Below are 111,706 nucleotides of genomic sequence, written 5' to 3' on the forward strand. Positions count from 1 at the left end.
AATAAAAAATACCCATAGGATTCAATCCCAGGATATGATTTACCGCATTTGTCACCATATTCTCTTCCTGCACTCTTTCCACCACTTCCCCGGTGGAATCATCGATCATCTCGATGACCACGTTTCCTTTCAGCTTCATCCTTACCTACCTTTCCACCGGCATTGCAAATGCACCGATTCCAAATCTTCCAGGAACCACATCCCTGTAGGTTCTCTTCACAAGCTCATCAATCTTCCAGGTGATATTCTCATCGACAGCCGCCATCTGAAGCACACCGCCGAGTTTCACCTTCTTAATGGTCTCCTCAATCTTAATCTCACCATCCCAGGCTTCCCGGCACCCATTGACTGACCCATAATCGCAGCAAGACAATCTCCGGTATCCACCGTAACCGTACCACCTGTTGCCCTTGCATACACATTGAAAATGTTTCTATAGTTCGCCACCAGATTCTCAATCGGGTAATACAGCATGATGGAATGCTTCCCGGAATGCCAGGTCTCCTCCGGCTGATGAATCTCGATGATGTTATCATTAAACTCAAAGGTAAAATGAACCACCACCTGACCGTCTTCCTTCCAGACCACAGGAAGTTCCACAGTTAATGTCTGTTCTTTTGTCTTGCCAATCACAACAAGCTCCTCTGCTGCAACAGCACTATCCGAACTTCCGCCGGTCTCATCCACAACATCAGTCCCCGCAGCACCGCTATCAGTTGTTCCGCTATCCGTAGTTTCCTCATTACCTGCAGTACCCTCTGCCAAAACTTCTTCCACTTCCACCGAAGGAATCACCACATCCCCTCTTGCAACCACAGACCTTTCCACCTGGTCAGCACTCACTCCCACAATCACAGATCCAAAGAACTGCGCCATAACCGCTTCATTCTGTGCAAATTCAATGGAAATAATCTTCACATCACTCTCGCCAACCGTAAAAGAGCTGGCATTGGTAAAGGTATGAATACCAATCTTGCTAGCTTCCTTGTTATCGATGATCTGATTTAAGAGTCCTGAAATATTCTTGTCATTCTTTGACTTGGCATGTGCCAGTCTCGGATTCTTGCCAACACCCTTCAGCGTATGCTTCCCGCCAATCTTACACTGCATGGAAGTAATGGCAGATATCCTGTTTTCGTCTGCCTGTCCTCCCTTGAACCGGATCACATCTCCTAAATCCAGAGCAGGATTTCCTGTTGTTTCCGAATCAAAAGGCACATAATCCACAACCGCCAGGTCATTCAGGATATTCATACACAGCTGCTCTCTGGTTTCCTTCAGACCAAACTGCAACAGCGGATTCACACCCAGATTCATTGTCAACCCATCATCCGGATCCAGATGATAATACTCTGCCGTTTCCGTTTTCATGTTGGTAGAAGAAACCGCCGTGTATCTTGTGATGAAATCAGAAAAGCTGCTAGTAAAACGATGCTTTGTCTCCATCTCCATCACAGGCACATTACTGTACTTTCTCAGTTCCAGCTTACCCTCTCGGTTAATACAGAAAAACCCACCAAGAACCTGCCCCACATAGTAGAGCACATCCCGGTAGGTCTCAATATCATTCTCTGTATAAATGGAAAGCAGCTCCGTTCCATTGGGCATCGCCTCATAATCCGCCTGCCTCTGTGCCATCTCCACCTTACAGGCCTTGCAGCACAGGCTCACAAAATCATACACCGTGCCGATGGTTTCAAAGCCATTGAAGCTTTTATCAAACCGGAGCATGAAATCATAGGCTTTCAGCTCCAAAGTCTTAATATTACGATTAGCCTCCGACACCTCAAAGATTCCCATCGGCACCTCTTCAAAGCTGCCATCCGGCAGTCTCAGATGATAGAACAATTCCACCAGGGCATCTTCCAAAATATATCTGTCAATATCAGATAAAAGTGTAATGCCCATCTCCGCTGCATACACCGTACCAAGCTCAATCTCAGTAGAGCCGCAGCACTGACTGGAAATATAGCCACTCCCCTTTACGATATCATCAGCACCAAACTCATACGTGGCACCTTTCGTTGTCGTAATCCTTCCTGACCAAAAATACCTTCTTGTGTTCTCCTGCACCGCCTGCAGGAATGCCGCATTCACTGGATACACGAAAACGCCTCCTCCCTGAAATAAAAAGAGAGCCAGTTTCCCGACTCTCTGAATGAACAAATCTATTTCAATTATTGTTCATTATCACAGTAGATCTGAATCGCATTGTCAATAAATATAGCAGTTCCTTCCCCACCATATTCATCGATATTCTTTGTAAAATCACCACCTCCAGAATACATCTTACCTAATCCCCGCAGTATTTTATTGGAACAGGTATACATATTTTCTGTAATATAATCCTGTATTCTTTTCACAAGATTTTGCGCTTCAGGAGAAGCAGGGTTCATATCTTTCATTTCGCCAGCTTCCTTAAAGAGAAGCATAAATCTGTCAGCCAAAATTTTCTCATCTTCCTCTGTACGATTCTTCTGCTTCTCTTCCATTTCTTTATACTCTGGCATATTCCCATACAATTCCTTTGCCTGTTTAGCATATTCATCTAGTTTACTTCTATCAAATGCTTTGAAATCCATATGTTTCACTCCTAACATTTTTATTCCAAGTGCAAAATTTATCAAGTTCTCAATATGTTCCTTTTTCAATCTAAGCAATTCTATCTGCTGTTCTAGCGCCTTGCTTCTATCAAAATCCGGACTATTTAAAATTGCCTTGATGTCTTTCAGTGGAAACTCCAATTCGCGAAACAGCAAGATGTGTTGAAGGCGCTCCAAATCTGTATCGTCATACAGTCTGTAGCCAGCATCGGTATATCCCGTCGGATGTAAAAGACCGATCTTGTCATAATATTGCAGAGTGCGTATACTCACTCCGGCAAGCTTACTTACCTCATGTACTGTCATCATTGTTGTATCCTCCATTCACTTGATAATGTTAATATAAACTATTACGTAACGTAGGAGTCAACATCTATTTTCAAATATTTTTATAATTCTTTTAATATAAAACTCACAATCCACAACCCCTTATAACTTGTATCCTTCTTAAGCTTTGCCTTGAACCCTTCCACATACATTTCCGTCTGTCTCACGCTTGCAGTCTCCGGATCAAAGAACCCAACCCTTATCTTCTCCTGCTGTTTATACCCGGTCAGTAACCTCAACCACTTCTGGGTAACAGAAAAGGAAACAGATATTGTCACAACGCCAGTTCTCACCACATCCCTCTGCACGGTTCCTGCCTCTGTTTCTCCGCCACTGTCCGCTTCCTTATCCGCCATATCCACTTCATAACTATCCGGCAGAGGAAGATCCACGCCGTCAAAGTTCAAATACTGAAAAAATGCCACCCTTTATCTTCCTCCACTTCTTAGATTTGCCCTCTGCTGGGCATTTACAATCACTTCATCCAACATCGTACCGCCAAGGTACACAGGAATTACGATGTCACCATTGCCACCACCTACTGAAGAAACCGCATCCTTAATCGCCGACACAAAACTACTCATATCTGCACTTGCCACAGTTCCACCGCCTGCCATAGCCATCTGACCTGCATTCACCTGAGGATTGACCACCATATCTGCAGCAAGTCCACTGACCGCATCCATCCCTCATGGAACCGTCTGCATTGGTGGTGGCAACTGTCACCTCACCAATGTTTTCCCCACAAATCTTAACCTCTCCAGAAAGATTTGTCATAATGGTTCGAAGGGAAGTACCTACCTGAGTAGACTTGATTCCGGCATTCGCCATAAGACCAATCGCTTCAGTAGTATCTTCCACCGAGAACCCCAAGGCACCGGCAATCGGTGCACAGTACTTAAAGGTCTCTCCCATCATAAATACATTTGTATTCGCATTAGAACTAGCCGCTGCCAACACATCTGCAAAGTGCCCCGAATCCTGAGCCGACAATCCAAAGGCAGTAAGTGCATCCGTTACGATATCAGATGTGGTAGCCAAATCTTCTCCCGAAGAAGCGGCCAGATTCATAACACCTTCAATACCGGAAAGCATATCCTCTGTCTTCCAGTCTCTTTAGCTCATTCTCAGTTTCAATAATCTCTCTTTGCAGAGCATCATACTGATCCTTGGAAATCGTTCCATCATTTAATGCTTTCTCTGCCTGCTCTGCGGCAGTCTTTAAGGTTTCCAGCTTTTCCTTAGTTTCCTTAACCGCATCCCCAAGCAGCTTATGCTTCTGAGCCAAAAGCTCCGTATTACCAGGATCCAGCTTAAGAAGCTTCTCCACATCCTTAAGCTGTGCCTGGGTATTTCGAATCTCGGTATTTACACCCTTTAATGCTGTTTGAAGTTTCGTGGTATCGCCGCCGATTTCAATGGTGATACCTTTAATTCTCGATGCAGCCATACCGAACCTCCCTTCATTTTATGGCAAGAAAAGGAGCCGATTTCTCGACTCTTTACACAACAAAGGCACCGGATATTTCACCGATGCCATTCTTAAGCTATATTCATTTAGCCCTACAACCTGAAATTTTCGAGTGAAATCAGTTCACTCTTCTTTCATTTTTTTCCACTCTTCACGCGTGATAGCATAGGCATAAGAAATAATATTTTTAGGGTCAGGATATTCCTTTACCTTTTGCATTCCATTCGCTATAGCAGTAGAATAAGAGCCTATATTTGTATATTTCATGTAAGAATAAATTGTGTCGTATTGCGTATTAAGAAATACCCAATCTCGTACTGCTCCGGCAGCTTCTTTAGCAAATCCTTTTCTCCAATATTTTTTATGAATATGGTAGCCTATTTCCGGAAGCATTTCTCCATCAATATCCTGTATAGTAATTCCACAATCTCCGATAAACTCACCCGTTTCCTTCAATACAACTGCCCAAAGTCCAAAACCATACTTTTTATAATTATCCAAATTCCAAATAATCCAATTCCTTGTTTTATCTTCATCGAATGGTGCTGGATAATGTTGCATAGTTTCTATATCAGATACTATCTCAAAAAGTGCATCAAAATCATCCTCAACATATTTTCTTAAAATGAGTCTATCTGTCTCAAGTATCATTTTTATTCCTCCGTAAAATTCAAAGTTTCTGTTCCTTATAAAATAAATATATCGGTGTTAACCAAATCACCCAACAACGCTTTACAACATAGACACAATCTCATACGCTATTATATCAACACTATATCCGTCTGTCATCCAAAATGTATTGAACGAAGAGTAAAATCCTCCCTTACATTTCTGCAAGTGCCCTCTTCAATAAAACTTTATTTAAAAACTTCTTATTTCTTTTGCCAAGCTAAAAGGAATAATCTCTCCCGCATTCGTCTCCTTATATGCCTTTTCTTCATGCATATAATCTACAATATCCTTCGCCTTATAATTTTTGAATTTCTCAATCACCTTATCCAGAATAGCCTTTTCTCTATCACTTAATATAGAATAATCCATTCCAACAGTGGGATAAACATGAAGCATCGTATCATAGTTATAACTCATCTCTTCTTTAATGTTGAGATTTTCAAGATTCATCAAACTATAATGTCCTATAGGAAAGGCTCCCATTGGTTCATGTCTATATACCATACCAGTCATAGCAAAGCCATTCTCAATGAATGACAGAACATCCGAATACCACAACATTTTCATCAGTTTTACCTTAAATAAGTTTGATACTTTCTCCGCAATGTAGGAAATCATTGCCTCTATCTTATCAATATTCAAAACCGTAAAACCATTTGAATCAGACGGTTCTTCAAAATTAGCATACTCACCTTCAAAAGTTTGGCGTGTCAGATATTCCTTTCCATATGAATCAAGCTTTTCAACGATTTTTGACTTTATTTCCATTCTCTTCAGTGGAGTAAATTTATCCGCATTCTTTTTTAAGAATTCTAATGCTTGAAGTGGATTATCCTTAATTAGACGAAGCATGGTATCATAAGCCTCATCTTGAATCGCTTTACTCTCGTAACGAGAAATAGTAGCCTCTCCCCATCCCAGAAGTTTTGCCAAATCAACCTGGGATAGCCCATAGCTTTCTCTTATCTCTACTATCTCATAAGATGTAAGCAAGCCTTTCTTAATACGGTATGCGTTTCTAGCATTTAAGAGATTCTCATTGGTCATAGTTCCCGTTTCAAATTCATTCTCGTCTTCGTCCGCATTGGCACAAAAATAAAACCTCTCCTCGTAGGTTACTTCTTCTCCCTTTAATACAATTGATGTAACACGTTTTCTTTCTTCAACTTCATGTGTCTTGTCGCATAAAGGACAATTCATATGAACCTTTCTTAATAATGTGTTGGCCTCCATTTTTCTTACCTCCTTTGCAATTCCATTATGCGTAAGGAAATGTCATTTTCTCCTTCGCGTAGTGGAACGACACGCATAATACATGTCTCTGCTGATCTCCTTTAATCTTTAACTTCACATATACAAGCTTACTATTTATATCCTTCCCAAAAACAAATAATAATGGCGGATTCAAATCGTCTTTATCTATTTTGGTCTCAGAATATTCTGCTACGGTAAGTTCTTTCAGCCGCTCTACTACATCTTCCGTATCGTAATCAAGATCCAATAAAGTATATGGTGTTGAATATTTTTGATCTTGACCCTGTTTCTTTTTGCTAATCAAAGTAAGATCTGTATCTATATCAAAATCTGTATTCTCCAGTATCGACTTTAATTCATCCAGAAATGCAATGACTTCTCTCTTTTTCGATTGTGTACTAAGGAAAATTATAACCACCTCCGAACATTTCTACTATCAATTGATAGTATACTAGTCAATTGATAGTTTGTCAAGTAGATTACAAGATTAACAATCCTCTCTCATCATAAACGCTTCCCTATGACTCCCCCTCATTTCTTAGGCATCTATCCAGAGCCATAATGGAAGCAACAATTCCATCAATCTTTTCCTTTGACTTAGCTTTGGTAACCTTAATGTTCTCTGCAGCATCAGTCTCAATCACAACATTTCCAGCCATCCATCGAAGCACCGGATAGGGTGTTGCTTGCTTATTTTTCAGTTGCCTTGTAGTTATATCCGCTCTGTGCATGTACCTTCATGCTCCTGTTTTTCTGATTTTTCATAGATTGTCATCCTTTCAAAAATATTATTTTTACATAGTCTTATGTACCAACCTGTGCTATACTTTTTACAGGCATGTCTATGTCAATACACTTCCGGAGGACTGCTATGAGTGAAGAAAAAGCTGGTTCCTATAAAGGCCTTACCGAGGCTCGTAAAAGAGCTAATAAGAAATACAATGATAGATTCGTTGAAATAAAAGTTCGTGTTACCCCAGAGAAGCGTTCCATCATTAAGGATCACGCTGATGCAATGGGTGAAAGTGCAACTGCCTTTATCAATCGAGCCATCGATGAAGCCATGGAGCGGGATTTAAAAAAATGAGCGATGTAATTCGCATTCCGCTCGTAGAAACGCGAAAAATCCGGTGACGTATGGATACATTTCCACACATCACCGGATGATTATTTTCTTCATAAACAATCTCCAATTGTGTAATTTTCTACGTTAAATAAATATCTGCAAGGCTCCCATTTGATTATTTTTTGTCTTATTTCTTACACATTTCAAATGGTCTAAACTTGGTCTAAATCTGACCCTTCACTTCCCTCGAACCCTTGAAAATCCTAGTAAAATCAAGCACTCTACGCATATTGGCACAGCTACGTAAGTATATTGCCGTGGCAGACAAATAACACTCTTATCATTGCTTAAAACTCCTTGAAATGCTGTATTTACGCTGTTTACAGGCATTTTCCGATAATCTTCAATCCTGTCATTTTCCTGTATATCACAGCATAAATTCGTATATTTTCTTATCCAAATTTAGTAACTTCTTAGTAATAACCAGCCTGGAAAACAGGCTCTCTAAGAACCTTATAATCAGATTATTTTTAATTCTTTTTTCTATTATTTTATCATACTATGCCAGTTTTGCAATCCTATTCATCTCTTCTTTTGCATCAATTAATCCCAGATGCGTATATACATTTAACGTAACCCCTATATCAGAATGTCCCATTAAATATTGGAGTGCTTTCGGATTCATTCCAGCTTTCGCCATATTGGAACAATATGTATGCCTACATACATGAGGCGTGATCTTTGGCATTTGTTCCTCATGAGTACGATTATACTTTCCTAACGCCCACTGAAAATGTTTTTCCCAATGGAGTGCTACCTCAGGCATATCTTTTTTATCCAGGAATAAAAATCGACTATATCCATCTATAATCGGCTCAACCCTTACTTTTTTACGGTTTTTCACAATCTGTTCAAAACATTCATAAACTTCATCTGTCATCGGCAACATTCGTGTTCCACTTGAAGTTTTGGTATCTTCAATGACGTACTGCATTCCTCTGGTTCTCTGAAGCTGATGATTCACATTGATTTTTCTCTCCTGAAGATCAATATCTTTCACTGTCAATCCACAAAACTCAGAAATACGAAGTCCAGTCTTAAACAAAATAAACATTCCATTATAGTATTTTGAGTAATGGTCATCATTTCGGATAAACTCCAGAAATAACTCTTCCTGTTCTTTTGTAATTGCCTGTCTTGTAACACTGTCATTTACGACAACTGTACATAATTGAAATTCAAAAGGATTCTTGCGCAGTAAATCATCTTCAACTGCCATCTGAAATGCAGGTCTTACAATTCCACGCACACTGTGAATGGAACTGTATCCTCTTCCATCTGCTTGCAGCTTAATAAACCATGCTTTTGCATCCGACAATTTTATTTTATCTATTCTTCTGGTTCCGAATTCTTCTTTTTTTATTATATTGATCACAAAATCATAGTTCGCCTGAGTATTATGACGAACCCCCTTTTTTTGTCCAATATATTTTTGAACCAAATCCAAAACTGTTAAATTTCCTCCGTAAGGTACTATACCATCATGTAAATCTCTTTGGATATTTTTTTCTTTTTCCCTTAGAGCTAAGCATGGTCTGCATCCAGTTGGCAGAGAATCTGTTGGCTCTAATTTCCAACTATACAAAAACTTCTGCTTTCCATAACAATCTGTATATACAAACGCATATCTTCCATCTTTTCTCTGACTTTCTCCGTTTCGTAAAATTCGACCTTTTTTATCTCGTCGTTTTTGGTCACGTTTTGTTTTACCCAAACGTCTTCGCCCCTTTCTACGAAGAAGCCCTAGCACGATATAGGTATTATATCATACCAGGGCTAACATTTCCACTTTAAAGTGCTAAATTGTTCGTATATTTTTTACAAAGACGTAGTCTGATCCAGAAAGGCCTCAAATTTCTTACGGTTAATCAATGACTTACACCCCACCTGGACTGTAAAGCAACATTCTGAATTTAGATGTTCCGAAATAAGCATCCTTATTTTCTTTTCACCTATTCCGAAATATTGCACTGCTTCATCCACCGTAAGCATATATTTTTCCCAAATTGGAATCTTACCTTTTTCAATTTTAATCGCCACTCTTCTCTCCTCCTTTTCTCTTTGGACAAAACATTTTTATCTGCCCATGACAATTTACAATTTTATACACTGTCATCGGCAGATAAAATTACAATACAGGTGGCAGTTCAGTACTCTGCCCACATCGGTTTTGCACCGTCATTAAATATGACCAGCTTTTTTCTGGAAGTATCATTATCACAGATATGCTTCGTCGCCCTGTGCAGCTGCTACACATTTTGTCAAATTCTTCTCGCTCCATACCTTTACTTCAATGTTATATTTCAGCATTTCCTCGTATTTACTCCATTAACAGAGCAGATATATCATGGCGGATTTACCTAGTGGCTCTACATATCTTCACGTCCTGTATGTAAAACAATATACAATTTTCAAGGTACAAAAATTCCTGAAGGGGAAAAGGAATCTATATTAAATACTCCCTTTACTGATTACTTTTCCTTACATATGATTTCGTATCAAATCCCAAGGTCTTAGTAATCAGTTTTGCTTCCAGGCGTTGACGCAGAGTTTCATCTACACAGTAATGTACCTGTCCAAATTCGTCAAACATTTTTCTGGTAGCCAAAACTGTTATGTACCCTTCATAATGCTTCAACACTGCCTGGATTGCCTCAGTATCACCAGTTGATGCTGCCTCAATAACATGGAATGGCAGCAAATCAAATGCGCATTTCTGTTTTTTACTTTTTTTCATTTGCAGATTCCTCCATATTTTTTCTCATCAGTTCCAGTGATCGTCTACGATGCTCATTAATTGTGCTGCGTACAAGATTCATTTCTCTGGCAATGTCTGCATCACTCATATCCATAAAATATGATAATAACACAACATTCCTTTTCTTTTCAGTAAGTGTCTGCAGTGCTTCAGCAATCAATGCATCTTTGACTTCTATGTCGTAACCCAGGACCTGAAAACGATGTGTTTCCATTTCATGCTCATCCATTATAAAAAGTCTGCTCAACTCCTTTTCTGATAATTCTGACAACATCACTTCATACTTCTGGCGATATGCCATATGCTTTTCATAATTAATAACTTCACTTTTCAATGCCAGCTTGCACAGAGAATCAAACTGATGTCTGACTGTCTGCTCATCTTGAAAAGAGGATTGCTTCATAAGAGTTCACCTCCTTCCCCGCCGGTAGGCAATAAGCAAAGTTCTTGCTTCCCCTTCACACATATCCCAAACGGATGAGTGCATTTGTCGGGGTGTGGGAAGAAATTTTTAAAAAATTTCTTAATAAATACGAGAAAATTGTTTTTCCTGTATTTTGAGGTATATAAAAAACGTCCTAATGGGTAGTTTTTAGCCCATCGGACGCTATTTATATCAAAAGATAATATTTTGCCATCATTTTTTGTGGCATATAATTCACTTTTTGAGGTAAAGAAATTTATTTGCTTTTTTGAACTATTTATCTATTTCATCCGTCACGTAATGACGGATATGATACCAGACAATAAAATTCTTAATCTTTCCTATACCTCCGGATCTGTTTTACGGAAATTCAGAATTTTATATGTCTTTTAAAAAGTGAAATATCACCCTCTTTTTTAGTGAAATATTAGTTCATTTTCTTTCAAGAAAGGGAACTATACACTAAACATGGAGGTGTATCATATGCCAAAACAAACAGATAAAGAACTGGGATTGTTTTTTAAGAACGCCCGACACGAGCAAAAATTGACTTATGAAGAATTAGCTGAAAAAGCAGAAATGTCCAGCCGATATTTAAAGGAAATTGAAAATGGGGGCCGAGTTCCGAGTTTTCATAAAATCAGAAAACTGGTACGCGCTTTAAATGTTCCTCCTGAACCATTGTTTTATCCAAACAATCATACAGATAATCTTGATTATCAACGCCTGCTCATGTACCTGTCAAAATGCAACGATGAGCAAATTACCGCTATCCTTGCCATCGTAGAAGCATACCTGCGCACATACAAAATTCCTACAGACCACGATAAACAAGATCCCTGAAATTCATTTGAATTCTATCTGAATTATTCTGAAGAAGCGGTATGGTTTCCCATACCGCCACTCTTAACGTGCATATTTTTCTATCATTCTCTTAACATTCGTGGATTTCTTTATTGCCCCTATATTAATAAGAAACTCAACTACATCCATCATTCCCTGGTAATAAGCCCGCTGCTCCTCTTCATAATGGAAATGTTCTAACTGATCCAGATATTTATTCCAGAAATTCTGCTCACGCTCTGGGATTTTTTCCAGATATAGTGGCAGCTTCTTTTGTATTTGTTTCAAATTCTTCTCTGCTTCTTTCCATTCTTCCGGCTGTACTGTATATTCTCTTTCTCCGGAGTCACAGCGCAATTCCTCAAATAAATTCGATACTGCTTCATAAAATTCATTCATCTTCTTTCCACCTCTCATTAGAATTATTTCTCATTACAGGCAGCATTATCATTTTCTTATTTCAAAAATCAAATAAACTTTCCAAAAACTTCATCTTTAGAAGTATAGTAACAATATTTTTCCTTAAAATCAATAATAATACTTCATCTTTAGAAACTTTTGAGGATCAGAATGATTATTTATTGGGATAAAAAAACGAACAGTAAAAACAGAATAGGACAACGGGTAAAAGAATTACGAAAGGCTCATAATCTTACTCAGAAAACACTCGCTGCCAAATTACAACTTGCAGGATATGATTTTAATGATCTGGCAATCCTACGAATTGAACAAGGCACACGTTTCGTACCCGACTACGAAGTTGTCGCACTGGCCGAAGTATTTAATGTTTCCTGCGAATATCTTCTTGGTCTGACGGACGCTCCTGCAAAATAATTCAATTGTATTGCTGCCCATTCTATGCTAAACTATGGATAGATACTTCTGAACAACATACACTATTTATAAACCGTATGATTGGAGTGATTTCATGGAATTAACAAAAAAAGTCCCTACAACCGATAAAAACCAGGAAAACAATCATCTTCTCCGCATGTTAGACCGGGGAATTGATGATATGGAAGCTGGTCGTGAATTGCCACTGGAAGATGCTTTTCGCAAAATCACAGAATTAAGGGATGCACGAAGAAATGCAAGAATATAAAATTATTTTAACCTGGGAAGCAATTTACGATGTCACAGACATTGCAGATTATATTGAAGAAGAATTCGGCCAGCAACGTGCTGACCGTTTTCAATCTGATCTGAAAGAACAAATGCAGAATTTAGGCCAGTTCAGTACTGCCTTTCCCCGAACTCAAATTCTGTACAGAGGATATTCCATACATAAAAGATCTTTTCCGCCATCTATTATTTTTTATATTATAATGGAAGAAACAAAAGAGATTCATATTCTCCGAGTGTTGCGCCATGAACGAGATTGGGAAAATATCCTGTTGCAAAGATCAACTTATACATATCCAGAATGAATACCTGGGAGCCAATCAGAGATTTTTCTGAAAGGCTTCCTTTTTTATTACTTCCCACTGTCAATTAAATCATAACTCATATCCAGAAAATCCAGCGTCTTAGCTTCACTGACAGAATCATCCAAAAGAATCGTAATCCAGTGTTGCTTATTCATATGATACCCCGGTAAAAATCCATACGTTTGAATAATCATCCCAACCAGATCAGGATCACATTTTACATCCAGGATGTCAATGTTTCCATCTTCTTCTAATCCCAGTATTTTCTTTTCCACTACCATAATTATAGCATACCATTTTCCATTTTTATGTCGAAGCACCGCAGAATCAGGATCTTTTTTCCATAAATATTCCGGTTCAGTTCCATATTGCTCTTTCACATATTGAAAAATTTCCTCACGTTTCAAATTTATCCCTCACTTACGATTTCTTGCTCTGATTATACGCTATCAGGATTATATTCTCAACCACTTCTCACAGTTCCATTTATGTTTTATAGCTTTTGCATAGCCTGCTTTGCAGGCTACACCCCAAAAGAAGCAAGCACTGCCAGTGTCATGACACCTGGCTCATTTTGTCAAATTCCCTTTCCGGTTCATTCTACCAAAATGTATCAGGGAGTATCCCTGGCCCTCTCATATTTTATAATTTCTTAATTTGACGCTTTCACCCAGTCCTGTTAAAATAACTTACAGATACATCTGTCCAAACCAACAAAAAACCAAGTACCATAACTGTCATAGCCGAACTGGTTAGACAGTTTTTTTGTACTCTTTTTTATAGAAGAAAACGAATTGGAGGATTTCAATGAGCAAACGTACCAGAATTCATCCCGTACAATTTTATTTGAATGATGACGAACAATACATTTTAGAAGAAAAATATCGTCTTTCCAGGATGAAAAGCAAATCTGCCTTTCTACGGAAAATGATCTTATATGGATTTGTATATGAAGTAGACTACTCTCATATCCGAAAAATGAATACCCTGCTGGGCAATATCAGCAGCAATTTGAATCAGATCACCCATCGTATAAACAGTACCAATACAGTTTACCCAAAGGACCTGGACGATATAAAGGAGTTAATGGAAAAAATATGGCAGTTACAAAAATCCATGGTATCAAAACAACCGTTGATAAAGCAATAGAATACATCTGCAATCCAGATAAAACTGACCAGAATCTATATATTTCTTCCTTTGCCTGCTCTCCCGAAACAGCCGTTCTTGACTTTAAATACACTTTGGATCATACACATGACTGCAGAGATCCGCACAATACAAATAAGGCATTTCATCTGATTCAGGCATTTTCCCCTGGTGAAGTTTCCTATGAAGAAGCCCATCAGATTGGCAAAGAACTTGCGGATCGCTTACTGGAGGGAAAATACTCCTATGTTCTGACAACACACACTGATAAAGGTCATGTACATAACCATTTAATTTTCTGTTCTGCAGATAACATCACTTTTTCTCATTACCATGACTGTAAAAAGAATTACTGGAAAATACGAAATCTCAGCGACACTTTATGCCAGGAACATAACCTGTCCACAATTATGCCAGATGGTAAAAAAGGAATGAAATACAATGAATGGGCTGCAAATAAATCTGAATCCAGTAAAAAAGCGCAGCTGCGAAAAAATATCAACCAGACAATCCGAATCGTTTCCACTTATTCAGAATTTCTTGCATTTATGGAAGCTAAAGGATATGAAATAAAAAACGCAGAATTTGGCGAAAACAGCAGAAAATACATTACCTTTCGTTCTCCCGATATGTCCCATCCAGTGCGTGGAAGTGCTAAATCTTTAGGAAAAAATTTTACTAAGGAACGTATCAAAGAACGCATTAATAATAAGCTCCACAGAACTACTGTTCCTTCTGTTCGTAATAAGTTAATAGACACCAACACTCCCAATATAGCAGGAAACATTGGACTTCAGAAATGGGCAAATAAGGAAAATTTAAAAATTGTCTCTGCTGAATATAACAAGATGTTCACACATAATCTACATAATTTTTCAGAACTTGAAGACCGCATAGCCTTGTTACATATGCAGCAAAAAGAGGTAAATACCTCTGTTGTTTCTCTCGAGTCTCAGATACGCCATCTTCGAGAAATGCTAAAATATGCCGAACAATATCAGAAAAATAAAATTTACGACGACCATTATAAAAGCTCCAAAGATCCAGATCGTTATTTCCGTAAATATGAATCTCAAATTATTCTTTTCGCGGGTGCTGAACATATTTTACAGGAAAATGGTATAAACCTGAAACATCTTAATTCCAATAAGTTGCAGGAGCAAATTGCAGATCTTATTTCCAGAAAGGAATCACTAAATACTCAATACGTTTCCTTTAAGCAAGAAATAAAAGAGTTGGAATTGATACATCAAAACCTGTCCAAATATCTCAAACAGGATGCTCCTGAAATACAAAGATCTTCTCATAACCAACTCCCTTCTTTGTAAAACCATAATAATAGGCAGCGATTTCACTCGCTGCCTAAATTCCCATTAAACCGATATCCTACACCTCGTACTGTTTGTATATATAATGGTTGTCCAGGATCATCTTCTATTTTTTCTCTGATATTGCAGATATGTCGCATAACCACATTATAATCACCGGAATAAGGTTCATTCCATACCAGATCATAAACCATTTCTTTTCCAAATATTCTACCTGGACTTTTCGCTAAAAGAAGTAAAATATCATATTCATATTTTGAAAGATGAACATCACTATCATTCTTTTTAACAATTCGTTCCTGTAGATATATTTTTAATTCTCCAAACCTTATAATTTCCGGTATGAATTGGTTTTTATGTTCCCAGCTAGTCAATATGTTTTCACTTATGCTTCCATTAGCATCTGTGATTCTCTCAATAATTTCTATCTTTTTCACCTTTATTGCCTCTACATTATTAATTTTATATTCTATATATCATCTGCCATTTGACTTTTTTCTTCTACAAGTAATATAATATATTTATTACATATGTAGGATTTAGCAGGAGAATTTTATTATGTCACTACCCCAGATTTCAGAAGCCGAATTTGAAGTTATGAAAATTGTATGGAAATATGCTCCCATCAATACAAATGAAATTACAGAAAAACTTACTCTAACTACCAGCTGGAGTCCAAAAACAATTCAAACTCTTATCAAGAGACTTGTTTCCAAAAAAGCTCTTTCCTACGAAAAACAAAGCCGGGTATTTGTCTATACTCCATTAGTCCAAGAAGATGAATATATACGCCAGGAAAGCAATTCTTTTTTAAAGCGATATTATAATGGAAATCTTTCTTCTATGCTGGCTTCTTACCTTGAAGACGATAAGCTCTCTTCAACAGAAATTGATAACTTACGCCATTTATTATCAAAACATCAGAAATAGGAGGTTTTGAATGAGCAACTGGATCATCCACTTTTTAATCAGTAATATCTTCATATGTATTTTTACACTTGTAATAATCGGAACAAAAAAACTTCTGAAAAAATATTTATCTGCGACTACACAGTACCATCTCTGTTTTCTTTTATTTTTATTACTTGCCGTGCCATTTTTTCCTGTACAGATTCATGGCTCACAACTTTTTTCATGGTTACATTTTTTTCAAACTGACTCAGGACTTAACTCTGGTACCGACACGCTATCCGAACTTACCAGTAATACACAAAATATTTTGTTAAACCAGGTGAATGATTTTTCAGTTTCCATCAGTAGTCAATTTTCTGGAGGCTTGAATACCATACTCTTTCTAATATGGATAACGGGTGTTATGATTATGTCAGTCCTCACCCTTCATTCATTAAACTATGTACATTCCATAAAAAGATCTGCTCTCCCGCTTCAAAATCAGCAGGTAAAAACTATTTATTACAATTGTTTAAAGGAACTTAAAATCTCTCACCCAGTATCAGTCTACAGTACTGCATTTTTAAAATCACCAGTTTTAATCGGAATAATACATCCCAGAATTTACATTCCCATCCATTTAATTTCCGAACTGAATCCTGATGATATGCGTTTTATGCTGCTACACGAATTACAGCATTACCGTCACAAAGATACATTTATTGGCTTCCTCATGGTCATAAGTAATATACTCTACTGGTTTAACCCTTTTGTTTGGTACACTTTAAAAGAAATTCTCTGTGACCGTGAAATAGCCTGTGATTCTGCTGTATTGCAGATGATTTCTGCTGATGAATACCAAGCTTATGGAACTACACTGATTAATTTTGCAGAAAAAATATCCTCTTTTTCCTCTCCACTGGCAGTTGGAATGTCCGGAAATTTCAGGCAGATGAAACGACGTATTCTCAACATCGCCGTTTTTAGGAAAGAAACTCTTTATCAAAAAATGAGAGCATTGATAATTTATCTGGTCATTAGTGCTGTTTTTATTGGATGTACACCCATTTTATCCATTGATGCCTCTACTCAAAGCGTATATCATTTTAGTGATACAGACAAAAATATCTCCCTGTTAGATATATCCGAAACATTTGGAACATATGATGGATCATTTGTTTTGTATGACAATAATTTGGATTCCTGGAAAATATACGATCTTGAAGAAGCCACCAAACGTATTCCGCCAGAGTCTACCTACAAAATATACGATGCATTATTAGGGTTGGAATCCGGAATCATCACACCAGAACACTCTTCCATGACATGGAATGGTGATGCCTTTCCTTTTCCATCCTGGGAAGCTGATCAGGATTTAAACTCTGCTATGCAAAATTCCGTTAACTGGTATTTCCAGGCAATTGATTCGCAGCTCGGAATTAACAGAGTCCAGGAATTTTTGAATAAAATAGAATATGGAAACCAAACAACCAGTTCAAATCTGGATTTATACTGGTCCGATTTTTCATTAAAAATCTCGCCTTTAGAGCAAGTAACATTATTAAAAAAATTTAACACAAATGAATTCCATCTAAATTTCCAAAATGTATTTTCTGTTAAAAATGCTATAAAAATTGCCAGTACACCTAATGGTAATTTCTACGGAAAAACTGGAACCGGTCGTGTCAACGGACAGGATATCAACGGCTGGTTTATCGGATATGTAGAAACTTCCGATAACAGCTATTATTTTGCAACCAATATCCAAAGTGATTCTAATGCAACTGGCAAAAAAGCATTTGAAATCACTTCTGATATCTTAAAAAAATTACATATATGGAATTAACAAATATGAAAGGGCTGATAGTTGTTATCAGTTCTTTCTTTTTATTCTATATTGATATTTGGGAACTTCTTTCGTACCATTATTCAGAATTTTATTCCCCATATATTTAAAACTCTTATCATCGTTGAACTTAACAGTCAGCTCACTTGTAATAACGGCATCATTACATATAAATGTATCACATACAGCATCAACAACCAACACACTGTTTCCCTCTCCGCTATCTCTTATTTCAACGACCTCCGGTAAAGATGTTCCAAAATAAGTAGGGCTATAATTTAAACAGCCTAATCGTTCCCAGTCATAAGTTTGATGTTCCGAATCAAATACTGCCCATTTTTTAATTTGATCTGCTGTTATCGGCAAAAACTCCATTATCAGATTTTCAAACTCTTCTGCCGGAATTCCACTTGAGTTACCTGAAAACTCATATCTCTCCCCGTATTTCATTCGATATAAATATTCATATAAACCATTATAATCTAACCCTTCCATATCAGATCTATCCCAATCAGAACATAAAAGATTATTCCCCTGATATCCAAGCAAATACACACACCTCTTTGAAACTTCCCTGCATTCATCACTTAAAGGTTTAATTCTTATCATAGAACTGCCATCAACCGCTTCTGATACTTCCGGATACTTTGGAACGCATAGCGTATAACCAAACCAGCCTTTTTCTGTATATTTCCATTCTTCTATCCTTGTATACGAAACATATACAATAGATGGATTGTCGTTCATACCCCAAACAGCTTTCACAGCCAGCAAATACATATCTGTCCCATCATAATTGAATTTGAGTCTTTCTATCCCACCATCCCTGTTAATCCTATATAAGACGATATCTCCTGTCAGATCCTGTTCTGCCCTGAAAAGAAATTCTTCCATTTTAGAATAATTAGCCATATTTGAATACGGTGCTGATGTAATAACGGGGACATTTTTTTCCTTTAATACTTCCTGCATTTCTTCCATTACTGTCTCAGAAACTACTATATTCGATGAAGTCCCTTTATCCGCCTTTTGATAAATGACTTTCATCTGATTCATAACATTCTTACAATCTTCAATAGCTTCTTCTTTCACGACTTCATCTACTGGCAAATCATATCCTCTTTCTTGTACAGCATAATTCGCAGTTTCCTGTGAAATATATTCTAAATCAGCCCCTTTACATTTTGTATTTCCTATGAAAAAGCATCCCGAAATAAATAAAACGCTCATCATCTTTTTCAGTTTTCTTTTTGTAATCATATCAATTATCTCCATAACATTCCTCCCACTTTTCGTCTGATAATCTTTCCGTATACCAGGTAACCTCTATTTCTGACCTTGATACATAATTGGATACATATTGAAATCTATCTTTATCTAACAGCCGAATGGTTACGCTATGACAAAACGCCTGATCTAATTCTTTTTGTGGCCATACCGCATTTACTTCCAGTGTTATTGTTCCATCTTGATTTTCTATGTAGGAAACAACTTCCGGATATGGAATATATGGTGTGGGAGCAAAATCATATACGATTCCTCTGGTTCGATACCGATATGTCTGTATTTCTGTGTGAAATACCGTTCCTGTCTGCAGTATCTCTGCGCTTATATTAAAATATTTTTGAAATATCGTTTCAAATGATTCTTTTGGGATTTCATAAGTCTTTCCTTCCTTAAATTCATCAGTTTTTTCTTCCATTGAAAGTAAACGATCAAAAACATCATAAAAATTTATTCCATCATAATTTTTTTCACTCCAATTAGAAGTAAACAATTTATTAAGTGTATATCCAAAAGGAAGTATATATTTTCGATTCAACTCCCGACATTTTTTATTTAACGGTGCTACCCGAAAGTCCCGATATCCAGACGGTCCATCATATCCTGCCGGATGATATTCTTCTATAAAGAAATGCCCGTTTTCTGTATATTTCCATGAATTAGCTCTAAACTCATGATAATATGTTTCCTGCCAAGTGTCCTCTTTCCATTTAAAAGAGCTTACTTCAACGTCTATTTTCCCCTGTTTGGTTTTCAGATCATACCGGATAAAATAATCCCCTGCTATAACTTGAAATATAGTAGTTTTTCCATTCTTCTCTTTTTCTGCTTTTTTCAAAAAATCATCTACTTTAATACTTTGAACCATATCCAGCTGATTGTAGGAATCAATTACTGCATATCCATATTTTCCAAAATAATCCATACTTTTTTGTATTGTACTCAGCTCATATAGTGCATTTTCTTTCACAGCATTCTCATATATGTTCCGATAGCCTTCTGCTAGCATTTCACACTCTCTGTAAATTTTTTCTTTCGTATCTTCAATTGTCTTTTTCTGCTCTTTCTTTATGCCACATCCACTACAGACAGCAAGAAAAATAACTCCCACAAATATTTTCCAAATTTTTTTCATATCATTTTCCTCTTACATTTGTAATATTTAAAGGTAAAAATTATTCATTACCAAGATATTCATCCAGTATCGCCTTATCCTTTTCCACCACATAACCGCTTCCTCCAATATCTTTCACATTCTCTACCATACTGATGAGCAAAATAGGATTCTTTGTATCTCTATCTGTAGTAAAAACTGTAAACCAGCCAATTTCTGTTCCAGATGTATCTTCTTTTGTAGCTTTCAGTTCCGCTGTTCCGGTTTTTCCTGCTAATCTAATGTCTTCCCGGCATGCTCCATAACCAGTTCCTTCCGGGTTATTCACTACACCCTCTAACCCCTCCATAACCTCCGAAACAATTTGTGGTGAAAAAGCATCTTTTATCCAGATTTCACTGGAAGTGCTTCCACCATCCGCGTGAAGATATGGCTTTATCATATTTCCATCATTTAGAAAAGCCGTATAAATGCTTGCAAGATGCAAAGGATTTACCAGAATCTGTCCCTGTCCATACCCACTGTCAGCAAGCTGGATTTCTGTTTCTATCTTGTCCATATTAGAATATTGGGACTCTGACATTTTAATATCAAATGGAAGTTCCTGATTAAATCCTATTTGATTTAGAGACTGCATCAGTTGATCCGCACCAATTTTTAATGCTGCTTTTGCAAAATAAATATTATCTGAATAAATAAGCGCATTTTTCAAGATCACAGGTTCATAATCATGAAGTGTAGTCACTGTATAATCTCCCCACGAGGAATCTTTCTGCCACGCCAGACCCTCATTTCCAAAATCGTCATTTGCAGTAAATGCCCCCACTTTTAATCCAATTGCAGCAATTACAGGTTTAAAAGTTGAGCCAGGACACCATGTCTGGCGAAAGCGGTTGTATAAAGGCCTGTCTTCATTTTCATTTAATGCACTCCACTGGCTGTTGTCCATTCCACGTACAAAATCATTATTATCATAAGATGGCGTACTTACCAACGCCAATACTTCCCCTGTATAAGGATTCAAAGCTACAGAACATCCTCTGTCTTCTTTAAATTGTTCATAAAGAGTACTTTGAAGATCACCATCAATCGTAATATGGATATCTTCTCCATCTTTTCTAGGCTCATATGCAATAACACTTTTTTTATTTCCATTTGCATCTACAATACAGATTTCACACCCATCTGTTCCTTTTAGTTCTTTTTCATAAAGCGTTTCCAGTCCAGTCTTTCCAATCACACTGTTTGTACGATACCCTTCCCCTTTATGTTCCTGCAAATCTTCGGCTGTAACCGCCTGTACATACCCTACCAGATGAGAGGCAGCTTCTTTTAGATAATAAGTTCGTACTTTTACATCAGATAACATAATACCTGGAATCTTCAATAATGTGTCCTGCTTTTCTTTTTCTTCCAGAACAGTTTTATCCGGATTCACTGTCAAAAGATCGACCTCTTGTATTTTAGGAATTGTTGCTACTGGTACAAAAGAATCTGCTTTTACCCAACCGGCTTTTAACTTATCCTCAATTTCGTCTGCTCCAATTCCAAGATACTCTGCCAGTTTTTTTATTGTATCTTCTCTGTTCTCCATCCTGCCCGGAACAATTCCTACCGAAGATGCAGTTCCCTCTCCAGCCAACTGACGACCATTTCTGTCTAAAATATCTCCTCTCTTTGCCTCTTCTGACGTTACCTGAACTTTATCCGTTGCAGATAACTCTGGAAAAATCAACTGATCCTGCCAGATTAAATGATATCCTGTCCAATCATGTGAAAATACCGCATCGTTGGTAAATTCTACATTTCCTGCAGCAGTCTGCATATTTGTTGTATAGGAAACTGCCGCATTTCCGTTTTCTTGTCTTTTTACTGTAATATCGGTTATGGACAGATCAGACATCTCAATGCCTTCATATATTTTAGAATTTCGTTCTATAAATTCTTCCTTACTGTTCATGCTGCTTTTTTTCTGATCCAGCATGGCATACATTTGCTCATATTCCCCTTTTTCAATATATTTCATATATTCCATTAGTCTTTTTTCAGGAACATTACAATTCATTATTGTTACAATACCGATTCCACCACCAATCAATATACCGCTAAATAAAACTATTTTTGTAATAATCTTCGTGTGTTTTTTTCTTTTCTTTTTTCTCATATAGTTTTATTTCTCCTTTTTTCATATTTTCTTAAATATTACACTTGTAATATTTAAACGTCAAGCTTTTTCTTAGGTTTATATATGTAGACAAGAGAAAAGATTTGCATAAAAAAGAAAGGGCATCTCAAAGCCTTCTTTGATAAAGAACTTTACGACACTCTGAGGTAATGGTTTCTCCGGATGTTTCCCAAACGCTATAATCACTCTCCAGAAGAACCAAAAACGATTTTTAATTTTCTCTCAGAAAAAAAAGAACTACTCTAAATCTGCTGATCTTTGAAATAACCCTGCTCGTTTCTTATAATCACAAACATATTCAGACAACACATTCTTTGCTGGCAGATTATTATAGCAGAAAACGCAACAAATCCCTTTATTAACTTTTGTTCCATATATTTCCTGTACCAATCCTATTGTTTCATCATCTGAACAAAAGCTCTTCGGAATCTCCCTACAATCCCTGATAATAACGCAAATCTGTTTACTATGTCCTCTCTGTCAGTATACAAGCCAGCTAATCTCTTTATTATAGTATCTAAATACTTCTTCCCAATTCCACTACTCAAAATTTCTTCAGTCACTGTTTCTGCAGATGTGTTTTTATATCAGCCAGAGTTCCCCTGGCTGAATTCTTCCAATATATACCTGTTAACACTTCTCAATGCTGACACTTTTTCCTTCGCTTCTCATCTTTCACCTGCTATACTGCACTCTGGCTTGAATTCATTCCCTCTCTTCCAGTTCCGATTTATAATCTTCCAAGTCCATAAGAAAAGTCTCATAGCCTTCATCACTCATGCAGAACAGCTTTCTTAGGGTATTGCAGACAAGCCCGATCATATCCGCATCCCCTTTTAGAAATGGAATGATATGGTCGATTGCTTCCATTGTGTCATTTCTGTTTCCTTTATCAAACATTGCCGTTACTAAACATTCGTCTGTATCAAAGTTCATTGCCAGATCGATCACAATTCTACATCCCCCTTCTTATGTGCTTTGGATTTTTCTACTTCTTTATTTTCCTGCTCCTGTGCTTTTGCCCTTGCCTGAAACTCTTTCAACGACTGCAGTACAGATTTTTTCAGTTCTCCTTTTTCACCCTTTGCAGGCTCTTTGTTTTGTTCCCGGTTCGGTTCTACTGATACGGATTCTTTCTTGACTGGTGCTTCTGGAACTTCCTGTTTCACTTCCACAGTCTGTTCTGCTTCCTGCACTTTTCCATGCTCTGCTTCTGTATAAGAGCCGTGATACTTCTGAAAAACTGTTCTGCAGCGATAAATCTTTCCTGGGTAACCGTACACTCAGAGTATCAGGCAGCAATACATTTGAGGGAAAAGTATTTGTAGCTTTCATTGCCTTGATCATACGCTGCAACCTTGGAATTCTCCATACTGCCATAAGCTACCACACCGCCCTGCTTGGAAGTCAGTGCCACCGCCGCAATGGTTCCATTTCCCTGACTTGGTGTAAACTCCCACACAAACCGGTAACCATTATCAAGCGGCTTACTCTCTGTCAGATTCATGCTTCCCCTTGCCACATCCGCAGTGGCATTGACATCATTGGATGCATAAGCCACAGGGAGTTTATTTGTGGACGGATAAATATTGTCCGCATCTTCTGTCAAAGCCTCCGAATAAAGCAGTATGCCCCCAATCATGTTAGGACAGATAGGAAGCAGGTTATTGTTCCAAAGCAGGTGGGTATCATACTCCCCTGCCACAGAATAAAAAATACCCATAGGATTCAATCCCAGGATATGATTTACCGCATTTGTCACCATATTCTCTTCCTGCACTCTTTCCACCACTTCCCCAGTGGAATCATCGATCATCTCGATGACCACGTTTCCTTTCAGCTTCATCCTTACCTACCTTTCCACCGGCATTGCAAATGCACCGATTCCAAACCTTCCAGGAACCACATCCCTGTAGGTTCTCTTTACAAGCTCATCAATCTTCCAGGTGATATTCTCATCGACAGCCGCCATCTGAAGCACACCGCCGAGTTTCACCTTCTTAATGGTCTCCTCAATCTTAATCTCACCATCCCAGGCTTCCCCGGCACCCATTGACTGACCCATAATCGCAGCAAGACAATCTCCGGTATCCACCGTAACCGTACCACCTGTTGCCCTTGCATACACATTGAAAATGTTTCTATAGTTCGCCACCATATTCTCAATCGGGTAATACAGCATGATGGAATGCTTCCCGGAATGCCAGGTCTCCTCCGGCTGATGAATCTCGATGATGTTATCATTAAACTCAAAGGTAAAATGAACCACCACCTGACCGTCTTCCTTCCAGACCACAGGAAGTTCCACAGTTAATGTCTGTTCTTTTGTCTTGCCAATCACAACAGGCTCCTCTGCTGCAACAGCACTATCCGAACTTCCGCCGGTCTCATCCACAACATCAGTCCCCGCAGCACCGCTATCAGTTGTTCCGCTATCCGTAGTTTCCTCATTACCTGCAGTACCCTCTGCCAAAACTTCTTCCACTTCCACCGAAGGAATCACCACATCCCCTCTTGCAACCACAGACCTTTCCACCTGGTCAGCACTCACTCCCACAATCACAGATCCAAAGAACTGCGCCATAACCGCTTCATTCTGTGCAAACTCAATGGAAATAATCTTCACATCACTCTCGCCAACCGTAAAAGAGCTGGCATTGGTAAAGGTATGAATACCTATCTTGCCAGCCTCTTTATTATCTATAATCTGATTCAGCAGACCGCTGATGTTCTTATCATTTTTTGATTTAACATGTGCCAGTCTCGGATTCTTACCAACACCCTTCAGCGTGTGCTTCCCACCAATCTTACACTGCATGGAAGTGATAGCAGATATCCTGTTTTTGTCTGCCTGTCCTCCCTTAAACCGGATCACATCTCCCAAGTCCAAAGCAGGATTTCCTATTGTTTCCGAATCAAATGGCACATAATCCACAACAGCCAGGTCATTCAGGATATTCATGCACAGCTGCTCTCTGGTTTCCTTAAGACCAAACTGTAACAGTGGATTTACCCCAAGATTCAGCGTCAGTCCATCGTCCGGATCCAGATGATAATACTCTGCCGTTTCCGTTTTCATGTTGGTAGAAGAAACCGCTGTGTATCTTGTGATAAAATCGGAAAAACTACTGGTAAACCGGTGCTTTGTCTCCAGCTCCATCACGGGCTCATTGCCATACTTCCTCAGCTCCAACTTGCCCTCTCTGTTGATACAGAAAAACCCACCAAGAACCTGCCCCACATAGTAGAGCACATCCCGGTAGGTCTCAATATCATTTTCTGTATAAATGGAAAGCAGCTCTGTTCCATTGGGCATCGCTTCATAGTCTGTTTGGCTCTGCGCCATCTCCACCTTACAGGCCTTGCAACACAGGCTCACAAAATCATACACCGTACCAATGGTTTCAAAGCCATTGAAGCTCTTATCAAACCGAAGCATGAAATCATAGGCTTTCAGCTCCAAAGTCTTGATATTACGGTTAGCCTCCGACACCTCAAAGATTCCCATCGGTACCTCTTCATAAGAGCCATCCGACAGTCTTAAATGATAGAACAATTCCACCAGAGCATCTTCCAAAGTATATCTGTCAATATCAGATAAAAGAGTGATTCCCATTTCTGCTGCATACACCGTACCAAGCTCAATCTCAGTAGAACCGCAGCACTGACTGGAAATATAACCACTTCCCTTTACGATATCATCAGCTCCGAACTCATACGAGGCACCTTTCGTTGTCGTAATTCTTCCCGTCCAATAATATCTTCTTGTGTTCTCCTGCACCGCCTGCAGGAATGCTTTGCTCACCGGATACAAAAGACCACCTTCCCTTCAAAGAAAAAGCACCAGCCAACTTAATGACTGATGCCTTAATAACGACTTTATTTAAAACTTGCCCAAAAACGTTTTACATCTCTGTCTGTTATATGTCGTTCGAGCATTCCTTTAATATGTTTTCTTATTTCAACTGCATCTTTTCTTTCATAATAAAAATAATTACAAGCTCTCAATTTCGTATTTTGCCATAATCGTATGTACAATTGCTCATCATTACATGGAGATATTCCTAAAATATCAATATGCCCATCAATATCATTAAACTCAGTTATTCCATATCTGTCATCTTTTTCCTCTTCACCATACTTTTCTAACCAGTACCATGTCATTATTCCATTACAAAACATATGCTTGAATCCATCTGGAACCCCATTAGCCCTATCCGTTATATCATTAAAGCACCCATGTAAATGATAAACAGGGACTTCTTTTCCTACAGCACTATCAAGATTTGTATCATAATTCAATGTAAAGATAGCATCGTACCGCTTCAAATAGTTAATAAACGAGTCAGGAAACATTTTATATATATCATTCACCGTATCATTATCGTAAATTGCATCTAATAAAAGCGGCTGAAGATAATCATTTATGGCTGTGTTCACCATATTTCTCTCATCATCATTAATAGCGTTTACATATAATAATTCAGCACCCAAAAAGATATCTTCCAAACCAATTTCATTCACCGATATTTTTTTTTGATATGATCGCCTAATTCTTTCAATTTCCATCTGCAAAAAAAGATAATCCTGATCTTTTGGAACACTAATTCTCTTTTGTATCGCCATATTAATTGTAGAAACACATGTTTCAAGAATATCCTTAACAGAACTCTTGTCCCACCCCAACTGCAAATATTTGTCGCTTTCAATATTTGCAATTGCTCGGTCGATAATTGCTTTGTTTCCTCGTCTGTCAATACCGCCAAATTGAATATCAATTCCGTTCCCGACAACTAGTACTTTCATACCTTCAACCACCCTGTTCTATAATATACATTCATTATAATGTCATGGATTATCTATGTCATCATAAACTTACAATTCCTTCAAAGAAAAACTCACAATCCAAAGCCCCTTATAACTCGTATCCTTCTTAAGCTTTGCCTTGAACCCTTCCACATACATTTCCGTCTGTCTCACACTTGCAGTCTCCGGGTCAAAGAATCCAACTCTTATCTTCTCCTGCTGTTTATACCCGGTAAGTAACCTTAGCCACTTCTGGGTAACAGAAAAGGAAACAGAAATAGTCACAACACCAGTTCTCACCAAATCCCTCTGCGTGGTTCCTGCCTCTGTTTCTCCACCGCTGTCTGCTTCCTTATCCGTCATATCCACTTCATAACTATCCGGCAGAGGAAGATCCACGCCGTCAAAGTTCAGATACTGAAAAAATGCCATCGCTTATCTCCCTCCACTTCTTAGATTTGCCCTCTGCTGGGCATTTACAATCACTTCATCCAACATCGTACCGCCAAGGTACACAGGAATCACAATATCCCCGCTTCCACCATTGACAGAAGAAACCGCATCCTTAATCGCCAACACAAAACTACTCATATCTGCACTTGTCACAGTTCCACCACAGGCCATAGCCATCTGACCTGCATTCACCTGAGGATTTACCACCATATCTGCAGCAAGGCCACTCACTGCATCCTTTACCATGCCCTTGCTATTCTCAATTCCCTTAGCCAGTCCGGACATAAAGTCAGGCATCCAGCTCTCATACTCGGTAAGAGGTCCTTCATCCGGTACAGAGAAATGCAGGAAGGACTTAATCGTGTCAGCAACACTGCATACCGCATCCTTCACCTTGCCGATGCAGGACTTGATACCATTCACGATACCATTGATGATATCTGCTCCCCAGCTGAACGCCGAAGAAGCCAGATTCTTAATGAAATTCACTGCATTAGTAAAACCATTCTTGATGGTGTTATAGATACCCGAAATGGTATTCTTAATCCCATTCCACATCGCACTGAAAGCAGTGGACACCGCCGTCTTAATGGCATTCACAACGGTAGTCACCGTGTTCTTAATGCCGTTCCAAACTGTCGTGATGGTATTCTTGATGCCATTAACCACTGTGGTAACCACATTTTTAATGGCATTCCACACTGTAGAAAATACTGTCTTGATAGCATTCAGCACAGTCGTAATTACTGTCTTAATAGTATTCCATGCAGTAGTAAGGAAGGTACTGATCGCCGTAACCACCGTGGTCACCACGGTCTTTATGCCATTCCATATCGTACTGAAAAATGTAGAAATAGCCGTCCAAACCGTAGTCGCAACCGTCTGGATCGTATTCCATGCAGTGCTCAAGAATGAGGAAATCGCATTCACAACAGTAGTAAAGGTATTCTTGATTCCTTCCCAAAGCCCGGTAAAGAAAGAAGCCAAGCCATTCCAAACCGTTTCCGCTGTAGTCTTAATAAACTCCCAGACAGCCCCAAAGAATTCCTTCAAGGCTTCCCAGACTGCAACCGCAATCTCCTTTATGCTGTCCCACAAATCAATCCAGAACTGCCGGAACTCATCACAATTATTCCAAAGATAGATAAACGCCGCCACCAAGGCCGCAATGGCTGCAATAATCAGCACAATCGGATTGGCAAGCATAGTCGCATTCAGTGCCAGAAATGCAGTCTTCACTGCCTTAATCACACCCACAACCTTTGGCACAATGGTCATAATCGTACCCACTGCCGTAATGATTTTTCCAATGATAATCAGTACCGGCCCAAGTGCCGCAGCAATCAGTGCAACCGTCACAATGGTTTCTTTCACACCGTCCGGCATACTGTTTAGTACATCAATAAAACCCTGCACCCATCCAACAATCTTTTTCACCGCCGGTAACAGAATTTCCCCAAATGAAATGGCCAGCTCCTGCAACTGAGATTTCAGTATAGTGAGCTGACCTTCCAGGTTATTATTCATGGTGTCTGCCATACTCTGTGCAGCACCGTTACAGTTATCTATCGCTCCTGAGAGCTTCGCAATGTCCCCTTCTCCTGCATTCATAAGTGCAAGGAAACCTGACATGGCATTCTTTCCAACCAGACTTTCTGAAGCCGCAGCCTTCTCCGATTCTGACAAACCACTAAATGCTGTTCTACAGTCAGCCAGAATATCCGACAAATCCCTCATGGAACCATCTGCATTGGTGGTGGCAACTGTTACCTCACCAATATTTTCCCCACAAATCTTAACCTCTCCGGAAAGATTTGTCATAATAGTTCGAAGGGAAGTACCTGCCTGAGTGGACTTGATTCCCGCATTTGCCATCAGACCAATCGCTTCAGCAGTATCTTCAACTGAAAACCCCAAAGCACCCGCAATCGGCGCACAGTACTTAAAGGTCTCACCCATCATAGATACATTTGTGTTAGCATTGGAACTTGCCGCCGCCAATACATCTGCAAAGTGCCCCGAATCCTGAGCCGACAATCCAAAGGCGGTAAGTGCATCTGTCACGATATCAGAAGTTGTCGCCAAATCTTCCCCGGAAACAGCCGCCAGATTCATAACGCCTTCAATACCGGAAAGCATATCCTCTGTCTTCCAACCGGCCATTGCCATGTAATTCATAGCCTCAGCCGCTTCCGATGCAGAGAACTTCGTCTTGCTTCCCATCTCCCTGGCTTTCTTCGAAAGAGCCTCAAGATCACTTCCGGTTGCTCCCGATACCGCCGCCACCTTACTCATGGCAGCTTCAAAATCTGCCGCAGTCTTAACCGAAGCCGTACCAAGAGCAGTCACGGTAGCCGTAACCGGAAGCAACTTCTTTCCTGCTCCCTCGATATTGCTTCCTACATCCTTTAACTTCTCACCAGTCGCAGAGATTTTCTGCAACGCCGTAGCTGACTGGTTCGCCTGCTCTTCCAGTCTCTTTAGCTCATTCTCAGTTTCAATAATCTCTCTTTGCAGAGCATCATACTGATCCTTGGAAATCGTTCCATCATTTAATGCCTTTTCTGCCTGCTCCGCAGCAGTCTTTAAGGTTTCCAGCTTTTCCTTCGTTTCCTTAACCACATCCCCAAGTAGCTTATGCTTCTGAGCCAAAAGTTCCGTATTACCAGGATCCAGCTTAAGAAGCTTTTCCACATCCTTAAGCTGTGCCTGCGTATTCCTGATTTCGGTATTAACGCCCTTCAATGCTGTTTGAAGTTTTGTGGTATCGCCGCCGATTTCAATGGTGATACCTTTAATTCTCGATGCAGCCATACCGAACCTCCCTTCATTTTATGGCAAGAAAAAGGAGCCGATTTCTCGACTCTTTACACAACAAAGGCACCGGATATTTCACCGATGCCATTCTTAAGCTATATTCATTTAGCCCTACAACCTGGAATTTGTACCTCTTTCAGACTATACATTCTTTCCCATCATATACGCTTCTTGCATACACTTTGTATCTTTGATTTCTCCTGCATGATATACTCCGGTTCCGTAGATGATGCCTTTTTCTACTGCTCCCTCCACACAGTCAGCATATCCTCTAAAGCATGCCAGTGTGGTGTCCATAGATTCCTTTTCTCCATCAGCCGCAGTCATTATATAATACATTTCTTTGTTCTTCACTTCTGTCCAACGGCACACGCTTCTATCAATCACAGCCTTTAACTGTGCATCAATAGAATAGAAATAAACAGGACTTGCCAGAACCATAACATCACATGCAATCATTTTCTCCATAATTTCTGCCATGTCATCCTTGATTGCGCAGTTTCCTGTATCACGGCAAGCATAACACGCCGTACAATATGCCACTTTTTTCTCTTGCACACGGATTTTTTCTACTGTGTGCCCTGCTTCTAATGCACCACGCATAAATTCATCACATAATAAATCCGAATTACCTTGCTTTCTTGGACTACCTGACAATATCAAAATTTTCTTAGTCATATCACTTGCTCCATTACCAATTTTTCTCTTCCTTAGTACAGTCATGCTGTTTCTTTCGTTCTTCCACCATCTTGCCAAACCACTCTACCATGTTTGGGTCGTAGTGGGAGAAGAATGCACTCTGTTCTTTATCCAAAGTTGCTATCTTTTCCATATCATCAGCTGATAACTCAAAATCAAATACATTAAAATTCTCTACCATTCTTTCATAATGTACTGACTTTGGAATAATTACAATACCTCTCTGCAAATGCCATCTTAAAATTACCTGCGCAACCGTTTTTCCATACTTTGCACCAATTTCTGATAACATAGGGTCTGTGAACATATCGCCTCTACCTTCACCAAACGGTGCCCATGCTTCCAGCTGAATTCCATATTTATCATGCCATTTCTTTGACTCTTCCTGCTGGTGATATGGATGTATCTCTACCTGATTTATCATAGGCTTTATACGAGCGAAAGTCGCAATATCAATCATTCTGTCCGGATAGAAATTAGAGATACCGATTGCTCTGATTTTACCAGCTTCATAGTATTCTTCCAATGCTCTCCATGCTCCATAGTAATCTGCAAAAGGCTGATGCAGTAATAACAAGTCCAAGTAATCTGTCTGCAGCTTTCTCATAGATTCCTCTATGGATGCCTTACATTCATCATATCCATAATTCTCAATCCATACCTTTGTAGTAAGGAATATTTCTTCACGAGGAACCCCACTTTTCTTAATTGCAGAACCTACTTCCTCTTCATTGAAATAAGACTGTGCTGTATCAATCGAACGATATCCTGCTTTCAGTGCATCCAACACACAACGTTCACATTCTTCCTTTGTTACCTGATATACTCCATAACCCAACTGTGGCATTTTTACACCATTGCTCAATACCTTATATTCCATCTGAAAACCTCCTTGAAAATAATCTGTATCCATGATACACTCCCATTGTATCAATCGGTAGTTACTACCGGTCAAGCACTATTTTCATTTTCTTGGAGGTCTTTATGTTTACAATGAAAGAAGCCTGCAACCAAACGCACTTACCATACGAAACACTAAAATTCTATTGCAATCAGGGACTTGTTCCCAATGTAAAACGTGACAAAAACAATCGTCGCATTTTTGATGAACGGGACATTGCTTGGATTAACAGTTTAAATTGTCTTAAAAACTGCGGAATGGGCATTGCTGAAATGAAAGAATACATCGAACTCTGCCTTATCGGAGAATCCACCATACCGGAACGAAAAGTTATACTGGATATCAAACGAAAATCCCTTGTAGAACAGCTTAAACAAGTGCAAGATTGCATTGATTATATTGACTGGAAACAAGGCTTTTATGATGATGTCCTATCAGGTAAAACCAAATATTACAGTAACCTCATAAATACCGAAGAATAGTATGATAGCCAATGCAAAACTACCTGCATTGGCTATTATTTTCTCTGCGTAAAATTTAAATCTTCTGTTCCTTATAAAATAAATATATCGGTGTTAACCAAATCACCAAACAACGCTTTACAACATAGACACAATCTCATACGCTATTATATCAGCACTATATCCGTCTGTCATCCAAAATGTATTGAACGAAGAGTAAAATCCTCCCTTCTAAAACCGGTCAAAATCAGCCTGCGTAGCAATCACACTGTACTTCTTGCCAGCATCTTGATCATTTCCACTTTCCACATACATGTCATTCACCATTCCTATCGTGAGTAAGTCCAAATCCCTGATGCTAATCCCCAACTGGACACACCTTAAAAGGAACAACGGTGTTGTCATCGGACGGTCTGTTGCACGAAGTTTTTTTTAGCCTCTGCATCCGTTCTCACATTGAGTCCCCAAAGCTCGATAATCTTTGGAAGCACCTGATAGATGCTGAATGTATTGAAATCATCCAGCCACTCTTCCGGTGTATCAGGAATACTCGGATCCGCATGCTTCGCCATAACATATGCAATGTTTTCAAACATTTCCAAAGAGAACAAATCCAGGTTGCTCACCTCTTCGCTGTTGCTGTCAATCGCTTTCTCCAAAGAAGCCAAATCCTTATAGATATCTCTCTGAAACTTCATTCTGTATATTCTCGGAATCGCAGCACTTGCTCTAAAAGGCACCTGCTTTCCGTCAATTTCGATATTCTTAATCATGCTCATAAAATAAGCCCTCTCTTTCCACATTAAGCAAAAGAGCCAGGACATTTCTGCCCCAGCTCACCACTTCTTATTCTGCATCTGTATTCACACCGGTAATGGTAGGCATATACACTGCCTTGTACCAATCGGCATAAACGGTACTGTCTGTCTCATTACCAGTCTTGGCTTTAACCACACCACTTGCAAGCGGTGTCGCCTTGATGGTAAGAGTTTCTGTCTGTACCTCTCTGCTCTCTTCATTTGTCTTGCCTTCAATACCGGGCCTACTTGCAGAGCAGTTATAAAGGACATGACGGATGTGCTTCACATCTCCATCAAACTCAAACAACAGAGCAAATCTGTTCAACTCCGAGTTCGCATCCTCAATCAGAACCTTGTTATCATCCAGAGTCTCATTCAAAGCAGATACCCTGAAATCCTCCGGAATCATCGCAAGCTCCAGATCACCGTCATAACCCATGTTGTTATTGATGACATAGTACGCAGTACCATCTGCATAGAAATTCTCCGGCTCACCATTGGCATCCAGAGAAATCGAAACCGCACCAGGTAATGCAACAGGAGTGCCGAAGGAAACTACACCTTCCTCACTTGTTTGAAGCATCGCATAATGCGCATTCTTAAGATTGCATTTGACCTTATTATTAGCCATTATTCAAACCCTCCATTTCAAAACTGTACATGACCTCATAAAGCTTCTCGCTCTGGATCCATGTTTCCGACTTGTTATAAAAAATCTCATGTCCATCCAGGACATCCTCTACTCTCGACTCCAAGGCAATATCCTTGAAATCGGTGTACATCTCAATCCTGACCTCATTCAATTTGAAATACACCCTGCCGTCAGCAGCAAAGTTATTACTGCCCGGAATCAGATAACAAATGAATGGCGGATCAGGACTTTCTCCCTCTGCAAAGTGATCATAGGCAAAGGGAATCTGCATTTCCTGAATAATCTGAACCAGTTCTTCCATTAACATCACCTCTGCGAATCACTTCAAAGCTTTCTCTACTTCCTTTTCCAATAGTTCAGCTGCAGCCTCTTCTGCGGTCGCGATATGCGGAAAGGCTCTCGTTCTGCCACCACCACGCTTGGCATGTCCAAATTCAAGCAGATGTGCCAGCTGATAACGATTCCTGGAATGCACAGTGACTTCCATCGCATATGCATTTTCCTTGGTCGTTTTTACAGCCCAACTCTTTTTATATTTCCCAGTCTTAACCGGAGCTCCTGCCTGTACATCACTTTTGGCTTTATTACCTGCTTTCTTCACAGCGGCCTTCATATCCTCTGTCGCAAGGTCAGCGTATTCCTGCAAACCTTCCATAATGACATGAGCCATTTGGTCAATCCTGCATCTGTCCGTTGCCATGCTTACCGCCTCACTTTCCTGCAGCTGAATTTCAGACACTTTTTCCTGAAATTCATATGATCCACATTCGTGATATCATAGATTTCACCCTTAAAAATAATCCTATGAGTAGTAGAACCAATCTCCGATGCTTTTTTACAGTAACGAATCGTTACCGTCATCCCCACATCTTCCACAATGGTTCTGGCCTCTTCCTTTTCCTTGGAGCTTGCCATACCCTCACCACCGAACGTTGCATGACAGGTATAGAAATCTTCCCAGCCATTCTTATGATTTCCGATAGAATCGGTAATCACAGTATTCTTCTGGAAGGTTACTTTTTCATTCATCAAAGACACATTCAAAGCAATCCCTCCCATCAAAATTCCGGTGTCCGGATTCCAAACATCAATGCTCTAAGTCCAACAGTAAGTGCTCTGTGATCTGCATCTTCACGGTGCTCATAAAGATAAGCCACCGCATACATCACAGCAATCTTACTCACAGACTGCTTTTCAAACTCTTCAAGGTCTGTAAACCTTGCCACATCCATACATATCTGCTGGCTCTGAATAATGATGCCTTCAAGCAGTGCATCATCGTCATCGAAATCCACCCGCAGATAATTCTTCATTTCTTCCAACGAAACTACTGCCATTAAGCATCACCTCACACAAAAGGGAGCCGCATTTCACGACTCCCCACAATCACCAGTTACTTAGGATGAAGAACCACTCTTCTGCTGAAGAACCTTGATAGCCTCAGGAAGGATAAGCTTACCATCGACTCTCTGGGTTCCCATGAATCCGACCTGACCATTCGCAGCATAAAGCTCGGACAGCTTCTTGAAGGTTCTGCCCTGACGGTCTGCAATCCAGTAATACTTGAAATCACCGAAGGCGATAGTCTTTGCACCGGCTGCCGCAGTAGGCATGAATGCAGAAGTCTTCACAGGTCTGCCAAGGATCGTGTCCGGAGTACCTGCAACCAGAGAAGGCTGCCATAAATACTGACCGGTAGAATCCTTAAGCTTACGGATCTGCTTCACAGTCGCATCATTCAGTAACCAGACCGCATTCTTACGGTAAGGCGCCTTAAGGCTGTAGAAGAGGTCAATCATCTCATCTGCAGTAATAGCAGTTGCAGAAGCGGCAGTCACACCAACCTCAGCACCACCGGTTGCTGCAAGAATACCAAGCGGCTTGCCCTTGCCATCGCCATTGAAAAAGGACTCTTCCTCTCTTGCACCGATACGTCTTGCAAACTCCTTAGAGATATATGCCTCAAGGTCAAAGACACTGTCAGCAAGAAGCTCCTCGGAAACCTTAATCATGGTACCAAGCTTGTAGGCACCGATAGATACCTGGCTGAATGCATCATCAGATTCCTGATAAGCACCCTCCTCATCTACCCAGCTTGCAGAACCCTTGGATGCCACAACGGGAATCTTACGGTCACCGCTGGAAGTCTTGATCACATGTGCAAGAGTACGGAATACGTTCTCTTCCTCAAGTGCTTCCACAAGTGTTCTCTCGAATTCATCAGGCACTAAGTAGCCACCCTCTGAATCGGTACCTTCCTGAAGTGCATTAAGCACAGAAGGCATAGGAGCCTTAACTCTCATCGCATTCCAGAACGAACCCTTATACTCATCAGAAGCACGTCCTTTCTTTTCAGTTTCATCTTTACCCATCTTTGCACCCGGCTTTCCGGTAAGTGGAGTACTTGTAGCCCTAGAAAGCTCCGCATCAATCGCAGCCTGTCTCTCAAGTCTCTCGATTTCCTTACCTAAATTCATAACATCCTGTTCCATCTTGTCGTAGGTTGCAGTGTCTTCCTCGGAGAGCATACCGTCTGCACCTCTCTTGGCATCAAGAAACTGCTTTGCAGCATCCCATGCCTTTGCTCTTTTTTCTCTAAGTTCTAAAATCTTGCTCATCTTGAAAATCCTCCATTTTCTGTACTAAAAAAGCCTGCTATCAATGCGATAACAAGCTAAGTCTCTTCTCCAGCTGATCTACCGGAGTACGCTTCTCTACTGGTTTCTTAGGTGGAATCAGTTTGGAAAGCATGGAATTCATAACCGCCTGTCTTGAAAACATCACAGGAGCACTCATCTCATCGCTGAGCGCAATTCCCTCACCAGCATCATTAGTTACATCACCCTGTCCATCGCTGAACAGGATCTTATCTGCAAAGCCAAGCTCAACCGCCTTTTTCGCATTGAACCAGCTCTCAGCATCCATCAGCTTTGAAATCTTGTCTCTTGCAAGACCTGTCTTGATCTCATAAGCATTCATAATGGATTCCTTCACTTCATCCAGCATCTTCACCGCCTTCTTCATTTCCTCAGAATCTCCGATTGCGATCGTCGCAGGATTGTGAATCATCATCATTGCGACAGGACTCATTTCCACCGTAGTTCCGGCCATTGCAATCACAGATGCCGCGGAAGCAGCAAGCCCGTCAATCTTAACTGTCACATCGTATGGATAATCCATCAGCATGTTGTAAATCTGAGCCGCAGCAAATACATCACCGCCGGGCGAATTGATCCAGACTGAAATCGGACCTTTACCCATGTTCAGCTCATCCTTGAAAAGCTTTGGAGTAACCTCATCCCCATACCAGGTTTCATCTGAAATTTCTCCATTCAAAAAGAGCGTTCTCGATTCGAGTTCGCCCTCATCCTGGTTCTGTATCCAGTTCCAAAATTTTCTCTTCATTAACTGTATCCTCTCTTTCTCTGCTCAGGTGGCTTATCCCTGCTTTGAGTCTCTTCCGGCTCTGAAGCAGTAGATTCAGATGCACCTGCAGCAAATATTCCTGCATCCGCAAGCTTCGTCATATTTCCATTGATGAGATACAAATCACCACCGGCCTCTTCCGGAATGCGGTCAAGGTTTTCAAGCTCACGGATATCATTAGCTGACATCCAGCCGTTCTGCCTTGCTGTCGCATAACCGTTCATTCGGCTCTGATAATCTCCCCTGAGCAAGCCGTCCACGTTGAACTTAAAGAAATACGTCTTCTTCTCTTCCGGTGTAAGAAGGGCTCTGACCATTGCCTGCTCCCATCTTGCCACCCAGGGATCCAAAGTGTACTTCACAAACTCCAGTGATTGCTGCTCAATATTAGAATAGCTCGACTTCTCCAGGTCACCAACCATGTGCGGTGGCACCCTGAAGATTCGAGCTATCTCATCAATCTGAAATTTTCTGGTTTCCAAAAACTGTGCTTCATTCGGGCTAATGGAAATCGGCGTGTACTTCATTCCCTCTTCCAGAACCGCAACCTTATTGGCATTAGCAGAACCGCCAAAGGTTGACTGCCAGCTCTCACGTACTCTGGAAGGATCCTTAATGGTTCCCGGATGTTCCAACACACCAGATGGAGCTGCACCATTGGCAAAGAACTTTGCTCCATACTCTTCACAGGCAATCGCCATACCAATCGCATTCTTTGCCATTGCTATAGGACTGTAGCCCACAAGACCATCGAAACCTAACCCCGGAATGTGCAGTACATCATGTGGCTGCAATCTTACTGTTGTACCCTTCATGGTATGAGCATCATCTGTATTCATGTAATACTCATAATAAAGCTGACCATTTTCATCACGATTGACTGTCATGCGGTCAGGCATCAGCGGATACAAAGCAATGATTTCACCTCTGGCATTCCTGATTATCTGACTGTACGCATTCCCCCAAAGAAGCAAATGCGTCATCAGAGTCTCACGGAATACAAAGCTTGTCATTTCCGGATTCGGTTCATCATGGAGCAAAAAATAAAGCGGATGATCCACCGCCTTCTCCTTACCACCATCTGCTGTATATCTGTAAAACTGTAATGGAAGTCCAGCCACCGCCTCTGACAATATCCTCACGCAGGAGTACACCGCTGTCATCTGCATCGCCGTTCTTTCATTTACTCTTTTTCCAGAAGTGCTTCCTCCCATGAAGAATGAATATGCACTACCGGAAGTTCTATCTGTAGGAGCATCCCGTCCACGAAATAAGCTACTGAAAAATCCCATAAAGCCTCCTTATCTGAAAATATCGCTCCATGCTCTTACTATCTGTATGAAACCAGTAACTGCCAGCGCAACCACACCAGCAATCACTATTAGAACACCTGCGATAATTCCCTTCATCTTAAAACACCAATAATCCTCTCTCATCGTAAACACTTCCCTGTGGCTCACCCTCATTTCTAAGGCATCTGTCCAGAGCCATAATGGAAGCAACAATTCCATCAATCTTTTCCTTCGACTTAGCCTTGGTCACCTTAATGTTTTCCGCAGCATCAGTTTCGATTACCACATTTCCAGCCATCCACCTAAGAACCGGATGACCTGCATGAATAATCTGCCCTTCCATCATAAGTCTGTAAAATTCCTTGGTTGGTGTACTCATACTTGCAAAGCCCTGTCCAAATGGCACCATCGTAAATCCAGCATCTTCCAGGTTCTGAATCATATGAGTCGCATTCCATCTGTCCACTGCAATTTCAAGGATGTGATACTTCTCACCCAAATCACAGATGAACTTCTCAATGAAATCGTAATGAATAACATTACCATCTGTTGCTAACAGATCACCCTGCTTCTCCCATACATCATAAGGAACTGAATTTGCCTTAACTCTCTGTTGAATGGTTTCCTCTGGCACCCAGAAGTACGGCACCAAAAAATATTTCTCATCCGTATTTCTTGGTGGAAATATAAGAACTAGTGCAGTAATATCTCCTGTACTTGAAAGATCCAAGCCAGCATAGCAATCTCTGCCTTCCAGCAATCTCATATCAATCGGTTCATTACCTTTCATAAAGATTGTATCAGGAATCCATGATGTTGTACTTGATACCCACATATTCATTCTGAGCCACTTAAAAGTAATTTCATCAGCCGGATTCTGCTTTGCCTCACGATATGCATCCCTCAGTCTTTCAATGTCAACGGTATATCCAAGTGACGGATTCACCTTGTACCAATTGGCTTCATCTTCCCAGTCCTCATCATCCTTAAGTCCATAAACCACAGGATAAAAGGTCGGGTCCACACGCCTGCCTTCCAGGATATCAACCGCCTTGGTATGTAACTCAAAAGCAATCGAATGTCTGTCATTTCCAGCAGTAGTGATTATGAAATGAAGAGGATTCTGGCGTGCGTCAGAACTATATTTTGTTAAAACATCGTATAACTGGCGATTCGGCTGTGTATGAATTTCATCGAACACAAGTCCCGAAATCGAAAAGCCATGCTTACTTCCAACCTCAGCTGAAAGCACCTGATAGAAGCCTGCATTTCCATAATTGACGATTCGCTTTGTGGCTGACATCAGCTTACTTCTCTTCATAAGAGCTGGTGACATCTCAACCATCTGACGGGCTACATCAAATACAATGGAAGCCTGCTGCCTATCTGCCGCTGCACCATATACCTCAGCACTTGGTTCATTGTCTGCGTAAAGCAGGTACAGAGCAATTGCGGCGGCAAGTTCTGATTTGCCTACCTTCTTGCAAATCTCAACAAAAGCTGTTCTAAACTGTCTGTTTCCATCAGCTTTAACAATACCGAAAATATCTCGGATCAGTTGCTCCTGCCACGGCAATAGCCAGAACCTTGTACCGGACCATTTGCCCTTAGTGTGGCAAAGATTCTCGATAAAGGTTACCGCCCTGTCTGCCTTCTTCTTATCATAATGAGAAGTCGGAAGCATAAATCTTGTAGGCTGATAATTTTTCAGCTTGGGATAATCTTTAGGCCTTGTTTCTTTTGCCATTAAGAATCACCCCCAAGCAATGCCTCCATCTCATCTTCTGGTTCCTGCCCCTTGCTATTACCAGCAATAATTCTGCTTCGGGAAGATGGCGTAAGACCAAACTCAGATGCCGCCTGCAACATTAACTTCTGATTGGTATTTGCAATACCAACCCAAGGAGTCTGCTGCTGATATCCTTTATCAGTTTCAAAAGTGGATCCACCAGAGGTAATGTGTTCCTGAGCTTCCTTCCATCTTGCATAAGACTGACAATATGCGGCAAATGCTGCCATATCTACTTCTGTAAGAACACCCATCTGATTCATCAATTCAGCCAAGCGTTTCCATTCCTTCTTTGCTTCTGGCATTAACCATTCAGGACAAGCAGGCATTCCCTTTGCCGGAATTGGTTCTTTCGTATTCAGTTTTCTTTTTCCCGGATTGCCTTCCAGCTTCTTAACCGCTGTAGGCTTTGGCTTTCTTCCTGCCATCGGAATCCCTCCTTCTTATCGAATTTTGAGCACAAAAAAAGCACCAGTTTCCTGATGCTCCAATGTTTTCATATGTAATTAATCATTTTGTGTATTATAAAATTTATCGCTTATCAGATGCTTGATGCTTTCTGGGATTGTTTTGTTTTTATCCTCTACAAGTAAAGTATCGTACTTGCTGACACTTGCATCCTTAGAAAAAATGAAATCAACTATTTCACCGTCATTACTTTTCTCAACAGATGTATCTTCCACACGTAAAGACATAGGGAGAAAGAAATCGTTTATCTTATTTCCTTTGTCATCTGTATTTTCTGTAAGTCCTAATGTGAATTCTAAATTAGTAACACTCAGCTTGTATATAATTGTTACAGTCTGCATATCTTTTAGAATACAAACCGTATCATTTGTAAGTTCTGGTAATCTTTTTAAGCATGGCAGTTTCTTTTTTGCATTCGCGTATGGATGCCTTGCATCAAAATAAAACTGGCTATTGGTGAGCTTCGCCTTTTTAGCATTTTTATAAAAATCTTTTGCTGATAGCTTTGTCTCAACTCCTGTCAAATGAAGAAAATGATCCACCGGAAATGATACTTCAAAATATTCATCTCCATACACATACAAAAAAGCTTTACCTGCTAAACTCTGGCTATATACCCCAGCTGAATCTATTATATCTTGTCGTATTGCATTTTTCTTATCCGTCTTTGTTGCCATTTATACCTCTATACGTAAAGAGGAGTGTGATGCGAAACCACACTCCTCAATAATTTCTTAAGAAAAGAGTTTTCTGCTGGTTGTCAGCCTCGGTACCCAGTTAAGATACCCATAACGACGTGGAAATCATTAAGTCCCCCACGTGGACTACAGCTTTATCCAAGCTGCCAGGCTCGATGCCCAGTTAAGACATCTAATGAGATGGAAAATTATCCTGCTCCATCTGCAGCCCAACTTTTTACGATGCTCTTACATCGAGAACATTTCTGCTCTTACCTATATTATACTCAAATCCAAGAAAAAATCAACAAAAATCAGCTGTTACCACATATTTCATTTTCATAGAATTTTTCCTTGTTCATATATAATATCGGATAATGTTTAATTGTCAATACCCCCCATATTCAATTTTGCGACTGCGCACAAAAGACCCACCCGCCGTTCTATAGGAGATAGGTCTGTAGAGATTTGGATACCCCCTACCGGTCATGCCAGCGATCCCCACGCTTCGCATGTATCTGTGAATGACACGACTTGCACAACGCAATCAGATTGCTCCGATCATGTGTGCCACCTTCACTCAAAGGAAGCTTGTGATGGATCTCTTCCACCGGAACCAGAACTCCATGCTCATAACACTTCTCACAGAACGGATGCTCCGCAGCATACTTGTCACGGATTCTTTTCCATGCACGTCCATACCGGCGTTTGGTATTCTTATCTCTGCTGAACTTTTCATAGTCGCTGTTTGCTTTTCTTGCATGCTCTTCACAGTACCGTCCGGTTACTAATGCAGGACAGCCTGGATAAGCACACGGTTTCTTTGGTTTGCTTGGCACTGTTACACCTCCATGCATCATAAAAGCCCTGGAAGTTTTTGGCTTCCAAGGCTCTGCTCTGTCGTACACTTTCGACACTATCATAATAACATATATGCTTATGCCATGTTGGGACAAAGTGTGCCAACCTATTCAGGTACAATAAAATTATTTAATGCAGATGCATGAATACGGTGTACAGTTCTGTAAGAAACATTCAGCTCGTAGGAAATATCTTCCCAGCTCTCATTCTTAAGATAACGATATTTAAGAAGAAGTCTTTCCTCAGGATTATCCATCTTCTCAATTGCTGCATTGATTTCAGAACGAAGATCCACCAGTCTGTTTATCTTCTTATCAATCTTCTGCTCATACTCCCAAATCTTCTCAATTGTCTTAATAAATGGGGCTTCCATATTTCTGTTTGGATTAGATCCAATCTTCTCACCATAACTACATCCCTGAATAGTACCACGCATCTCTCGAAGCTGTTCCAGCTCCTTTACTTCTACCTGTATCTGCTTATCCAAAAGATACGCCTGCTTCAAATACTCTTTCGCTGTCATATGCTACCTCCGATAAAAAATAATTTCCCTCGGATTTACTCTGATTGTCTTATTTCGTCCTGAAGCTTACGGATTAGAAACTCTCCATCAACCGATGTTAATTGTTGATACCACGGGCTTCTAAAAAACTTCTCAATCTGTAAAGCTTCATCTATCGCTGTCTTGCTCTTTGGATTACGTTTTACCCTTTTGAGTGCAGTTCTGTAATCAGAAACCGCACTAAGGATAATAGCGTTAGCAAGTCTTTCATATGGATCTTCTGTCTGGTTCTTACCTGCCATGCGTCACCCTCGCTTTTACAGCTGCAATCAATCTGTTCTGTGTCATATCCTTATTAGCCAAAGCTTTCATTACATCTTCATCGATAGTACCGGCTGTAATAATATGCTGAACCACAACGGTCTCAGCTGACTGTCCCTGCCTCCATAATCTGGCTACTGTCTGCTGATAAAGCTCAAGGCTCCAGGTAAGTCCAAACCAGATAAGCATATTTCCACCAGCCTGAAGGTTAAGACCATGACCAGCAGAAGCAGGATGAATAAGCGCTACTGGAAGCTCGCCTCTATTCCATTTACGGATACTTTTTTCTGAATCAAGCTTTTCAAAAGGAATCTTCCTCTCAGATAGCCTTCTCATAATTCTGGTCAAATCATGCTTGAACCAATAAGCCACCATAACCGGCTTACCATTTGCTGCCTCTATCAAATCCTCCAGTGCATCCAGCTTTTGATCATGGATCTGAATCTCATCTCCATCATCGGAATAGACTGCACCATTTGCCATTTGTAACAGCTTTCCTGAAAGAGCCGCTGCATTTGCTGCTGTAATCTCTCCCTTCTTAAGAGGAATAAACAAATCCTCTTCCATATCGGTGTACATTTTTCCTTCTGCCTCACTCATATAAACAGGATATTCATTGCTGATAAGCTCTGGCATTTTCAAATGGTCAAGTGCCTTCATGGAAATCGTGATGTCTGATATCTTGTTATAAATCTGTTCCTCTGCACCTTTTCTCAATCTGTAGGAATAAACAATCTGACCATTCATCTGATCCGGCACAAAATAATTCACCCTATACTGACTGATAAATCTTCCAAGCCTCTCTCCCATATCCAGACACTTAAATTCAGCAAAAAGATCCATCAAACCATTGGAAGAAGGTGTACCGGTCAAACCGATTACTCTCTTCACCTTTGGTCTTACCTTCATGAAAGCCTTAAATCGTTTACTGTTCCAGTTTTTAAAGGATGAAAGCTCATCCAGAACCACCATATCGAAATCAAAGGGAACTCCACTCTGTTCTACAAGCCATTGCAGATTTTCTCTGTTAATCACATAGATATCTGCGTCTGCTGCCAGTGCCTTCTTTCTATCTGCCGCTGTTCCAAGAACAATCGAATATCTCAGGTGTTTCAAATGCTCCCATTTATGAATCTCGTCGCTCCAGGTATTTCTTGCCACTCTCAGTGGCGCTACCACCAGAACCTTACTTACCTCAAAGCTGTCATACATAAGCTGCTCGATGGCTGTCAACGTAATACTGGTCTTGCCAAGTCCCATTCCAAGTATTACGGCTGCTATCGGATGTTCCAATATATAATTGATTGCATACTGCTGATAATCATGCGGTTTGTATTGCATCTATAATTCCTCCAATCTGTCCCAGGTCATCCAGGACGAATACTTTATATCCAAGAGCACGAAGCTGATCATGTCTGTGAACCTGAAGCTTTCTTGGTTTCTCTCCGGGAGCTTTCACCTCCACAAACCCGATTTTCCCATCAGGTAATAAAACAATTCGGTCGGGCCAGCCTGAAGAACCGGAATTCCATTTCTCACACAAGCCACCTCGCTTCTTTACCTCTCGAACTAATTTCTGTTCCATATATTTCTCACGCATCGCACGCCTCCATCATTCTTAAAAGGTGTGCAGGTCGAGTACCTCGTTCCGTAAAACTCCCTTTAGCAGATTTTTATTAAATTTCTCTATATAGAGACTTTTATGTAGAGAGGTTAACGACCTACACAAAAAGGATTAAAAGTGCATGTCGTGTAGCCATATTCCAGATTACAAATGTGAATACAGCCACAGCGACTTTCACTATCACCCCAGAAAATCCTGACCTTCCTTAAGCTTAAGTCCCACGACCTGCACTCCGGTATTCTTGCGAATACGGTTATAGCCAGCCTTGTCCATTGCAGAATAGAAATCTGTGGTACTGCGGATATATTCGCCGTTTTGCATGCAATGTGCTCGATAAGCCTGATACAGCTCGCCAGATTTTTCTTTATATGACGGATCAATCTCACAGCATTCCTCTAAGAACTGGCCTAGCCAATCATTATCCTCACGGTATGCCTTAATTGCTGCTTCCACTACATCCGGAAGGTCTGTATGGAAATCCTTATCAATAGCCTTCTTAGCACCTTCGATAATCCAACTCATAATGGCAGGACCAGCATGCTCGAAAAGGTAATCTGCATAATTCTTGATGTCGCTCTTACCGGTAATCTTTGCGTTAAATGGAATAACAATCAGCCTGCGCCAGACACCATCATCATTAGCTCCCACCTTCGGAAGATGGTTTGTATAAAGCACCAGCGTATGTGACGGAACAAAGGAAAAGGGATCCTTGTACTTCTTTTCAGCTTGGATTTCATCCGTAGAGCAAAGCTGCTTCACCACAGCCGTATTAAGCCTCATACCCTCTTCCATTTCAGAAGAAATAATGAGCCTTTTTCCTTTAAGCTCAGCCATCTCCGGTTTCACATTTCTCTTACAGTTCATCGTGAGTGCTTCCGCTGAAAGCTTACCTGCATAATTACCAAGGACTCTGAAAATGGTATTCCAGAAAGTACTCTTACCATTGGCACCACCGCCGTATGCAATAATCATATGCTCCTGATACACCTTACCGATTGCAGCCATACCAACTGTCTCCTGCACATAATCGATGAGCTTCTGATCCTTACAAAAGAAAAGATTCAAGGCATCTATCCATATCTGCTTTCCTTCTTCGCCCGGTGAACAGGCTGTAATCTTCGTAATTAAATCCTCAGGATTGTGAGGCTGTTCTCCCGCAAGCCCTTTCCTCAAATCAAAGGTTGCATAAGGTGTATTGATGAGATTTTCATCCTTATCCAGCTCACTGACAGAAATCGCAAGCATCGGTTTTGCAGTATTGGCCGCCGATACAATATACTTATAATCACGTCTCTTCTGAACGAACTTCAGATATGTCTGGGCTCCCATGAGCATATAAACCAGCGGTAACAGTTGACCATCCACTTCCTTAAGAAGCTCCTTAGGTCCAGCTTGGATAGAAGCCTTCGGAACACCGGCATCCTCTAATGCCTTTTCTACTCTGGCAACCTCATCCATAGCATCCTGAAGCTGCAGATCTAAGAATTCCTCAACGGCACCAATCGCCAGCTGCTTATCCTCTCTCCAGCAGTCCCCGTCAAATCTGAGGAAATCTGTTGCACTTGTGTACTTCAGTTCATCACCATACTCACGCACAAGAACCTTTGCCTGACCAATGTCTGAATAATCCTCTGGCTTTAAGGAGGCACCTTCGAAATCTGCATTGTATTCATCAGGCGGTACATATCCGTCCTGCGTAACAATGCTCTTACTGAAAAACTTCACCGCACTGTTCCAAATAGTCTTAAGTTCAAAATCCGGAAGCGGCGGATCACATTTCTTCGCATGCTCCAGAAATGCCTCATGTGCTTTTTCCGTATCTCCATATCGCTTCAAAACACGACCGGCAAATCGACTCATCGTGTTGTTGCGGCTTCCTTCTAAAATAGGACCGGAACTCTTCCCGCCTGACATCTCCAAATCAAGGTCTTCCTCTTCCATATCAGAAATCTCGACTTCCTCATCCACCGTCATCCATCCATCGTGGAAAATCACCTCATCACATTCCGCACCGAATATGAATCTGGCAGCATCCAATGCATTTCCATCAAAGAATGGATAGGCACTTTGAAGCTTCTTCTTCAAATTTCCATACTTGGTCGCATCCGTAATCTCTGTAATAGGAAAATACATGTGATACCTTGGTCTCGCCGACTTACCTTCCTTATCTAAAAGATGGTGGCGGCTCGGTGCCAACAAGTACTCCACATTCGGAAACAGCTCTTCCAGCTTTTCAGCAGTAATCCAGTCAGCCGGTACTTCTGTGTGGTCATTATCGATATCCATAACAATCACATCTGATCTGATGAAATTTTCAATGCTTCGATAATTCCCTTTGAACTCTGTGCAAACATGGTCCTTCTTCACCGCTTCCTGCAGCTGCTCCGGCGTGACTACCGTTACCTTGTTAGGATAGCTACAGTTCCCGGCTTGACCGACGCAGTTTGCTGTACAAATAGTTACCTGCATATTTCAAACCTCGTTTCTATCAAAGTAAGAACTTACAAGTTCTCCTAATTTCCTAAGCGGGTTTGACCTTCACTTTTCCGGTCAGAGTTAAAAATAATTTGCAAAAAATCAGCCAGAGCAGAATCGCTTCCTTTTATAAAGCGAAAAATGCCCTGGCTATTTACAAAACTTTTTTCAAAAAAATTCTCCCCCGACCGGAAATACCATTTCCAGATGCGCTTAGGAAGATAGAAAGGCAACAAAGCCATTCGGAAAGTGAGGTGCTGCAGATGCAGACAGAAACGATTGATAATAGCCAGCAGGCCACACCACAGATTGAGGAAGAGCTCATTGATACTCTCATCGCAATCAGCGTAGTAGCCAAACGACTGGCAGCCAATCTAAGACAACAGAATAAAGAAAACGGAGGAACTAAAAATGAGCAAAATGAGTGAATTATCTCAGGTGCTGGATGAAATAATTGCCTGCGGTGAAGGAATGATCAAAGCCGCAAATACATTAAAAGATATCTTCACATCTACAGAAGAAGCTCCGGCTAAGACTGAAACAAAAGCAGCTAAGAAAGTAACCAAGCAGGAAGCCGCAGAACCTGAAGCAGCAAAGGCTGAACCGGCTCCTTCCTATACCAAGGAAGATGTTCGTGGAGTACTTGCTGCAAAATCAGCTGCAGGCTTTAAGAAGGAAGTCAAAGAGCTTCTGGAGAAATTCGGAGCCCAGCAGTTAAAGCAGATTGATCCTAAGGATTACGCAGCCATTCTTAAGGAAGCAGAGGTGATTGGAAATGCCTAAGCACGCATACCTCTCCGCCTCTGCCAGCCACAGATGGTTAGCCTGCCCGCCAAGCGCAAAGCTCTGTGCCAACATCCCGGATCAAGCATCCGAATATGCACAGCAGGGAACCGATTGCCATGAGCTTTGTGCCTATCTGGTAGAAAAGGCTCTTGGCAGAGAGGTAATCGATCCGACTGAGAATCTTACCTACTACGATGCTGAAATGCAGAACTGCGCTGAGGAATACAGGAACTATGTATTAGAGCAGATTGAAGCAGCGAAGGAATTCTGTAAGGATCCGCAGGTCATGATTGAACAGAGACTGGATTTCTCCCGCTGGGTTGAAAACGGCTTCGGAACCGGTGACTGTGTAATCGTTGCTGATGAAGTACTACAGATTATCGATTACAAGCATGGTCTGGGAGTTCTCGTAAGCGCCGGTGATGATGAGCATGGTGGCAACAGCCAGATGATGTGCTACGCCTTAGGTGCTTTGGAAGTATTCGGAGACATCTACGATATCAATCAGATTAAGATGACCATCTTCCAGCCGAGACGCGAAAACATCAGCACCTACACCATCAGCATAGACAACCTTCTGAAATGGGCCAACGAAGTCCTAGCACCGACTGCACAGCTTGCTTATGTGGGCGAAGGCGAATTCAAAGCCGGTGACCACTGCCAGTTCTGCAAGGTAAAGGCAACCTGCCGCAAGCGTGCAGAATACAATCTGGAGCTTGCAAAATATGATTTCGAGATGCCTGCCACACTGGATGATACAGAGATCGCCGCCATCCTTGAAAAGGTGGATGAAATGATTTCCTGGGGAAATGACATCAAGGAATATGCCCTTCAGCAGGCACAGTCCGGAGTCCACTTCGAAGGCTGGAAGGTCGTGGAAGGAAGGTCCAACAGAAAATATACCGACGAAGAAGCTGTCGCTTTCAAAGTAAAGGACGCAGGTTTTGATCCGTATGAAAAGAAGCTTCTTGGCGTAACCGCCATGAGTACACTGCTCGGAAAGAAGAAATTCGAAGAACTTTTAGGTGGGCTTATCTACAAGCCACCTGGAAAACCCGCATTGGTACCGGAATCTGATAAGAGGCCGGCAATGAATACAGCAATAGAAGACTTTAATGAGTAAAAGGAGGACCAATATTATGGCAAAAATTCAGAACCCTACAAAGGTAATCACAGGAGTAAACACACGTTGGAGCTATGCGAATGTATGGGATGCCAAGAGCATCAATGGAGGCGCACCAAAATACAGCGTTTCCCTCATCATTCCCAAGTCCGACACCGTAACTGTAAACAAGATTAAGGCGGCTATCGAAGCAGCCTATGAGGAAGGTCAGAGCAAGCTCAAGGGTAATGGCAAGACTGTTCCTGCCCTCTCTGTTCTCAAGACACCTCTTCGTGATGGTGATTTGGAGAGACCTGATGACCCTGCTTATGCAAATGCTTACTTCATCAATGCCAACAGTGCTACCGCACCTGGCATCGTAGATGCAGACCGTCAGCCTATCCTTGAGAGATCCGAAGTGTATTCCGGAGTATATGGAAGAGCCAGCATTAATCTCTATGCCTTCAACAGCAATGGTAATAAGGGCATTGCCTGCGGTCTCAACAATCTCCAGAAGATTCGCGACGGTGAGCCTCTCGGTGGTAAATCTCGTGCTGAGGATGATTTCGACACTGAGGAAGATGATGATTTCCTCTCCTAATAACTACATGACAACTAAGGCGGTAGGACAAGCCTGCCGCCAATTCAAAGGAAGGTATGGTGAAAAATTATGAAAACAGCTATGGAACTAATTCTGGCAATCGCACTTCTTATTATTTGGGGAAGCACAGGAATATCCTTACTCCTCTCTACTATCCAGGGAATAATCTATGAAAAGAAGCGTGAAAAGCGCGACCTGGAATATCATGCGAAACGCATGAAAAGCTTGCCTGACAAGCAGAACGACTAACTTTGGAGCATTTCTATCTCACTATTTAAGAAAGGGCAAAGTGACAACCTATGACAAAAGAATTATTAAATGAATTGATGAATGCACTTGTTGATGGAACTCTTTTCGGTATCTGCTTTTGCTTCTGGATGATGATCGTAATAGCGGTATGGCGTTGGTTCCTCGGAATCGTTAAACGATTTCTTCACTGGCTTAATCCAAAATGGTTCAAGTCCAAAACGGAAGAAACTGACAAGAACTAATCACCAGGCGGCGGTACCCACAAAGTGCCGCTGCCGTTTTTGTAAAGGGAAAATATTATGATAAAAGAATTGTCAATCGATTTAGAGACCTATAGCGATGTTGATATCTCCAAATGCGGAGCATACAAATACGCTGAGTCTGATCATTTTGAGATCCTGCTCTTCGGCGTTTCTGTTGATAATGGTCCCGTGGTAGTCTATGACCTTACTGCAGGTGATAAAATACCAACAGAGATCCTGGAAGCACTATCTGATGAGAATATAACAAAATGGGCTTTTAACGCCTCTTTCGAAAGAGTCTGTTTGTCCAACTGGCTCCGGAAGTATCATCCCAAATATTTCAAATCTTACAATTCAGAGGATGATCCAGTACACAACTATCTGAATCCATCCTCCTGGAAATGCACTATGATTTGGTCAGCCTATATGGGCTTACCACTCTCGCTGGAAGCTGTTGGTACAGTCCTGAAGCTTCAGGATCAGAAAATGAAGGAGGGCAAGGAATTAATCAAATACTTCTGCTGCCCCTGCAAGCCTAACAAGGCGAATGGTGGCAGAACCAGAAATCTACCGGAACATGCCCCGGATAAATGGGAAAGCTTCAAATCCTACAATCGCCGAGATGTTGAAGTAGAGCTTTCTATCAAACAGAGATTATCTAAATTCCCGGTTCCGGATTCTATATGGAATGAGTATCACATCGATCAGGAAATCAATGACCGGGGAATTATGCTGGATATGGATGTGGTGAAGAATGCAATCGCATTTGATGAAAAATCAAAAACAGAGCTCATGATTGCAATGCAAAACATCACTAATCTGGACAACCCTAACAGCGTTGTTCAGATGAAGCAGTGGCTCTCTGACAATGGCGTGGAGACAGAATCCCTTGGTAAGAAGGATGTTGCCGGACTGATAAAAGAAACCAATGGTAACATTTCAGAAGCCCTCAAACTCAGACTTCAGCTTGCAAAATCCTCTGTAAAGAAATATCAGGCAATGCAGAATTCCGTCTGTAGAGATGGTCGTGCTCACGGTATGTTCCAGTTTTATGGAGCCAACCGCTCAGGTAGATGGGCCGGACGCTTGATCCAGTTACAGAATCTTCCTCAAAATCATATGTCCGACCTTGCTGAGGCTCGTGAGCTGGTTCGTACCGGTGATTATGATACTATGGAAATGCTTTATGATGATATCCCGGATACGTTATCTCAGCTTATTCGTACTGCCTTCATTGCTCGACCGGGATACAAATTCATCGTAAGCGACTACTCTGCTATCGAAGCCAGAGTTCTTGCGCACCTTGCCGGTGAAGCCTGGCGTTCCAAAGTATTTGCCGAAGGAAAAGATATCTACTGTGCATCAGCAAGTCAAATGTTTGGCGTACCTGTCGAAAAACATGGTGTAAACTCTCATCTCAGACAGAAAGGTAAAATCGCAGAGCTTGCCCTGGGATATGGCGGATCAGTCGGTGCACTGAAATCCATGGGTGCACTGGAGATGGGATTAACCGAAGAAGAGTTGCAACCACTGGTCGATTCCTGGCGAAATTCAAATCCTATGATAACAGCCTTCTGGTGGGATGTTGATACGGCAGTCAAGACTACCATCAAACAGCGTATTCCTACAGAAGTACGCGGAATCAAATTCTTTTATAGGAGCGGTATGCTTTTCATCAAGCTTCCTTCTGGTCGAATGCTCAGCTATGTAAAGCCTCGTATCGGTGAAAATAAGTTTGGTGGCGTATCTGTTACCTATGAAGGTATCGGCTCCACTAAGAAATGGGAACGTATCGAATCCTATGGTCCGAAGTTTGTAGAGAATATCGTACAGGCAGTATCCCGTGACCTTCTCTGCTACGCTATGCAAAACCTCTCTGACCTGCAGATATGTGGGCATGTCCATGATGAGCTCATTATCGAATGTCTAGAAAATATAGCTGTTGAGAGCATCACTTCTGCTATGGGCAAGTCTCCTGACTGGATGCCTGATATCCTGATCAGAGCTGACGGCTACGAGACCAATTTTTATAAAAAGGATTAAAAAGATAGCGGCTTCCGGTTTATCGCCAGAGGCCGCTGTTTTCTAATTTTTCTTACAAATATTAACTTTTGCCATAACACTAACACAGGCTTTTTTCTCAACAGATTCTTTAGGATATATTTTTATAAAAGCATCTGCCAACATCCCACCAAGCCACTCCATACAATAAGGTTTATCTTCACATTTTTTATTCTCGTCAATATGACTTGCAAGACAATTCCAAAATTCCTCAGTATCTATGATTTTCCTTAAAAAAGATGCATGCTCGACTATGAAATTATCTTCAAATTTCATATATTTAAATTCATCTTCAAACTTACAGGCATCAATAAGTACATCTAGATATTTAAAGTCAGATACACTCATACAAGAAAGCATAGACATAAGTAAGCTCTCTGCCGGTTTCTCACTGTCTTTGACATCATTATACAGCATCTCAATTATTGTATATTTCCCACGCGATAAATTGTATATCCAAGAAACAATAGCATTGATATCTAAAATCAGATCAATACACATACATTTTAATTCTTCCATAGTATTTTCGACAGTGCCAACATGCGCAATAGTATTCCTGAGTAGCGGTGCATCATACTTAAAATAAGGATGTGCATATCTCATTAGCGCGGCATTACCCTTAAATGCTTTATCAACCTTTTCAGTTAATGTTCCTGCTGTTCCTCCTAAATCCTTTTCTTTTAATATTTCACAGCAATCATAAAATAGCCCTTCTACCTGTAATGTAGCCAAAGCCACAAAAGATATCCACTGCTCAGAAGAATATAGTTCAATCAACGTCTTAAATATATCAGCTCGTCTTCGTAATACATTATGAGCTTCAATTAATGTCGAATTCACAACCAATAATTCATGCTGCGAGATAATCTCTTCCATCTTCTTATAATATTCTTCAGGATTATCCCGGCGCATCTCTATCGTATGGCGTATTATATCTTCAGTTTCTAGTATAGGAAGGTTCAATCCTCTTACTTTAGTTTCTGTGGAAAAATCATAATCCGGATCATAGTATCTAGAAAATACTCCGTATGAATACTTCCACCTAAACATCATAATGAGTCCTTCATCGTCTTTTCTTCCACAATAATCTATGTGTCGGTGTTCTTCAACAAAAGACTGTAATCCTCTCGCGATAAACTCGGCGATTTCTGATCGAGCATCTTTGTTTATATTAGAAAAGTGAATATATTTTTTGCTTAGATTCTCGTCAATACCGTCTTTATTTAATTCTTTCGCACGATTTATATTTGCCTGTATTTGCCTTAAATCGGCTGATAGTATCTCATTCAAAAATACATAATTACTTTGATAATAATCTTTTTCCGGCACGCTATTCACTTCCTTTTAAAATCAGGGAACAAGTTTTCTTGCTCCCTGACCTATTGGTATTTATTCCTCAAATCCAGACTGATCGATTTTCAGTGTTCTGCAATTTTCAGTAACTGCTCTGACAACATTGGAATTGAATCCCTTAGCAGTCTGTGCTGTAACCTCAAGAGAAATCTCGACCTCTGCACCGTCGGCCGATGAAAGCAGATTTACAATTTCATCCATCAGTTTCTGAACATCTCTGATTACACGAGTATTATCCAATTTCTGGCTCATGAAAAATCTAGTGTTTGAAGGTGTGCCTGCAGGCTGTCCACCCGGCATATTACCTCCGCTTGGTTGGCCTCCCGGAACAAACCATCCTGGTTGGCCCGGTGTGGTTCCCCCGCCAGGAACTCCCGGATTATTCCATCCAGGTATCACCGGTGAGTCTCCTCCTCCCTGCGGCTGCTGATTTTTCTCTGCATTAATCTGTTTAAGTGCTACCAGATCCTTAACAATATAATCAGTTGGATAAATTGAAGAAACATACTCATTAAACTTCAAGCCAACATAACGTTCATTACTGATTGATGAAGCCAACGCAAAGAATTCATCACTATTGATTCCCGCCTGAATAGCAGACTCCAGTACATTGAAGTTTGCCAATCTTGGCAGATAACAGTATGTAGTTATGAATTCCCACAATTTCTTAATCTGAATATGGTTATCATCTTTCCAAAGAAGATTATCCAGTTCCATCTTAAGGAGTGCCGGAGCCCACCTGGTAATCAACTGTTCGTTCTGCAGCATCTTATTTGCTGCTTTTGCAACAACAGATTCAGAACCTCCACTGATACGGTCGACATCCCATACCAATTCACGCATATCAATCTCTCGATCAATATAAGGAACCAGCAGCCAACAATATGTTTCCTTCAGTCTCAGCTTTACTGTCTCATCACTTCTATTGATATTGTTCAGTGTCTCTGTATTTTGAGCTGCGTCCAAGTTCAAAGTCTCACTATCGGTCTTAATGGACTGCCATGCAAGAAGCTCTCTCACAGCTCTTTCCAAAGAATTCAGACCGTCCTGATCCGGTGCAACAAATGCTAGCATATTACGATATACTCTCGGAGCAGAACCCCTGTTATTCAGAATCTCCTCCGCTCTAGTAATTGCCTTCGATCTGTCCTTACCCTGCTTATATGTATCCTCAGTCTTCAAAATCACAAGACGAACTGCCTGCTCGTCAGAAACATCATTTGAAGTATTCGGGCAAACATGAAGACCTGCAAATGGTCCTTCCTTGCGGAATTCCCTAAGTCTTCTCTCAATCTCGTAAGTCACATCTGAAGGTGCTATCTGAGTAGCTCGATCTGTTGCAGTTTTCCTCAGCGTAGGTCTCGTATCATACCAATAACGATTTCCAGAGGGATCTGTGTACAGATAGGCCAAAGATCCCCTAAGTGTATTTAATGCATCGTTGAAATCAGCAATACTCTCGCCCGGCTGCACGATGCCAAGACGAATTCTCGATGACTCAATACCTCTTATGTTCTGCGCCCTTACTGTAGGTGCACTTCCAAGCATAATCGTCCTGGAAACACGTCGTGCCGCCAACTTCTGTCCATATCTGATAGTATTCTTATCCAGCTGATACGGAATTGAATTTCGACCATCAACCTCATGATCCATGATTCCATTCCATGTCTCAGGAAGATATCTTACAAGCTCATCCCTTACTGTTGGCACATCCAATGTCAAAGAGCCAGGCATAATCATTGCACTGGCATCATTAGCCATCCAAAGTTCATGGATAACTGCTGCCATTAGACGCAAAACACCTCTGGTTCTTTGGAAGCGTTCCATAGTCGCCCACTCCTCATAAAGGCGATCAAAGATTTCCGGATGTATCGGATAACAGGAAACCATACGATCTCTATACTCAACTTCCTTAGCTTCAAGCGGAAAGTCAAGTGCATTCTCCTGATACATTTTGCTGAATGCAGTACATACGGCATTGCGTGCAGATTCGTCTTTACATGGAAGGAATAGTCTACGTCTTACGACCTCAAAGCCTTCATTTGCCGCAACCGGCTTCCAAATAGACTCCTGTCTGCCAAATGTATGTTCAATAGCTTCGAGTGCTGTCTTACCACCTTCACCTTCACCAATTTCAATGGCAGATTCCGGAATAGAAGCTACAACCATACTGTTCTTACTTGCGTTTGCCGCTTCTGTGATCTGCTGGATGAAGGTAATAAAATTATCAAAAGATCCGGCAGGAAGTCCAGTTACACCATAAATGGTCTTCGCATAAGCCACAAGCTCATCCATAAGAATAAGACAGGTACCACAGCCATCCATCAATTCTCTTAATGCAATACTGCCCGGAGCAACACCTTTTTTATCAGCCTCCTTAACTATATCATACAGTTCCGGCTTGCCTGCAGACACGACAAGCTGAGCTGCCATTTCTCCCCAAAGAGTATTGATCTTAACACCAGGAAGCATTGGTTCCAGACGTGACTTCGAAGGATTGAGAGCAGTGCCTACCAATACAGCAACATTCGCCTTCGGAAGTTTGTCAACACCTGCACGCTCAAGTACAGGTTTCAAATTCGGAACCTTATCTATAGGCAATCCACCTCTGGACATGTGATACAAAGCCAACAAACTATGTGTTTTACCACCACCAAATGCAGTCTTCAGTTGAAGAACAGGTTCGCCGTCTTTTCCTGCAAATCGTCTAAGTGCCTGCTCCAAGAGTCCAGACATACCTGCAGTAACATATGTACGAGCAAAGAATTCAACTGGATCTCTGTATTCGAATGCACCTTCTCCACGGGCAACATCAGAAAGATTTGCCGCAAACTCCGCATTCTTATATTTACCTTGAGCGACATCCGGATGCGGCTCGATGATTTCTCTCCAACTTGGCAACTTCTCTCCACTAAGTCTGGTCAGGACAGCAGCCTCTCCCTTACCCTTTGCAGGTTGAGCATTCCCCTGTATCACAGTAGTCGATCCCATACTGGAACCATAACGAGATTCTCTCATGATGGATTTAATTTCCTCAGCACCCTCAGCATCAATGATCTCGCAGAGACGAGACATTGTGTCCAGTGCTCTCCAAGTATCATTTTCTGAAAAGTCCTGACCACCGATATGTGCACTCTTATTTCTTACACCCATTAGCTCTGTTGCCCATGTTCTGTAATCTTTAGACAGTTTTCTTCTAAAAATACTGTTCCACTGACGATCAAACAGTCTGAGACAATTTGCCATATCAAGAGAATCTACTAATTCTCCAAACTCTCCGGTTTTAGGCAAATCACGCTCCTGGTCAGAAAGTACTGAAAGTACCTCTGACCACCAGCCTTCACCATATTCTCTATTCATTTCCAGTGCAATATACCCTGCAAGTAAGGGATGCAAAATTCGGAATCCTTTTTGTACTAACTCTACGTTTTCAGCCATGCCTAGACCTCCTCTGTCTCTGTATCACAATCCTGGTTATATATTGCACTTAGGCAAGCATCCAGTTCTTGTTCAATCAAATATGATGCACTGTATGAAGACATCTTACTTCCATCAGCATCAACAACTTTTGAATACCGTGTAAATATGTTCCATGCTGGACCTACAGCACTAGATCTTAAGTCAAAATCTGCAACCCCCCTTGACTTCAAATCCTCTATAACAACCGGCAATTCTCTCTTAAGTGTTACCACAAATCTACGTCTTGTGGTTTGTTCTGCATCATCCGGTTTCTTCCTAAGAATAATCGTCACCGGAACTCCCTTACTTTCGGTTTTCCTTATATCGGCACTCACTTTGCGCCCTACTGGCCAACTTGCTGTTACGAGAAAGCCAGCATCTGCAATGGCAGCCATCATTTCATCCCATTCATTGGGAACATACTTTTCAAGGACACCTTCGATAAGACTATTCCTTTTATAAAAGAATACTATATTGCTCGGATAATCCTCCGCAGCAACTGATTCCATAATGACAATTGCTTTCCTAATACCCTCTAAGTAATGAACTTTTGCCGCATCCTTATCCCCCTCAAATCGATATGCTGCCGTAATCAGTTCCTCATCCTTTGGCGTTGTGATAGTTCCAAATAAATCCGGATAAATATCTTTTAATGTATACCGAAGCCAAACATAAAAGAAATCGGAAAGGTTAGCATAATCTGCTCGGTCGTAATATGGTGGTTCCGTAGAAACAATCATATTACCCTGTACTAAATGATTCGATGCATCGGCCTGCCATACCTCAGCCTTGCCTTTTGCTGGCAATTGAGCAATTGCATAAGCCGTAGCACTAATTGTCTTCTCTAGGCTACCAGATGATGAATAGAAAGGATTCGTTTCTGCAAAATCCCATACCATCGGCATTGCTGCTCTAGAGAACACATTTCTAATCTTTCCCCCGGAACTCGAGTCCCAACTGGTAAGAGCTGAACTTCTGTCAGTTAGCTTACTCAGCGACATTCCCAAATAAACGCAGACTGCCTGACTATATGCCTTGGCGCCTGACCCGCCAGCAGATAATTCTACATGGTCATCAGGCCATCCCTCATTTACAGCATCTGCTTCAATATCTTTCTGCATATCAGTCAAAAGTTTGGATACTGTTGTCAAAAACAGTAACTGTCTATTTGTATATAGCTGAGAATAATCCTGCAAGCCAAAATTTGTTGGTCCAAAATTACTAGACCCTGATGGCAGTTCTCCATGTGGTATGTCCTCTGGCTTATCGACTGTTGCACATTTCAGCTGCAATTCGTTTGGTTCCAGATAAAGATGCTTACCTTTTTCATCTGCGACTACAGCCATCAGCAGATGATCAAATCCATACTTTCTACCATACTCCTTTACATACTGGTCTGTTGTGACCTCTCCACATTTCGGACACTTAAATACTGCTGTCAAACCCATCTTTGCTTTTAGCGCAGTATCCGTTCTCTTCTCACGATGAATGACAAAATGTAATCCACCGGCATCCAACACTGGCTCGGCCCATGCCTCACTGCCCTTTTTCTTTGACAAATCAAATCCTGCTGCCAATGGAATATTGCAATCACAGCTCGGATTCGGACATTTTATTGTTCTTGCCCAAATCCAGGAAAAAACATCTCTTTCTTTCTGATCTGCATCCTTAATTGGCGGATAATAGTATTTCAACTGCTCATATGCCTTATCACATAGAATCTTACCGTATGCCCTGACATCTTCTGCAAGACCTTCTGATCCATTCCATTCAAGATTTTCTTTTTCTCGTTCTTGCAAACGAATCGGATATTTTCCTGCAAACCGAGCTGGTATATCTACAAGCGAACGATTAATCAATACCGCTACGGGATTCAAGTCTCCTGCTTTGACCGCTAACCCTAATCGTTGTGCTTCTAACGGAATCGATGCTCCGCCTGAGAATGGGTCAAAACACTCCGGAAGCTGACTATCTGAATATTTTTTTATTTCAGCCTGCGCTGCTTTTAAAAGTTCCTGATTACTAGTGTTCTCGACCTTAATCAGTTCGCTCATCAAATCTAATAATCGCTGCCTCTCTACTACCTGTTCTTCTTCGCTTTGAAAAAGATTGGGATGAGAAGATGGATCATCAACAAGCGAAGCAAACATGACTGCTCTTGCCTCTGCCAGAGACCTTCTAGACCACCATAAATGTATCGTTGATGGTCTCCCAGTGCGTGCCATCTTCTCTCTTTCCATTTCATAAGAAATCTGATCTATAGGCAGCGCCATTTCTATTAACTTTTTCATGGGCGAGACGCCACCTCCTAAAATTATTCTAAGTCAAAAATGCTCATCTGTTTAGGCTCTATTGCCTGTAATGCTGCAGCACGAGACTGAATTTCTGGCCAAGATACTACAAGAGCATTATAGGCATAAGCCTCCTGTGTCCAGCCTTTCCTCTCAGCAATCGTGTATAACCGGTATGCCAAATCTTTTGCTTTTTCAGGTTCGGCTCCATACATAGTTGCAATAATCATCGCACATCCTTCAATGCCTTTGGTTTCCATGGCTCTGGTTAACTGTTGACATAATAACCATGTTGGGACATGAGAATCAATCTTCTCGGTCAATTCGCCTCTTGCCCAAAGATGAACATTTCCTTTTTGTGCAAAAAGAAGTCCCGCTGCAGCCATCGCAGCAACTGAAGTATTTTTTGCTCTTGCTAAAGTATCGGCCTCACTAAATTTCATCTGATTAAACGCATATTGTGAATACATTTCAACACAAAATCTAGTTTCCCTATCCAATTCACTATCCTGTTCATTAAAAAACAAATCTAGTTCTTGATTTATTATTTGGAGAGCACTACGAACACTCATCTCGGTGCCATCAGCCTCTAAAACAGACTGATATCTTGAGAAAACACTTATTCCCGGACCAATAGCTGATTGAGCCAAGTCAACCGGTGCAATATTACTTGATTGAAGCTTTTTAAGTGCGTTCTTAAGTTCCCTTTTTAAAGTACCTACAAAACTTCGACGTGTACATGTTTTAGCATTATCTGCCCTCTTTCTACAAACTAAAACTATTGATGTTCCAAGAGCATTTAAACTGTTTTTAAGTCCAGAAGTACGTTCTGTTCTAATTGGCCATGTCCCGGTAATCACAAATCCAGCTCTAATTAGTGCCGATAACATAGTCTCCCATCCAGAAGATGAAATTTCATCATCGTCATCTATTTCAGATTGTTTAAAAGCATAATATATAGTCAGCGGATATGATTCGTTTACGTATTGACTTATATTACAAAAAGTTTTATACATACCATCTTCAAAAAACTTTTTTGCAGCGGCTTCATCCCCACCGCATCGATACTTCTCAGCTACCAATTCATTTTCCTTTGGTGTATCGATAGTATAGAACAATTCCGGATAATTATTTCTTACCATTTTTCTTAACCATATGTAGAAGAAATCCGCCAAATCCGCATATGGTACATTTGAATAATAGGGAGGATCTGTGGATATTAATAGTTTATTTGAACATATGTACTCCATAGCATCGTGTTGTTCAACTATAGCTGCTTTCTCAGATACATACATACTCTGAAGAACCTTCGGAATCCATTCCAACGAACTGGTCCACCCTCCCGTTGAATTGCTGAAAACATTTGCTTCTGGGAAAGTCCAAACCATTGGAATCGCCTGACGTCCAAAAGGCTGTTCTATCGTTTCAGCAGTTGTATTCCACAGGCATACCTTTGTTAGTCTCGTGGCCATTCTATCTACTCCAAATGCAAGATACGTCTGCACAGCCTCTGCATAACCTTCTTTTAATTCTATTCCTTGCTTTACAGCATCATTTTTAATAATATCCACAATGTTAACAACCAAATCGCTAAACGTTGTCATAGCTGTTAACTGTCTATTCGTCATTAAATCGCTAAAATACTCCATTCCATAAATTTTACAATTTGTACATCCTGGATAATATGCAATCTCTGTGTCAGGAAAATCCGTCGGTCTATTTACCTTTTCCGGTGAATTATCAGATTCTGCTGGCAAATATATTTTTCTTTTATCTCCTTCCGCAATAATTGCAAGCAATTGATACCCTATTTCATTACTTTGACCTTTTTCTCTAATATAGTCTAAGTCAACTGGTGACCCGCACACTAAACATGTTGCTCCCTTTCGATTGACAGTTCCCTTCCTTTTTGTTTTTCCATATTTTATTTCATATCTTATCTTTTTTCCTTCTATAATCGGTTCTAGATAGCATGCCGAATTCTTCTTCTTTGTTAGTTCAAAAGATTTTATCAAAGGCATTTCGCAACCACAAGCAGGATTTAGGCACTTTACTGTTCTCGTCCACAACCATGCTACTGCGGTAGCTTTTCCTCCACCGTTTTTTTCAGGCACAACCACTTTGGGATATAGCTCACCTATTTGTTCAAATGCTTGTTTTCTAATTAATTCACCATAATATCTTACATCCTCAGCCAACCCTGTTGCATCATTATAACCACTAGCTCTTCCTAGTATATTGGCGTTAGGATTAACAGGTTGCTCTCCTCTATACTTCGGCGGAATCTCAACCATTGCTTTATTAATCATTAATGCAACAGGATTTAAGTCATGAGCTCTTACATTCAAGCCCAAACGCAATCCCTCCATCGGTATAGTTCCACCCCCTGAAAATGGATCTAATAAAGTAGGCAATTCTCCCTCAACCGAATTATTAATTTCCTTTCTAGCTTCATCCAATATACTGTCATTAGTAGAGTTTTCCCAAACAACAAGATCCTCCAAAATTCGAAATAATCTTTGTCTCTCCTTTACTTGCTCCTCTTCCGTAGGATATTTTTCTGGATGGGATGCGGGATCATCTATCAACGATGCCCATATTATAGCTCTTGCTGCTGCCAATGGACGTCTCGCCCACCACAAATGCATAGTTGAAGGATGTCCCTGCCTTATAGATTTTTCTCTCGATGACTCAGCATTGATTTTCTCAAGTGGCAATGCCACCTCTATTAATTTCTTATTTGCCATAATTTTGTCCTCATTTCTTATACAGAATCTCTGCGTTGTTAATCAGATCCTGAATATCGAAGTTAACACTGGTTGCCGTAAAGTCCGGCGAGTTCTTAAAAGGCTGCCGCAAATAAATGGTATGTGTTTCTGTTCCATCTACTTCAACGATTGCCAGTATGTAATCCTGCTGCTTATTCAATGCTGTTAAGATTTCATTCTTAGACACCGTAACTGTCGTTGCTCCCTTTGCTCGGCCTTTGACCTCTATGAATCTCAATCTCCTCTCGTATTCCATAAGCCTTTGCGGAATTTTGGATTCAATATCGTATCCACATTTGACCCCGCTTACATCTGCCGGAGAATACCCCAGTTCAATTTCGATCTGCATAACTGCATTCATCGCAGCATACTCAATGGTCTGCCGATCACCATGCCCGAAAAAATCCCGTGGTGTATCTACAGCTCCCATAATCGTATGTAAAAGGCCTTTAGGAATAACCAGTGCTCCTCCAGTAACAACCGGTGGTGTTGCAGATATCATTCTCTCTTTATCTATTTCCGCAAGACGCTGCTGCATTCTCATCTGAAGCTCTTCAGCACGCCTCTCGGCTCTTTGAGAATTCAATCTGTCATTCTGTTTTCCTTTTGATTCCTGTTGTTTCAGTTCTGCAGCTCTGAAATCCCAATACTGTATTTCAGCAGTCATCCGTTCCTTAACAGCCTTTGCAGTCTTATCAAGAATCTTGGTTTTCCGTTCCTTAACTTCGGCGAAGTGTTCCGGAATCAAGTTAGCGATTGCATATCCTTTTGCTCGATCCTCAACCCCTGACATCAGCCAGTCCTGTGTCTTGATCCAATTTTGTAATGTAGCAAGCTCTGCCGCCTCCGGTGCTCTATAGTCAAGATACGGTGCATATCCAGCATTAAGAGCTGTCTCGTTCTCCTTCAGTTCAACGAAGTGAATGTGCTTTGATATGACCCGTTTTCCCCCATTTGGAAGAATTACACCATCCTGAACAGCATCTTCTATATAAAACAGAATACGTGCATCCTGCGAAAAATCAGAATCATCAATAAATACGGATCCCCTCTTCATCACATCAACATTGCGTTCATTAATCAAATCTATTACCGCTTCCAGCAGAGGATGTCCCGGACAAAGCAATGCTGCCTGAGTCTGACCTGCCACATTACAGTATTCCTTATCAAAGCAGATCCTCTCATATCGGTTCAGAACTGGTTCTCCAAAGCCAATCTGCATATCACGATTCCTGATTGCAAACGGTACAGAACTGATCTCATATCTCCCCTTCTCTCTTGGCCTAATCTTACCACCAAGAGTACTAAATGCTTCTAGGAAGAAAGCTTCTATGAAATGCGGCTGAAGCTTATGTGCTTCTTTACGTTCCATATCCTCTCGAATTGTTTGAATCTTATGGACATCCATTGTGTCCTCTGTCAGCGCTCTCTCATCTAAGAGCCGACGGAGTTTATTCTTGTCCATAGAATTATCTACAATTTGAGTGAGCTTTGCTCTTACATTCGGATCATCTCCATAGCGAATGGCCTCTATCAACAAATCTTTCAAGGATTTATTATCAAAAGTCATCTTACCCAAGATATCAAACACCTTGCCACCCAGTGCTTCTCTTTCCTGTTCCAGTTTTTCAAACAGTCTCTGGAATACAGCACCTTCTCTGGTTTCTTTTGCTACAAGGTTCCAAAGATGGCATACTTCTGTCTGCCCGATACGGTGAATCCGGCCAAATCTTTGTTCCAGTCTGTTTGGATTCCAAGGCAGGTCATAGTTAACCATCAGATGTGCTCTCTGAAGGTTAATACCTTCACCGGCAGCATCCGTAGCAATAAGTATTTTTACTTTCTTATCCTGTTTAAATAACTCCTCTACTTTACGGCGTTCATCTCTGAGCATTCCGCCATGTATCGTCACAACAGATTCATCAGATCCAAATAAGGTTCTAATTTTATCTGTCAAATATTTCAATGTATCTTTATGCTCAGTGAAGATAATCAGTTTTTCTCGTCTCCCTTCCTCACTAAACATATTTTTATTGTCCTGGAGCAACTTAGATAACTCATCCCATTTACGGTCCTCTCCACTGGCACGGACTTCTCCCGCCATTCTTTCAAGTTTCTTAAGTATAGCAATTTCTGCCTCTAACTCTTTTATAGTCGCGGCTGCAGATGCACGATCTACTACATCTTCTTCCAAGAGTTCTTGTTCCTCTGATGGAAGATCATCCTCGTCATAGTCATCATCAAACTTTATTGAGTATTCAGTTGCTCTCTTGCCAAGCTTCTCCTCTGCCAACCTGTTCTCCAGACGCTCTCTACGACGTTTCAGAGATTGATAAATTGCTTCTGGAGAAGAAGCCAATCTTCTCTGCAAGATTGTAAGAGCAAATCCTACAGTGGATTTTCTCTCATTATTCAAGTTATCTGCCCTGTTAAACTCCTCCTGAACATACTCTGTAACAGCTGTATATAATCTTGCCTCCGCCGGAGACAAATCGTAATTGACTGTATAAGCTCTACGTTCCGGGAAAAGCGGTGTTCCATCAAATTTAAGCAGTTCTTCCTTGACTAGTCTCCTCATAACATCCGATACATCTACGGACTGATTGCTGGATCGAGCAACGCCTTCAAATCGCTCAGGATCAACCAGCGATAGGAACAGATGAAAATCGGCTTCCTTTCCGTTATGTGGGGTTGCTGTCAAAAGCAAGAAATTCCTTGTAATATTCGAAAGTAATCTCCCCAGCTGGAATCTCTTGGTATACTTTACTTCGCCACCCCAGACTGTAGCAGACATCTTATGTGCTTCGTCGCATACAATCAGGTCCCATTCTGTCACCTTAAGTTTTGCCTGGACACTCTCATTTCTTGCAAGCTTGTCCAGTTTTGCAATACAAAGATTAATCTCGGTAAAAACATTGCCACTAACTGCAGATTCAATTCTATCATTGGTTAATATTTCAAAACGCACATGAAACTTCTGATACAATTCATCTTGCCATTGCTCTGCTAAACTCCCCGGTGCCACTATAAGGCATCTCTTTAAATCTCCCCTTGCCATAAGCTCCTTGATCAGGAGACCGGTCATAATCGTTTTACCAGCTCCAGGATCATCTGCCAAGACAAATCTAAGAGGCAGTCTTGGAAGCATCTCTTGATATACAGCAGATATCTGATGAGGTAATGGTTCTACTGAAGATGTATGTACAGCCAGATATGGGTCAAAAATATGTGCCAAATGAATTCGATAAGCCTCCGATGCCAAACGCAATGCATTTGCATCCGCATCAAAACTCCAGGGTAAACTCTTCTCTAATAGTTCTATCCGTGCTTCATCCTCTCGATATACAATCTGATTCCCAAGCTGACCTCTGCTGTCTTTATATGTAATTTCAATAGCCGCGCTACCGTACCATTTCACGCTAATAACATTAACCGTATCATTCCCAACTAATCCAGTAAGATTAGCTCCGACGGTCATATCTTCTAGTTTTGTCATGCAGTCACCTCTGTCGTATCTTGATAATTTACCAGATATTATACTTCTTTTTCATCATCAACTATCTCCATAATATCTGAGACATCACACTGTAAACCTGTACATATTTTTGTTAAGACAGTTGTTGTTAAATTTTCATTTTTACCAAGCTTTGCAATTGATGCAGAACTAATTCCGCACATATCTTTCAAATCTGTACGTTTCAGACCACGATCAATAAGTAATTTCCATAGTTTGTTATAACTGATTACCTTAGCCATCATTATTCTCCCTATTGACTATTAACACCATTAATTCTTTATACTACGTAAGAAACCATATGTTCCTTCTCCCTCTTCTGTTGTATATTCAATCAAATGAACTGATGAATAATCAACAGAATCCGGTATTTCATTTTCTGCAATAATAATTTGATTATCGCCGATATTTTCAACTATGTACTTAAATAAGGATTCACGCATTCCAGGCGTTGCCCTTTCCTTCTCCGATATTTTATGCTTCTTCTCTTTTAGTGAAAGAATTGGTGAATCCAATATGAGTAAATGCGGTGCATATATTGCCTCATTTTCCAGATACTTCATAAGATTAAATAACATAATAGTATTCAAAAACGCTCTAAATCCTTTACCTTCGTCTTTCTTAAATTTTCCTCCAACCACAGCATCAACAGTATCGACATTGATTCTGGATTCTGGTTTGTTTGGATATCCGCATTCTTTTACCATTGTGTTTAATCCATCGCTTAATGATTTCCATACCTCCGTTGAAATCAAATCTCTACCACTAAATTTGGCGTCGCTTTCATCTTCTTCGTTTTCTTTATTAAATACATCCGTGTTCAATTCTGTCGCCATTGCATCAATAGCATATATTTCCTGTCTTGCTCTAAGAATTTCTTTATATGCCTCTACTGTTCTTCTCAATTCAGCAGCTCTTGGCTTAAGTTTGATATTAATAACATCCGTTACTTCCTGTATTTGAGCATCAAGCTCCTGTAACTCACCTTCAAGTTCCTCTATTCCTCTATTTACATCATTCTCTGCTGACATGAGATCACCTATTTGTAACTGAATTCTTTGAATCTCCACTGCAGATGCCTCCACATATGATTCATGAACAGCAGTTTTCGGATCTATCGCATGTTGACAAAATGGGCATACTACAGCCTTTTCAACGCTTCCTTCCTTGATTTCTCCATCTTGTATAAATCTTAATCTCAGAATGTCAGACTCATACTGGGACTTAAGAACACTATAACGATCCTTCAGAAACAAAGACTGTTCCAATTTCGTGCTCACTTCGTATCTCTGCTTCATCAATTCACGATTTTCACCAGAAGCAGTTCCTATCTCACTTTCAATTTCTTCTATCGACGAGAGTAGTTCATCAATCTTTCCTTCTACATCGATTTCTCTTATTGCCTCCTTCTTTTCAAGTTCACCCTTACGTCTTGTAAGTTCTTCTATTTTCTGGTTTAAATATACGATAACTCCGGTTCTCTCTGTTATTCTCTTCTCTCTTTCTTCTTTGCTCTCCGCTGGCATTAAATGCATTGAATCATCATTTGTAAGTAAGAAATTCAACAAACATAAACTGGCATTTATCTTTCTATACTTTGGTGTATCAAACACCGTTCCTTTTCCAAAAATATTATCTTCATCAATAAAGAAGAAATGCAATAGTGAACGGATGGATAAATTCTGTGAAGCAAAGTCCTCTGTTGCTATAATTTCATGGTGTTCTTTAATCCCCATTAATCTAAGAAGCATATCGCTATATTCTAATTTTGCAATGCTATATTCCTTACTTTCGACTGCAGGAAAATTACTTGTCACATCAACTGTCCCGGCACCGGTCTCTCCATTCTTTCCATCAACAATTTTTCTGGTCATAGAAACAGCATATCCGTCATCAGATTCCATTAGCATTGAAATCGTGTCATATCCTGTTGCTGACTTTGTAAAAGGCGGATCACCTGCAAACATGAAATTAATACAATTAATTATGTATGATTTTCCCGCATTAGATGGACCATATATGATGTTTACACCATCTCTAAATGTGACCTCTGAAAATTGTACTTTATCGCCGGATGCGGTTATTTGTTTGATATAAAATCGACTCATACTCCATTCTCCCCTCAACGCAATGCCGACATCTTGTTTATCTGCATAATGATTTGACGTTCAGTTTGCTCCCCAACCATTTCTATGGTCTGCTTTGCATACTCTCTATATTTCATTGAAAACTCACTATCTAATGAAGCGCAATACTCTTCACCCTCAGCTGAAATTACATAAGCCATTCCTTTATTTGTTTCAATAGGCTGTACCAACCCCTTCAATACCAATTGTCTTAGACTCTCTTGAACCAAATCTCTACGACCGACAAACTCGCTAAACTTAAACGGGTTGCTGCCATTTAATTCTTCGTTTGTAATGCCAAATGTTTTCCCATACTGAGTCATAAAATCAACCGCATAAAGCATGTCTATCGTTTGAGGCATATCGTACAAATCCAAAAGAAGAATCATTCTCAATGAATTTTCAAACACAGTATTAAATAGTTTGTTCATCATCGTCTCTTACCCATCCATCCAATTTTCCTTCTTTTACAAGGAAATGGCATACTCCTTTCTTCTGTGGATTTCCCACCCAGTCTGTATCTCTGCTCAACCAGCACTTGTCAACTCTGGTGTTGGATGCCTGAGTCATCACTTTTCGTAATCGTGCATATCCGTTTTTATATTCATCTTCCCAGACTTCCTTTACACCTTCATAAGTTTCAGCCTTCAAGACATCAAACTGGCTCTCATCACTGTATATGTCACGAGTTCCTCTTCTTACAGCTTCTGCTGCAAAATAGTAGCCTCTCTGATCCGCAAAATGCTGTTGATGCTTTGGGAATCCAACAAGCATTGATGCATCAAAATTAGGTATCCCTTCAGCCTGACCATATACAGCCATCAATGCATCTGCATATTTACGCTCTTCTTCTATCACCTCAGAAGGTGTCGGTATTTCCTGCAATGGATGTCTTTTGTAATCTTCAAGCTGCTGATTCGTATTAATTCGTACAGTTTTTAAGACATTATCCCTAGTCAGTGAATACAAATAAGTAAACCCCAAAAATGCAGCAATATTTTGTTTTGACGCATTTTTTAGCAATTCAGCTTTTTTATCTTCCGATATCGAATCATCATTTTCTATTAGTTTCTTGAGATTAGAAATCAAATCATCCACACAATCTCTATGTAACCGTTTTATAACCTTATTCTGAAAATAACTCTCAATAGTCACCTGTACTTTTTCATTGTTTGCCTTATTGCGGATTAACCTTAATGCGTTGCCACCCTTTTGCCGATTTACAATCTTACTGGCAGTTCCCTTATCAACAGTAATAGTATTATTTTCCTTGTTTAAGAGTCCCATAGGTTCAGCCACTCCATCGTAAAGTAACTCTATCAAATCTGGATCAGCTATATCTTCAGCCCATGCATTTTTCAATTCTCTCAAATAGGTTGCAAAAACTAATTCTGACAAGAAATTCACCTCCAAAATTGCAACTTCTCCTCAAATTCTCATCCACTTAGTCTGAACGACTATTCACGCACATTTTTCTATAATTAAAGTGTTCTTAGCAAGAAGCGAATAGAGTTTCGACATTATGTCTCATTATATCACAACCATGTCTAAAAATCGATATTTTCTTTATGAACATAAATTTTTTCTTTTCTTGTTAAGAATCGTCACAGAACAGTTGCCGGACGCGGCATCTTCTTAGAACTGAATTGTGATGAACCTATTAACCGCATCAGGGGCTAAGAAGCCTGATTGCTTATTTACCGGAACGGAGACGTGCCATGAATAAGACAATCGATGCAAATCTGAAGTTCATATCGAAACCTTCGTTCCGCACACAGCGGACAGAGGCCGCAAGATATGAAATTCAATGAAAATGTACAGACAAGTACTGAAAATCAGCAGTCAACCAATGACAATCACAACTACGATAACCGTCGCAGTTACAACGATCTCCCTCTGCACCCGGGCGAGTGCCTCGTACCAATTCGTGTGGATTTGGAAATGGTCAAGCACTTCAACATGTGCCGAGGCAACCTTGAGACCTGGCACATCGGACCTAACAAAGTCCTTGTTGCTTTTGCACCGGTAGCAATCGAATCAAAAGAGGCATCCATCAAGGCCTTCTATCGTGATGTGCGCGAATACTTCGCATCCTTCCATACTGATGATACACTTTCCTTAGATCAGTTCCTGGAAGAAGCAGCATCAGAAGATGGCAAAGGTTTTGAACCTGCTTCATCTGAGAATCTGGAAGAGACAGTTTTACTTCGCATGATTATCAACGACCTGTTAAAGCAGGTACATATCATCAACCCGAAGTACGGTCGCATCTTGGATCTCATTTGCGAAGACTACTCCAAAGGGCAGATTCTTGAAGAACTGCACCTCGGCAAATCGCAGGGCTACAGCGATATCCGAGCAGCACAGGAACTCGCCAAGAAACTTTATTTCGGCGAATAAGCCTCTGGCTAACCCGAAAGCAGCGGTATCCTCACCCCGAAGATACCGCTGCCGTTTTTAGGTTATATGCATTTTCTTACTTCCAACTGATACTTATCATGCCCCTTAATGCGTCTCACCGCCTGGTTCAGAGTATTTGCTCTGCCATGCTGATGATACGGACACTTGAAGAAATGTTTATGAAATATGATGAGCGACTGCTCTGTAGGATACTCCGTACAATGCAGGTACCAGTAATGACCCGTATTCCGGCTCTGAATCGTGATATCTCTATCATCCATCAAAATGATATTGAAGTACCCCGAATCAATCATCTTAAGGCTTCTTTCATCAAACATCGGCACCATCCTTCCCTTTATGGAACCAGGCTTCCAATGCCTGCTCTACAATACTGTCCACCTTATTGGGATCCATTCCAACAAAGTATTTTTCTACAATTCTTGCAGGCACCTTATAGCATTTCTTCTTTATCGGCTCCGTACTGAGATACCGCCTTACCATGGCATCCGTCAAAGCTCCAGAATGGCTGCGAAGCTTCATTACCATATCAATTGTAACCTTGGTTTTCTTTTCCTGCATCACATTTAACACCATATTCTGTTCTTCCTCCGGAAGGAATGCCAACTGCAGAGCAACCTTTATATAAAGGGCACCTCTGTCTACCATATCCTTAAATGGTTTGATGAGATCGTTCAGCTTCAGCAATCTACCAACAGAACTTCCAGACAATTCATATTCTTTACCAATAGAATCTCTGGTGGTCAACTTCTGGTCACCGTGACCAGAAGTTAAATCCCCTTCCTTCCCTTCAAGACGTGCAATCTCACGCATGATATCATTTCTCTTGCCCTGGCAGGATCCCTTTTCATATCTCGCTTTCAACACTGCAGCCTTTTCCGATATCAGCAAATCCGAAAATGATCTTTGCATCAGATTGGTCTCAATCACATATACATAAGCCTCTTCCTCAGACAAATCCGTTTTCACAATAGCCGGCACCTCCTTTAGTCCGGCAAGCTTTGCTGCATTCATTCTGTTGTGCCCGGAAAGCATTTCATATCCGCCATCAATCTTCTGCACAATTACCGGATTTAGAATGCCATGCTCCTTTACACTTGTTATCATATCCTCCAGATGTTCTCCCTCGTACAAATGAAACGGATGGTCATGAAATGGCTGAATATTCTTAATCTGAATCATCTGAATCCCTCTTGGTACATCTCTCTCCTCGATTTCATCCATCAACAAATCCACTGCGTCACCAAATACTTTTCTTTTATTATTAGCCTTCATAAGCAATCAGCTCCTTTGCAAATTTTCTATATGCGATTCCTGCAGATGCATTTTTACTGTATAGCGCAATCGGCATGGAATAATAAATGCTCTCTCCCACCTTTACCGTAGCTGGTATCCTATTTTCAAAGATTCTTATCTGTCCCTGAAAGCTTCCGATCACTTCCTCTATCAGCACCTTACAAAGTGTGGTTCTACTCTCGCACATGGTAAGTAGAATACCTGCAATAGTAAGTGTAGGATTGATACGCTTCTTAATCTTGCTCACCGTCCTAAGGAAGTCCTGCAATCCCATCATCGCCAGAAGCTGAGGATTCACCGTGATAATGACTTCATCAGCCGCCGCCAGTGCGTTTATAGTAAGCATTCCCAGCGAAGGGCAAGTATCAATAAGCACATAGTCATATCTGTCCTTAATGGGTTCCAAAACCTCTGCCAGCATCCTCTCCGCGCCCATCTCTGTTCTAAGCTTCGCATCCACCACCGACAGATAGATTGATGAAGGAATGAAATCTACACCATCCTTACTCTGAATAAAAGCTTCCAGACTTTCCGGAGCATCCTCTTCAATCTGAGTCATCATCAGATGACCGATTGTATGCTCCAACTCATTGGTGTCCTCTACGCCGTAGCAGGTGGTGAGATTTGCCTGGCTGTCAAAATCGATTGTAAGCACCTTCTTATCCATACTCTGAAGAGAATGTGCCAGGTTCAGAGTGGTCGTGGTTTTACCCACGCCACCTTTCTGTGATCCGATAACGATAACCTTACCCATAATTACTACACCTCTCTTTCTGCAGCATACTCCGCAGGTCTCTCTGCCACAAACTTTGCATGGAGCATTTCCTTTTCCTTCTGGAACTTCTTCTGAAGCTTCTTCATTTCCTTCTCCATGAATTCTGCTTCTGCCTTTGCTATTTCAGCCTTCTCTGCATCCGGTGTAATAATCAGCTTTCCATCCTCACAGCTGACAGTAATGTAATCCCCAATCTCAAAGCCTAGCTCCTGGAGCCAGTTTCCTTTCAGAATGATGGTAGGTGTTGACTTGTAGTTATATCCACTCTGTGCATGTACCTTCATGCTTCTGTTTCTCTGATTTTTCATTGATTGTCATCCTTTCAAAAAAATAATTTTTACATAGTCTTATGTACCCATCTGTGCTATACTTTTCACAGGCATGTCTATGTCAATACACTTCCGGAGGACTGCTATGAGTGAAGAAAAAGCCGGTTCTTATAAAGGCCTTACTGAGGCTCGCAAAAGAGCTAATAAGAAATACAATGACCGTTTCGTTGAAATAAAAGTTCGTGTAACCCCTGAGAAGCGTTCCATCATTAAGGATCACGCTGATGCAATGGGCGAAAGCGCAACTGCCTTTATCAATCGAGCCATCGACGAAGCTATGGAACGAGATAAAAAATCGAACCCTGAAACGTAAAAAAAACCGGTGACGTATGGATACATTTCCACACATCACCGGACGATTATTTTCTTCATAAACAATCTCCAATGTGCAATTTTCTATGTTAAATAAATATCAGCAAGGCTCCCATTTGATTATTTTTTGTCTTATTTCTTACACATTTCAAATGGTCTAAACTTGGTCTAAATCTGACCTTCCACTTCCCTCGAACCCTTGAAAATCCTAGTAAAATCAGGCACTCTACGCATATTGGCACAGCTACGTAAGTATATTGCCGTGGCATACGAAAAGTACTCGAATCATTGTTTTTTCTCCTCTCAAATTGCCTTGAAATTCCGTATTTTGCAAGGTTTTATCAGCATTTCAAGGTATCGTAGTTTTCTTCTCATTTACTACATTTTTTGCAAAAAAGTGCAAAATGAAGCAAATCACTTCCGTCTGTAGTAGTCAAATCGTAGTCAGTTTAGGGGGTGCAGACTACTGCTCAAACAAATTTCCCAATGCTCTTTTTCATGTCATTTGCAAAATCTATAAATTCCTTGGAATTTTTCCCATAGTCATCTTTTATTGTTTTTCCCTGATATTTTCTGTATAGTTCTTCCAAAACGTTTTCCTTTCATATTCTGAACTTTTGAAATGATGTCGCCATTGATAACATTTTTATTATACAGGAATGAGGCGGTAATCGCAAACACAATCCATAATACAAAATGATATTCTTTTTTTCTGGATGTTTCTGTGATATACTTATACGCGGTCGTATCAGACCGGAAAGGAAATATTATGTTACAAAAATTATATGTTTTTTTCAGGAAAGAAACCGTTTTGTCAATTGCAGTGATCCTGGCGCTTCTTTCTATGTTCTGGGTCAGACCGGATAAGGCTTATTTTACTTATATCGATTTCAGGACTCTCGGGCTCCTCTTCTGTTTGATGGCAATTGTAGCTGGTTTGAAGGCTGTTGGTGTTTTTGATATACTTGCCAAAAAATTGCTGATGGGAACATCGGGAACTGTGGGTGTGATCAGGCTGTTGGTACTCTTATGTTTCTTCCTGTCAATGGTGATCACCAATGATGTGGCATTGATTACTTTTGTTCCTCTTGCACTGATCATTGTGCATAAACTGCCAAAGGAACTGGGCAATTACTGGCTTCTTAAAATAGTAGCCATGCAGACAATCGCTGCTAATCTCGGAAGCATGCTCACACCAATCGGAAATCCGCAGAACCTTTATCTATATGCCAGAGCAGGGATGTCCGCGGCAGAATTAATAACCCTGATGCTCCCCTATTCCGCCACAGCACTTATCCTTCTTCTGATATGGATACAGGTAGCCGCTGCCAAAGCACCTCACGTGTGCGGTTCCGAAAAAGATAAAACTCTTTTGGGATTCTCTGACAGAAAAGAACTTAACATGGAATACCTGGCCGCTTACCTGATCTTATTTACAATCTGCCTGCTCACTGTTGCACGTATCATTCCATACCAGATTCCTCTTGTATTGGTTCTTATATATATGCTGCTAAGAAACAGGGAAAATATAAGCAGGGTGGATTACTCCCTGCTTGCCACCTTTATCGCATTATTTATTTTTATCGGCAACCTTGGAAGGATTCCGCAATTCAGCAGTTTTCTGGAAAGAATCATGGCAGGAAGGGAAACACTTACTGCTGTTCTTGCCAGTCAGATTATGAGCAATGTTCCCGCTGCGCTTCTTTTATCCGGTTTTACAGATAATTACCGGGCTTTAATTGTCGGAACCAATATTGGAGGTCTCGGCACTCTGATTGCATCCATGGCAAGCCTGATAAGTTTCAAATATATTGCAAAAGAAAACAGGAATCTGAGAGGGAAGTATTTTGGAATATTCACAGCCTCCAATATTATATTCATGATATTCATGTTAATATTGTATTTTTTTCTTAGATAAAGGTTTTCCCGGAATTACAAAAGCTATAGCAATTCTTTCTTCGCAAAAAATTCTCCGCGGCACTCTCCCATCCTGGAAGAAAAGCCGCGGAGAAATAAATAAATTTTCGGTGCCAATACAAAGATCATTAATCTTTACACCACTTTACAACTTTCTAATTGTCTTATAAATATAGTTTTTTCAACCTTCCTATTTTAGTTTTCTATATTCTTCATCACTTACCGGTTCAAGCCATTCATTGGAACTATTTTCGCCCGGAACTTCTATTGCCAGATGTGAAAACCATTCATCCGGTGCTGCGCCATGCCAGTGTTTCACTTCTGCCGGAATATTGATGCAGTCGCCTGGCTTCATTTCTACAGCTTCTTTACCTTCTACCTGATAATATCCTCTTCCGGCAACGCATACCAGAATCTGTCCGCCTCCACTTTTTGCATGATGGATATGCCAGTTATTTCTGCATCCTGGTTCGAATGTCACATTGAAAATTCCAACCTGAGAAGTAGAAATCGGTGCAAGAAAACTCCTGCCCGAAAAATACTGTGCAAAGCCATCGTTTGGTTCACCAATTGGAAATACCATCTCTTTTGCATGCGCCCGCATCGCTTCCTCTTCGTATGGCAAATCTCCTTCGCCTGTTTCCCACACTTCCTTTGCAAGATTGAAAACAGCCCATGCTTTTGGCCAACCTGCATAGAATGCGGCATGTGTGATCACTGCAGCAATCTCTTTTTGTGTCACACCATGATTTTTTGCATTTTGAAGATGATATCTTAAAGAAGAATCCGTAATTCCGGAAGCCATCAGAGCAACCACTGTAATAATGCTTCTTGTTTTTACGTCGATGTCCTGATTATTCCAGTTTTCGCCGAAAAGTACATCATCGTTAAAATGTGCAAATTCCGGTGCGAATTCACCAAGTGTATTTCTTCCTGCTGTCTGTACTATTTTTCCCATATTCTGTATACCTCCATAACGCTGTTATTTATAAAGAGTTTACCCATTCAGTGATTTCCTGTTTCGTTCCACAATTTAACAGTCTGCCTTCTGTAATAACTGCGTCTGATGCAGATGACTGCAATTCTTTCACAGTGTTCCCAAATCCACTTCCTCCGGATGTTGCAAAAAGCACAATCTTTTTACCACTGAAATCGTAAGCTTCTAAAAATGTATTGATGATTGTCGGAGCCACATACCACCAGATTGGGAATCCCAGAAGGATCTCGTCATAAGAACTCATATCCATCTCTTTTTTCATAATCGCCGGTCTATATTTTTTATCACTCATTTCCACACTGCTTCTGGATTTTTTATTCATCCAGTCAAGATCAGACTTTGTATATGGAACTTTCGGCTCAATCTCAAACAAATCCGCTTTTGCTTCCTCTGCGATCATCTGTGCTACTTTTTTTGTTGTTCCGCTTGCACTGAAAAATGCCACTAATTTTTTACTCATAATAAAAAGCCCCTTTCTATACGTATTTTTCACAAAAAATAGATGTATAAGATTTACATTCATCTTACACATCTATTTTAAGCTCTATCGCTTCATTATGTCTAATGCTTATATTGAATTTTGTTTTATGCCTGAAAAGCATTAATCTCCTCGATCATTTTACGGACTGCCAAAGAATATGGGATATTCCGTCGCCAGGCAATCACCGTACTGGTCGTGATTTCAGGAGAAATTCTTCGCTGTACAAGAATATCCTCTCGCCAATACTTTGCAGCACCCTCAATTGAAATTGGATACCCCAGTCCATTTGCTGCCATAACTCCGGCATTCGTTCCAAGATTACTCGTAAAAGCAATCTGTAATTTTGAAAAGTCTTTCCCAAACCAGTTGGCAAGTTCACTTTGAACGTTCATTCTTTCCGGCAGGATCAAGGGCTTTCCAATAAGATCTTCTTTTTTTATAAACTCTTTTTCTGCCAGCGGATCATCCGGCCGCATTCCGACACACCAGTGATCGCAATCTGTGATCCGGATATAATCCAGCCCTTCGGTGTCCACCGGCTCCATGAATAATGCAATATCTACAAGTCCTTTGTTCATCATCTCATACACTACATCTGCTGTTGCAGTATGCAATACAATCTGAACCAGCGGATATTTTTCTTTATATGTTTTACATATCTTCGCCAATGTCTCCACTGCTGCAAATTCACCGCATCCAATGGTTATCGTGCTCTCTACAACCTCTTCTTTTCCTTTCAGTTCCTCAAGCGTCCTTTCCTCAAGATTAAGAATCTCCAAGGCACGCCTTTTTAATAAAATTCCTTCATCAGTGAGCGATATTTTCTTCCCGTTTCGAATAAATAATGTTATTCCCAGGTCCTCTTCAAATGCCGCCATTTGTCTGGATAGCGTTGGCTGGGTAATATGCAATTGTTCTGCTGCTTTTGTAAAGCTCTGTTCTTTTGCTACTGTTAAAAAATAGCGTAATAATCTTAATTCCATATCTTTATATTCCTACAAATTTTTCTTGTAACCATTCTATCATATTGCATCCCAGACATCATCTATATTTACATGTAATATCTGCACAAAATACCGTGGGTTATTTTCGGGTTATTTTCTAACCGCCTATGCCCTCCGGACCGTGATTTTACTGGCTTTTTGGCGAAGCTTTCAGAGAGTGCCGTAGCAGACAAATATTACTGTTATCATTTTCTTTTTTTGTATTTTGTCTGAAGAGGCCATTTCTGATCTATCACTTTCAGTTCTTCTCCAAAGCGAATATGAAGACTCACAAAGCAAGATCGTTGCTCTATTTTTTCTATGATTCCTTCGCCAAATTTCGGATGATCGACGCTTTCCCCTTTTTCATATTTTATAATCACATTCTGCGTTCTTCTGTATTCCTGCTCTCTTCGGTGTTGATCCCATATGGTGACGGTTTCATTATGAATCGAATTCCAGGCTGCCACTGATACTGTTTAGGAATAGACATATTGGCACTTTTGCTCCCTGAAGATGAAATCTAATGTTTCTATTTCGTCTTTATATTTTTTAAGTTTTTTACAAATTCCACTGCATTTTGGATATCTTTATCATCCGGATGTCCTTTTGCAATACCTCCAAACAGTTTGAACGGCCCAAATGTATCGTATCCTTTGCATCCAAATTTACCATCTACACTGGCATGTTTTTTATCCAAAATCCGCTCTATGGATTTATAATTCCCACTTCCACCATAAGTACAGATCAAAAAGACCTTTTTGTCATCTGGTAAATTCTTTTCCGCAAATTTCAATATGGACTGATGAAACTTTGAAAAATAGATTCCTGATGCAAACCCGATCATATCATAACTGCTCAGATCTGCATCTGACTGTTTTACTGCATCAATCAAATCGACCTGACACTCTTCTGCTATGCTCTTTACTAATTTTTCTGTATTTCCATGATGCACAGATGCATATATGATTGCTTTTCTCATACCTATACCCTTTCTATCAGCTCAACAATAGAATTAATTATACCATCATTTGTCAGCTTGTAAATCTGTTTCATTGCAAGTAATCAATTCAAAATGATTTCTATTCGTTTTTATAAAACCTTCTTTTGTAACTTAAATATCTCTGTAAACATTGCTGCACGATCCATACAAAGATAATCTGCCAAAATCCTTCCTCCTGTTGGAAATCAAACATACAAGTTGTATTTATCATACTATAATTCTAGCAGAAACAAAAGTTAAATTCTATTGACGGAGGGTAAAAATGATAAGAAAGATTATCAGGATTAATAAAGACAAATGCAACGGCTGTGGTGGATTGGAGATGGCAGCAAAAAAAGCACTTCAAAGCAGTGGAAAGTTCATACCAGGGCAAGTTGTAACAATAAGTATTAATGGAAAAATATTAGAATTATCGAAGATATAGTATAATTAACATATCAAAAGATATGGATTCTGCTAACAGGTACGACAATAGTTTGTCTCTGGTCATTCGTTTCCCGGCATAAGTGATCTTATTATTCAGGATCCGTTGCAAAAAGCACCAGCCAACTGAATGACTGGTGCTTTTAACATCAATATACTTTATTTTGTATAAACTGTATTCCCTTTTGCAATTACTTCAACAAGCTGAAGTTCCTTGTCAAGATTATCATTGATTGTAAGTACATCTTTTTTCCCCAGATGCTGTGGGGCATAGACATCAATATTCTGAATTAATTTCATCATAAATCACTCTCAATTATCAAATGTATGTTTTAGAATCCAGTTCCAACTGCAATAAGAATTGTAATAATTGCACCAATCATTAATACACCAAGGAATTTCCACATGAATTTAATCCAGTTAGACCACTCAATCTTTGCAATTGCAAGAGATCCGATCAGGCATCCTGATGTAGGAACAATCAGGTTTGTAAATGCATCACCAAGCTGGAATGCAACTACAGCTGTCTGACGTGAAACACCTAACAGGTCTGACAGTGGAGCCATGATTGGCATTGTGATCGCAGCCTGTCCGGTTCCGGATACAACGAAGAAGTTGAATACAGACTGGAACAGATACATAAGTACTGCTGCAACTGCTCCGGAAACTCCAGACAGTGCATTTGAAATATTATACATAATTGTATTAATAACCGTAGGTGTTGTCGGATCAGATCCACCAAGAACCTGCATGATGCCCTGTGCCATAGCAACAACAAGTGCAGCACCGATCAGGTCTTTTGCTCCATCTTTGAATGATGTTGCGATATCATTCAGTTTCATATCGTTCAGTTTAAAGATAACTCCAATCACACCGGAAACAATTCCCATAATGAAGAACTGAGTAGCAATCTCCGGCATGTAGTATCCTTGAGTCATAACTCCCCAAACTACCCATACTACTGTAGCAGCCAGTGTCATAAGAACTAAAATGTGTCCAAGACCAAACGAATGTCCTTCGTCAATTCCTGTTTTTTCATTCTGCTCACGGAAATATGCATCAGTCTTATATGCGATTGAGATTGTCGGAGTCTTTTTGATCTTTGATGCATAGAACATAGTCATTCCACAGCCGAGTGCTGTAAATACTACCCACATTACCATACGGAATCCTGCTCCGGAGAATACGTCAATACCTGCAATACCCTGTGCAATACCTACAGAGAATGGATTCATCCATGATGAACCGAAACCAATCTGTGTTGCAACATAAGTAACAAGAACTGCAATAACTGAATCGTATCCAACTGCTACAAACAACGGACAAAGAATCATAGTAAACGGAAGTGCTTCTTCTCCCATTCCAAAAACTGCTCCACCAAGAGAAAACAGTACGAAAAGTATCGGAATCAGCAGTTTTTCTGCTCCCTTTGCCTTACGGATCAATCCGATCAATCCGGATTCAATCGCACCTGTACGGATCATGATACCGAATGCACCACCTACTACCATAAGGAATGCGATAATCTCGATTGCAGAACTGCTTACGATTCCGTTATACATATAGTTGAAGAATCCTGTTCCACCATCTCCACTAAAAAGTGCTACTCCCTCTGTCACTACATTTCCTGCATCGTCTGTCAGATACTGGAAACTTCCGTCTTTGATTACTGTACGGGTTTTCTCAACACCATTGATCATGTACGAAATATCCTGTGTTTCGTAAAATCCCTTTGGTACAAGGAAAGTCAGAAGTGCAGCGACAACAACTACTAAAAAAATAATAATGTAGGTGTCAGGCACTTGAAATCCCTTGTTAAAAGACTTTAACCCTTTTCCTTCTTTTTTGCTCATTTTCGAGTTTCCCTCCCATTTTTGATATACTATATCAGTGTACCATAGAATGCCTAAAATATAACTAATAATTTACATATTTTATCAATTTTTGTCATTTCCCTGTATTTTTATACATCAAAAGATAGGCGTTTTATTCAATCAATCACATCATTCTGAAATCTTGACAAATGTTCATAAGGTAATATCAGTCTTCCCCTAAACAGTCCGCACCCATCATTGATCAGACTGTTATCTACTGCGGAAAACATATTTACATCCAGATCTGCCAGTTCCAGCTGCAAAAGACGCATGCCCCGTTCATAAGCTTCATCGAAATAAACACACTCGCCTTCTGGAATAGCATCACGTCTTGCACGCTCATCCTGTTGTTTCTTCTCATATCCCAGGTGATTCGCCGAACCAATTTCTGCATTATCATCCATTTTCTTGGTGCGCAGCTGCACTTCCATGAAAGAGCGGGAACTGTTGTCATAAACTGTGATATGCAAGGACTGATACCCTTCCCTGTTGGTTCCACAGATATAATCCCGATAATAGGGCTTCACATCTTCATTTAGAAGCGGCGATGTACTTTTCTTCACTCCATAAGCAGACTCCACAGTAAACCCTCTCTCTTCCAGAAAGCCAGGCAGAACATTGGCAATCTCATAAAGATAGCGGATCGACGCCATTTCCTGATCTTCTCCTGGTTTCAGATGACACTTTGGCATACACAACACAATCCTGTATGCAATAAAATCCCGAAAACAGCTGAGTTTATTTTTCAGTTCCGGCACAGAAGGATAGGTTCCATGTTTTGTATAATAATCGTAAATATATTCCACAATGTAACCGTTAAATTTCTCCTCCGCCCGAATCAGCGACTTAATCCTTCCTTTAAATGTAAATGCAAGAAAGGGATACTCATGAGCCATATATTTATAAAATTCCCTGATTTTCTGAGATTGCGCTGTAAGGAAATCATTGTGCTCTAATAGCTCTGTAATCTGGATCAGGAAATTCACATGCATCAGATCAATTTCATTATGAGTGAGCTTCGCTTCTTTCCTCAGATCCCGGGTATATTTCTGTAAAATTTTTAAGACCGTATCTCCTGAATACAGGTAATCATTTAATGTAATCATAAGCTTTTCCTCTTTTGAAGTTTTCAATTTTCATAAACAATCCGCAATAATCCACGGATCACAGGTCAAGCGGATATTCGCAATCCGCTTTGCTACTTGCTCATAACCGAATAACTGCTTCGGTTAATTTCAATATAATATAACACGTTATCCAAAATAAGTCCGCAAACTTTTTATTTATTACTATCTCCTATAAATTCTTGACTTTTCCACAGATTCTGGCAAAATAGAAAACATCACAACGTATCAACTGACAAATATTTCTGATTTTCGGAGGAATTATATGAATAATTATCAAATCACTGCGTGGTGTTCCGGTTTTATCCGAAACCAGGTACAGGATGGGGATCTTTGCATTGATGCAACCATGGGAAATGGCAATGATACCCTCCTCCTCTCCAGACTCTGCGGTAGTACCGGTAAAGTGCTTGCTTTTGACATTCAGGAACAGGCATTGAACGCAACCAGAGAACGTCTGGATACCGCCAATGCTCCAGACAATTACACCCTTCTCTTGGAATCTCACGCAAATATGGCTCAATATGCAGAACCTGGCAGTGTAAACTGTATTGTTTTTAACTTTGGTTATCTGCCGGGAGGAAACCATGCTCTGGCCACCAGAGGAGAAACCAGCGTACAGGCACTGTCACAAGCTTTAATCCTTCTAAAAAAAGGAGGTATGATATCTCTCTGCATCTACAGCGGTGGTGATTCCGGTTTTGAGGAGAGAGATCAGATTCTGGCATGGCTTAAGCAACTGGATTCTCATAAATATCTGGTTATAAAAAGCGAATATTATAACCGCCCCAATCATCCTCCTATTCCTGTGCTGGTCATAAAGTTATCCTGAGAACTTTCCTGATGTTTTTACATAGCTCTTGAAACCCTCTGCTATTCATGTTATATTTTTTTCATTCCATAGCAATCCTCGTAGATAATGCTTAAGATGTATTATTTACGAGGATTGCTATAATTCACAAAATGGAGGAACTATGAATCAACAAAACACCTCTGCTCCTGTAGCAGAAAATAAAATGGGTACAATGCCTGTAGGCAGGCTTGTACTGAACATGTCTCTGCCCATGATGATTTCCATGCTGGTACAGGCATTGTACAATATTGTAGACAGCGTATTCGTTGCCATGCTTTCTGAAAATGCCCTGACGGCCGTGTCCATGGCGTTTCCCCTGCAGACCCTTCTGATTGCTGTAGGTGCCGGTACCGGTGTAGGTATGAATGCTCTGCTTTCTAAATCCCTTGGGGAAAAGAATTTCAAAAAAGCCAACCAGGCCGCTGAAAATGCTGCTTTTCTGTATTTTCTGAGTTTTCTGGTATTCCTAGTCCTGGGATTTCTGGTAGTAAAACCATTTTACGCCAGCCAGATCAGCCAGGCAGATTCGGAAATCATGCAATATGGAATTCAATATCTAAGCATAGTTATGATTTTTTCCCTTGGTATGTTTGGTCAGTTTTTCTACGAACGCGTTCTCGCTTCTACCGGAAAAACTATTTTCAGCATGATTTCTCAATTATGTGGTGCATTCACTAATATTATCCTGGATCCTATCCTGATCTTTGGTCTCCTGGGAGCACCCAAAATGGGAGTTGCAGGAGCAGCTGTTGCCACAGTGATCGGCCAATTTGTAGCCTGCATTGTTGCCGGGGTCTGCAACCATAAATTTAATCCTGAGGTTCGTCTTAATTTCAAAGGCTTCCGCCCGGATAAAATAATTATCGGTCATATTTATGCAGTAGGTATTCCTTCCATCATTATGCAGTCCATCAGCTCCATTATGACTTATTCCATGAATCTGATCCTGGTACAGTTTACGGTTACTGCAACTGCAGTATTTGGTGTTTATTTTAAGCTGCAAAGCTTCTTCTTTATGCCTGTGTTTGGTCTTAATAACGGTATTACACCAATCATTGCCTATAATTACGGTGCCCGTCACAAAAAGCGTATGATCCAGACGATCAAGGTCAGCATGTCCATTGCATTCTGCTTTACCTTTGTTGGCTTTCTGGCGTATGAACTCATACCAGAGGCTCTCCTGGGAATGTTCAGTGCCTCTGGCGATATGCTTGCCATCGGTATTCCTGCACTTCGGATCATCGGTATCCATTATCTGATCGCATGGTTCTGCATCATTGCAGGAACTGTATTCCAGGCACTGGGAAAGGCTGTTTTCAGTATGATCGTATCTATTATGAGACAGCTCTTCGTTCTGGTTCCCGCTGCATACATCCTGGCATCCATCGGTGGACTCCACGCTGTCTGGTGGTCATTCCCCATTGCAGAAGTCATTTCACTGATCATATCTGTGCTCTTCCTGATAAGCATAAACAGAACTGTTATCCAGAAAATCCCAGAAGAATAATTAAAAAGACAGAAGGTAATCCGATCTGATACCTTCTGTCTTTTTAATTATCCTTCAAAGCTTTTATAACCGGAAGCTTTCCAGCTCTATAACACTCCCTGTCTCTGCATTTCAGCAGACACTGTAATATATTCCTTACTATTCTCAATAATACTCAGTTTCTCTTCCCAGGTAAGATTTCGTTTAATCTTGGCAGGACTGCCCATTACAAGAGAACCATCCGGTATTACTGTATTTTTTGTCACAAGGCTTCCTGCTCCAACAATACAGTCCCTGCCAATTCTGGCGCCGTCAAGGACAACAGCTCCCATTCCGATCAATGTCCGATCTCCAATCACACATCCGTGAAGCACTGCATTATGTCCTACTGTCACATTATTTCCAATATGCACCGGCATATTATGATTTACATGGATGGTACAATTTTCCTGGATATTTGACTCTTCACCAATCACAACAGGGGCATCATCCCCACGTATCACCGCATAATGCAGAACACAACTGTCACGTCCAATCGTTACATCTCCGATCACTACCGACTGTTTTGCAATTCTGGCATCCTCTGATATTTTTACATTTTTATAATTCATCTTCTGAAAACTCACCTTTCTACGTTACTAAAGCAAATATTCATAACCATTATCCGGAGATCTGAGCCCTCACTTATTTCGTGCCAAAACCGAGCTCTTCTCCAGACACGGAAGTGCCCCTCCCTCAACAGTTGTTACTATCCCACCAGCTTCTTCAACAATAAGTGCACCTGCAGCAAAATCCCATGGGGACAATATCAGTTCAAAGTAAAGTTCTGCTCTTCCTGATGCTATAGAGCACAGGTCAAGAGCTGCTGAACCACTCCTTCTGATATCAAGACATTTCTGGAAATACTCATAAGCCAGTTCAAAAGAAGCTTTTGCAAGTTCCGTATTATAGGGAGAAGAGCCAAACAAAACAATACTGTTTTCCAGATCATCCGATGATACATGAATGGCATTTCCATTCATATATGCACCTTCACCGGAAATTGCACTGAAGGTTTCATCAAGATATGGATTATGCACCACTCCCAGATATCTTTTCCCGTTTCGGATCAGACCAACAGACACGCAGCTCATATGATAATCTTTAATAAAATTGGTAGTTCCATCAATTGGATCCACCACAAAAATATATTCCGCATTTCTGTCAATCCGGCAATCCTCTTCCTCTCCCAGAAATTCTGCTTCCGGAAGAATCTGCGACAGCCTGATTTGCAGTATTTCCTGGATTTTGCAGTCATATGCTGTAACAAAATTTGCTTTTCCTGCTTTGTCTTTAATCCCAAAATTATTTCTGTCTGCCTGAAGCATAACCTGTCCACACTCTTTTGCAGCGACAATGATTTCGTTTAATATTGTATGTATATCTTTCATTGATCCATCACTCCCCATCACAAATTATTATTGATGTTTACAAACCATTTATGTACATTTTACAGATTACTGTCTATCCAATCACATTTTTTTATATCGCTGATAATTATTTCTTCCTTCACTTTTCACTTTATAAAGTGCTTTATCCGCATGTCTGTATAATTCCATAAAAGTATTTCCGTCCTTTGGAGAAATCGCAACACCAGCACTTAATGTAATTCTGGCTTCTCCCAGCTCAGGTACAGATAAATTACGAACCTGCTCAAACAAACAGTTTATCCGTTCTTCTATGATTTCATTATTCTGTATATCCCGCATCAGGATAATAAATTCATCGCCGCCAATTCGACCTATAATATCCTGATCTCGGAACTGCATCTGAAACAAATTCCCAACCGCACTAAGGACCTTATCCCCAACAGCATGTCCATAGGTATCATTCACAGATTTAAAAAAGTCAATATCCAGAATCATAAAACCATGCATTTTACCATCTGACACAATTTCAGAAATAAGATTCTGCGTTGTTTCTTTATTGTACAAGCCAGTCAGAGAATCCCTCTGTGCACGTACCATCAGCTGTTCTTTTTCTTTCCTGCTTTTGCGGAGAATTGCCAGTATCAGAAGCAGGACAAGAATAGTAAAATATCCCAGAAAAGCAATCGCGTACTGATTGGCAAAGCTGTAATTACTTATAGCCAGGTTTGCAGGCACAATATAGGCAATCATCCAGTTATTCATCCCCAGCGGCATATATGCAAGAAAATAATCTATTTTTTCATTCTTAACAACCTTAAACTGAGCAAAGCCTTCTTTCTCAGATTCAAAATCATCCTCTATCTTCTCTGCCCAATCATGCAGCTTTTCTTTTTTGTAATATTCAAACAAATTAGACTCTCTGGCAATCTTTATACTTTTATTAGAACTGTCATCACAGGATATAACCATCCCATTACTTGACAGAATCAGGATATTTCCCTCTTTGCCAAACAGATTCTCAAAAAGCATCTTACCTATTGCAGATACATTACAAGAGCCTCCCAGGACTCCTATTACCTGTTCATTTTTATATACAGGCACTCCAAGAACTACTCTTATTTTCCCGTCAACACTGCTGTTTAAAGGTTCACTTAATGTCACCTTCCCATTCATAGCTTCTTTAAAATATCTCCGATGGGAAACGTTCTTAACATCCCCATTGTCATAATGGGATGTTCCATCAGGCTCTATCAATGCTACTCTTTCAAGATCCGTATGTTTTTGCAAGGAAACTATATCATTCAGATTTCTTTCTGAAAGTAATTCTTCTTCTCCCATTTCTTCCGCAATCTCACTCAGATACTGATAATGTATCTTCATAATCTCTCTCAAATGTTCGCTCTGTCTGGACACATTGGTTATCATAGATTTTTGCGAATTTTCTTTTACAGCATTCTGGATATTTACAAAGAAAACCAGAAAGCCGACAACTACCATAACAATAAACAGGCTGCTTACTTTAATGTAAAATCCCATCTGTGAATGCTTTATCTTCATATGCAGCACCTCCTGTTCAAAAACAGTTTCCTCTTAAATGTTTTTTAGTTACGCTAATGATAACATGAAACTATTTTAGCGTAAAGTCGAAACTCCTTACAGTTAATCTCATCCTCAAATAACAATGTTACTGGATTTTGATATATATACAAAAAGACTCTCTGCACTTTATTCACCGATCTGCAGAAAGTCCTTTTCATGGTTATTTGTGATGTTTCGCTTCCTCTTCTTCCACCAGCCGTGATGTTTCTTCTGACGGAGCTGAGATTACAGCTGCCGCTACAATTTCGCAGGGTGGATTTCCCTTTACAGCATCTACTGCAGCTTTTACTGCGGCTACGTCACCGCTTAAGAATACGGTTGCATGGCCTCCGCACTTGGTATGCCAGGTACGGAATTCCACTTCTGATGTTTTCAGCATCTGGTCAAGGACAACGACTGCATTGCAGCTTCCCAGAACCTCCACTAATCCTAATGCTCCATATGACATCTTCTATATCCTCCTGACATGTTCTATTTGTTAATGGTCATCTTGAGTGCCACTTCAGTATCTGCCGTAGGTGCTGCGATCACAGTGTGGGAAACAATCTTACCCAGTGGTCTGGCTGTCTCCAATGCCACTTCCATTGCAGCATTTACATCGGAAACACTGCCACGCATTTTGACACATGCCCCACTTTTCAGTCGATTTCGTTCCACACTCTGAATTGTTACGTTTGCAGCCTTGGATGCTGCATCAAGAGCGACAAAGCAAGCTACCAGGTTATCCAGTTCAAACACCCCAACCGCCATACCATCATAGTTTTTTGCCATTTTATCCTCCTTACACGACGGGAACATGGTTTTCCCGACTGTTTTCTTTTATACCAGTATACCTTGTTTTCACTATATTTACAAGTCGTTTTCTGCTAGAATCTCATAAAATTTCACAAAACACAACACAATCCCACATTTTTCAGGAGATATGACCGTTGGATTATTTCTTTTTTACTATTTCCATAAATTCCCTCTTTTATAATTAGTCACAAGCTTTCAAGCAGTTCTGATCTCAAATTATCCAATACTGTGACATGCTCCCACCACTTAAATCCCAGATTTTGAAGTGGGGGCTTCTTGCTCAATGACTCTACTGAGCCAAGTATCTACAAGCTATCCTCGCGTGCCCCGCGATTCTTTTTGCCCGGACACGGGCGTATTTTCTTACTTATTGTCCGGATATGGACAGTTTATACTGCCAGCATCCTTCTTGCCTCTTCACGGATATTGATCGCTGCATTTCGATCTCTGTCCATCTCATTTCCACACATGCAGCGGTATACTCTTTCGGATAATCTCAGCTCTTTTTTTATCTTTCTGCATTTTTTGCTTGAAGGGAAAAAGCGGTCTATCTTTACTAATTTCTTTCCCTTCCAGGCAAGCTTATAATCCAGCATATTCCGGAATATCCCGTATCCATTATCCTGTACACTTTTTCCAAAATGCAGGCACTGGCCCATCGCTTTCATATCAATATCTTCTACCGCGACTATATCGTACTGGTCTGTAATCCTGCGGCTCAGTTTATGCAGATAATCCTTTCTCTGGTTTCGTATTTTTTCATGGCACCTGGCAACTTTCTTTTTCTGCCGCACATAATTGCGGCTTTCTTTTACACATCTCGACAGTTTACGCTGCTCCCTTGCCAGCCTTTTTTCATTTCTTCTGAAGAATCCTGCTTTTTCAAGTTCAATCTCTTCTGAAAACACTGCCATCCCCTGCATCGCATAATCAATTCCCAGTATTTTGGCATTGCTGTAATCATTATCTGCTGCTTGGTTTTCGCAGCTGTATCCTTCATACAGCAGACTTGCAAAATACTTTCCGGACGGCTCCATACTGACTGTCACTGATTTCAGACAGCAGTTTTCTGCAGGCTCCCTGTGTTTTTTCATGGAGATCCATTTTAATTTGGGAAGCCGGATCCGCTTATCTTCTACCAGAATATTTCCGTTGACTACATTTGTTGTGTAGCTGTTTTTGGAGTGATGTTTTGACTTGAAACGTGGAAATCCAACCTTGGGATCACGGAAAAATTTCTTATATACTTTCTCCAAATGAAGCTGAACATTTGCCAGTGCCAGCGAATCTACTTCTTTCAGAAATGAATACTCCTTTTTATACATGGCTGGTGTATTTTTTAACAGTTTTTTCGTCTTTTTATACTCCCGGATCTTGTCATTAAGCATCTGGTTATACAGAAAACGGCAGCAGCCAAATGTTTTTCCCAGAAGTATCTTCTGTTCTTCTGTTGGATAGATCCGGAAACGATATGCTATGTTCAATGCTTTTTCTCTCCCTGGGTTTCGATGTATTGACGGATTACTTCAGCTGGTGCGCCTCCTGCCGTCAAAAGGCAGAAACTCTGACTCCAGAATGCTTCTTTCCAAAGTTTTTCCCGGATTTCCGGATACTCTTTTTTCAGCAGCCTGCTGCTGGCACTTTTATATGCATTGATAAATTTACTGAGTTCCGTTTTAGGCTGTGCACGAAACATTACATGCACATGGTCAATACCATGAATCGCATTGCAGAACGAGTGTTCTTTTCTGTTTTTTTTGCAATTCATCTCCCACCTATAGAGGAAGGAGAATTCTTGCTATATATTATGTTAAATTTTGTCTAAATCCTCAATATTCTCAGGATATTCCATATTTGAATATAATTTCAGCTGCAACTGCAATATTCTGTTATACTCCTCGCAGCCAGGTTCCAAAACCCTTCTTTGCTCATACAATTTGTGATCTTCTTCACTCATCTTCACATTAAAGCTTTCCTGAGTATGGAACTGGATTTCAATACGATAGTTACGTGAATTTTTAAACTTGGCATTTACACCATTATATGGAAAGCTGTCATTGACCCAATAATTTTTCAATGAATAGATTTTCCAGTTTTTCTCATACAGAGCATCTGTCACAGAACGTATCTGTTCAACATAATTTTTCGGCTCCAGTATCACTGTATAACGAATAACATCCGCTATTGAATCAAAAAAAGATTTCTCTACTCTCTGATAGAGCTTATTATATAAGGACTTCGGTGATTTTACTCTATATTCTAATCCCGCAAGTACTGCGTTGTTTGTCTTTGCAAAGTCCACAAGAAACTTGGTGATCTCAAACTCTGTAGACAGATAATCCGCATAAAACACTCTTTCTTCAAAAGAGAGTTTATGAAAAAGTTCTATATCTTCTTCTGTCCATGATTCTTCAATTTCTTTATTAAGATAGATCTTCTCTGAATTTTCAGCAGGCAGAACACATTTGAGTTCTATGGAATCAATGCCAAAAAGACTGGCTTTATCACCCGACCCATGAGTCAGACTTCTGAAAATCTTTTCAAAATTATTGGTAATTAAATTTACTTTTCTTTCAATCAATGCATAGGCGGAATCCGAGCCGCCTGCTTCTATCACAAGTTTACCATCTTTAACAGTGATGCTTCTTACCACATTTCTTTCAACAAATCCAACAATCTCTTCCGAATTATATTTATCAAAAGCCTCATAATCCAGGTCAGGATTTATGTTTTTCAATTCTGCAAGCTGATTTCCAACCACAAGAACTGCTGCCAGACCCTTCAATCTGACAGTTTTTTTATTGTCTAATGCCAAAATTTCTTCCAGTTGATTTATATCATCACTATTATCTCCAATAAAACGCAGCATACTGATTATGGCATGTTTATGTATCTCTGACGGAAATTCAAATATATCTCCATATTCTTCTATCAGACACGCACTGAACAAAACATGATATTTACTCATGATCTGCAGGAATGTAAGCGATTGAGTCTGCTTTTGAATTCCCAGTTTGCTTATATATTTATTCATAATTTCCTGATTTAAACCAAATCCGGTATGAGCAAACAGAGCCGCCATCAAAAAACAGTAGCACTCATCTTCATTCAAATCTTCCAGCTGCTGTCTGTCCATGATTAAATCGCAAAATTCTGCAATATCTATAAAATGCATAATAGAATAATCAGAAATATTGGGATATATCTTTTTATATTTTTCCAGCATTCTCTGAACCACTGTACAGTTATCTCTGTAATTCTCATATAATTTTTTTGATTTTGTAAGTAAATTTTCCGAACACCTGTTAACTATCATTTGAATTATTCTCCATCCATTGTATTACTTATTTTTTCCTGCCGGACTTTCTTTTTTGAATCTTCTCTGACAGTATCCCTCAGTTCATTCATATATTCCGAAAAGCTGCATTCTTTATTTCCGTATGTCATCTGAAGATCATATTCCAGTGGAATCCAGGTAGAAAGGTCAGCCTCATTATGCTGAATAAGCGCTTCCAGTTTGTCCAGTGCCTTATATATTTTTGCTTCCAATGTCTCCAAAGCTTCCATTTCATCAAATAGCTCTTTCAAATCCCTGCGGTATGGTTCCGACAAAGCATCCAATAGTTTATCAATCACATAAGCTTCATGATCTGAATCAGCAGATGTTTTATCAAATGCCGGAATATCTCCTGTAATCGCCTCCCCCATATCATGGAATATGCACATCTGTATTACCTTATCAATATCCGCTTCCGGAAATTCATCCCGCACAAAATAAGCCATTACAGCAAGTCTCCAGCTATGCTCTGCAACACTCTCATGTCTCCCGGAGGAGGTGTAAGAATGTCTGGTATTACATTTTAATTTTTCCGCCACTTTAAGAAAATCCAGAAATGCTCGACTATCCATATCATCTTCTCCTTGTTTAATATTGCTTATTATTTTCTTTCTCAAATCCGTATACCCATTTTCCACGCAAAAACAGATATAGGAAAATCACAGAGCTGATGCTCCAGGTCAGGGGATATGCCCAGAATATCACCCGGATATCTGAGCAATGATCTGTGGAAGAATCAATATAAATATCACCACAAGAATCAGGGAACGCAGTGAAGAAATAAGTGCGGATTACCGTAATATTTTTAATCCATATTTTTTTAAATCCACCGTTCCATTGACAACCTCAATTCCATCTGCTTCCAGTAGCTTTTTCTGTACATCTTTACCGCCGAAGGCAAAAGCCCCTGACAGTTCTCCTCTGGAATTCACTACCCGATAACAGGGAATCTGCTCCGGATCCGGATTCTTATGGAGGGCATTCCCTACCGCTCTCGACATCCTCGGATTCCCTGCCATTTCGGCAACCTGACCATAAGTTGCAACGCATCCTTTCGGAATTTGCTTCACTGCCTCATAAATCTTCTTTGTCGGGCTGTATGTTACGAGATCATAGCTTTCGGATATCATTCTTTTAATATCTTTATCCGGTACCGTCCCATTTAGAATAATGGTATTCCAATGTTCCTTATTCTGATGATAACCAGCCTGTACAGATTCATAGGCACTTCGCCAAAAATCACGCCACTCCGGGTTTGCCTTTACATTCAGATTAACATAACCGTTTCGTTCATAGATCCATAAAAAAATTTTTTTGTTTTCCCTCGCTCTTACCACCTGCCAGTTCTGGTCACGGAAAGGTCTTTCCGTATATGTATTCTGAAATGATAAACCGAATTCCAGCGCTGCTTCTCGTGTAATCATGCAATTTTGATTCATTTGTTTCACCCTTATTCCCTAAAATTATTTCTGGCATCTTCATAATCTCTTGGAAGTCCCTTAAACAAAATTATTGCCTTATCATACTGTTCCTCTTCCATACATGATATAGCTTTCCTATACTGTTCCCGCTTCCTGATTTCTTTTAATTCCCTGTCCCGCATCTCGGCTGTTTTCTCACTCTGACCACATTCTTTTTAAAAGCTCTATCCTCACACGGGAAAAGTCAAGCTGTTTATTACATCTATTTTTCCCCTTCATTCGCTTCCTCTATTGTCACACTCTCCTGTACCTGCATATCCGTATACTGGACACGAATAACTGCCTGCGGCCAGTTTATGCTGACCATTGCTGTTTTGTCTTTCTCATCTCCTGCTTTCCGGATAAGCTCCAGCAATTCCTTCAGTACTTCCTTTGTCAGATAACCGCCTCTCCAGTGAAAAATAAGCACCCTGCCTTTCTTCGCCGCCTGCAAAGAACGTTTATACACATCCTCTTTCTTAGTAAAAGAAAGCTTCTTCTCCTTATAGTAAAAGTGCTCATGATCACCGCAGTGAGGCGCCGGCGCAATAAGAGGCTCATGATCCCTGAAAATCTGTGAATCATCCAAATTGAAATAATCATAGCGGATTTCAGAAGTCTCACGATCTTTCCCCAAGGTATTATCAAAGGTCGCATCCAGATGATAATATGTACCTCCTATTTTTACGATATTCCATGTGTGGCGATACTTAATCCCCTTCTCAGGATTATTTCCACAGATTGCAATCACACACCAGACTCCCAGTGCATCTAACAAAACCTTTACTGCTTTTGCGATTCCCTCACAAACACCAACGCCTTGCCCCAACGGTCCGATAATTTCATGGGAATATGATTTTTTCAGTTTGTCATAGCGGATATTTTCACAGATAAAATCATGTACATACTTCTCTTTCTCCCACTCAGACAGCTTCTGAGCCGGGCGAATCAGCTTCTCAACTCTGGCAGTCATAGCCTTTTGATGTTCGCAAATCTTCTTTTTATCAAAAAGATACTCCGGAATAAAAATCAGATTCGGAGAATCTTTATAATACCGGTATTTATAACTGCTCACCCAAAATATCTCCGGATGATCCAGACGCATCTGAAAAAATACATTATAAAGTTCTTCTCCCTCTAATGCCGGAATCTGAAATTCATCCGCCAGGTTTTTCACACCGCTAAGAATGCTGTGATATGCAGCCTGCTGCGCCTTATTCATATGGTTGTAATAATATTGCTCCATTGTTATCTTATCTCCAAGTTCTTCGTCACTTATAATCCCTTCCGGTACATTTCACTGATCATTGCCTGCGCATGTTCAGATTCCTTTTTCTCTATTATCTGTGCCCTGTCACTTAAAATCGCCAGCATCTCATCTACCAGATCTTCGATTTTAGGATTTGTATACCGATACAAATAACCCAGCATTCTGGTTGCGGTATAATCTGTATTCATATTTTTATATGCGATCTCTGCACAAAACTCCTTCGGATAACCCTTGCTGAGCAAAACCCTGTATAGTTCTTCTGTTCTTTCTGATGCCATGTTTTTGCCTTTCTTATCATGTTTCTGTGTCACCAGCCATCTGATTTACCTCGTCAAAAATCATATGATATAGCTATGTTTTTTCTTATAGTAACATACTTCAACTGATATTCGCAATCAGAACATGGAGCTTATTTGATATGGAAAAAGATTGTTACAAGGCACTGAGTAAACAGTAACACAGTAACTCCAAGACTTACAAGGTTATCAACGTGACAGTAGAATGTGCGCAATAACTATGTTATACTGATAATATCTAAATGCTTCAGATATGATATCTGCCTATCTGAATCATTCAGGCCACATTCTCAGGAGGAAAAAATGTCGAAAAAAGAAATAAGTTTTACAGAAGGACCTGTGTTCCAGTCTTTGCTTCGGTTTGCCATTCCCGTACTTGGAGCATTGATCCTGCAGGCTGCGTATGGTGCAGTTGATTTGCTGATTGTTGGAAAATTTGGAAATGCCTCGAGTATTTCCGCAGTAGGAACAGGAAGTTCCTTTATGCAGATGGCTACTTTTATCATTACAAGCCTTGCAATGGGCTCCACCGTAATAATCGGGCATCACATCGGAGAACAAAAACCAAAGGAAGCAGGAAATGCGGTCGGAACTACGATCATTCTTTTTCTGATCATTGCTGTCATCATGACATTTGTACTGGAATTTGCCGCCGGAGGAATTGCGCATCTTTTACAGGCACCGGCTGAATCCTTTGACAAAACGATTCTTTATATCAGAATCTGTTCTGCCGGTATCGTTATTATTATTGCATACAACGTAATCAGCGGGGTGCTGCGAGGTGTGGGAAATGCAAACCTTCCACTTCTGTTCGTAGGAATTGCCTGCATCGTAAATATTCTGGGAGATTTGCTTCTGGTTGGAGTATTTCACATGGATGTTGCAGGTGCCGCCATTGCCACTGTATTTGCACAGTTTGTCTCTGTTGTCTGTTCTGTCGTTGTATTAAGAAAGCAGGATATGCCTATAGAATTTTCCAGAGAACAATGTCGGATTTATAAGGAAGAGTTGGGGAAAATATTGAACGTAGGTGTGCCGATTGCACTTCAGGAGACAACGGTTCAGATTTCATTTCTTGTCGTAAATTCTGTTATCAATCAGATGGGTCTGATGCCATCTGCCGGATATGGAATTGCACAGAAAATCGTTTCCTTTATTATGCTGGTTCCGTCCTCTATCATGCAGAGTGTATCAGCATTTGTTGCACAGAATATCGGTGCCGGAAAGAAAAGCCGGGCATGGAAGGGTTTTTACACTGCAATCATTACCGGATGTTCCGTTGGAATCATCATCTTTATGGTAGGATTCTTCGGAGGCGGAGTATTATCCTCTTTCTTTACCAATGATTCCGAGGTAATCGCGCAGAGTGCCGCTTACCTGAAAGGTTTCTCTGCCGACTGTATACTGACTTGTGTACTTTTCAGCAGTATCGGATATTTTAATGGCTGTGGAAAAAGTATTCCTGTTATGATCCAGGGAATCACTTCCGCATTCTGCATCCGAATTCCGGTATCTATCATTATGTCGAGATTACCGGAAACATCTCTGACTTATGTTGGAATGGCGACACCGATTACAACTGTATATGGAATTATCTTTTTTGTAATCTGTTTCCGGCTGTTAAATAAAAACTCAGCCAAATAATAAAAATGGCTTCCTGTTATCAGTTCTCTTAGTAGAGATGCTGATAACAGAAAACCATTTCCATTATTTGATTATCCTCCGATACATGAATCGCATAGAAAATTTCATTAAGATACGAATCACGTACAACTGTCAGATACCATGCCTGAATCCATAAACTTCATAATCTTATCTAAATACATTTCCATCGTCCTGTCATCGCTGCGGTAAGTCTCATGTCTGGTTCCCGGCAGGTAAACATATTCGCAGGAAGTAATTCCTCTATGATTAATTTTCTCTGCAAATTTTCTCAATGCGTTTACAGATACAAAATCATCTCTTTCTGCCTGAAATAGCAAAACAGGTGCTGTCAGTTTCTTCCATCCACAATATTTTATGTACCAACTCATTTTTACAGACGCCAGAAGCCACCCATAAGAAGCTGCACTAACCTGGAATTTTTTATTCTCTTTACGCATCTCATTATATTTTTCGAATCTTGGTCTGGAAGTACATCCACTGGTTTCGAAAGTCTCACCACCATCATAAGGCTTCTGACCAGCTACATAGTCTTCCTCTTTTCCCAAAAGGCACTTCGTCTGTGCAATAGCAATCACCAATGGCCAGGGAACATTTCCGGTGAGCGGGCGGAGCATAGGAGAATTCAATATAATCTTCTGAAACAGTTGCGGCTCCCATGCAGCTGCAATTGTGCCAATCGCCCCACCCATAGAATGCGCAAAAAGAACTAACGGCAGTTCAGGATATGTTTTTTTAATTACATGGCATATTTTCAAAAAATCTCTCACATATCGCTTCCAGGTATCTATATGTACAAGAGATGAATCTGCTGTCAGACAATAACTTTGTCCATGTCCCATATGTTCCGGCATATACACATGATATCCAGCCTTCAGAAAATAATAAATCATCTCATCATATTTCGGCGCTGCTTCTGTAAAGCCATGACTGATTATAATCACGCCTTTCGGCTTCTCTATCAGGTAGCGCTGTACATGAATTTTCCCCACTATCCCCGTATCTTTTCGATGCAGATGATCCTCTGCACCAGGAATGTATCCTTCCTGACAGCGCATTGCAAGATATGGTTCTATTTCATCTTTCATTTTATATAAATATTCATTTTCATGTATTATTTCCATTCGTATGTACTCCTTCATTTTTCATAACCCTGTTGTTATCTGCTTCACCATTCAATACATACCTGTAATATAATCTTTACTGGTGCCTATTAATAATCCCATTAATCTTTTTCTCATTATAAAATACCAGTATAATTCCGCCTATACAACAGAATACTGCTGCCCCAAAAGCAGCAACTCTATAACCAGTTCCCTTTGCTGCCCCTATCGTCGAGACTGCTGTAAATATCAACATAGAAATACTCTGCCCAAGTTTAAACGCAAATGTTCTCGCCGCATAAAACATTCCTTCACGATTGCTTCCTGATGTAATCGAGTCGCTCTGCGAAATATCTGCCACAACAGCCTGCGGAAGAATTCCGAAAATCGCCATAGGAAGGGCCGCCACAACTGTCAGGATCATTCCCTGCACAGATGCCGGAATAAAACTCATTTTTCCCATAAATCCGGTATAAAAATAAGCAAGACTAAATACTGCAAATGCGAACAAGATCATCTTTTTCTTTCCAAGTTTAGGAGTAAGCTTATTTACCGGAATATAAAATACAAGGGACAACGCTGTCATTCCCACAAAATACAAAGTTGTCATCGTTTCCGGAAGCTTCAAAAGACTGGTGACAAAAAATGGAAGACCTGTCTGAAACATGGTAAGTGCAATCCAGTAGAAAATATCAGATGCCACAAACTTGCGAAATTCTCCATTCTTAAAAGTAGCTGCAAGAGATCCAAAAGCTGACTCCTTTGCAGGAACCGTATCTACATAGTCTTTTTCACGGATACAAAATACCGGCACAAGCATACAGATAAACGCTATAGCCGCCATCAAAGTAAAGGTCATACGGATTGCACCAACTCTGCCAAAAGCAGGAATAAATATCCCCCATATCGTAGGTGCCAGATACGCCACTGCAGTTCCGGCAATAAATGTAAAGGAAATGACTGTGGAAATATTAAGTCTTTCCTGCTGGGTATGTCCAAGCTCCGGAATCAACGCATTATATGGTGTACAGTACGCAGTAATGGAAAAATAGTACGCCAGAATCATAATCAGCAAAAACACTCCATTGATCCAGCTGTTTTTATTAACCGGTGACCAGAAAACCAGTACTGTAGAAAGCGCCAGCGGTAAAGATGCCCATTTCAGGAACGGAATTCTTCGCCCATTCTTTGACGTACATCTGTCAGATAAAGAGGCGATCATTGGATCTGTAAAAGCATCAAAAATTCTTCCGAAAGCTGTAATTCCGCCAATAATAGTAAATATGCCGAAGACCACCAGCCCCTGTGGAATAAACACTGTCTGTCCCTGACTGATGGCTGTCTTATCCGGCTGATAAAAATATACAAGCCAGTTAGAAATAATCCCGGACAACATCGCCCATCCAAACTGTCCGGCTGCAAACTGCCATATTTTCCCTGTTGTTAACTTTTTCATCGTGCACCTCCAGATTTCAGAACTACTACTTATTTCTTGCAAGAATCGAACTCTTTTCCAGGCATGGAAGTTCTTCTCCTTCAACAGTCGTCACAATTCCGCCTGCTTCTTCAACAATAAGTGCACCTGCCGCAAAATCCCATGGAGATAAAATAAGCTCGAAATAAATTTCCGCTCTTCCTGATGCTATGGCACATAAATCAAGTGCCGCAGATCCGCTTCGTCGGATATCAAGGCACTTTTGAAAATATTCGTAAGCTAATTCAAAGGATGCCTTCGCAAGCTCCGTATTATACGGTGATGAACCAAACAAAACAATGCTGTTTGCCAGATCATCCTTCGATACATGAATCGCATTTCCATTCATATATGCACCCTCACCAGAAATCGCATAGAAAGTTTCATTAAGATACGGATTATGCACGACTCCCAGATGTCTCTTTCCATTTCGAATCAATCCAATAGATACGCAGCTCATATGATAATCTTTAATAAAATTAGTAGTTCCATCAATCGGATCCACCACAAAAATATATTCTGCATTTCTGTTAATCTGGCAATCCTCTTCTTCCCCCAAAAACTCCGCTTCCGGAAGAATCTCAGACAACTTTTTCTCCAGCATTTTCTGAATTTTGCAATCATACTTCGTAACAAAATTTGCTTTTCCTGCCTTATCCTTAATGCCAAAATTTCCCCTGTCCGCCTGAAGCATAACCTGTCCGCATTCTTTTGCCGCTTCAATTATTTCATTTAATATCGTATGTGGAGTTTTCTCCTTTAGTTCCATATTGTCTGTCACCTCTCGTTTTATGCAAATATTCGCGATTAAAAATGGCTTCTGTCAATTCCTTTCTGAAGCCGTGATTAGCAAAAGGTTTCATACCTTCTGCTGCATATTCAAAATTCATGATTATAACAACTCTTTATCAATAATCTGATAATTTGCCCGGTGTATGTACAGTGCCTTTCCATCTACCATAAGTTTCGTCATCTTAGGAAGATCGTCCGGAATCTCCCAATATACATCATTCCCCGAGAAAGCCGCGATAGGCTGTCCCAGCTGAGATTTAATTACTACGATTCTGGATTTTCCAAAATCATTTTTATATTTATTAAGTCTTCTGGCTATCGCTGCATTATCTGTAATGCCGTTACCCCCGGTACTGTCAATTTCATCCAATGAGAAATCAACTTCCGGCACCAGACCTTTTTGCACAAATATACAAGTATCTCCACAGCTTTCGATTTCTTTTCCATCAATCGTAATCGTGATCACAGATGAAAGATCATATCCCTTCACAACTTTCCCATCACTGTCATAACTGATAGTTTCTGTTTTATTTCCGGTAATACTGATCTTCTTTCCGGAAGTCTTTAATGTCTGATTTCCATAATTGTCATACGTATATATGGAATAATTGTTTCCGATCAGAGATCCATGAATATCATTAATCACCGATTCCAGTTTGCTGCAGCCAGTCAGAAATACTAACAAAAATACCGGCAGCAAAATCATAATTCTCTTTTTTATCTTCTGCATCTTTTGCTTTTCTCCTCATATAAGTCTTCCTTTGTCGCTACTTCTGATTTCTGTGAGAGAAATAACGGATCTCTCATAATATTTTTAACCATTTACTTTGAATTCTCCTTACTGCAGAGTTTCACGGTCCACCCTTACCTTTCCTGTTTCTCATATGATTCTATCAAGCACTGATGCTTCTTCGTCTTCTTATCATAATTTATTCCAACCAATAAAATATCTCCTGTATACTGTTTTATTGATTCAGGATATTTTCTCTCTTTTATCTGCTGTAATGCTGTTTCGACATTCTTATTCCATTTAAGTTCTACGACAAGCGCCGGATAACTGGAAACGTATTCTGGTTTCGGAATAAATACAAAATCTGCAAATCCACGTCCCGTTGGCAGTTCACGAACCGGTTTAAAATAATATTCCATTGAACTCAGATATGCAATTGCAAGTACACTGCTCAAAGAATTCTCATTATTATACTGAATATTCGAAACATACTCTGTATGGATTTTCTCAATTCCCTCTTCAACTGCTTCTTCATCCATGTCCAGCGTAGCCTCCAGTAAATGTTCTGATTCCTGCTGAAAAGTAATCATCTCATTCCATTTTCTACTCTCAACCGCCGTAGTCAGCTCCTGCCGGATTTCTTCATTTGGAACAAATGCAGTTCTTCTGTTCTGGTTATATCCCAGATAGCCAAGATGGATCAAATACGTAAGTACATCATCTTTGCTTTGTATATTCACCGTATCATTTTTGAAAGCAGATGTATTTACTTTAATCGAAGCACCGGAAAGTATTTCAATTATAGCATTTTTCAAACCATCATAATTCATATTGATAAAAGGAACAATTGCTTCATAAGAAGCAGTCTCAGACCAGTAACTTCTAAACCTGCCCCGCACACAAACACTTATTACTGCTTTAGGATTATATACCTGATAGTCCTCCAACAAATAACCATCATACCAATATTTTACTTTCTCAAAATCTCTGTGATATCTTTCGCAAAGATCCTTCACTTCAGCTTCTGTAAATCCAATATATGGCGCCATCACTCCTGCATCAAGCATTGTAAACTCATCAAAATTATTTAATGCAGACTGCTTTTTTTCTTTCTTTATCGGCAAAATACCTGTAAGATACGCCAACTGAATATATTTTGTCGGTTCCGTTCCCTTAAACATTGCCCTCAAAAAATTAATGTACTTTTCCTGTACTTTTTTATTTGCCGCTTCATCTCTGATCAGAACATCCCACTCATCAATAATTATAATAAATTTCTGTCCAATAATATTTTTAATACGCGAAAGACTTTCCGACAAACTTATCTCTTCTTCAGGCAGAACACCAGGGTAAATCTCTCTCAATTCAGCCTGTACGGATTTCGTAATAAACGCTACAACATTATCCACATTATCACAATTTGCCAGAAACCACTGAATATCAAGATGAATCACATCATACTTATTAAGATGCGTCTTAAAATCGGATTCCCTGCTTATATCCAGCCCTGAAAACATTTCTTCGGAATTACAGCCTTTACTATAATAAGCGGCCAGCATATTTGCAGCATATGATTTTCCAAACCTGCGTGGTCTGCTGTTACAGATATAAGCTTCTGTTGTATTAAGTACGCTGTTTGTATATTCCAACAATCCGGTTTTATCCACATATATCGGAGAATTCAGTGCCACCTGAAATGCACTGTTATCAGGATTTACAAATCTACCCATTCCTTACACCCCACAATCAAAAAACAGCTTCACGTTACCAAAATTTTTAATAAAATAATGATAGCATGAAACTATTTTAACGTAAAGCTGAAAAAAACTGTTATATATCCAGACACCCGGGCTATATCGGGATTTTATAAAATAATCACAGTTATTTTGCGTAAATAGAACCAACAATCTTTGCCCGTAATGTACACGGCAGAATTTTACATAAGAATCTCAGAATCTTATACTTCACACCCGCCACACAAATTGGTGCGCAGTTCTTTTTTTGTGCAATCCGCGCAATATATGTACCAATAACCTCCGGCGACATCCCACTCAGTTCATCTTTCTCCATCTGACTGACACTGTGTGAAATACGGCCGCCGTATTCATCATCACCCAAAACTGTCTTTTGTCTGGCCTGGGTAAAACCGGTATGAATATCTCCAAGTTCTACTGCTGTTACCCTGACACCATAAGGACTTACTTCATTATCAAGCGCGCAGGAATAAGAAGACACTGCTGCTTTACTGGCAGAATAAAATGCCTGAAACGGAATGTGTGCCACCGCTGCCACAGAACTGATATTGACAATATGTCCACTGTGCTGCCTGCGCATAGATGGAAGAACAGCTCTGCTTACATTGACAGTTCCAAAAAAATTCACATTAAACTGCGCTTTCGCCTGTTCTGATTCTGTAAATTCCACCGCACCTGAGATACCAAAGCCTGCACAGTTTACAAGAATCTCGATACTTTCTCTTTCCGAAAGGATCTGCTCAACAGCTTCCTGCACGGAAGCCTCATCTGTCACATCTACGCACATATGCTTCACGCCTTCTATCGGAACATCCCGGCGACTGAACTCATAGACTATGTAGCCAGCCTTACTCAATGCTGCTGCAGTACATCGTCCGATTCCGGAACTTCCGCCGGTGACAAGAGCTGTTCTTTTCTGTTTTGATTCCATATTGTTGCTTACCTCATTCCATTTTTTCTTCTTACCACACGGGTAAATTCCTGTCGTATTTCCTCATTCTTGAATAACTGCCTGCACCATTCGTCCTGCGCCATAACATCACCACAAATCATATTGTTTCATAGTTTCTGAATTTCGATATTCATGTTTTTCATAATATCCTATCAGTCTTCCCTCTTCTCTGAGTGCCACCATATAAACATCTTTATTTTGCTTCTCATTATGGAAAGTATAGACAAGGTTATGGCTCTCATCTGCCGCAAACCAGTCCACTACCTTCTGTATTTTATCCCTGGATTCCTGATTATGACAATCTAACAGGCTTCTTCCAATAAGTTTATCACCGCCTCGCTTCGCATAGCTGTTAACAGCTGCCGGATTCATGTAGATAATCTCATGCTTAAGATTACATATAACAATCGAAGCCCTGTCCTGGTCAACAATACTCTTATAAAAACTAATCATATATCTTTTTATGTCCTTTCATTTTTTTCTTTCGTCTAATAGTTTACTATCCACATCAAATATCTTTAAATATCTGTTGGCATACATACGGACACCATCAATGGTATTTGTAATAAATCATTACAAAATTTTCGAAACAAAATAATCTGCCTCAATAATATGCCTTACATTCTTCTCCCTGGAGTCAACAATACTCACACGTCCATTCTCCGCTGTCAAAGTCACACTGGAACCATCATTCCGATAAACAGTCATATGTTCCACTGGGCGTTCCAATGTCTCTATTGGATCCTTCATCTTTTTTAATCGCCGATACTCATATTCTGGAATAAAAAATTCAAGTTTTGAAATAGCTCTTTTTTTCTTTAATGGTGTTTTTCTTAATGAACCATTTTTATTCATAAAACGATCCGCAAATTCAACATTTTCCGTCATTTTATCAATTACATCCGAAATCCCTTCAATCTGATCAATCGATCTTTCCTGTAATACTCCTGTTATAATTTTCTTATAGTCTTCTTTTGAAATTTCTACTGACAGCTCATTTCTTCGTCTGTCATAAGTTTCCCCTGATTCATAAGTAATTTTATAGCAATAATTAAAGTTCAAATCTTCCATGCCTCCAATCAAAAATAGCTTCATGCCATCAAAATTTTTAACTAAAATAATGATAGCATGAAACCATTTTAGCGTAAAGCAACATTCTCCATAAAGAATTCAATAATTTTTTCAGCCAATTTATTATGAAGACTATTGCCAAATTCATCAATGATCAGCATTCCGGCATTTTCTATTATCCTGAGCAGATGAGGCAGCAAATCGGCAAATACCTGGTTTCCCTGCGATTCGCCCTTGTTGCCATAGAGCAATTCCACTTCTTCGTTTCAGGATTAATCCTTAATAACTGACAACTTCTAATATTAATATATTTATGAAAGAATTCTTCCAACAATTCAAGCGATCCACAATATTCAAACTCTATTGCGCTAAACTCCAATGTCACATTACATTTATAGACTTTTCATCAACTTTTTACTAATTCATTATTTTATTTATCGGTTAGTTAGATGGTCAGACCCTCCGTATACTCTATAATTGATACGCGTTGGAAGTCTGCCGCCTTTCAGATGGGGCAAAGTCTGAACCCCTATCTCCTGTATTACGCAGGAGCATTCGCTTTCTCCAACATCCTCTGCCTTCTGCGCATTGTACATTTCTTACGATTTGCCTACCTTTTTTTATGGGAGCGCATAAGGTTTACCTTGTTTCGCTGTTTAAATAATTACGACATGTTTAGGTTCTGCCTATAGACCGGGAGTTCTCTGTCCATTTCAACGCAGTCTCATAGTAATTACTGCGTCCCTGACTCCATACCTTTTTGGTCAAGGTGTATCAACCACTTTTCACCTTTCAGCAGACTGACGACCCTTACAGCAGTTCACTTGTGTTAACCATGCATATCTTTTTCTGGCAGGAATGACGACTGATATGGTTTCAACCGTTCCCACGTTGTTCCGCTGCTCCGTACCATTCATTGCTTTCTGGCACTATGCGGTAGAAATACTACGAAATGGAAGTAGTAGTGAATAAATCACAATTTAAACAACGACTTGCAAGTCGCACACTGTTCGGACCTCCGACTACCTGCACTTCGTTTGTCTTTCTTCTTTTGGTTGGCGGACATACTTTTCATTTACACACTCTGAAAAGAAAATGCAGGTCCTCTCCAGTTGACATATAGTCCCTGTCTGACATGAATAGTTTCAACAACACCGCAGAGGCATGCAAAATCTCACCATAACGATAAGTGCATATATTGTCTTCCACCCTGACCACGGTGTCGACCCTCTGATACTTTGGGATTTCGGTACTCCATAGCTATCCCTGCTATCTTGCTGTCTACGCTTGGCCTGCGCGTTACCGTAACAGACTCAAGACTCGCTTCAAATACTGTGGTTAGCAGCTTATTTGATGGGGCTTCCACCCACCGGACTATATACCCTTTGCTGGACGCACGGTCAGACCCTTAGTACTTACTAGATGGACAGCCCCTTAACAACTGTACAGAAAACTCCTTTCATCCAATTGTATACTCTTTTCATCCAACACCGAAAGCCATATTCAACAGCTCCTCCATTTCTTCAACGAATATTCCTACTTGTTTTAGCTGTAATGCAAAAGTTATCCATTGCAATATTTCCACATATCTCCACTTTTCATTTTTGAAGTCAATCATTGATCCCTCATGTACAATTTCAGTTCTTAATTTATATATCTCATCCACGCTTTTATCTGTAATATCGTAAAAACTAACTCTCTTTGGAATCCATGTACGCACTTCAGTAAATGCTTTTCTTAATTTAGTTCTATGCCCACTTTCTCTTCCATGAGACATAATCTTATCTCTTAAGTTACCAATGTGCTCTTTAACCTGTTCATAATCAGTCGATTGTTCAATCGTCCTCCAAATTGTTTTTTTAAATTCTTCAAAACTCTGATTTATTTCTTCTTTTCCATAAGCCTTGTTCGCAAGCTTATCAAAGACAAAATAAGTATCAGCAAATATTTTCTGCATTTCTAAATTGGAAGAACTATACGGATGTACAAAATAAGATGTATCTACAGGATTCTTCCATAAGTTTTTTAAAATCCGTGGAATTTCTGCTTTAACTAGTTCATAATGATTCAGCAATCTATCTTCCAGTCCAGCAGATTCTCTATCATAATATTTTTCTGAATCATATATATGCAAAGTGATAAATTCTCTAAATTTTCTTGTAGTAAATTTTACCAATGGTTTTGAAATATACTTATTAAATGTAAAAATCTGCAATAGATTATCAATCATTCGTATATATTGTAATTTTTCCTCCATTGTTTTTTCTTTAGAAAAATAAATCCGGACAGACGGATCTATACCGACATAATACTTATTCATCTGCTCAGTATGTACCTTGTGACCATAGAATTCTACAAATATATCCGCTACTTCATACATATCCTGAAAAATTTCATTTTTCTCATTTTCTTGTTCCATATATTTGCACATAAAATCCGTAAGTGTCTGGGAAGAATATTCCATAACTTCACATTCATCAAATACTATATCCAAACCTTCTCTTTCATACCAGTACTTCAATGGATATTTCCAAGTTGTCATATTACAAAAATCCAAAGCAGACAGATTAAGACAATAGATAAGATTCCTTTCAATGTCCAAAAGCTTCTCTGGTACATGCTCAGGTATTCTATCATCAACACAATGCACATAAATTTCTCCTTTATCTTCATCTAACATAACAGTATCAAACAAATTTCCCTCTGGTATGATTTTTGAAAAATACATCTTCTAATTTTCCTTTCGTTAATCCTTAATAACCAGTATCCTTTTATCTTTCTGTTAAAAATTACATCAACTCTCTTTGCAACATATAAATAATAAGCTTTAAATACAATAAGCAAAATTTTATTATATTTTATATGCTGCATAAATACCTTATGTTAATCCTCAATAACCAGTACCTTTTCATCTTACCACATTTCTAAGATAATCGCTCCAACAACATTTCTAACATGACTTCATGCAATTCACTCGATTTGCTCGATTCGTGTTCATCTTATCTAGGAAAATCATTTCAGGAATGCAAGACAAAAACTTCATCAGGTTCATCTTCAGGAATGAACCGTGATACATGCCGATGAATCACCGGTAAGAGTCATGCAGATCGACCATACAAAGATCAAAAATGGTAAGAAGACCTATATGTAGGTCTACCAGAACCGGCCTCTGCGCGGCACACATCCTATCGTTCTCTTTGACTGGCAGCCTTCCCGTCATTCGGAACATCCCCGGGGATTCCTGAAGACTTTCTCCTGAACTGTAGTCACAGATGGATACCAGGTCTATCACAAGCTTGCAAAAGAACGCCGCGATCTTAAAGTTGCTGGCTGCTGGATGATCCATGCCAGAAGACCTTTTGCTGAATTTATAAAGTCTGTCGGCCAGAAACACAGCCAAAGGCTCGATCGCCCAGGAGGCATACCGCATGATCTCTGAGATCATGCACATCGACAATACCTTTGATGATCTTCCTGTATCAGATCGTAAAAAACAGCGTCAGCTTGTTCTTTCAGAAAAAGTGGATGCTTATCTTGCATGGGCAAAACAGAAATACTCTCAGGTGACCCATAACAGTACCATTGAAAAAGCTCTTGCTTACAGTATAAATCAGGAAGATTACCTTCGTGTCTTTTTATCTGATAGTCATATCCCAATGGATAACAACTACGCCGAACAAGCAGTCCGTCCTTTTACCAGCGGCCGTAAGAATTTCGTACTGATCGAATCTTCTAACGGGGCAAAAGCAAGTGCGATCCTGTATAGTCTGGTGGAAACTGCAAAAGCAAACATAATAAACACTTTCGAGTATTTCAACCTGCTGCTCACCGAGATTCCACAGCACATGGAGGATAAAGACCTCAGTTTTATTGATAATCTTCTTCCATGGTCATCCAGAGTGCAGAAAGAATTTCTAGTCTTTTTCTATTTATTCATTAGTCGCTAAATTGATAAAACAAGAACTATAGTATTGATCATCCAATTTTCTCCTCAAAATATTATATATTTTTCTATCATGAGTAGACATTATTATCTGACAATCCATAGATTCTATAATACTTCGAATCATATCTGAAAACCCCAACACATTCATATCATCGAAATGGCTAATCGGATCATCTACAAATATTGTTCTAAAAGCAAGATTTTTTGTTGATAACGCCCTTCCAAAGAACGAACTAAAAGCAACAGTGTTTAATTGAGCCGTGCTAAAATACCATTCTGGACGATATAATTCTGTTTCTCCATCACTTTGTTCATTTACAACAATATAAAGCTGCGGCTCGTCTTTTTCATTGAATGACAAACAATAATCAACATTTTTCATAAAATCATGCGGATCAATCTTCCGATATATTTCATTCATTATATTCTGACTAAAATATGCCTTTAAGCTTTCTTCAAAAATTTTCTTAGTATACTGAAAATCATTTTCTGCTTCGCCAGTTTCTTTTTTTATAGTTTCAAAATCCGCTTTATTAATGTCTATTTGTTTTGTCACATCCTTATATTTTTCAAAATAATTCCGCGCACTAATCTCTTCCTGAATCTGCTCTAAATATTCTATTTGTTCCCTATAATTTTTCTCAAGCTGTTGCCAATTTCTTAAGTCTTTTCTTACACCTTCTTCAGTAAAATCTGTAAAAAGTTTGCTTATCGATTCTATATTTTTTAACTTTTCCAACTCCTTGGTTTGTTTATCTTTTTCTTCAATAATTTTTTCCTCAATATCAGTTGCTACATCATTGTATGTAATAATTTGAGATTCTAATTCTCCTATTTCGTGCGAACAGTTTTCAACCTGTACACGAAGATCATTTAATTCTTTATAAAAATCATACTTTTCTGGTTTTTCTTTAAGAAACATTATGCCAGAAAACAACTGTGAATCTTTAACTAAACTCTCCCTTCTTTGCATAACGCTATTTATGCATTCTTTCATGGTATTTATAGAATCAGTTAAGATATTCTTCTGGCTCTGTAGAGTATCTTGAAGTTCTTTAAAATTTTGTCCTTTTTCTTCCTGTAATTTTTCCCATTCTTTTACTGCTAATAAAGAATATGACTCTAAGATTACTCCCTGTTGAGCAAACCAAATATGGAAATCTCTCATTTCCTGATTTAATTTGTTTTTTTGACATATATAATCATTTTGCTTTGAACGGTAACTTTTTATATTATTCTCAATTATTAATATATCTTGTCTTGCTATCTCTATTTGTTCACATTTTTTACTTTTAAATATCTGCAATAATGAGTCATATTCATCTAGCAGTTTTTTTAATCCACATTGAGCAGAGTAAAACTCTTTGTTCAATACCTCCGTATTTTCTATATTTATATGATTAATAGCAGATATCAAAGCTTCCCAGCTTTCGAACTTTGTATGGCATAGTGGACACACTTTTTCATCTTTATGAGACCATAAGTATTGTTTTGATTTTTCACAAATATCCTCAAGAGTTTTATTATTTTGACTAATTTTATCTATTTGTTTTTGATAAATCTCAATTTTCTGGATTTGAACACAATATTTATTTTTTAATACATATACATCTTGCCGCAGTTTATCTCCAAAGATTAACCCTACATTTATTAAAATTGTATCATCTATTTTTTCAATATTCTCCGGAAGAATTAGATTTTCAATCTGTTTTTGTGTTTCTCTTTTTTCTAATAAGCTTTTTTCTTTTTGCTCTATTTCTTCCTTTATTTTTACTATCTGGCTTTCCAGATTACTTAATTGCTTTTTATTTAAATCTATCTTTTCTGCATTAGAATCTATTTTTTGTAGTTTCTTCTCCTCTAAATTTTTCATTAATTCATTTAACTGTTCACTTATTAACTGATATTTACTCGAAATTTTTTCATATTGTTCTGAATAGAATTTAAGGCTTTTATTAAATCTATCTTCCTGATTACCTAACTCCTGATAAATATCTAATTGTTTTTTTACTCTGTCATATCCATAAGAATTAATTGATTCTAATGATACTAGTTTTTCTTTAACGATAGTATTTATCGATTTCTGCTTTTCAAACGATTGTATAATATTATTTAATTCTCTTTTTCTTTTTAGTTTAGTTTCACACTCTTTTATAGAAGATTCAATTTGTTGAATTTCATGCAATTGTCGGTGATAATATTCTATGCCAATAAGCTGAATTTTCTGAGCCATTCTAATTTTTTCAGTAAGCTTTTCTAAATCAATATTTCTAATTTCTCTCTCATATATTTGTACTTTATTAATTAGTTCATCATATTCCAGAATATCTGCGTTGCAAGTATCAAAAAATAAAGGCCTGCTTTGTTGTGGAGATGCATTATACTTATTGATAATCTCAATAATTCTCTGCACTGAAACTTTATCCTTCATTACTTGTTGTAATTCATTTTCTAGCCACTTTTTTTTCTCTTCAATATTAGTCAACTCATTTTTTTTACTTTTAAGTGTACTATATGTATTAATAAAATATTGTCGTTCATCGGCAAGAGGAATTGCACTATCCGTCCACTCTTTAAACTGATCAGTTGGAGACTTCGCAGAAATAAAACTATCTATTTTATCATGAGGGAGAATAAGCTGATTCCAAATTTTTCTTTGATCTTTTTTTCCCGTAATTTCACTTCCCAAATTCGCAGGAACAATTCTACAATCATTTCCATTTTCAGGCAAATTAGCAACTTTTCTTTTTATTAATTTACCATTATCTAGATTAATTACCACATAAGCCTCCTCGTCGCTATGATCACGATGATGGTAAATAGGACCTTTCATTTTTTCTTTTTCCTTGGCATTAAGATTACTTATGCGTTCTACTTCTCCTTTAAGAGCAAATTCAATTCCATCAAATATGCTAGTTTTTCCCATTCCATTTTTTGCGTAAATCAAAACAAAACTTGCCGACCGTCCATTTCTATCATTAAATTCAATTATTTTCTCACCCTCATATCTACGAAAATTTTTCAATGTCAAACTTTTCAATTTAGGGACTGTATTTAATGGAGCTTGTACGTCAATCTTAAATATTTTTCTTTCAACTTCTTGTTCATATTCTTCATTAGTATTATATTTCTGTTCAAATACATATTTCTTTGCCGAAAAAGAATCTTCTTCTATTTGATTCTTTTTTTCAAGTTCTAATTTTTCTGAAGTAAACATACAAATGTAAAAATTACTTTTCTCTATAACTGATTCTACTTTAGCTTGATATTTTACTGCCACATAATAATTTATCTCTTTCCAATTTTGATATAAATTTTCCAACTCAGAAAATACACAGATAAATATATGTGAATGATACGGGGTATCAGCATACATTTTACGAGTATAGTAGCTACATTTACATCCCCATTTATTCTCTAGTACATCGACCATTTAATAAGTACCATATTAAACAGATGCAGACTCAGTCTCTTCAATATCATCCATTTTGTATTTCCAGTGGTAAA

General features: G+C 39.8%; 113 protein-coding genes and 3 pseudogenes. 26 read left to right on the top strand and 90 right to left on the bottom strand.

The annotated features are described in order from the left end of the window. Nucleotides 1-145: 145 nt before the first annotated feature. The 10 genes and pseudogenes from ACTNDS_RS09295 to ACTNDS_RS09340 form a co-directional block, all read right to left on the bottom strand. The gene (locus tag ACTNDS_RS09295; RefSeq protein ID WP_441035245.1) at nt 146-289 is read right to left on the bottom strand and encodes a hypothetical protein; all 144 of its coding nucleotides are present in this window, start codon (nt 287-289) and stop codon (nt 146-148) included. Continuing rightward, complete coding sequence (locus tag ACTNDS_RS09300) at nt 286-2,106, bottom strand: hypothetical protein (protein ID WP_441035247.1); 1,821 nt, start codon at nt 2,104-2,106, stop codon at nt 286-288. The genes ACTNDS_RS09295 and ACTNDS_RS09300 overlap by 4 nt, the downstream gene beginning before the upstream one ends. 71 nt (nt 2,107-2,177) lie before the next feature. Then, a complete protein-coding gene (locus tag ACTNDS_RS09305) occupies nt 2,178-2,912 on the bottom strand; it encodes a MerR family transcriptional regulator (RefSeq protein ID WP_441035248.1) in 735 nt (244 codons plus the stop codon). Between the two features lie 80 nt (nt 2,913-2,992). Next, nucleotides 2,993-3,355 carry a hypothetical protein gene (locus ACTNDS_RS09310; protein ID WP_441035250.1) on the bottom strand — a complete coding sequence of 121 codons (363 nt, stop codon included), beginning with the start codon at nt 3,353-3,355 and terminating at the stop codon, nt 2,993-2,995. A 3-nt stretch (nt 3,356-3,358) separates the two neighbouring features. Then, complete coding sequence (locus tag ACTNDS_RS09315; protein ID WP_441035252.1) at nt 3,359-3,529, bottom strand: hypothetical protein; 171 nt, start codon at nt 3,527-3,529, stop codon at nt 3,359-3,361. An 88-nt stretch (nt 3,530-3,617) separates the two neighbouring features. After that, nucleotides 3,618-4,380 (bottom strand): annotated as a pseudogene (locus tag ACTNDS_RS09320) (phage tail tape measure protein); the annotation flags it as partial. Between the two features lie 144 nt (nt 4,381-4,524). Then, nucleotides 4,525-5,052 carry a GNAT family N-acetyltransferase gene (locus ACTNDS_RS09325; protein WP_441035254.1) on the bottom strand — a complete coding sequence of 176 codons (528 nt, stop codon included), beginning with the start codon at nt 5,050-5,052 and terminating at the stop codon, nt 4,525-4,527. A gap of 210 nt (nt 5,053-5,262) precedes the next feature. Then, nucleotides 5,263-6,306 carry a type II TA system antitoxin MqsA family protein gene (locus ACTNDS_RS09330; protein WP_441035256.1) on the bottom strand — a complete coding sequence of 348 codons (1,044 nt, stop codon included), beginning with the start codon at nt 6,304-6,306 and terminating at the stop codon, nt 5,263-5,265. A 25-nt stretch (nt 6,307-6,331) separates the two neighbouring features. Then, nucleotides 6,332-6,745, bottom strand: coding sequence for a hypothetical protein (locus tag ACTNDS_RS09335; protein WP_441035258.1), 414 nt, complete (start codon nt 6,743-6,745; stop codon nt 6,332-6,334). 100 nt (nt 6,746-6,845) lie between these two features. After that, complete coding sequence (locus ACTNDS_RS09340) at nt 6,846-7,058, bottom strand: terminase TerL endonuclease subunit (protein WP_441035260.1); 213 nt, start codon at nt 7,056-7,058, stop codon at nt 6,846-6,848. A gap of 140 nt (nt 7,059-7,198) precedes the next feature. On the opposite strand from ACTNDS_RS09340, the gene ACTNDS_RS09345 reads away from it, so the two are divergent. Then, a complete protein-coding gene (locus ACTNDS_RS09345; protein WP_300840029.1) occupies nt 7,199-7,414 on the top strand; it encodes a hypothetical protein in 216 nt (71 codons plus the stop codon). A 538-nt stretch (nt 7,415-7,952) separates the two neighbouring features. Here ACTNDS_RS09345 and ACTNDS_RS09350 read toward each other — a convergent pair. From ACTNDS_RS09350 to ACTNDS_RS09365, 4 genes are all read right to left on the bottom strand, one after another. Further along, complete coding sequence (locus tag ACTNDS_RS09350) at nt 7,953-9,167, bottom strand: site-specific integrase (protein WP_044960653.1); 1,215 nt, start codon at nt 9,165-9,167, stop codon at nt 7,953-7,955. A gap of 104 nt (nt 9,168-9,271) precedes the next feature. Further along, nucleotides 9,272-9,493 (bottom strand): excisionase, encoded by a 222-nt coding sequence (locus tag ACTNDS_RS09355; RefSeq protein WP_021650362.1) that lies wholly within the window; start codon nt 9,491-9,493, stop codon nt 9,272-9,274. 424 nt (nt 9,494-9,917) lie between these two features. After that, the gene (locus ACTNDS_RS09360; RefSeq protein ID WP_015541278.1) at nt 9,918-10,190 is read right to left on the bottom strand and encodes a helix-turn-helix domain-containing protein; all 273 of its coding nucleotides are present in this window, start codon (nt 10,188-10,190) and stop codon (nt 9,918-9,920) included. Next, nucleotides 10,177-10,614 (bottom strand): RNA polymerase sigma factor, encoded by a 438-nt coding sequence (locus tag ACTNDS_RS09365; RefSeq protein WP_279207088.1) that lies wholly within the window; start codon nt 10,612-10,614, stop codon nt 10,177-10,179. Before ACTNDS_RS09365 ends, ACTNDS_RS09360 begins: the two co-directional genes overlap by 14 nt. 504 nt (nt 10,615-11,118) lie before the next feature. On the opposite strand from ACTNDS_RS09365, the gene ACTNDS_RS09370 reads away from it, so the two are divergent. After that, nucleotides 11,119-11,478: a helix-turn-helix domain-containing protein gene (locus tag ACTNDS_RS09370; RefSeq protein ID WP_015524620.1), complete on the top strand. Its 360-nt coding sequence runs from the start codon at nt 11,119-11,121 to the stop codon at nt 11,476-11,478. Nucleotides 11,479-11,541: 63 nt separating this feature from the next. Here the strand turns inward: ACTNDS_RS09370 and ACTNDS_RS09375 are convergent, their stop codons facing one another. Continuing rightward, nucleotides 11,542-11,877, bottom strand: coding sequence for a hypothetical protein (locus ACTNDS_RS09375; RefSeq protein WP_148446536.1), 336 nt, complete (start codon nt 11,875-11,877; stop codon nt 11,542-11,544). A 171-nt stretch (nt 11,878-12,048) separates the two neighbouring features. Here ACTNDS_RS09375 and ACTNDS_RS09380 point away from each other — a divergent pair, with 171 nt between their 5' ends. From ACTNDS_RS09380 to ACTNDS_RS09390, 3 genes are all read left to right on the top strand, one after another. Next, nucleotides 12,049-12,312, top strand: coding sequence for a helix-turn-helix domain-containing protein (locus ACTNDS_RS09380; protein ID WP_015541275.1), 264 nt, complete (start codon nt 12,049-12,051; stop codon nt 12,310-12,312). A gap of 94 nt (nt 12,313-12,406) precedes the next feature. Next, the gene (locus ACTNDS_RS09385) at nt 12,407-12,580 is read left to right on the top strand and encodes a hypothetical protein (RefSeq protein WP_005426514.1); all 174 of its coding nucleotides are present in this window, start codon (nt 12,407-12,409) and stop codon (nt 12,578-12,580) included. Next, complete coding sequence (locus tag ACTNDS_RS09390) at nt 12,567-12,905, top strand: type II toxin-antitoxin system RelE/ParE family toxin (protein ID WP_019162149.1); 339 nt, start codon at nt 12,567-12,569, stop codon at nt 12,903-12,905. The genes ACTNDS_RS09385 and ACTNDS_RS09390 overlap by 14 nt, the downstream gene beginning before the upstream one ends. Before the next feature lie 47 nt (nt 12,906-12,952). On the opposite strand, the gene ACTNDS_RS09395 is transcribed toward ACTNDS_RS09390, so the two are convergent. Continuing rightward, entirely contained in the window at nt 12,953-13,312 is a 360-nt protein-coding gene (locus tag ACTNDS_RS09395; protein WP_019162150.1) for an MmcQ/YjbR family DNA-binding protein, read from the bottom strand. A gap of 400 nt (nt 13,313-13,712) precedes the next feature. Between ACTNDS_RS09395 and ACTNDS_RS09400 the strand changes: the two genes are divergently transcribed. Together ACTNDS_RS09400 and ACTNDS_RS09405 are read left to right on the top strand one after the other, a co-directional pair. Beyond that, on the top strand, nt 13,713-14,054 hold the full coding sequence (locus tag ACTNDS_RS09400) for a plasmid mobilization protein (RefSeq protein WP_005426517.1): 342 nt from the start codon (nt 13,713-13,715) through the stop codon (nt 14,052-14,054). Then, nucleotides 14,003-15,382, top strand: coding sequence for a relaxase/mobilization nuclease domain-containing protein (locus ACTNDS_RS09405; RefSeq protein WP_441035265.1), 1,380 nt, complete (start codon nt 14,003-14,005; stop codon nt 15,380-15,382). The genes ACTNDS_RS09400 and ACTNDS_RS09405 overlap by 52 nt, the downstream gene beginning before the upstream one ends. A 23-nt stretch (nt 15,383-15,405) precedes the next feature. Here the strand turns inward: ACTNDS_RS09405 and ACTNDS_RS09410 are convergent, their stop codons facing one another. Further along, nucleotides 15,406-15,819: a winged helix-turn-helix domain-containing protein gene (locus tag ACTNDS_RS09410; protein WP_005426519.1), complete on the bottom strand. Its 414-nt coding sequence runs from the start codon at nt 15,817-15,819 to the stop codon at nt 15,406-15,408. A gap of 118 nt (nt 15,820-15,937) precedes the next feature. Here ACTNDS_RS09410 and ACTNDS_RS09415 point away from each other — a divergent pair, with 118 nt between their 5' ends. Together ACTNDS_RS09415 and ACTNDS_RS09420 are read left to right on the top strand one after the other, a co-directional pair. Next, entirely contained in the window at nt 15,938-16,312 is a 375-nt protein-coding gene (locus tag ACTNDS_RS09415) for a BlaI/MecI/CopY family transcriptional regulator (protein WP_092073165.1), read from the top strand. Between the two features lie 10 nt (nt 16,313-16,322). Further along, on the top strand, nt 16,323-18,119 hold the full coding sequence (locus tag ACTNDS_RS09420; protein WP_441035267.1) for a BlaR1 family beta-lactam sensor/signal transducer: 1,797 nt from the start codon (nt 16,323-16,325) through the stop codon (nt 18,117-18,119). A 27-nt stretch (nt 18,120-18,146) separates the two neighbouring features. Here the strand turns inward: ACTNDS_RS09420 and ACTNDS_RS09425 are convergent, their stop codons facing one another. The 12 genes and pseudogenes from ACTNDS_RS09425 to ACTNDS_RS09480 all read right to left on the bottom strand — a co-directional run bounded on the left by ACTNDS_RS09425 (nt 18,147) and on the right by ACTNDS_RS09480 (nt 32,357). Beyond that, nucleotides 18,147-19,394, bottom strand: coding sequence for a DUF6070 family protein (locus ACTNDS_RS09425; RefSeq protein ID WP_055059611.1), 1,248 nt, complete (start codon nt 19,392-19,394; stop codon nt 18,147-18,149). Beyond that, entirely contained in the window at nt 19,381-20,538 is a 1,158-nt protein-coding gene (locus tag ACTNDS_RS09430; RefSeq protein WP_015541269.1) for a DUF6070 family protein, read from the bottom strand. The genes ACTNDS_RS09425 and ACTNDS_RS09430 overlap by 14 nt, the downstream gene beginning before the upstream one ends. A 40-nt stretch (nt 20,539-20,578) precedes the next feature. Further along, on the bottom strand, nt 20,579-22,681 hold the full coding sequence (locus ACTNDS_RS09435) for a penicillin-binding transpeptidase domain-containing protein (RefSeq protein ID WP_059085547.1): 2,103 nt from the start codon (nt 22,679-22,681) through the stop codon (nt 20,579-20,581). A gap of 726 nt (nt 22,682-23,407) precedes the next feature. Further along, entirely contained in the window at nt 23,408-23,653 is a 246-nt protein-coding gene (locus ACTNDS_RS09440; RefSeq protein WP_441035270.1) for a transposon-transfer assisting family protein, read from the bottom strand. After that, a complete protein-coding gene (locus ACTNDS_RS09445; protein ID WP_441035272.1) occupies nt 23,650-23,898 on the bottom strand; it encodes a hypothetical protein in 249 nt (82 codons plus the stop codon). The genes ACTNDS_RS09440 and ACTNDS_RS09445 overlap by 4 nt, the downstream gene beginning before the upstream one ends. Before the next feature lie 173 nt (nt 23,899-24,071). Further along, nucleotides 24,072-24,548, bottom strand: a pseudogene (locus ACTNDS_RS09450) (hypothetical protein); the annotation flags it as partial. Nucleotides 24,549-24,554: 6 nt separating this feature from the next. Continuing rightward, on the bottom strand, nt 24,555-26,516 hold the full coding sequence (locus tag ACTNDS_RS09455) for a hypothetical protein (protein WP_441035274.1): 1,962 nt from the start codon (nt 26,514-26,516) through the stop codon (nt 24,555-24,557). A gap of 65 nt (nt 26,517-26,581) precedes the next feature. Continuing rightward, on the bottom strand, nt 26,582-27,508 hold the full coding sequence (locus tag ACTNDS_RS09460; protein ID WP_441035276.1) for a hypothetical protein: 927 nt from the start codon (nt 27,506-27,508) through the stop codon (nt 26,582-26,584). Nucleotides 27,509-27,577: 69 nt separating this feature from the next. Beyond that, nucleotides 27,578-27,940, bottom strand: a complete 363-nt coding sequence (locus ACTNDS_RS09465; protein WP_441035277.1) for a hypothetical protein — start codon at nt 27,938-27,940, stop codon at nt 27,578-27,580. Nucleotides 27,941-27,943: 3 nt separating this feature from the next. Then, nucleotides 27,944-30,775: a phage tail tape measure protein gene (locus tag ACTNDS_RS09470; RefSeq protein WP_441035278.1), complete on the bottom strand. Its 2,832-nt coding sequence runs from the start codon at nt 30,773-30,775 to the stop codon at nt 27,944-27,946. Between the two features lie 144 nt (nt 30,776-30,919). After that, entirely contained in the window at nt 30,920-31,456 is a 537-nt protein-coding gene (locus ACTNDS_RS09475; protein WP_120105243.1) for a flavodoxin family protein, read from the bottom strand. A 13-nt stretch (nt 31,457-31,469) separates the two neighbouring features. Continuing rightward, the gene (locus ACTNDS_RS09480) at nt 31,470-32,357 is read right to left on the bottom strand and encodes an aldo/keto reductase (protein WP_441035279.1); all 888 of its coding nucleotides are present in this window, start codon (nt 32,355-32,357) and stop codon (nt 31,470-31,472) included. 104 nt (nt 32,358-32,461) lie between these two features. Here ACTNDS_RS09480 and ACTNDS_RS09485 point away from each other — a divergent pair, with 104 nt between their 5' ends. Beyond that, entirely contained in the window at nt 32,462-32,860 is a 399-nt protein-coding gene (locus tag ACTNDS_RS09485) for a MerR family transcriptional regulator (protein WP_441035281.1), read from the top strand. A 380-nt stretch (nt 32,861-33,240) separates the two neighbouring features. Here ACTNDS_RS09485 and ACTNDS_RS09490 read toward each other — a convergent pair whose 3' ends face one another. From ACTNDS_RS09490 to ACTNDS_RS09575, 18 genes are all read right to left on the bottom strand, one after another. Beyond that, nucleotides 33,241-33,618, bottom strand: coding sequence for a hypothetical protein (locus ACTNDS_RS09490; RefSeq protein ID WP_441035283.1), 378 nt, complete (start codon nt 33,616-33,618; stop codon nt 33,241-33,243). Between the two features lie 67 nt (nt 33,619-33,685). Continuing rightward, entirely contained in the window at nt 33,686-34,270 is a 585-nt protein-coding gene (locus ACTNDS_RS09495) for a major tail protein (protein WP_441035285.1), read from the bottom strand. Beyond that, nucleotides 34,263-34,592 carry a hypothetical protein gene (locus ACTNDS_RS09500; RefSeq protein WP_154553339.1) on the bottom strand — a complete coding sequence of 110 codons (330 nt, stop codon included), beginning with the start codon at nt 34,590-34,592 and terminating at the stop codon, nt 34,263-34,265. The genes ACTNDS_RS09495 and ACTNDS_RS09500 overlap by 8 nt, the downstream gene beginning before the upstream one ends. An 18-nt stretch (nt 34,593-34,610) precedes the next feature. After that, the gene (locus ACTNDS_RS09505) at nt 34,611-34,991 is read right to left on the bottom strand and encodes an HK97 gp10 family phage protein (protein ID WP_441035287.1); all 381 of its coding nucleotides are present in this window, start codon (nt 34,989-34,991) and stop codon (nt 34,611-34,613) included. A gap of 2 nt (nt 34,992-34,993) precedes the next feature. Next, a complete protein-coding gene (locus ACTNDS_RS09510; protein WP_441035288.1) occupies nt 34,994-35,335 on the bottom strand; it encodes a phage head closure protein in 342 nt (113 codons plus the stop codon). A gap of 14 nt (nt 35,336-35,349) precedes the next feature. Continuing rightward, nucleotides 35,350-35,628 carry a head-tail connector protein gene (locus ACTNDS_RS09515; protein ID WP_441035290.1) on the bottom strand — a complete coding sequence of 93 codons (279 nt, stop codon included), beginning with the start codon at nt 35,626-35,628 and terminating at the stop codon, nt 35,350-35,352. A 60-nt stretch (nt 35,629-35,688) separates the two neighbouring features. Then, nucleotides 35,689-36,909 (bottom strand): phage major capsid protein, encoded by a 1,221-nt coding sequence (locus tag ACTNDS_RS09520; protein ID WP_441035292.1) that lies wholly within the window; start codon nt 36,907-36,909, stop codon nt 35,689-35,691. A gap of 40 nt (nt 36,910-36,949) precedes the next feature. Then, the gene (locus ACTNDS_RS09525; protein WP_441035294.1) at nt 36,950-37,696 is read right to left on the bottom strand and encodes a head maturation protease, ClpP-related; all 747 of its coding nucleotides are present in this window, start codon (nt 37,694-37,696) and stop codon (nt 36,950-36,952) included. Further along, nucleotides 37,696-39,009, bottom strand: coding sequence for a phage portal protein (locus ACTNDS_RS09530; protein ID WP_441035296.1), 1,314 nt, complete (start codon nt 39,007-39,009; stop codon nt 37,696-37,698). Before ACTNDS_RS09530 ends, ACTNDS_RS09525 begins: the two co-directional genes overlap by 1 nt. A gap of 118 nt (nt 39,010-39,127) precedes the next feature. Then, nucleotides 39,128-40,756 carry a terminase large subunit gene (locus ACTNDS_RS09535; RefSeq protein ID WP_441035298.1) on the bottom strand — a complete coding sequence of 543 codons (1,629 nt, stop codon included), beginning with the start codon at nt 40,754-40,756 and terminating at the stop codon, nt 39,128-39,130. Next, on the bottom strand, nt 40,756-41,226 hold the full coding sequence (locus ACTNDS_RS09540) for a phage terminase small subunit P27 family (protein WP_441035300.1): 471 nt from the start codon (nt 41,224-41,226) through the stop codon (nt 40,756-40,758). Before ACTNDS_RS09540 ends, ACTNDS_RS09535 begins: the two co-directional genes overlap by 1 nt. Before the next feature lie 78 nt (nt 41,227-41,304). After that, complete coding sequence (locus ACTNDS_RS09545; RefSeq protein ID WP_441035302.1) at nt 41,305-41,943, bottom strand: PBECR4 domain-containing protein; 639 nt, start codon at nt 41,941-41,943, stop codon at nt 41,305-41,307. A 479-nt stretch (nt 41,944-42,422) separates the two neighbouring features. Beyond that, entirely contained in the window at nt 42,423-42,782 is a 360-nt protein-coding gene (locus ACTNDS_RS09550) for an HNH endonuclease (protein WP_441035304.1), read from the bottom strand. 128 nt (nt 42,783-42,910) lie between these two features. Continuing rightward, on the bottom strand, nt 42,911-43,327 hold the full coding sequence (locus ACTNDS_RS09555) for a DUF1492 domain-containing protein (protein ID WP_441035306.1): 417 nt from the start codon (nt 43,325-43,327) through the stop codon (nt 42,911-42,913). Nucleotides 43,328-43,362: 35 nt separating this feature from the next. Then, nucleotides 43,363-43,608: a hypothetical protein gene (locus tag ACTNDS_RS09560; RefSeq protein ID WP_441035308.1), complete on the bottom strand. Its 246-nt coding sequence runs from the start codon at nt 43,606-43,608 to the stop codon at nt 43,363-43,365. Further along, nucleotides 43,598-44,968, bottom strand: a complete 1,371-nt coding sequence (locus ACTNDS_RS09565) for an SNF2-related protein (protein ID WP_441035309.1) — start codon at nt 44,966-44,968, stop codon at nt 43,598-43,600. The genes ACTNDS_RS09560 and ACTNDS_RS09565 overlap by 11 nt, the downstream gene beginning before the upstream one ends. Further along, a complete protein-coding gene (locus tag ACTNDS_RS09570; protein ID WP_441035311.1) occupies nt 44,949-45,227 on the bottom strand; it encodes a VRR-NUC domain-containing protein in 279 nt (92 codons plus the stop codon). The genes ACTNDS_RS09565 and ACTNDS_RS09570 overlap by 20 nt, the downstream gene beginning before the upstream one ends. 204 nt (nt 45,228-45,431) lie before the next feature. Continuing rightward, nucleotides 45,432-47,720, bottom strand: a complete 2,289-nt coding sequence (locus ACTNDS_RS09575; RefSeq protein WP_441035312.1) for a phage/plasmid primase, P4 family — start codon at nt 47,718-47,720, stop codon at nt 45,432-45,434. 269 nt (nt 47,721-47,989) lie between these two features. On the opposite strand from ACTNDS_RS09575, the gene ACTNDS_RS09580 reads away from it, so the two are divergent. The 7 genes from ACTNDS_RS09580 to ACTNDS_RS09610 all read left to right on the top strand — a co-directional run bounded on the left by ACTNDS_RS09580 (nt 47,990) and on the right by ACTNDS_RS09610 (nt 52,749). Beyond that, complete coding sequence (locus ACTNDS_RS09580) at nt 47,990-48,154, top strand: hypothetical protein (RefSeq protein WP_441035314.1); 165 nt, start codon at nt 47,990-47,992, stop codon at nt 48,152-48,154. Then, nucleotides 48,138-48,509 carry a DNA ligase gene (locus ACTNDS_RS09585; RefSeq protein ID WP_441035316.1) on the top strand — a complete coding sequence of 124 codons (372 nt, stop codon included), beginning with the start codon at nt 48,138-48,140 and terminating at the stop codon, nt 48,507-48,509. Before ACTNDS_RS09580 ends, ACTNDS_RS09585 begins: the two co-directional genes overlap by 17 nt. Next, nucleotides 48,502-49,635 carry a DUF2800 domain-containing protein gene (locus ACTNDS_RS09590; RefSeq protein ID WP_441035318.1) on the top strand — a complete coding sequence of 378 codons (1,134 nt, stop codon included), beginning with the start codon at nt 48,502-48,504 and terminating at the stop codon, nt 49,633-49,635. Before ACTNDS_RS09585 ends, ACTNDS_RS09590 begins: the two co-directional genes overlap by 8 nt. 16 nt (nt 49,636-49,651) lie before the next feature. After that, entirely contained in the window at nt 49,652-50,215 is a 564-nt protein-coding gene (locus tag ACTNDS_RS09595; protein ID WP_441035320.1) for a DUF2815 family protein, read from the top strand. Between the two features lie 69 nt (nt 50,216-50,284). Next, nucleotides 50,285-50,464 (top strand): hypothetical protein, encoded by a 180-nt coding sequence (locus ACTNDS_RS09600; protein ID WP_283229582.1) that lies wholly within the window; start codon nt 50,285-50,287, stop codon nt 50,462-50,464. 50 nt (nt 50,465-50,514) lie between these two features. Further along, on the top strand, nt 50,515-50,706 hold the full coding sequence (locus ACTNDS_RS09605; protein ID WP_441035322.1) for a hypothetical protein: 192 nt from the start codon (nt 50,515-50,517) through the stop codon (nt 50,704-50,706). A gap of 57 nt (nt 50,707-50,763) precedes the next feature. Then, nucleotides 50,764-52,749, top strand: a complete 1,986-nt coding sequence (locus tag ACTNDS_RS09610) for a DNA polymerase (RefSeq protein WP_441035323.1) — start codon at nt 50,764-50,766, stop codon at nt 52,747-52,749. A 42-nt stretch (nt 52,750-52,791) separates the two neighbouring features. Here the strand turns inward: ACTNDS_RS09610 and ACTNDS_RS09615 are convergent, their stop codons facing one another. From ACTNDS_RS09615 to ACTNDS_RS09655, 9 genes are read right to left on the bottom strand one after another with little or no spacing between them, the layout of a single operon-like run. Next, entirely contained in the window at nt 52,792-54,096 is a 1,305-nt protein-coding gene (locus tag ACTNDS_RS09615; protein WP_441035325.1) for a hypothetical protein, read from the bottom strand. Between the two features lie 60 nt (nt 54,097-54,156). Further along, nucleotides 54,157-57,558 carry a DUF499 domain-containing protein gene (locus tag ACTNDS_RS09620; protein ID WP_441035327.1) on the bottom strand — a complete coding sequence of 1,134 codons (3,402 nt, stop codon included), beginning with the start codon at nt 57,556-57,558 and terminating at the stop codon, nt 54,157-54,159. Nucleotides 57,559-57,560: 2 nt separating this feature from the next. Further along, nucleotides 57,561-59,870 carry a DUF1156 domain-containing protein gene (locus ACTNDS_RS09625; RefSeq protein WP_441035329.1) on the bottom strand — a complete coding sequence of 770 codons (2,310 nt, stop codon included), beginning with the start codon at nt 59,868-59,870 and terminating at the stop codon, nt 57,561-57,563. Between the two features lie 23 nt (nt 59,871-59,893). Beyond that, on the bottom strand, nt 59,894-62,617 hold the full coding sequence (locus ACTNDS_RS09630; protein WP_441035331.1) for a DUF1156 domain-containing protein: 2,724 nt from the start codon (nt 62,615-62,617) through the stop codon (nt 59,894-59,896). A 10-nt stretch (nt 62,618-62,627) separates the two neighbouring features. Further along, on the bottom strand, nt 62,628-66,134 hold the full coding sequence (locus tag ACTNDS_RS09635) for a helicase-related protein (protein ID WP_441035333.1): 3,507 nt from the start codon (nt 66,132-66,134) through the stop codon (nt 62,628-62,630). Nucleotides 66,135-66,172: 38 nt separating this feature from the next. Next, complete coding sequence (locus ACTNDS_RS09640) at nt 66,173-66,394, bottom strand: helix-turn-helix domain-containing protein (protein WP_441035335.1); 222 nt, start codon at nt 66,392-66,394, stop codon at nt 66,173-66,175. Between the two features lie 30 nt (nt 66,395-66,424). Further along, on the bottom strand, nt 66,425-68,260 hold the full coding sequence (locus ACTNDS_RS09645) for an AAA family ATPase (RefSeq protein ID WP_441035337.1): 1,836 nt from the start codon (nt 68,258-68,260) through the stop codon (nt 66,425-66,427). Nucleotides 68,261-68,274: 14 nt separating this feature from the next. Next, nucleotides 68,275-68,712 (bottom strand): ABC-three component system middle component 2, encoded by a 438-nt coding sequence (locus ACTNDS_RS09650; protein WP_441035339.1) that lies wholly within the window; start codon nt 68,710-68,712, stop codon nt 68,275-68,277. Then, complete coding sequence (locus ACTNDS_RS09655) at nt 68,693-69,685, bottom strand: ABC-three component system protein (RefSeq protein ID WP_441035400.1); 993 nt, start codon at nt 69,683-69,685, stop codon at nt 68,693-68,695. The genes ACTNDS_RS09650 and ACTNDS_RS09655 overlap by 20 nt, the downstream gene beginning before the upstream one ends. A gap of 390 nt (nt 69,686-70,075) precedes the next feature. Between ACTNDS_RS09655 and ACTNDS_RS09660 the strand changes: the two genes are divergently transcribed. Beyond that, nucleotides 70,076-70,678 (top strand): hypothetical protein, encoded by a 603-nt coding sequence (locus tag ACTNDS_RS09660; protein ID WP_441035341.1) that lies wholly within the window; start codon nt 70,076-70,078, stop codon nt 70,676-70,678. A gap of 330 nt (nt 70,679-71,008) precedes the next feature. On the opposite strand, the gene ACTNDS_RS09665 is transcribed toward ACTNDS_RS09660, so the two are convergent. The 3 genes from ACTNDS_RS09665 to ACTNDS_RS09675 are packed head-to-tail and all read right to left on the bottom strand — an operon-like array spanning nt 71,009 to nt 73,075. Next, nucleotides 71,009-71,971, bottom strand: coding sequence for a ParB N-terminal domain-containing protein (locus ACTNDS_RS09665; protein WP_441035343.1), 963 nt, complete (start codon nt 71,969-71,971; stop codon nt 71,009-71,011). After that, nucleotides 71,961-72,746 (bottom strand): ParA family protein, encoded by a 786-nt coding sequence (locus ACTNDS_RS09670; protein ID WP_441035345.1) that lies wholly within the window; start codon nt 72,744-72,746, stop codon nt 71,961-71,963. The genes ACTNDS_RS09665 and ACTNDS_RS09670 overlap by 11 nt, the downstream gene beginning before the upstream one ends. A 5-nt stretch (nt 72,747-72,751) precedes the next feature. Then, nucleotides 72,752-73,075 carry a SymE family type I addiction module toxin gene (locus ACTNDS_RS09675; protein ID WP_441035346.1) on the bottom strand — a complete coding sequence of 108 codons (324 nt, stop codon included), beginning with the start codon at nt 73,073-73,075 and terminating at the stop codon, nt 72,752-72,754. Between the two features lie 106 nt (nt 73,076-73,181). On the opposite strand from ACTNDS_RS09675, the gene ACTNDS_RS09680 reads away from it, so the two are divergent. Further along, nucleotides 73,182-73,409, top strand: a complete 228-nt coding sequence (locus tag ACTNDS_RS09680) for a hypothetical protein (RefSeq protein WP_300657019.1) — start codon at nt 73,182-73,184, stop codon at nt 73,407-73,409. A 768-nt stretch (nt 73,410-74,177) separates the two neighbouring features. Beyond that, a complete protein-coding gene (locus tag ACTNDS_RS09685) occupies nt 74,178-75,326 on the top strand; it encodes an SLC13 family permease (RefSeq protein ID WP_441035348.1) in 1,149 nt (382 codons plus the stop codon). Nucleotides 75,327-75,515: 189 nt separating this feature from the next. On the opposite strand, the gene ACTNDS_RS09690 is transcribed toward ACTNDS_RS09685, so the two are convergent. The 4 genes from ACTNDS_RS09690 to ACTNDS_RS09705 all read right to left on the bottom strand — a co-directional run bounded on the left by ACTNDS_RS09690 (nt 75,516) and on the right by ACTNDS_RS09705 (nt 78,768). Beyond that, nucleotides 75,516-76,283 carry a carboxymuconolactone decarboxylase family protein gene (locus ACTNDS_RS09690; RefSeq protein WP_441035350.1) on the bottom strand — a complete coding sequence of 256 codons (768 nt, stop codon included), beginning with the start codon at nt 76,281-76,283 and terminating at the stop codon, nt 75,516-75,518. 28 nt (nt 76,284-76,311) lie between these two features. After that, nucleotides 76,312-76,782, bottom strand: coding sequence for a flavodoxin (locus ACTNDS_RS09695; RefSeq protein WP_173700997.1), 471 nt, complete (start codon nt 76,780-76,782; stop codon nt 76,312-76,314). A gap of 125 nt (nt 76,783-76,907) precedes the next feature. Further along, entirely contained in the window at nt 76,908-77,786 is an 879-nt protein-coding gene (locus ACTNDS_RS09700; RefSeq protein ID WP_119234895.1) for a LysR family transcriptional regulator, read from the bottom strand. 532 nt (nt 77,787-78,318) lie between these two features. Further along, nucleotides 78,319-78,768: a flavodoxin family protein gene (locus ACTNDS_RS09705; RefSeq protein ID WP_441035353.1), complete on the bottom strand. Its 450-nt coding sequence runs from the start codon at nt 78,766-78,768 to the stop codon at nt 78,319-78,321. A 283-nt stretch (nt 78,769-79,051) separates the two neighbouring features. On the opposite strand from ACTNDS_RS09705, the gene ACTNDS_RS09710 reads away from it, so the two are divergent. Then, the gene (locus ACTNDS_RS09710) at nt 79,052-79,213 is read left to right on the top strand and encodes a hypothetical protein (RefSeq protein ID WP_441035405.1); all 162 of its coding nucleotides are present in this window, start codon (nt 79,052-79,054) and stop codon (nt 79,211-79,213) included. Nucleotides 79,214-79,371: 158 nt separating this feature from the next. On the opposite strand, the gene ACTNDS_RS09715 is transcribed toward ACTNDS_RS09710, so the two are convergent. The 3 genes from ACTNDS_RS09715 to ACTNDS_RS09725 all read right to left on the bottom strand — a co-directional run bounded on the left by ACTNDS_RS09715 (nt 79,372) and on the right by ACTNDS_RS09725 (nt 82,192). Beyond that, complete coding sequence (locus tag ACTNDS_RS09715) at nt 79,372-79,515, bottom strand: hypothetical protein (protein ID WP_441035354.1); 144 nt, start codon at nt 79,513-79,515, stop codon at nt 79,372-79,374. A 29-nt stretch (nt 79,516-79,544) separates the two neighbouring features. After that, nucleotides 79,545-81,065: a putative basic amino acid antiporter YfcC gene (gene yfcC, locus ACTNDS_RS09720; RefSeq protein WP_173683068.1), complete on the bottom strand. Its 1,521-nt coding sequence runs from the start codon at nt 81,063-81,065 to the stop codon at nt 79,545-79,547. Nucleotides 81,066-81,202: 137 nt separating this feature from the next. Further along, the gene (locus tag ACTNDS_RS09725) at nt 81,203-82,192 is read right to left on the bottom strand and encodes a guanosine polyphosphate pyrophosphohydrolase (protein ID WP_441035356.1); all 990 of its coding nucleotides are present in this window, start codon (nt 82,190-82,192) and stop codon (nt 81,203-81,205) included. 283 nt (nt 82,193-82,475) lie between these two features. Between ACTNDS_RS09725 and ACTNDS_RS09730 the strand changes: the two genes are divergently transcribed. Further along, the gene (locus tag ACTNDS_RS09730) at nt 82,476-83,042 is read left to right on the top strand and encodes a class I SAM-dependent methyltransferase (RefSeq protein WP_303243455.1); all 567 of its coding nucleotides are present in this window, start codon (nt 82,476-82,478) and stop codon (nt 83,040-83,042) included. A 142-nt stretch (nt 83,043-83,184) separates the two neighbouring features. Then, on the top strand, nt 83,185-84,570 hold the full coding sequence (locus ACTNDS_RS09735; RefSeq protein WP_441035358.1) for an MATE family efflux transporter: 1,386 nt from the start codon (nt 83,185-83,187) through the stop codon (nt 84,568-84,570). A gap of 86 nt (nt 84,571-84,656) precedes the next feature. On the opposite strand, the gene ACTNDS_RS09740 is transcribed toward ACTNDS_RS09735, so the two are convergent. From ACTNDS_RS09740 to ACTNDS_RS09795, 12 genes are all read right to left on the bottom strand, one after another. Beyond that, entirely contained in the window at nt 84,657-85,160 is a 504-nt protein-coding gene (locus ACTNDS_RS09740; RefSeq protein WP_441035360.1) for a gamma carbonic anhydrase family protein, read from the bottom strand. 69 nt (nt 85,161-85,229) lie between these two features. Next, a complete protein-coding gene (locus ACTNDS_RS09745; protein WP_441035361.1) occupies nt 85,230-85,979 on the bottom strand; it encodes an inositol monophosphatase family protein in 750 nt (249 codons plus the stop codon). A gap of 81 nt (nt 85,980-86,060) precedes the next feature. Continuing rightward, the gene (locus ACTNDS_RS09750; RefSeq protein WP_441035363.1) at nt 86,061-87,515 is read right to left on the bottom strand and encodes a diguanylate cyclase; all 1,455 of its coding nucleotides are present in this window, start codon (nt 87,513-87,515) and stop codon (nt 86,061-86,063) included. A gap of 202 nt (nt 87,516-87,717) precedes the next feature. Continuing rightward, the gene (locus ACTNDS_RS09755) at nt 87,718-88,005 is read right to left on the bottom strand and encodes a BMC domain-containing protein (RefSeq protein WP_441035364.1); all 288 of its coding nucleotides are present in this window, start codon (nt 88,003-88,005) and stop codon (nt 87,718-87,720) included. Between the two features lie 23 nt (nt 88,006-88,028). Beyond that, entirely contained in the window at nt 88,029-88,328 is a 300-nt protein-coding gene (locus ACTNDS_RS09760; RefSeq protein WP_441035366.1) for a BMC domain-containing protein, read from the bottom strand. A gap of 413 nt (nt 88,329-88,741) precedes the next feature. Continuing rightward, nucleotides 88,742-89,836: an RNA-guided endonuclease TnpB family protein gene (locus ACTNDS_RS09765; protein ID WP_441035367.1), complete on the bottom strand. Its 1,095-nt coding sequence runs from the start codon at nt 89,834-89,836 to the stop codon at nt 88,742-88,744. Further along, nucleotides 89,833-90,120 carry an IS200/IS605 family transposase gene (gene tnpA, locus ACTNDS_RS09770; RefSeq protein ID WP_441035369.1) on the bottom strand — a complete coding sequence of 96 codons (288 nt, stop codon included), beginning with the start codon at nt 90,118-90,120 and terminating at the stop codon, nt 89,833-89,835. The genes ACTNDS_RS09765 and tnpA overlap by 4 nt, the downstream gene beginning before the upstream one ends. 42 nt (nt 90,121-90,162) lie before the next feature. After that, nucleotides 90,163-91,668, bottom strand: a complete 1,506-nt coding sequence (locus ACTNDS_RS09775) for a hypothetical protein (RefSeq protein WP_441035370.1) — start codon at nt 91,666-91,668, stop codon at nt 90,163-90,165. Nucleotides 91,669-91,673: 5 nt separating this feature from the next. Then, the gene (locus tag ACTNDS_RS09780) at nt 91,674-92,261 is read right to left on the bottom strand and encodes an HD domain-containing protein (RefSeq protein ID WP_441035372.1); all 588 of its coding nucleotides are present in this window, start codon (nt 92,259-92,261) and stop codon (nt 91,674-91,676) included. Nucleotides 92,262-92,480: 219 nt separating this feature from the next. Beyond that, nucleotides 92,481-93,113, bottom strand: coding sequence for a methylated-DNA--[protein]-cysteine S-methyltransferase (locus ACTNDS_RS09785; RefSeq protein ID WP_441035402.1), 633 nt, complete (start codon nt 93,111-93,113; stop codon nt 92,481-92,483). A 259-nt stretch (nt 93,114-93,372) separates the two neighbouring features. Further along, nucleotides 93,373-94,395 (bottom strand): transglutaminase domain-containing protein, encoded by a 1,023-nt coding sequence (locus tag ACTNDS_RS09790; RefSeq protein ID WP_020994048.1) that lies wholly within the window; start codon nt 94,393-94,395, stop codon nt 93,373-93,375. Between the two features lie 29 nt (nt 94,396-94,424). Further along, complete coding sequence (locus tag ACTNDS_RS09795; RefSeq protein WP_441035374.1) at nt 94,425-94,697, bottom strand: hypothetical protein; 273 nt, start codon at nt 94,695-94,697, stop codon at nt 94,425-94,427. Between the two features lie 321 nt (nt 94,698-95,018). On the opposite strand from ACTNDS_RS09795, the gene ACTNDS_RS09800 reads away from it, so the two are divergent. Then, entirely contained in the window at nt 95,019-96,359 is a 1,341-nt protein-coding gene (locus ACTNDS_RS09800; protein ID WP_441035376.1) for an MATE family efflux transporter, read from the top strand. 119 nt (nt 96,360-96,478) lie between these two features. On the opposite strand, the gene ACTNDS_RS09805 is transcribed toward ACTNDS_RS09800, so the two are convergent. The 11 genes from ACTNDS_RS09805 to ACTNDS_RS09855 all read right to left on the bottom strand — a co-directional run bounded on the left by ACTNDS_RS09805 (nt 96,479) and on the right by ACTNDS_RS09855 (nt 107,599). After that, nucleotides 96,479-97,501: an alpha/beta hydrolase gene (locus tag ACTNDS_RS09805; RefSeq protein WP_441035378.1), complete on the bottom strand. Its 1,023-nt coding sequence runs from the start codon at nt 97,499-97,501 to the stop codon at nt 96,479-96,481. Between the two features lie 76 nt (nt 97,502-97,577). After that, on the bottom strand, nt 97,578-98,936 hold the full coding sequence (locus ACTNDS_RS09810; RefSeq protein WP_441035380.1) for an MFS transporter: 1,359 nt from the start codon (nt 98,934-98,936) through the stop codon (nt 97,578-97,580). Between the two features lie 25 nt (nt 98,937-98,961). Further along, nucleotides 98,962-99,723 (bottom strand): inositol monophosphatase family protein, encoded by a 762-nt coding sequence (locus tag ACTNDS_RS09815; protein ID WP_441035382.1) that lies wholly within the window; start codon nt 99,721-99,723, stop codon nt 98,962-98,964. Between the two features lie 123 nt (nt 99,724-99,846). Beyond that, complete coding sequence (locus ACTNDS_RS09820) at nt 99,847-100,476, bottom strand: DUF5052 family protein (protein WP_441035384.1); 630 nt, start codon at nt 100,474-100,476, stop codon at nt 99,847-99,849. A 134-nt stretch (nt 100,477-100,610) separates the two neighbouring features. Next, nucleotides 100,611-102,206: an AAA family ATPase gene (locus ACTNDS_RS09825; protein ID WP_441035386.1), complete on the bottom strand. Its 1,596-nt coding sequence runs from the start codon at nt 102,204-102,206 to the stop codon at nt 100,611-100,613. 151 nt (nt 102,207-102,357) lie between these two features. Next, entirely contained in the window at nt 102,358-103,161 is an 804-nt protein-coding gene (locus ACTNDS_RS09830; RefSeq protein ID WP_441035388.1) for an SDR family NAD(P)-dependent oxidoreductase, read from the bottom strand. Nucleotides 103,162-103,269: 108 nt separating this feature from the next. After that, the gene (locus ACTNDS_RS09835) at nt 103,270-103,635 is read right to left on the bottom strand and encodes a PAS domain-containing protein (protein WP_055057484.1); all 366 of its coding nucleotides are present in this window, start codon (nt 103,633-103,635) and stop codon (nt 103,270-103,272) included. A gap of 120 nt (nt 103,636-103,755) precedes the next feature. After that, nucleotides 103,756-104,244 carry a hypothetical protein gene (locus tag ACTNDS_RS09840; RefSeq protein ID WP_441035390.1) on the bottom strand — a complete coding sequence of 163 codons (489 nt, stop codon included), beginning with the start codon at nt 104,242-104,244 and terminating at the stop codon, nt 103,756-103,758. 77 nt (nt 104,245-104,321) lie between these two features. After that, on the bottom strand, nt 104,322-104,510 hold the full coding sequence (locus tag ACTNDS_RS09845; RefSeq protein WP_441035392.1) for an AAA family ATPase: 189 nt from the start codon (nt 104,508-104,510) through the stop codon (nt 104,322-104,324). A gap of 1,223 nt (nt 104,511-105,733) precedes the next feature. Then, nucleotides 105,734-106,981, bottom strand: coding sequence for a hypothetical protein (locus ACTNDS_RS09850; RefSeq protein ID WP_441035394.1), 1,248 nt, complete (start codon nt 106,979-106,981; stop codon nt 105,734-105,736). Nucleotides 106,982-107,338: 357 nt separating this feature from the next. Further along, nucleotides 107,339-107,599 (bottom strand): hypothetical protein, encoded by a 261-nt coding sequence (locus ACTNDS_RS09855; protein ID WP_441035396.1) that lies wholly within the window; start codon nt 107,597-107,599, stop codon nt 107,339-107,341. Between ACTNDS_RS09855 and ACTNDS_RS09860 the strand changes: the two are divergent. Next, nucleotides 107,567-107,692 (top strand): annotated as a pseudogene (locus ACTNDS_RS09860) (hypothetical protein); the annotation flags it as partial. The gene ACTNDS_RS09855 and the pseudogene ACTNDS_RS09860 sit on opposite strands and share 33 nt — an antisense overlap. Continuing rightward, nucleotides 107,661-108,200 carry an IS66 family transposase gene (locus ACTNDS_RS09865; protein WP_441035404.1) on the top strand — a complete coding sequence of 180 codons (540 nt, stop codon included), beginning with the start codon at nt 107,661-107,663 and terminating at the stop codon, nt 108,198-108,200. The pseudogene ACTNDS_RS09860 and the gene ACTNDS_RS09865, both read left to right, overlap by 32 nt. On the opposite strand, the gene ACTNDS_RS09870 is transcribed toward ACTNDS_RS09865, so the two are convergent. After that, nucleotides 108,183-111,632, bottom strand: a complete 3,450-nt coding sequence (locus tag ACTNDS_RS09870; RefSeq protein ID WP_441035398.1) for an ABC-three component system middle component 1 — start codon at nt 111,630-111,632, stop codon at nt 108,183-108,185. The genes ACTNDS_RS09865 and ACTNDS_RS09870 overlap by 18 nt on opposite strands. Nucleotides 111,633-111,706: the final 74 nt, after the last annotated feature.

This window comes from Blautia sp. HCP3S3_C12 (assembly GCF_052064155.1).
GTDB lineage: Bacteria > Bacillota > Clostridia > Lachnospirales > Lachnospiraceae > Blautia_A.

Bases quoted from the DNA above. Each gene is read 5' to 3' on its own strand.
- ACTNDS_RS09305 (WP_441035248.1), bottom strand. From the start codon at position 2,912: ATGATGACAGTACATGAGGTAAGTAAGCTTGCCGGAGTGAGTATACGC.
- ACTNDS_RS09325 (WP_441035254.1), bottom strand. From the start codon at position 5,052: ATGATACTTGAGACAGATAGACTCATTTTAAGAAAATATGTTGAGGAT.
- ACTNDS_RS09330 (WP_441035256.1), bottom strand. From the start codon at position 6,306: ATGGAGGCCAACACATTATTAAGAAAGGTTCATATGAATTGTCCTTTA.
- ACTNDS_RS09340 (WP_441035260.1), bottom strand. From the start codon at position 7,058: ATGCACAGAGCGGATATAACTACAAGGCAACTGAAAAATAAGCAAGCA.
- ACTNDS_RS09345 (WP_300840029.1), top strand. From the start codon at position 7,199: ATGAGTGAAGAAAAAGCTGGTTCCTATAAAGGCCTTACCGAGGCTCGT.
- ACTNDS_RS09360 (WP_015541278.1), bottom strand. From the start codon at position 10,190: ATGAAAAAAAGTAAAAAACAGAAATGCGCATTTGATTTGCTGCCATTC.
- ACTNDS_RS09365 (WP_279207088.1), bottom strand. From the start codon at position 10,614: ATGAAGCAATCCTCTTTTCAAGATGAGCAGACAGTCAGACATCAGTTT.
- ACTNDS_RS09370 (WP_015524620.1), top strand. From the start codon at position 11,119: ATGCCAAAACAAACAGATAAAGAACTGGGATTGTTTTTTAAGAACGCC.
- ACTNDS_RS09375 (WP_148446536.1), bottom strand. From the start codon at position 11,877: ATGAATGAATTTTATGAAGCAGTATCGAATTTATTTGAGGAATTGCGC.
- ACTNDS_RS09380 (WP_015541275.1), top strand. From the start codon at position 12,049: ATGATTATTTATTGGGATAAAAAAACGAACAGTAAAAACAGAATAGGA.
- ACTNDS_RS09385 (WP_005426514.1), top strand. From the start codon at position 12,407: ATGGAATTAACAAAAAAAGTCCCTACAACCGATAAAAACCAGGAAAAC.
- ACTNDS_RS09390 (WP_019162149.1), top strand. From the start codon at position 12,567: ATGCAAGAATATAAAATTATTTTAACCTGGGAAGCAATTTACGATGTC.
- ACTNDS_RS09400 (WP_005426517.1), top strand. From the start codon at position 13,713: ATGAGCAAACGTACCAGAATTCATCCCGTACAATTTTATTTGAATGAT.
- ACTNDS_RS09405 (WP_441035265.1), top strand. From the start codon at position 14,003: ATGGCAGTTACAAAAATCCATGGTATCAAAACAACCGTTGATAAAGCA.
- ACTNDS_RS09420 (WP_441035267.1), top strand. From the start codon at position 16,323: ATGAGCAACTGGATCATCCACTTTTTAATCAGTAATATCTTCATATGT.
- ACTNDS_RS09425 (WP_055059611.1), bottom strand. From the start codon at position 19,394: ATGGAGATAATTGATATGATTACAAAAAGAAAACTGAAAAAGATGATG.
- ACTNDS_RS09430 (WP_015541269.1), bottom strand. From the start codon at position 20,538: ATGAAAAAAATTTGGAAAATATTTGTGGGAGTTATTTTTCTTGCTGTC.
- ACTNDS_RS09435 (WP_059085547.1), bottom strand. From the start codon at position 22,681: ATGAGAAAAAAGAAAAGAAAAAAACACACGAAGATTATTACAAAAATA.
- ACTNDS_RS09460 (WP_441035276.1), bottom strand. From the start codon at position 27,508: ATGAAAGTACTAGTTGTCGGGAACGGAATTGATATTCAATTTGGCGGT.
- ACTNDS_RS09465 (WP_441035277.1), bottom strand. From the start codon at position 27,940: ATGGCATTTTTTCAGTATCTGAACTTTGACGGCGTGGATCTTCCTCTG.
- ACTNDS_RS09470 (WP_441035278.1), bottom strand. From the start codon at position 30,775: ATGGCTGCATCGAGAATTAAAGGTATCACCATTGAAATCGGCGGCGAT.
- ACTNDS_RS09475 (WP_120105243.1), bottom strand. From the start codon at position 31,456: ATGACTAAGAAAATTTTGATATTGTCAGGTAGTCCAAGAAAGCAAGGT.
- ACTNDS_RS09480 (WP_441035279.1), bottom strand. From the start codon at position 32,357: ATGGAATATAAGGTATTGAGCAATGGTGTAAAAATGCCACAGTTGGGT.
- ACTNDS_RS09485 (WP_441035281.1), top strand. From the start codon at position 32,462: ATGTTTACAATGAAAGAAGCCTGCAACCAAACGCACTTACCATACGAA.
- ACTNDS_RS09490 (WP_441035283.1), bottom strand. From the start codon at position 33,618: ATGAGCATGATTAAGAATATCGAAATTGACGGAAAGCAGGTGCCTTTT.
- ACTNDS_RS09495 (WP_441035285.1), bottom strand. From the start codon at position 34,270: ATGGCTAATAATAAGGTCAAATGCAATCTTAAGAATGCGCATTATGCG.
- ACTNDS_RS09500 (WP_154553339.1), bottom strand. From the start codon at position 34,592: ATGGAAGAACTGGTTCAGATTATTCAGGAAATGCAGATTCCCTTTGCC.
- ACTNDS_RS09505 (WP_441035287.1), bottom strand. From the start codon at position 34,991: ATGGCAACGGACAGATGCAGGATTGACCAAATGGCTCATGTCATTATG.
- ACTNDS_RS09515 (WP_441035290.1), bottom strand. From the start codon at position 35,628: ATGGCAGTAGTTTCGTTGGAAGAAATGAAGAATTATCTGCGGGTGGAT.
- ACTNDS_RS09520 (WP_441035292.1), bottom strand. From the start codon at position 36,909: ATGAGCAAGATTTTAGAACTTAGAGAAAAAAGAGCAAAGGCATGGGAT.
- ACTNDS_RS09525 (WP_441035294.1), bottom strand. From the start codon at position 37,696: ATGAAGAGAAAATTTTGGAACTGGATACAGAACCAGGATGAGGGCGAA.
- ACTNDS_RS09530 (WP_441035296.1), bottom strand. From the start codon at position 39,009: ATGGGATTTTTCAGTAGCTTATTTCGTGGACGGGATGCTCCTACAGAT.
- ACTNDS_RS09535 (WP_441035298.1), bottom strand. From the start codon at position 40,756: ATGGCAAAAGAAACAAGGCCTAAAGATTATCCCAAGCTGAAAAATTAT.
- ACTNDS_RS09540 (WP_441035300.1), bottom strand. From the start codon at position 41,226: ATGGCAGGAAGAAAGCCAAAGCCTACAGCGGTTAAGAAGCTGGAAGGC.
- ACTNDS_RS09545 (WP_441035302.1), bottom strand. From the start codon at position 41,943: ATGGCAACAAAGACGGATAAGAAAAATGCAATACGACAAGATATAATA.
- ACTNDS_RS09555 (WP_441035306.1), bottom strand. From the start codon at position 43,327: ATGACAGCGAAAGAGTATTTGAAGCAGGCGTATCTTTTGGATAAGCAG.
- ACTNDS_RS09560 (WP_441035308.1), bottom strand. From the start codon at position 43,608: ATGGCAGGTAAGAACCAGACAGAAGATCCATATGAAAGACTTGCTAAC.
- ACTNDS_RS09565 (WP_441035309.1), bottom strand. From the start codon at position 44,968: ATGCAATACAAACCGCATGATTATCAGCAGTATGCAATCAATTATATA.
- ACTNDS_RS09570 (WP_441035311.1), bottom strand. From the start codon at position 45,227: ATGCGTGAGAAATATATGGAACAGAAATTAGTTCGAGAGGTAAAGAAG.
- ACTNDS_RS09575 (WP_441035312.1), bottom strand. From the start codon at position 47,720: ATGCAGGTAACTATTTGTACAGCAAACTGCGTCGGTCAAGCCGGGAAC.
- ACTNDS_RS09580 (WP_441035314.1), top strand. From the start codon at position 47,990: ATGCAGACAGAAACGATTGATAATAGCCAGCAGGCCACACCACAGATT.
- ACTNDS_RS09585 (WP_441035316.1), top strand. From the start codon at position 48,138: ATGAGCAAAATGAGTGAATTATCTCAGGTGCTGGATGAAATAATTGCC.
- ACTNDS_RS09590 (WP_441035318.1), top strand. From the start codon at position 48,502: ATGCCTAAGCACGCATACCTCTCCGCCTCTGCCAGCCACAGATGGTTA.
- ACTNDS_RS09595 (WP_441035320.1), top strand. From the start codon at position 49,652: ATGGCAAAAATTCAGAACCCTACAAAGGTAATCACAGGAGTAAACACA.
- ACTNDS_RS09600 (WP_283229582.1), top strand. From the start codon at position 50,285: ATGAAAACAGCTATGGAACTAATTCTGGCAATCGCACTTCTTATTATT.
- ACTNDS_RS09605 (WP_441035322.1), top strand. From the start codon at position 50,515: ATGACAAAAGAATTATTAAATGAATTGATGAATGCACTTGTTGATGGA.
- ACTNDS_RS09610 (WP_441035323.1), top strand. From the start codon at position 50,764: ATGATAAAAGAATTGTCAATCGATTTAGAGACCTATAGCGATGTTGAT.
- ACTNDS_RS09620 (WP_441035327.1), bottom strand. From the start codon at position 57,558: ATGGCTGAAAACGTAGAGTTAGTACAAAAAGGATTCCGAATTTTGCAT.
- ACTNDS_RS09625 (WP_441035329.1), bottom strand. From the start codon at position 59,870: ATGAAAAAGTTAATAGAAATGGCGCTGCCTATAGATCAGATTTCTTAT.
- ACTNDS_RS09630 (WP_441035331.1), bottom strand. From the start codon at position 62,617: ATGGCAAATAAGAAATTAATAGAGGTGGCATTGCCACTTGAGAAAATC.
- ACTNDS_RS09635 (WP_441035333.1), bottom strand. From the start codon at position 66,134: ATGACAAAACTAGAAGATATGACCGTCGGAGCTAATCTTACTGGATTA.
- ACTNDS_RS09640 (WP_441035335.1), bottom strand. From the start codon at position 66,394: ATGGCTAAGGTAATCAGTTATAACAAACTATGGAAATTACTTATTGAT.
- ACTNDS_RS09645 (WP_441035337.1), bottom strand. From the start codon at position 68,260: ATGAGTCGATTTTATATCAAACAAATAACCGCATCCGGCGATAAAGTA.
- ACTNDS_RS09650 (WP_441035339.1), bottom strand. From the start codon at position 68,712: ATGATGAACAAACTATTTAATACTGTGTTTGAAAATTCATTGAGAATG.
- ACTNDS_RS09660 (WP_441035341.1), top strand. From the start codon at position 70,076: ATGAAATTCAATGAAAATGTACAGACAAGTACTGAAAATCAGCAGTCA.
- ACTNDS_RS09665 (WP_441035343.1), bottom strand. From the start codon at position 71,971: ATGAAGGCTAATAATAAAAGAAAAGTATTTGGTGACGCAGTGGATTTG.
- ACTNDS_RS09670 (WP_441035345.1), bottom strand. From the start codon at position 72,746: ATGGGTAAGGTTATCGTTATCGGATCACAGAAAGGTGGCGTGGGTAAA.
- ACTNDS_RS09675 (WP_441035346.1), bottom strand. From the start codon at position 73,075: ATGAAAAATCAGAGAAACAGAAGCATGAAGGTACATGCACAGAGTGGA.
- ACTNDS_RS09680 (WP_300657019.1), top strand. From the start codon at position 73,182: ATGAGTGAAGAAAAAGCCGGTTCTTATAAAGGCCTTACTGAGGCTCGC.
- ACTNDS_RS09685 (WP_441035348.1), top strand. From the start codon at position 74,178: ATGTTACAAAAATTATATGTTTTTTTCAGGAAAGAAACCGTTTTGTCA.
- ACTNDS_RS09690 (WP_441035350.1), bottom strand. From the start codon at position 76,283: ATGGGAAAAATAGTACAGACAGCAGGAAGAAATACACTTGGTGAATTC.
- ACTNDS_RS09695 (WP_173700997.1), bottom strand. From the start codon at position 76,782: ATGAGTAAAAAATTAGTGGCATTTTTCAGTGCAAGCGGAACAACAAAA.
- ACTNDS_RS09700 (WP_119234895.1), bottom strand. From the start codon at position 77,786: ATGGAATTAAGATTATTACGCTATTTTTTAACAGTAGCAAAAGAACAG.
- ACTNDS_RS09705 (WP_441035353.1), bottom strand. From the start codon at position 78,768: ATGAGAAAAGCAATCATATATGCATCTGTGCATCATGGAAATACAGAA.
- ACTNDS_RS09710 (WP_441035405.1), top strand. From the start codon at position 79,052: ATGATAAGAAAGATTATCAGGATTAATAAAGACAAATGCAACGGCTGT.
- ACTNDS_RS09715 (WP_441035354.1), bottom strand. From the start codon at position 79,515: ATGATGAAATTAATTCAGAATATTGATGTCTATGCCCCACAGCATCTG.
- yfcC (WP_173683068.1), bottom strand. From the start codon at position 81,065: ATGAGCAAAAAAGAAGGAAAAGGGTTAAAGTCTTTTAACAAGGGATTT.
- ACTNDS_RS09725 (WP_441035356.1), bottom strand. From the start codon at position 82,192: ATGATTACATTAAATGATTACCTGTATTCAGGAGATACGGTCTTAAAA.
- ACTNDS_RS09730 (WP_303243455.1), top strand. From the start codon at position 82,476: ATGAATAATTATCAAATCACTGCGTGGTGTTCCGGTTTTATCCGAAAC.
- ACTNDS_RS09735 (WP_441035358.1), top strand. From the start codon at position 83,185: ATGAATCAACAAAACACCTCTGCTCCTGTAGCAGAAAATAAAATGGGT.
- ACTNDS_RS09740 (WP_441035360.1), bottom strand. From the start codon at position 85,160: ATGAATTATAAAAATGTAAAAATATCAGAGGATGCCAGAATTGCAAAA.
- ACTNDS_RS09745 (WP_441035361.1), bottom strand. From the start codon at position 85,979: ATGAAAGATATACATACAATATTAAACGAAATCATTGTCGCTGCAAAA.
- ACTNDS_RS09750 (WP_441035363.1), bottom strand. From the start codon at position 87,515: ATGAAGATAAAGCATTCACAGATGGGATTTTACATTAAAGTAAGCAGC.
- ACTNDS_RS09755 (WP_441035364.1), bottom strand. From the start codon at position 88,005: ATGTCATATGGAGCATTAGGATTAGTGGAGGTTCTGGGAAGCTGCAAT.
- ACTNDS_RS09760 (WP_441035366.1), bottom strand. From the start codon at position 88,328: ATGGCAAAAAACTATGATGGTATGGCGGTTGGGGTGTTTGAACTGGAT.
- tnpA (WP_441035369.1), bottom strand. From the start codon at position 90,120: ATGAATTGCAAAAAAAACAGAAAAGAACACTCGTTCTGCAATGCGATT.
- ACTNDS_RS09775 (WP_441035370.1), bottom strand. From the start codon at position 91,668: ATGATAGTTAACAGGTGTTCGGAAAATTTACTTACAAAATCAAAAAAA.
- ACTNDS_RS09780 (WP_441035372.1), bottom strand. From the start codon at position 92,261: ATGGATAGTCGAGCATTTCTGGATTTTCTTAAAGTGGCGGAAAAATTA.
- ACTNDS_RS09785 (WP_441035402.1), bottom strand. From the start codon at position 93,113: ATGATTACACGAGAAGCAGCGCTGGAATTCGGTTTATCATTTCAGAAT.
- ACTNDS_RS09790 (WP_020994048.1), bottom strand. From the start codon at position 94,395: ATGGAGCAATATTATTACAACCATATGAATAAGGCGCAGCAGGCTGCA.
- ACTNDS_RS09795 (WP_441035374.1), bottom strand. From the start codon at position 94,697: ATGGCATCAGAAAGAACAGAAGAACTATACAGGGTTTTGCTCAGCAAG.
- ACTNDS_RS09800 (WP_441035376.1), top strand. From the start codon at position 95,019: ATGTCGAAAAAAGAAATAAGTTTTACAGAAGGACCTGTGTTCCAGTCT.
- ACTNDS_RS09805 (WP_441035378.1), bottom strand. From the start codon at position 97,501: ATGGAAATAATACATGAAAATGAATATTTATATAAAATGAAAGATGAA.
- ACTNDS_RS09810 (WP_441035380.1), bottom strand. From the start codon at position 98,936: ATGAAAAAGTTAACAACAGGGAAAATATGGCAGTTTGCAGCCGGACAG.
- ACTNDS_RS09815 (WP_441035382.1), bottom strand. From the start codon at position 99,723: ATGGAACTAAAGGAGAAAACTCCACATACGATATTAAATGAAATAATT.
- ACTNDS_RS09820 (WP_441035384.1), bottom strand. From the start codon at position 100,476: ATGCAGAAGATAAAAAAGAGAATTATGATTTTGCTGCCGGTATTTTTG.
- ACTNDS_RS09825 (WP_441035386.1), bottom strand. From the start codon at position 102,206: ATGGGTAGATTTGTAAATCCTGATAACAGTGCATTTCAGGTGGCACTG.
- ACTNDS_RS09830 (WP_441035388.1), bottom strand. From the start codon at position 103,161: ATGGAATCAAAACAGAAAAGAACAGCTCTTGTCACCGGCGGAAGTTCC.
- ACTNDS_RS09835 (WP_055057484.1), bottom strand. From the start codon at position 103,635: ATGATTAGTTTTTATAAGAGTATTGTTGACCAGGACAGGGCTTCGATT.
- ACTNDS_RS09850 (WP_441035394.1), bottom strand. From the start codon at position 106,981: ATGTATTTTTCAAAAATCATACCAGAGGGAAATTTGTTTGATACTGTT.
- ACTNDS_RS09855 (WP_441035396.1), bottom strand. From the start codon at position 107,599: ATGGATCATCCAGCAGCCAGCAACTTTAAGATCGCGGCGTTCTTTTGC.
- ACTNDS_RS09870 (WP_441035398.1), bottom strand. From the start codon at position 111,632: ATGGTCGATGTACTAGAGAATAAATGGGGATGTAAATGTAGCTACTAT.